The sequence below is a fragment of the Micromonospora sp. WMMA1996 genome (genome assembly GCF_002573675.1).
GTDB lineage: Bacteria > Actinomycetota > Actinomycetes > Mycobacteriales > Micromonosporaceae > Micromonospora > Micromonospora sediminicola.
The window spans coordinates 1,182,303-1,292,111 of the sequence record NZ_PDHU01000001.1 but is presented as its reverse complement, the minus strand read 5'-3'; the positions used below and the strand labels follow the sequence as shown (position 1 = coordinate 1,292,111).

The following is a 109,809-nucleotide window of genomic DNA, read 5'->3' as shown; positions in this document are numbered from 1 at the left end:
TGCTGCGGGCTGGCGGTGCTGGTCGGGCAGCGGGCCGCGCCGCTGCGGCTCGGCGCCGACGACCGGGTCACCGCCGACCTGCTCGGGCTGGTCGGTGACGCCTATCCCGCGTGGTGGATTCCGCTGAACGCGGCGCTGTCGGTGGCGCAGATCCTCGGCTACCTGGTGGTCGCCGCGCTGCTCACGCTCCCCTCGGCGAACGCCTTCCTGCACCGCCCGGTCGCGCCGCGGTCCGGCCCGGCGACCGGCTACGGCGCGACCGTGTCCGGCGCTCCGGTCTCCGGGCCGACACCGTGGGGCCCGCCGGCCGGCGTGACGTCGCCCTCCACCCCGCCCGGGCCGGTGCCGCCCTTGTCCGCCCCGCCGGTGGCACCGCCGTTCTCGTCGGCCCCGCCCGGGCCGGTGCCGCCCTCGTCGGCCCCCGTCGGGCCGACGCCACCCCCGTCCGCCCCGCCGGTGACGCCGCCGTCCGGGCCGACGCCGCCCCCGGAGGACCGCCCGTGACCGCTGACCCCCACCCCTCCCGGCGCTGGGCCCTCGTCACCGGCGCCAGTCTGGGCATCGGCGAGTCGTTCGCCCGCCGGCTCGCCGCGGACGGTTGGAACCTCGTGCTCGTGGCCCGCGACTTCGCCCGGCTCGACGCCCTGGCGACCGAGCTGGCCGGCCGGCACGGCGGCGAGGTGAAGACGATCCCGGCCGATCTGTCCACCGACGACGGTTGTGCGGTGGTCGAACGCCGGCTGACCGCCGTCCCGCCGGTGGAGCTGCTGGTGAACAACGCGGGGATCAGTCTGAACACGCCGTTCGTCCGGTCGACCGTCGCGGACGAGGCCCGGCTGGTCCGGCTCAACGTGCTGGCGGTGCTCCGGCTGACCCACGCCGCCCTCGGTCCGATGATCGAGCGGGGTGAGGGGGCAGTGATAAATGTCTCTTCGGTGGCGGGTTTCGGCGTGCCCATGCCGGGGTCGACGTACTCGGCCAGCAAGGCGTGGGTGACGAACTTCAGCGAGTCGATCGGCCAGTCGGTGGCCCCGCTCGGCGTGCGCGTGATGGCGCTCTGCCCCGGCTACACCCGCACCGGCTACCACGAACGCGCCGGCATCGACATGTCGCGCACGCCCGCGTGGATGTGGCTGCGGGCCGACGACGTGGTCGACGAAGGGCTGCGTGACCTGGGCAAAGGCAAGTTGGTCAGCGTGCCGGGCTGGAAGTACAAGCTGGCTGTGGCCGGGCTGCGGCACGCGCCGAAACGGCTGCTGCGCGGCGCCGTCCGGGACACCCGGGGGAAGGTCGACCAGGCCCGCGGCTGACGGTCGGCGGTCCCGGCGCCGGCCCGGCCGCGCCGCCGGCCCTGGATGGACGGTCGCGCAGAGTAGCCGGACATTGCCAATCATCGGTTGCCCGCCGGGTGATCGGGGCGGACCCCACGGACGGCGTCCAGACTTGCGAAGTACGCTCTATCGCCATGGGGGACCACGACGACCTGCGTAAATTCATCACTGACCTGGCCGTGGTCCACGGTCGGGTGGTGCTCTCATCGGGCCGTGAGGCGGACTGGTACGTCGATCTGCGTCGCGTCACGCTCCATCACCGGGCCGCCCCGCTGATCGGCCGGGTGATGTGCGACCTCACCGCCGACTGGTCGTACGACGCGGTCGGTGGACTGACCCTGGGGGCCGATCCGGTGGCGGGCGCGATGCTGCACGCCTCGGCCGGCACCGACCGCCCGTTGGACGCGTTCGTGGTCCGTAAGGCGGGTAAGGCGCACGGTCTCCAGCGCCGGATCGAGGGGCCGGACGTCGCGGGTCGCCGGGTCCTGGCGGTGGAGGACACCTCCACCACGGGTGGCAGCGTGTTGACGGCGGTCGAGGCGTTGCGTGAGGCCGGGGCCGACGTGGTGGGCGTGGCGGTTATTGTTGATCGAGGCGCCGGCGACGCGGTGCGAGCCGCCGGATTGCCGTATCGGGCGGCCTATACGTTGGCTGACCTCGGCCTTGTGGCGTAAAAGTTTGCCGATTCGGATCTGCTGATATGCAGGCGGATCGATGCTGCTGGTGGAAGGATGGAATACGTGGGAACTGCGTTGGCTGAAATGACCATGCCTCAGATCTCGCCGCTTGCCGGCGAGCCGATCGAACGCGCCGACGCCGAGCGGCTGGCGGGGGTCCTCAAGGCCCTTGCCGACCCCGCCCGGCTCCGGCTGCTCAGCCTGATCCAGTCGGCTCCCGAGGGGGAGGCGTGCGTGTGTGACCTCACCGCGCCGCTCGGCCTCTCGCAGCCGACGGTCAGCCACCACCTGCGCATCCTCACCGAGGCCGGCTTGCTGGAGCGGGAGAAGCGTGGGGTCTGGGCGTACTACCGGCTGGTGCCGACCGCGATCGCCACGATCGCGGATCTGCTCACCCCGCCGCGGAAGCGGGCCACCAAGAAGGCTCGCTGAACCACGGCCCGTCCGAGGACGGTCCGGCCGGCCGAGGCCCCGGCGCGATGGCACGCGCGCCGAACCCGGCAGGCCGTCCCGCCCGGTTGCGGGTGACCGGTGGCGTGCCAGGGGTGGCGTCACCAGTCGCACGGCGACGGCTGACGCCGTCCGTGGTTCGACAGGTCGTGCGCGCGAAGGCCGGCTCCCGCACGGGGGCCGGCCTTCGGTGTAGTCGCGGTCAGCGGCGGTGCTGCCCGCCGTGCCCGTGCGGGTGGTCGTCGCCGTCGACGGCGTCCCGGGCGGCCTCCACCGCGCCGGCCGCGGTCGCCGCCGCGATCACCGCCACCGCCTCGCCCCGCTTGCGCGCCTTCCGGTCGCGGAGGAACTCGAAGAAGATCGGCAGCACCGAGATCACGATGATCAGCGCGACCACCGGCAGGATGTACCGGTCGATCTTGTCGCCGATGGCGTCGTAGATCTGGCGGGCCAGCAGGTAGCCGATCAGCAGGATGCCGTCCACCCAGAGGATCGCGCCGACCACGTTCCACACGAAGAACTGCCGGGCCGGCATCCCGAGCACGCCGGCCACCGGGTTGAGGAACGTCCGCACGATCGGGATGAAGCGGGCCAGCACCACGGCCTTGGCCGGGCCGAACTTCTGGAAGTAGTACTCCGCCTTCTCCACGTACTCCCGCTTGAAGAGGCGGGAGTTGGGCTTGTCGAACATGCGCCGGCCGTAGCGCGCGCCGAGCCAGTGCCCGAGCTGGGCGCCGGCGATCGCGCAGAGCGGGCCGCCGATCATCAGCCCGGCCAGCGAGAGCCGGGTGCCGTCGCCGAAGATGGCGTCGGCCACCGGGGAGGCGGCCACCCCGGCCAGGAAGAGCAGCGAGTCGCCCGGGAAGAAGAACCCGACCAGCAGGCCGGTCTCGGCGAACAGGATCGCCCAGACGCCGATCATCCCGAAGGTGTGGATGAGGTCCTTCGGGTCGAGCGGGTTCAGCGCCACGTTCTCGGAGATCATCCGGGTCTTCTCAGCTGTGTCCACGGCCACACAGGTTACCCGGGCCCGGACCGGCGTCGCGCCGGACCGGGCCCACCGTCGTCTACAGGCGCGGGTCCACCGGTTCGGACTCGCAGGCGAGGATCGCGAAGACCAGCTCGTGGCGGCGCCAGAGCGGGGCGTCCTCGGCCAGCGCGTCCAGGGCGGCCAGGCCCAGACCGTGCTCGCGCAGCGCCAACCCGCGCTTACGGCCCAGCGAGCGCCGCCGCAACGCGGCGAGCTGACCCGCCCCGGTGTACCCGGGGCCGTAGATGATCCGCAGGTACTCCCGGCCGCGGCACTTGATCCCCGGCTGGAGCAGCGAGCCCTTCGGCGAACGGGCGGCCGGGCCCGCGTACGGCTTGACCACCATGCCCTCGCCGCCGGACCCGGTCAGCGCCAGCCACCAGTCCGTCGCGGCTGCCACCGCCGCCTCGTCGGCCAGCTCCACCACCCGCCGACGTGTCGGGGTGAAGAACTCCGGGTCGGCCGCACAGAGCCGGTCGGCCAGCGCCAGGTGCCACCCGTGGTCCCGGTCCGCGTAGCTCGTGCCCGCGCCGGCCAGCACGGCGAACGGCGCGAGCGTCACCCCGCGCAGCCCGTCGGTGCGACCCACGTACGCCCGGTACGCCGCCGAGTAGGCGGTCACCTCGGCCGCCCGCTCGGCGGTCCGGGCGTGCAGCTCCGCCACCGGCAGGCCGCGGCCCGCGGCGGCGTCCAGCGTGGCGAGCACCGCCGGCAGCGCCGCCCGGCCGGCCGCGCCGACCCCGGCGTACTGCTCGCGGATCAGCCCGCCCGCCTTCGCCGACCAGGGCAGCAGCTCCGCGTCGAGCAGCAGCCAGTCGGTGTCCAGCTCGGCCCAGAGGCCGGCGGTGGTGACCGCCGCGCGCACCCGGGCCAGCAGCTCGTCGTCGAGCGGCGGACCGAAGAACGGCCGACCGGTACGGGTGTGCACGGCGCCGCCGCCGAACCGGCCCGGCTCCCGTTCCACCAGCACCACGGCCCGGGAGCCCATGTGCTTCTCCTCGCAGACCACCCGGTCGACGCCGGCCGCGCGGTAGTCGGCGAACGCCTCCGCCGGGTGCTCCAGGAACCCCTCGACGGTGGACGTCGAGCAGGGCGCCATGGTCGGCGGCAACCAGACCAGCCGACCCGGGTCGACCGCGTACCGGCTCATCACCTCCAGCGCGGCGGCCGCGTTCTCCGCCGGCACGGTCAGCGACCCGTACGCGTGGGTGAGGTGCCGCCGCCCGGTCACGTCGGCCAGGTCGAGCACGGTGTCCGGGCGGGCCGGCGTGGGCGGCACCAGCGGGCGGGCCGGCGCGTACCACTCCTGCACCGCCGGGACCGCGACCAGCTCCTTCTCCGGGTAACGCAGCGCGGTCAGCTTGCCGCCGAACACGCAGCCGGTGTCCAGGCAGATGGTGTTGTTGATCCACTCCGGCTCGGGCGTCGGGGTGTGCCCGTACACGACCATGGCCGAGCCCCGGTAGTCGCGGGCCCACGGGTAGCGCACCGGCAGGCCGTACTCGTCGGTCTCGCCGGTGGTCTCGCCGTAGAGCGCGAACGACCGCACCCGGCCGGACGCCCGGCCGTGGTAGGCCTCCTTCAGGCCGGCGTGCGCCACCACGAGCCGCCCGCCGTCCAGCACGTAGTGGCTGACCAGACCGTCGATGAACGTCTCCGCCTCGGCGACGAACTCCGGCGTCTCGGCGGCGAGCTGCTCCATCGTCTCGGCCAGGCCGTGGGTGAGCCGGACGTCCCGGCCGCGCAGCTTGCGCAGCAGCTTCTGCTCGTGGTTGCCCGGCACGCAGATCGCGTGGCCGGCCGCCACCATGCCCATGACCAGGCGGAGCACACCGGGCGAGTCCGGGCCGCGGTCGACCAGGTCACCCACGAACACCGCGGTACGTCCCGACGGGTGCGCCGCGTCCACCGGGCGGCCCGCGTCGTCGTGCCGCAGCACGTAGCCGAGCCGGGACAGCAGCGTCTCCAGCTCGGCGCGGCAGCCGTGCACGTCCCCGACCACGTCGAACGGGCCGGTCAGCTCCCGCCGGTCGTTGAACAGCCGCTCGAAGCGGATCTCCGCGGCGTCGATCTCCTCCACCCCGCGCAGCACGTGCACCTTGCGGAAGCCCTCGCGGGCCAGCCGCCCGTACGACTGCCGCAGGTCGCGGCGCATCCGGGTGAGCACCTGCCGGCCGTGCGTCCGGTCGGCGCGGGCCTCGGTGCGCTCCCAGGCCACCGCCTCCGGCACGTCCAGCACGATCGCCACCGGCAGCACGTCGTGCTCCCGGGCCACCCGGATCAGCCCGGCCCGGGCGTGCGGCTGGAGGTTGGTCGCGTCGACGACGGTCAGGCGGCCCCGCCGCAGCCGGATCCCGGCCACGTGGTGCAGCGCGTCGAACGCGTCGCCGGACGCGGACTGGTCGTTCTCGTCGTCCGCCACCAGGCCACGGAAGGTGTCCGAGGAGAGCACCTGGCTGGCCGCGAAGTGCCGGCGGGCGAACGTGGACTTGCCGGAGCCGGAGACGCCGACCAGCGCCACCAGGGCGAGTTCGGGAATGTCCAGGACGGTCATCGGGTCGTCTCCTCCTTCCGGTCGTCACGGGTCAGCACTGCTATCTGGGTGGGCGCGCCCAGCTCCGGGTCGGCGTCGCCCACCCCGGCGATGGTGGCCGTGTAGCCGTGGGCCGCGGCCACCCGCCGCACCCAGGCGGCGAACTCCGCCCGGGTCCACTCGAACCGGTGGTCGGCGTGCCGGAACCGACCCGGCGCCAACCCCTCGTAGCGGACGTTGTACTCGACGTTCGGGGTGGTCACCACCACGGTGCCCGGTCGGGCGTGACCGAACACCGCGTCCTCCAGCGCCGGCAGTCGCGGCGGGTCGAGGTGCTCCACCACCTCCATCAGCACCGCCGCGTCGTAGCCGCGCAGCCGGTCGTCCCGGTAGGTCAGCGCGGACTGTCGCAGGTGGATCCGGTCCCGCTGCCGCTCGGGCAGCCGGTCCAGCCGCAACCGGCGGGCGGCCAGGCCGAGCGCCCGGTCGGAGACGTCGACGCCGACCACCTCGGTGAACCGCTGGTCGGCGACCAGCGCGGTGAGCAGCGCGCCACCACCGCAACCCAGGTCCACGACCCGACTCGCGCCGCTGTCCCGCAGCGCGGCGAGCACCGCCTCCCGCCGCTGTGCGGCCAGTGGGACCCGTCGCGGGTCCCCGGCGTCGTCGGCGGTCGGGTCGATGCTGTCGTCGGCGTCGGGCTCGTCGGCCAGGCGCAGCTCGGCCAGGCGGGCCAGTGCCGTACCGGCCAGAGCCCGCCGGTGCGCCAGGTAACGCCGGGTGATCAGGCTCCGCTCCGGGTGGTCCGCCAGCCAGCCGGAGCCGGCCCGCAGCAGCTTGTCCACCTCGTCCGGCGCGACCCAGTAGTGCTTGGCGTCGTCCAGCACGGGCAGCAGCACGTACAGGTGGTTGAGGGCGTCGGCGAGCCGCAGCGTGCCGGTCAGCGTCAGGTCGACGTACCGGCTGTCACCCCATTCCGGGTACGTCTCGTCGAGCGGGATCGGCGTGGCCGTCACGGTCCAGCCGAGCGGGGCGAACACCCGTACCGCCAGGTCCGCGCCGCCCCGGCAGCGCAGCACCGGCACCCGTACGGTCAACGGGATCGCGGTGGCGGCCAGCTCCGCGCGGTCCCGCGACTCGCTGCGCAGCGCCGAGCGGAAGACCTTCGCCAGCGCGGAGGAGAGCAGGCTGGACGCCGCGTACGGGCGGTCGTTGACGTACTGCCCGAGGGTGAAGCCCTCCGGCGCGGTCGCCTGCCGGCGGCCCCGACCGGCGCCCAGCTTCAGCGGGTCGACCTCGACCAGCAGCGCCGCCGTGCACCGCGCCTCGTCCGCCTCGGGGTAGAACACGTGCGCGGCGCCGGCGGGCAGGTCGAAGCTCTGCACGCGGTCCGGGTGCTTGACGAGGAGGTGGCCGAGGTCGGTCGCGGGACGGTGGGTCGTGGTGAGGGTCAGCAGCACGGGTTGATGGTCCCTTGATCTTCAGGCTGTGTCGTGGGGGTTTCCGGGGAGCCCGACCCGCTCCGGGCGGTCAGGCTTGATCCCTGCGCGGGTCGGGCTCCCCGGAAACCTGACGTGGTCGTTCTTCGCGCACCAGTGCTGCTTCTTGGTCTTCTGGTGTGGCTCGGATACGGCGGTGCCCCGCCGACCGGGGTGGTCGGCGGGGCACCCTGGTGCGCTTGGTCAGGCGACGAAGCGGGTCTTGCGGCGGCGGGCCACCACGTAGCCGCCGAAGCCGGCGGCGAGCAGCAGCGCGCCGATGCCGGCGATCAGGCCGGTGGAGGAACCGGTGATCGGCAGCGTGCCGCCGTCACCGCCGCCCTGGCCACCGTCGCCACCCGGGGCGGCGTTGACGACGACCTTGGCGGTGTCGTTGGCCGGCTTCAGGTCACGGGTGAAGCCGCCGTCGCACTGGCACGTGACATTGACCTTCACCGGCCCGGTCGCGTTGGCGATCACCTTGTCGATCCGGAGCGAGAAGTCCAGCATCGCCGAGTCGCCGGCCTTCAGCACGCTGCCGAAGTAGCAGAAGTAGTTGCGCTGGCCCGGCTCGCCCGGCTCGCCCCACTGGTCGCCGTTCCTGGTGATGCAGTTCTCCGGCACGGCGACCGCCGTCGTGCCCTGCGGCACGTCGAAGCTCAGGTAGGTGACGGAGCTGCCCGCCCGGTTGTAGTCGAGAGTCGCCGGGCCGTTGTTACGCAGCCCGAAGGTCGCCTTCACCGTGGCGCCGGCCTTGCCGGTCACCGAGGTGCCGAGCGCCTCAAGGTCGGTGCCGTTCTTGCCGGTCGCGTTGACCGTCAGGATCGTGCCGTTGTTCTCCGGCTGCCGGTCGGCCTGGAAGCCCTGAGAGGTCACCTTGGCGGCCGGGACGAGCGCCAGCTTGCCGTCGGTGCCGGGCTCGCCGATGGTCTCCTGGTAGAAGTCCACGTCCTTCTGGAAGTCCTCGAACTCGGCCGGGGTCATCCAGATGATCTCGCCGTACTTGGAGCTCGGGGCGTAGGTGTCCGCGCCGAGGACGTACGGCATCGACGCGCTGAACGTGCGTCCCGCCGGCAGCTCCTCGTCGAACGTGCAGGTGCGCAGCTCGTCACCCACGTAGGTGCAGTTGTTGAAGTGCCTGGCCGCGTTCAGGCCGTAGTCGTTGTAGAAGATGGCGACGGCGCCCTTGGCGGTGGTCTCGCCCGCGTTGCCGACCGTGACCGGAGCAGTGAAGGCCTTACCCGGCGCGGCCGACGTCTCGATCTCCTGGCCGGCGGCCAGGTCGACGCCCTCGCCGATCCGGATCTTCGCGTCGTGCGAAACCGGCTCGTAGCCGGCGGCGGTCATGGTCACCTTCAGCGTGCCGGCATCGCCGTCCTTCGCCTTGGCGGTGGCCTTGAGCTCCACCTCGAAGATGCCGTTCGAGCCCCACTCGTCGACGTCGATCTCGAACGGGTCGGTGCAGAGCAGCACGTACTCCGACGGGTTGCTGCAGTAGGGGTCGTCGTCGCCGACGGTCACCTTGCCGGCCAGATCGGAGAAGTCGTAGCGGATGGCGACGTCGTGCAGCACGGTCGGAGCGGAGCTGAAGAGCCTGCTCCGCTCGATCTTGCCGTCGCTGTTGGTGGCGATCGTGGTGTCGCTGAAGTAGAGGCCCAGCTTGATCTGGGATCCGCCGGCGACGGCGGGGGTGGCGGAGGCGGCGACGAACGCGCCTGCGACGCCCAACCCGGCGAGCCAGCGCCGGGTGGAGTTGCTGAGCATGAGGGGGGTCCTCCCGTGGGGGGTGATCAGGTGGAGCCCGTGGAGCTTAAAGATTCCTTAAGTCGGCCCGCTGTCCCGCGCGACGAACATTGACCGAACGGTTGATCACGGTTGCCGCAACGTTCCGGCTGCCCGTACCCGTCCACCAATCGGGACACCGGGAGGTGCAGTGACGTACGAGGAGTTCGCCGACGCGCGGCTGGGCGCCCTGCTGCGGTACGCGGTCATGCTGACCGGTGAGCCGCACCAGGCCCAGGACCTGGTGCAGGAGACCATGGTCCGGGTCCAGCTGAACTGGCGTCGGGTGGCGCGCAGCGACGTGCCGGAACGGTACGTGCGCCGGATGCTGACCAACCAGTTCGTCGACTGGCGGCGCGGCTCGTGGGCCCGTCGGGTGCTGCTGCGCGGCGAGCCGGACGAGTCGGTGCCGGCCCCGGCGGACCATGCGCAGTCCGCGGTGGACCGGGACCAGGTCTGGACCTGGCTGGCCGGGCTGCCGCGCCGGCAGCGCGCGGCGCTGGTGCTGCGCTACTACGAGGACCTGCCCGACGCGGAGATCGCCGAGGTGCTCGGCTGCGCGGTCGGCACCGTCCGGTCCAGCATCTCGCGCGCCCTGGCCACCCTCCGAGCCGAACACGTGGAGGTCTGCTCATGATCGAGGACGAGCTGCGGGCCGCGTTCGCCCGCCACGAGGAGCTGGCCCCGCCGACCGGCCCGGTCCGCGCCGCCATCGACCACGCGGTGGTGCGTCGTCGCCGTCGTCGCCGCCGGGTGCGCCTCGCCGGCACCGCGCTGGCGGTCACCGCGACGGCGCTGGTCGGGTTCACCGTGGCCGCGCCCCGGCCGCCGGCGCCCGCCCCGCCGGCCGCCGCGCCGACGTCCACCCCCACGGGGGCGATGAACGTGCTGCTGCTCGGCGTCGACCAGGCAGGCCCGGACCGGCGGGCCGACTCGATCCTGCTGGTGCACGTGCCGGCCGACCGGAGCCGGATCTACCTCGTCTCCATCCCGCGCGACCTGCTGGTGCCCATGCCGGACGGCGGCACCACCGGCAAGATCAACGCGACCTTCTCCCGGGCCGCCGCGTCGGGGGACCTGGCCGCCGGCTACCGGGCCACCCGCCAGGCGGTCACCCGGCTGACCGGGGTACGCGTCGACGCCGGCGCGGTACTGACCTACGCCGCGACCCGCGAGCTGACCGACGAGGTCGGCGGCGTGCCGGTCTGCCTGCCGGCACCGGTGCGCTCGGTGCACACCGACCGCCGGTTCCCGGCCGGCTGCCAGCGGCTCGACGGCACCCGGGCGGTGGACCTGCTCCGCCAGCGGTACGGCCTGCGCGAGGGCGGGCTGGACCGGGACCGCAACGCCACCCGGTACGCGGCCGGCCTGCTGCGGCAGGTGCGGGAGCGGGGGACGCTGACCGACCCGGCGCGGCTCGGCCGGTTGGTCGGTGAGATCGGCCCGGGGCTGACCGTCGACACCGGTGGGAGGTCCCTGCCGCTGCTGCTGTCGGTGGTCGCGCGGGCCGCCGCCGCCGAGCCGGTCGCGCTCGGCCTGCCGATCCGCTACGAGGACTGGACGGACCGCGGCTTCGAACAGCCGGACCCGACGCTCGCCCCCGGCTTCCTGGACGCGCTACGCACGGACCGGGTGGCCGGCTGGACCGCCGCCCACCCGGACCACGTCACGCCCCTGCGTCAGCGGTAGTCGTCCTCGTCGGCGGTGACCACCCGGGCCTGCTCCATCGCGTCCCAGTCGGCGACCTCCAGGCCCCGGTGCGGCTCGCCGTCGGTGTCGTCCGGGGTGGCCGAGGCGGCCTGCTCGACCGCGTCGGCCGGCTCCGCCTCGAGATCCCGCTCCTCCGGAGCGAGGTGGTCACTCGGGGCGAAGTCCTCGTCGGGCTGACCCATCGTCCCTCCCTGCGTCTCGTGCGGGCGTCTGCCACCACCACCGTACGGGCTGGTCCGGGCCTCCGCTCGGCGCCGGGCGGAACGGTGGAGTCGGCGATTGTCCCCTCCCCGGCGCGTGGCCCCTGCCAGGATGGTCCCGTGGGCTTCCTGATCCGACTGGCGATCACCGCGATCGCGTTGTGGGTCACCACGCTGATCGTGCCCGGGGTGGAGGTGACCGGTCGCAACGGTGGCACCACCGTGTTCACCCTGATCGTGGTGGCGCTCGTCTTCGGCGTGGTCAACGCCGTGCTCAAGCCGCTCATCAAGGTGTTCGGCTGCGTGTTCTACCTGCTCACGCTCGGTCTGTTCGCGCTCGTGGTGAACGCCCTGCTGTTCCTGCTCACCGACTGGATCGCCGGCCTGTTGAAGCTGCCCTTCCACGTGGACGGCTTCTGGGCCGCCTTCTGGGGGGCCATCGTGGTCGCCGTGGTGAGCTGGCTGATCAGCGTCGTCGTGCCGGACCGCCTGGAGGAGCGGTGAGCCGGCGCCGGGTCGGTTGTGCCCTGCCGGCGCTCCTACGGGATACTGCCCGCGGTGGACAGCGCGGTCCGGCGTACCCGTGGAAGTCAGCGGCCGGAACGGCCGCCTCCATGGAAGACAGCGGCCTGCACGGCCGAGAGCGGTAAGTAAGGAGCGTTCGACATGCCCATCGCTTCCCCCGAGGCTTACGCGGAGATGCTGGACCGGGCCAAGGCCGGCCGGTACGCGTACCCCGCGATCAACGTGACCTCCTCGCAGACGCTGAACGCGGCGCTCAAGGGCTTCGCCGACGCGGAGAGCGACGGCATCATCCAGGTCTCCACCGGCGGCGCGGAATACCTGTCCGGCCCGTCGATCAAGGACATGGTGACCGGCGCGAGCGCGTTCGCCGCGTACGCGCACGAGGTGGCCAAGAAGTACCCGGTGAACATCGCGCTGCACACCGACCACTGCCCGAAGGACAAGCTGGACAAGTTCGTCCGGCCGCTGATGGCGATCTCCCAGGAGCGCGTCAAGAACGGCCAGGAGCCGCTGTTCCAGTCGCACATGTGGGACGGCTCGGCCGTGCCGGTGGCGGAGAACCTGGAGATCGCCGAGCAGCTCCTCGCCGAGGCCGCCAAGGGCAAGATCGTCCTGGAGATCGAGGTCGGCGTCGTCGGTGGCGAGGAGGACGGCGTCGAGAACGCCATCAACGACAAGCTCTACACCACCGTCGAGGACGGCCTGGCCATGGTCGAGGCGCTGGGCCTGGGGGAGAAGGGCCGCTACATGGCGGCGCTGACCTTCGGCAACGTGCACGGCGTCTACAAGCCGGGCAACGTGAAGCTCCGCCCCGAGGTGCTCAAGCAGATCCAGGACGCGGTCGGTGCCAAGTACGGCAAGGAGAAGCCGCTCAGCCTGGTCTTCCACGGCGGTTCCGGCTCGCTGCTGTCGGAGATCCGGGAGGCGCTGGACTACGGCGTGGTGAAGATGAACATCGACACCGACACCCAGTACACGTTCTCCCGCCCGGTCGCGGACCACATGTTCCGCAACTACGACGGCGTGCTGAAGGTCGACGGCGAGGTCGGCAACAAGAAGATGTACGACCCGCGCGTCTGGGGCAAGGCCGCCGAGGCCGGCATGGCCGCCCGCGTGGTGGAGGCCTGCGAGCACCTGCGCTCCACCGGCACCACCATGAAGTGACACCCCTGATGTAAGGAAGGGCCCCTTGTTAACAGCTCGCTGTTAACAAGGGGCCCTTCCTCTACCGCAGGCGTTAATAAGGGGCCCTTCCTTGCACGGTCAGCGCACGAGGAGCGCGACGGCCTCGCGGACGTCGTCGGTGAGGTGGATCGTGTGCGACAGGTCGCCGAACGGGGAGGCGGCGAAGAGCGGCCGCAGCAGCGACTCGACCGGCAGCTCGGCGGTCCAGAACGCGCGGTCGAGGAAGACGTACGCCCCGCTCGCCCCGTCGGTGCCGTAGAACGTCTTCGTGGCCGCCTGGAACACCTCCTGCACCGTGCCGGCCCGGCCGGGCGCGAACACGATCCCGCCCCGGGCCAGGCGCAGGATGGTGTCCTCCCGGATGGCGTTGGAGAAGTACTTGGCGATCCGGCCCGCGAACAGGTTCGCCGGCTCGTGGCCGTACAGCCAGGTGGGGATGGCCAGCCCGCCGGACCGGGCCCACTCCGTGTCGGGCGCCGCCGGTCGGGGCGAGGGCAGCGACGGGCCGTCCGCGTACCGCTTGCGCACCGCCAGCGCCGCCGCCGTGTAGCGGTCGTGGTCGGTGAAGTCCGGCGCGACGGCGAGCAGGTCGATCGCGGCGGACAGCTCGTCGGCCGGCCAGGCGGCGAGGAACGCGCCCAGGTTCGCCGCCTCCATCACGCCCGGACCGCCGCCGGTCACCACCAGCCGGTCGGCCCGCGCCAGCTCCCAGCCCAGCACCGCCGCCATCCGGTACGCGACGCTGCCGCGCGGGACCGCGTGTCCGCCCATCACGCCCACCACCGACTGCGGGCCGTGCACGGCCAGCCAGGCGCGGGTGGCGTCGGCGAGCGCGTTGTCCACGCCGTGGTCGTGCAGCCGTTGGCCGAGCGCCTCCCGAACGTCGGGCAGCGCCCCGCCGTGCGCCCGGAAGTGCGTGTACACCCGGGTGTCGTACATCTGGGTGAACCCGCCCTCGGCGAAGCCGGCGGCCAGTTCGTCGGCCGTGTAGAGGTGGGACGGCTGGGTCGGGTAGGGCAGGCCGGAGAACGGCGGGACCACGTTGGCGCCGCGCCGGACCAGGTCGGCGCCGACCTCCCGGTCGGCGAACCGGCAGCCCACGAAGAGCGTGCCGGCGACGTCGACGGCGCGCAGGTCGGGGACCGGGTCCAGGTCGAGGCGGAGGCCCTGCACGGTCAGGCCGGCGAGGGTTCCCCCGGCCAGCCGCCGGTCGAACTCGGTACGGGTCTGGACCTCGTCGACGTGAGGCGCGTGCGGCTCGATGACGTCCGCGGGTGGTGGGGTCGGCACCCGATCATCCTGCCCCGGCCGGGCAACGTCGCAAACCCGGGCGGTACGGACAGGAGCCCGGCGGGCACGCCGCCGGGCTCCTGCGTAACCGGGTCCTGGGGAGGCTCCGGATCTGTAGTTGTAGTGCAAGAACCACGCCGGCGGCATGGGCCGCGGGTACGTGAGCTCCCGCCGCAGGCGTGACGAAACCCTCAGCCGTTCAGCCACCCGACCCGCCCGACCCCCTCGCGCGCCCCAGGGCGAAGCGGGTTGAATGGGGCGATGCAGAACCTGTTGCCTGAGCCCCCGGCCACCCTGCTCCCGGCCGACGAGGAGGCCGACGCCACGCTGGCGACGGCGGTCGAGCAGGGCACCGACGAGGCGTACGCCGAGGTCGCGGCGCGCTTCCCGACCTACAGCGCGGCCTGGGGGGCGCTCGCCGGTCGCGCGCTCGCCGCGGGCCAGGTCGTCCCGGCGTACGCGTACGCCCGCACCGGCTACCACCGGGGCCTCGATCAGCTGCGTCGCAGCGGCTGGAAGGGGCACGGCCCGGTGCCCTGGTCGCACGCCCCGAACCAGGGCTTCCTGCGCTGCCTCTACGTGCTCTCCCGGGCCGCCGGCGAGATCGGCGAGGCGGACGAGGCCGCCCGTTGCGCCCAGTTCCTCCGCGACTGCGACCCGGCCGCCGGGGACGCGCTGGCCAGCGCCTGACCACTACCGCGACGGCCGGTCCCGACCCGGGCACCGGCCGTCGCGCCCGTCCTACAGCCCTTCCGCCACCGACGCGGCGATCTTCAGCCAGGCGTCCCGCGTCGCGGAGGAGAGCTGGCCGTACCGCAGCGGCTCGCCGGTGTCGATGAGCCGCTCGTACGGCGCCAGCAGCACCGCCCGGGTACGCGCGGCGAAGTGCGCCTGAATGGCCGGCAGGTCGATCTCCTTGCGGGACGGCGGCATCGAGACCACCGTGACCGCCTGCCGGACCAACCGCTGCCGGCCGCTCTGCTCCAGGTGGTCGAGCATCCGGGCGGCGGTCTCGGCCGAGTCGTTCCGCGCCGACATGGTGACCACGAGCTGGTCGGTGGCGTCCATGGCGGCCTGCCAGTTCTGCGCCCGGACGTTGTTCCCGGTGTCCACGAAGATCAGCTTGTAGAAGCGGCTGACCACCTCGCGGATCTCGGCGAACGCGGCGGCGGTCAGCATCTCGCCGCCGGTCGCGGACTCGTCCGAGGCGAGCACGTCGAACATGCCCTCGCCCTGCGAGCGGACGTACTGCGACAGGTCGCCGACGCGACCGTGCGGACCCTGGAACTGGGCCAGGTCACGCAGCATGTCCCGGACCGTCCGGGCGTGGAAGTCCTGCTGCGCCCGCATGCCGAGGGTGCCCTGGGTCTCGTTGTTGTCCCAGGCCAGCACGTACCCGCCGCGCTTCTGGCCGAACGTCATGGCGAGCAGCAGGATGGCCACCGTCTTGCCGGCGCCGCCCTTGGGGTTGACCACGGTCACCTGGCGCAGTCCGCCGAAGTTGCGGCGGACCATCTCGATGTCCCGCTTCACCTCCTGCTCGTGGCGGCCGGGCGCGAGCCGGACCAGGCCCATCCGGTTCACCACCGCGCGTACCCCCATGGTGGCCACCGGGTCGACCGGTCGGGCCTGGCGGCGGCGGGCGAAGTCCTCGGCGGTCGGCGGCGCCGCCTGCTGCGGCGTCCAGCCCTGCTCCGGGTACGGCTGCTGCGGGGGCGCCCCTGCCGGTCCGGGAGCCGGCGGCGCGTGCGGCGGCTGTCCGGCCTGGTGCGGCGCCACGGCCGGCTGCGGCGCTCCGGCCTGGTGCGGCCCGGGGCTCTGGTGCGGCGTGGGGTTCTGGTGCGGCCAACCCGGCGGGTACCAGCCCGGCTGGCCGGGTTGTGGCGGGTACCCCGGCGGCGGGTAGGCCGCGCCGTTGCCGTAGGGCGGCTGCTGCATCGGTACGCCCGGCGACGGCGGGAACGGGCCGAGCCGGGGCGCGGCCTCCTCCGCGGACCCGCCCGGCCCGTCCGTCGACGGCGACGGAACCGGAGCCGAACCGGTGGCCGGCCAGGCGCTGACGGGTCCGGGGGGCACCGGCCCGGCGGTCGACGGTTCCGTGCCCGCGGGTCCGGGTCCGGGTGCGGGTGCGGGTCTGGGGCCCGGGGGTCCGGGGTTCGCGGGGTCAGGGTTCGCGGGGCCGGGATGCGCGGAGACCACGGCTGTCGGTCCGGGATCCGCGGTCGCCGGCCCGGGGTTCGGGGCTGCCGGTCCGCCGGCGGCGGTCGCGGTGTCGGTGGAGTTCGCCGGGCCGGCGATCTCGGACGCGGCGCGCTGGGGTGGCTGCGCCCACGGGGACTCGGCCCGCCCGTTCCCGGCCGCGTCGCTGTCGATCCCGGACACGGGCGCGCCGGGCAGCGCGTCAATTCCGGAGGTGGGCGCGTCGGGCAGCGCGTCGGTCCCGGGCGCGGCGGGCGGCGCGTCGGCCCCGGGCGCGGGCGCGGCGGAACCGGGCACGGTCGGCGGCTCGTGGGTGGCCGCCGCCGTCGGGGCGTCGACACGCGGCGCCGGCGGGGTGCCCGGGGCCGGCTGGTCGAGCGTGAACGGGAGGTCCAGGTCGACCGGCAGCGGGCGGGTCGCGTCGGGCGCCGGGGTGACCGGCGGCGGAACCGGCTCCGCCGGGCGGGTCACCTCGGGCGCCGGGACGGCCGGCGGCGGAACCGGCTCCGCGGGGCGGGTCGCGTCGGGTGCCGGGACGACCGGCGGCGGCGGGGGAGCCTCGCCGAACGGGAGCGGCCAGGGCATGTTCGGCTGGACCGGCGCTGCCCAGGGCGGCGCGGTGACCACGCCGTCGGTCTCCTCGGGCGGCCAGAGCGGTTCGACGTCCCGCTCCGGCACCTGCGGTCGGCCCGGCACATGTGCCCGGTCGTCGTTCTCGTGCGCCACGGTTCCTCCCCATTCCCCCCGCCGAGGATAGGCGGTCCGGTCAGCCCGGCCACCCGGGCGAGGATCGACCGGGGTCAGCCCGCCCAGACCGCCCAGGCTCCGGGCTCGGTCCACCAGGACCGCTTCCGGCTCAACTCGCCCTCGACACCGTCGTCGAGGAAGGGCACCTTCTCGTCGCGGGGCACGACCGCCACCGCCCGTCCCCGGGCCCGGCGTACCTCCAGCCGGACCTTCTTCCGGCCCAACGCGGACCGGGTCACCACAGGCACGGCCACGGCCACGGCCACCCGGCCGTCGGTCGGGTCGGGGTCGGCCAGCAGGTCCACCTCGCCGAGGCGCGCGTAGCCGCCGGCGTTCCCGATCGCGCAGGCCGTGATCGGCTCGCTGCCGTCGCTGAGCACCGTGCCGTCGACCTCGACGCGGGCCCGCCAGTGCAGCGGTCGGCCGGCGTCGTCGGCGGCGCCGAGCAGCGCGCCGTCCAGCGTCACCGAACCGCCGTCGTTGCGCAGCAGATCCAGCCGGCGCGCCGTGCCGTCGAGCACCGCCGCCGCCACGGCCGCCGGGTCGCGCGGCAGCCCGAGCTGCGCGGCCAGGTCCCGCGCCGCGCCGGACCGGGCCGGGTCCAGCGGGAGTACGCCCACCGGGGGCAGGTCGGGCAGCGTCCGGTTCCCGGCCAGGTCCGCCGGGCGGCGGCTGGGCGGCGGGGCGTACCGGCGCACCAGGCGGCGCAGCACGGCGCGCAACTGAGCGTCACTGGCCGTGGCCACCACCAGCCGGGTCTTGCCGTCCTGGTCGGGCCAGGTGAGGCCGTCGGCGCGGGCCGGGCCGTCCAGGCGGGCCAGCACCTCGTCGATCTCGGCGTCCGAGCGGGCGGTCACCGTGGTCACCCGGGCGCCGCGGGCGGTCAGCGCGTCCGCGCAGGCCAGCACCGGCACGCGGGGCGTCTCGCAGCGTTCCGGGTCGGTCGTGGCGACACCGTCGTCCGTGCCACCGCAGCAGGCCCCGCCGCTGCCACAGCCTCCGCCGGGAGCGTCCCGCTCCGAGCCGAGGGTGAGCAGCACCACGTCGTACACGAAGGAGCCTCCTGCTTCTCGACGAACCCCTGCCGGTCCCGTCGTCACTACTTGTTAGCCTGACACCCCGGGCTCGCTGACCGGTCGCCGCCTGGCACCCGAGCCTTCTGGAGGCGAGAAGATGCCAGCGATCGTGCTCCTCGGCGCCCAGTGGGGCGACGAGGGCAAGGGCAAGGTTACCGACCTGCTGGGTGAGCGGGTCGACTACGTCGTGCGCTACTCCGGCGGCAACAACGCCGGCCACACGGTGATCACGCCGGACGGCCAGAAGTACGCGCTGCACCTGATGCCGTCCGGCGCGCTCTCGCCGAGCGCGATGATCGTCATCGGCAACGGCGTGGTCGTCGACCCGAAGGTGCTGCTGGAGGAGATCGACGGGCTCGCCGAGCGCGGCGTGGACGTCTCCCGGCTGCGCATCTCCGGCGACGCGCACCTGATCATGCCGCACCACCGGGCACTGGACCGGGTGGTCGAGCGCTACCTGGGCAGCTCCCGCATCGGCACCACCGGCCGGGGCATCGGCCCGGCGTACGGCGACAAGGTCGCCCGGATGGGCATCCGGCTCCAGGACCTGCTCGACCCGGGCATCCTGCGCAAGAAGCTGGAGCTGGCGCTCCGGGAGAAGAACCAGCTGCTGTTCAAGGTCTACAACCGCAAGGCGATCGACGTCGAGGAGACCGTCGAGGAATACCTGCGCTACGCCGAGCGGCTGCGGCCGTACATCGCGGAGACCCGGGTGATGCTCTGGGACGCGCTGGACCGCGGCGAGACCGTGCTGCTGGAGGGTGCCCAGGCCACCATGCTCGACATGGACCACGGCACCTATCCGTTCGTCACCTCGTCGAACCCCACCGCCGGCGGGGCGTGCGTGGGCGCGGGCATCCCGCCGACCGCGATCACCAAGGTCATCGCGGTGAGCAAGGCGTACACCACCCGGGTGGGCTCCGGTCCGTTCCCGACCGAGCTGTTCGACGAGAACGGGCAGCACCTGCGCAAGATCGGCCACGAGTACGGCACCACCACCGGCCGGGAGCGCCGCTGTGGCTGGTTCGACGCCGTGGTGGCCCGCTACGCGTGCCGCCTGAACGGCGTCACCGACCTGGTGGTCACCAAGCTGGACGTGCTGACCGGCCTGGCCAAGGTGCCGATCTGCGTCGGGTACGAGATCAACGGCGAGCGCTTCGACGACATGCCGATGACGCAGACCGACTTCCACCACGCCACGCCGATCTACGAAGAGCTCGACGGCTGGTGGGAGGACATCACCAAGGCGAGGACCGAGCAGGAGCTCCCCGAGAACGCAAGGCGCTACATCGCCCGCATCGAGGAACTCACCGGCACCCGCGTGAGCGTGGTCGGAGTAGGCCCAGGCCGAGAAGAAAACGTCCTCCGCCACCCCCTCCTCCCCTAACCCACCCCCCCCGGGGCTATCGACGTCGATCATGAAGTTGGCGGCAGTTTCATAGATCCACATCGCCGTCAACTTCATGATCGACGAGCCTGTGCGCAAGGTTGTCCACAGGGTGGGGTGGGTTGTCCACAGGGATCCCGCGTGGGGAGGAGCGCGCGGGAGGGTTGGGGGGTGGAACGGGCTTGGGTCATCGGGCGGATTGCCAGGGCTCAGGGCGGCGTGGTCACCCGTGAGCAGGCGCTTCGGGCCGGGTACAGTCGCCACGAGATCGACAACCTGCTCACCGCCCGTCGGTGGCGGCGGCTCGCGCGTGCCACGTACGCGGTGGTCCCTTCGGCACCGGACCTCCTGGAACGACGTCGCCGGATCCGAGCGGCGGTGTTGTCGCTGGGTCCCGATGCGCATGTCGTCCTTGCCACGGCTGCCGAGTTGCAGGGGATCGCCGGCCTTCCGAGAACAGGCGCGATCCATCTCGCACTGCCCGGCCGTGCTGCCAAGCCTGCTCGTGTCGCGGATCCTGCCGTGGTCCCGCACCAGTTCGAACATCCTGCCGCGGCGTTGACGTCCATCGGTGGTATCCCGGTGACGGACCCGACGCACACCCTTGCGGAGCTGGTCCTCCGGGAGCATCGATACCGCGCCGTGGCCCTCCTGGACTCCGCGCTGAACAGCGGCACGGTAAACGCGGACGAGTTCCGTTCCATCCCCGCGCTGCTCGCGCGTCGGAGGGGCGCGGTGAACGCTCGTCGTTACCTGGCCGAGGCGAACGGCGCGGCGCAGTCGCCGCTCGAGACGCGTACCCGACTGCGCTGTGTCGACGGCGGCGTTCCGCCGGACGTCCTGCAGGTCGAGGTTCGCGACGCCGACGGGTATCTGCTCGGCATCGGCGACATGGGTTGGCGTGCCTCCCGGGTGATCGCCGAGGCGGACGGTAAGGACCCGCACACCGCGCCCGGTGCGCTCTTCCACGACCGGCGACGGCAGAACCGCCTCGCCAACGCCGGTTGGACCGTCCTCCGATTCACCTGGCCCGACACCCTCCGCCCCGACTACATCCCCCACGTGATCCGCCAGGCACTCACCACTCGGACGCAGTGTCGACCATGACGTTGACGGCGGTGTCGATCTCACATCCTGCCGTCAACTTCATGATCGACGGGGTGGGAGGTGGGGGTCAGTAGGATGCCGGTCGTGCGGGTTCTTCTTGTGGGTGGTGGTGGGCGGGAGCATGCGCTCGCGCTCGGGTTGGCTGCGGATCCGGCCGTCGAGGCGCTCGTCGCGGCTCCGGGTAATCCGGGGATCGCCGAGGTCGCGTCGCTGCGGGAGGTGACAGCCACCGACCCGGCGGCCGTGGCGGCGCTCGCCGTCGACGTGGCGGCCGACCTGGTGGTCGTCGGGCCGGAGGCGCCGCTGGTGGCCGGGGTGGCCGACGCGGTACGCGCCAAGGGCATCGCGGCGTTCGGCCCGAGCGCGGAGGCGGCCCAACTGGAGGGCTCGAAGACGTTCGCGAAGGACGTGATGACCGCCGCCGGCGTACCGACCGCGCGCGCGTACACCTGCGCCGACGCGGCGGCCGTCGCCCGGGCGCTGGACGAGTTCGGCGCGCCCTACGTGGTGAAGGACGACGGTCTCGCCGCCGGCAAGGGCGTGGTCGTCACCGACGACCGGGCTGCCGCCGAGCGGCACGCCGCCGAGTGCGGCCGGGTGGTGATCGAGGAGTACCTCGACGGTCCCGAGGTCTCGCTCTTCGTGGTCACCGACGGCGAGGCCGCCCTGCCGCTGCTCCCGGCGCAGGACTTCAAGCGCGTCGGCGACGGCGACACCGGGCCGAACACGGGCGGCATGGGCGCGTACACGCCGTTGCCGTGGGCCCCGCCGGGCCTGGTCGACGACGTGATGCGCGATGTGGTGCACCCGACGCTGGCCGAGTTGCGCCGCCGGGGCGCCCCGTTCGCCGGCCTGCTCTACGTGGGCCTGGCCATCACCGCGGCCGGCCCCCGCGTGATCGAGTTCAACGCGCGCTTCGGCGACCCGGAGACCCAGGTCGTGCTCGCCATGCTGGAGACCCCGCTGGCCGGGCTGCTGCACGCCGCCGCCACCGGCACGCTGGCCGGGCATCCGCCGCTGCGCTGGCGCGACGGTGCGGCGGTCACCGTCGTGGTCGCGGCCGAGGGCTACCCGGCGGGCCCGCGTACCGGCGACGTGATCACCGGCGCGGACCGCGCCGGGATCATCCACGCCGGCACCCGTCGGGACGCCGACGGCACGCTGCGCTCCGCGGGCGGCCGGGTCCTCTGCGGTACGGCCACCGGCGCGGACCTGGCCGCCGCGCGCGACGCCGCGTACGCGCTGGTACGCGGCGTCGAGCTGGCGGGCGCCCACCACCGGGGCGACATCGCGTCGGCGGCGGTGGACGGCCGGATCACGATCCCGGGCTGACCGTGGACTGCGGCGCGGCGGGCGGCAGCATGCCGAGCGCCGCGCCGATCACGGCCTGGGCGGTCCGGCTCAGCTCCTCGCTCTTCGCGTCCGTCGCGGTGATCGAGTACTCCACCCGGAACCGGCCGTCCCGGGTGGCGGCGACGCCGGCGAGGTAGCCGTAGCGGCTGCCGGTCTTGAGCCACAGGGTCTGCCCACCGACCGGCATGGCGGTCAGGCCCGCGCTGTACTCGCCGACGCGGTTGCCGGCCAGCACCGGTCGGGTGAACATCTCGGTCAGCCACGGCTCGGGCACCACCCGGCCGGCGAACAGCGCGGTCATGAAGGTGTCCAGGTCGGACACGCTGGAGATCAGGTTACCGGCGGCCGGGGTGAAGGTCTGGCTCCACACCGTCGCGTCGACCAGCTCGGTCCGGCCGTCGCGGACCACCGCCTGGTAGCCGTGGGCGTGCGGCCCACGGATGCGCGGGTCGTCGCCCGGCGCGTACGTGTCCCGCAGGCCGAGCGGCCGGGCGATGCGCCGCCGCACCTCCTCGGCGTACGAGTGGCCGGTGACCTTCTCGATCAGCATGCCGGCCACGATGTAGCCCATGTTGGTGTAGTGCTGGTCCGTGCCGGGCTCGAACTCGCGCGGGTTGCGCAGGCCGAGGCGGACGATCTGCTCCGGGGTCCACCGGTCGTAGCGGTGGGCGAGCTGCCACTCGATCCCGCCCGGCAGCGTCGGACTCGGTATCCCGTTGGTGTGGTTCAGGAGTTGGCGGACGGTCACCGGCGGGTAGTCGGCGGGCAGCAGGCCGGGCAGGTACCGCTGCACCGTGCCGTCCAGGTCGAGCCGCCCCTCGGCGACCAGTTGCAGCGTCACCGCGGCGGTGAACACCTTGGTGACGCTGCCGACGCGGAACCGGGCGTGCGGCGGCACGGGGGCGGCCCCGCGCAGGGCGCGTACGCCACTGGTGCCGGTCCAGCATCCGTCGGGAGTGGTGATCCGGACCTGGGCGCTCGTGGCGTCGCCGGTGGGTAATCCGGCGATCGCCTGCCGCATCGGGGTCGGGTCGAGGGTGCCGATGGCGCAGTCGGGCCGGTGGGCACCGGACGGCGTGGCGAGCGCGGCGCCCGGTACGACGGTGGCGAGCAGCGCTCCGGCCAGCGCGGCGGCGACCGCGCGGCGACGGGTGACATCCATGATCTTCATGTCGTCGATCCTGTCGTCCCCGGTCGGCGGGGGCATCCGGGTGACACCCGCACCCCACCCCGGTCGGTCCTCGGTGGAACCCCCGCGACCGGACCCCTAGGTGGTGTGGCTCCGGCCGACGATCCGGTCGAGCACGTTGGCGGTGGCCCGCTCGATCCGTGGGTCGCGGTGCCCGCGCCGGTCGAGCGCCATCGTCCAGCCGAGCGTGCCGGTGGCGAAGACGACCGCACCGCGCGGTGTCTCGTACACGTGGCTGCTCTGGAGCCGCCGGCCACCCTGCTGCGCCGGGTAGGGCGACGAGCTGAGCGTGGTCTCCCCGGGCTGGCCGGGCCGGGCGACGCCCGCGTTCAGCCCGTCGGCCTCGCCGACGACCAGCCCCGGGATGCGGTCCCCGTCGGCCACGCCGGCGCCGGCCCAGACCCAGTGGTCGGCCGAGCGAACCACGAGCGGCTGCGGGCTCAGCACGATGCCGTTGTACTGCACGCCGAGCAGCGCCTGCTCGGGTCGGTCGAGGTCGCGCCACGTCACCGTCGGCCAGCCCTCGTCGGCGCCCGGATCCGGCGGCGTCTTGGCGCACTCGACCACCCGTTCCGGGCGGCCGCTCCCGCCCGGGTGGACCCGCACGTGCCAGTAGACGCTGTTCGCGCCGAGGAAGGCGAGGCTGGTGCCGGCGGCCAGCCCGGCCTCGGCGGCCCGCCGCATCTCGGCCGACCAGTATTCGTCGTGCCCGCAGAAGACCAGCCCCCGGTGCCGGGACGGGTCGAGCCGACCGGAGTGCAGGTCGAAGCTGGTCGCGTAGCTGACGTCGTAGCGGTTGCGCTCCAGCCAGCGGATCGCGTCCTCGTCGCGGTCGGCGTGGATGGGCAGGCCCGCCCCGGAGTATGGGCGGTCGAAGGAGACCGCGCGTGCCCGCAGCGCCGGATCACGCCGCCCGTCCGGCCGGTAGCCGTTGTAGAGGCTCCGGCCGACGCGCCGGTCCCGGGGCCACTGGTTGTAGGCCTGCCAGGTAGTCACCGGCAGCACCACGCAGAGCGCGGCGGCCCGCCGGTCGTCCCGCACCACGAAGGGCGTGCTCGACCGCCAGCCGGACGCCGAGGTGAACACCGCCTGGTAGAGGCCGGAGGCCCAGCCCTTCGGCACCGGCAGGCGCCAGGACACCGGCCACCGGCAGTCGAGCGCGCCGGTCACCGGGTCGGCGACCGGCACCGGCTGGGGCACGCCCCTCAGCTCGGGGCTGGTCAGCATCGTGCGGGCGCCGGCTCCGGCGTACCAGCCGAGGCGGTGCACGCTGACCCGGAACCGGCCGGCCGGGTTGACCGCGACGTGGAAGTCGATCACGCCGCCGGGGGCGACGCTGGTCGTCGACGCGTACCCCTGGATCTGGCGTCGCCGGTCGTCGGCGGGCCGGCCGCCCTCCGGTGGCCACCAGGGCTCGCCCGGCGCGCGGTTCTCCCGCTCGACGGGCGGCACCTGACGGCGGGCGGGCGGCACCTGACGGCGGGCGGGCGGGGCGTCGTGCGGGCGGCCGAGCACCGGGTCGACGGGGGCGAGCACGCTGGCGGCAGCACCACCGAGGAGGAGGCCGAGCGCCGTGCGCCGCCGGAGTCGGACCATCGCGCTGCTCCCCGCTCACCCCGCTGAAACCGGGGAGAACGTAACACCGGGCGTCATCCGGTGTCCGTCCCGTGTGGTCAGCCGATCAGCCGAAGTACCGGCGCAGCTCCCGCCCGAGCACCTTGCCCGTCGCGTTGCGCGGCAGGTACTTGACGAAGACCACGTCGCGGGGCACGGAGAAGCGGGCCAGGTAGTGCCGGACGTACTCGCGGACCGCCTCCGGGTCGAGCGTCTCGCCGGGCCGCAGCGCCAGGAACGCGGCCAGTCGCTGGCCGTACTCCGGGTCGGGCACGCCGATCACCGCGACCTCGCGGACCTGCGGCAACCGGGCGATCAGGTCCTCCACCTCGGAGGGGAAGACGTTCTCCCCGCCCGAGACGATCATGTCGTCGGCGCGCCCGTCCACGAAGAGCAGGCCGTCCGGGTTCAGCCGCCCGAGATCGCCGGTGTCCAGCAGACCGTCGCGGCTCTCCCGGCCGGCGCCCGAGGTGTAGCCCTCGAAGAGCATCTCGTTGCCCACGAAGATCCGCCCGACCTGGCCGTCGCGGACCGGCTGGCCCGCCTCGTCCAGGATCTCCAGCCGGGTGCCGTGCGGCGGCCGGCCGGCCGTCGTGGGCGCGGCCCGCAGCTCCGCCGGGCCGGCGATGGACGCCCAGGAGACCTCGGTCGAGCCGTAGAGGTTGTAGAGCACGTCGCCGTAGCGGTCCATGAAGGCCGTGGCCAGGTTGCCGGGCAGGGCCGAGCCGCTGACCGCGACCACCTTGAGCGGCGGCCGGCGCTGCGGCGGCGCCACCTCCATGAGCCGTTGCAGCATCACCGGTACGGCGAAGAGCGCGTCGCAGGGCTGCGCGGCCAACGCGGCCACCGTGGCGGCCGGATCGAAGCGGCGGTGCAGCACGACCGTGGCCCGCAGCGCGAAGGAGACCTGGAGGGCGGCGTACCCCCAGGTGTGGAAGAGGGGCGCGGCGATCATCACCGTGTCCCGGGCGTGCAGCGGGATCCGGTCGATGATGGACACCAGCGGGCCGAAGCCGTGCGGGGTCGGCCGGCGGGCGCCCTTGGGCGTGCCGGTGGTGCCGGAGGTCAGCACGATGGTCCGGCCGTCCCGCTCCGGCGGCTGGAGCCGGTCCCCGGGCACCGCGCCCGCGATCAGCTCCTCCTGCCGCCGCTCGTCGACGCGGTGCAGCTCGGCCGGGAGACCGAGGACACGCTCGGCGAACTCGGCGTCGTGCACCAGGACCCGCAGGCCCTGCTCCTCCGTGACGGTGGCCAGCTGCGCGGCGGAGAGGCCGGTGTTGACCAGGACGGCGTCCGCGCCGAGCAGCATCGCCGCGACGATCGCCTCGATCAGCCCGTGGTGGTTGCGGCAGAGCAGGCCGACCCGGTCGCCGGTCCGCACGCCGAGGCCGGCCCGCAGGGACCGGGCCAGCCGCTCCGACCGGTCGAGCAGTTCCTGGTACGTCAGCGCGGCGCCGTGCTCGTCGACGACGGCGACGCGCCCGGGGTCGCGGGCGGCGGCCTGGCGCAGCTCGCCGGCGAGACTCCAGCCCCAGCGGCGCAGCGCGTTCAGTTGCGAGGCCACCCGGATCGGGCGGCCCGGGGTGAGCAGTCCGCGTCGGGTGAGCGTGGCGACGATGAACGGCAGGTCCAAGGCGCAACCTCCTTCGCGTTCGTGGTCTCCCGATCATGCATCCGGGCGGTTCGTCCGCCCAGCCGGCGTGATCATCAGCCCAACCTGCGGACACCCGCGGTCGTGGCCACGCCGGTCACGGACCGGCGGCCCGACCCGCGACGGGGTACGCCCGGCACGGCGTGCCGTCGCGGGTCGGGTCGGGGTCCGCCGGCGATCAGCGGATCTGCATCCCGGAGATGGCCCGGGAGATGACCAGTCGCTGGATCTCGGAGGTTCCCTCGAAGATGGTGTAGATCTTGGCGTCCCGGTACCAGCGCTCGACCGGGTGGTCGCGCAGGAAGCCGGCCCCGCCGAGGAGCTGGACCGCCCGGTCGGTCACCGAGACCGCCACCTCGCCGGCCTTGAGCTTGGACATCGAGCCCTCGCCGGCGGTGAACGGCCGGTTGTTGCGGCCCATCCAGGACGCCCGCCAGACCAGCAGCCGGGCGGCGTCGATCTCCATCTTCATGTCGGCGAGCGCGAACGCGACCGCCTGGTTCTCGATGATCGGCCGACCGAACTGGACCCGGTCCTTGGCGTAGTCGAGGGCGTACTCGTACGCGGCGCGGGCCACGCCGAGCGCCTGCGCGCCGACGGTCGGGCGGGACAGTTCGAACGTCCGCATCGCGGCCTGGCCGGAGGCGCGCTGCCCGGACCGGGCCCGGGCCAGCCGCTCGTCCAGGGCGTCCTTGCCGCCGAGCAGGCAGCGGCCCGGCACCCGGACGTCGTCGAGGAAGACGTCGGCGGTGTGCGAGGCGCGCAGCCCGAGCTTGCGCAGCTTGCGGGTGGCGTTGAGGCCGGGCGTGCCCGGGGGTACGACGAACGCGGCCTGCCCGCGCGAGCCCAGCTCCGGCTCGACCGAGGCGGTGACCACGTGCACGCCGGCGATGCCGCCGTTGGTGGCGTACGCCTTCTGCCCGTTGAGCACCCACTCGTCGGTGGCCTCGTCGTAGACGGCGCGGGTCCGCATCGACCCGACGTCGGAGCCGGCCTCCGGCTCGGTGGTGCAGAACGCGGCGACGGCCGGGGAGTCGACGTCCCCGAAGCACTGCGGGACCCACTCGACGAGCTGGTCGGGGGTGCCGGCGCCGTAGATCCCGGCGACCGCGAGGGCGGTGCCGAAGATGCTCAGGCCGATGCCGGCGTCGCCCCAGAAGAGTTCCTCGCTGGCGATCGGCAGGGAGAGGCCGGTGGGGTCGGCCCAGCAGGTGGCGAGGAACTCGAACCCGTACAGGCCGACCTTCGCCGCCTCCTGGATGACCGGCCAGGGAGTCTCCTCCCGGGCGTCCCACTCGGCCGCGGCCGGGCGCACGACCTCGGCGGCGAAGCCGTGCACCCAGTCGCGAAGGTCCCGCTGTTCCTCGTTCAGGTCGAGCGAGAACTCGGCCATGGTCAGGCCTTGGGGATGTCGAACAGGTTGGCGATGTTGGCGGCCAGGCCCAGGTCGCCCTTGGCCTTCAGCTTGCCGGTCATGAACATCATCACCGGGTTGGCGCCGCCGGAGACGATCTTCAGGAACTCGACCGGGCCCATGGTGAGGCTGAGCTTCGGGTCCCGGGTCGGGGTCTCCGAGACGGTGCAGGTGCCGTTCTCGATGACGATCTCGTAGGTGTCGGTGCCGCCGTCCGGACGACCGGTGATGTTCCAGTGGATGACCGCGTTGGTGGAGCCGGCGCGGTCGGCGCGGAACAGCGTGGGCATCCGGTTGAAGACCTCGCTGAGGATCTTGCCGCGCGCCTCACCGGACATGATCTCGGCGATCTTGTCGTCCGGGGTGGACTTGACCAGCTGCGCGAACTCCTTCGGGCCGACGTTCGCGAAGTTGGCCGGGTCGAAGTCAGTCATGGGGGAATGCACCTCTCGGGCGGGGCCGACTTTGGTTACTCTGGCGTAACCTTACGCACGAGTAGGTATGCTCGCAAGAGTGTCCAGCACGCCGACCTTCAAGCGCCTCCCCCGGGCCGTACGCGAGCAGCAGATGCTCGACGCGGCGGTCAAGGTCTTCTCCCGCCGGGGCTTCCACGCCGCCAGCATGGACGAGATCGCCGACGACGCCGGCATCTCCAAGCCGATGGTCTACGCCTACCTCGGCACCAAGGAGGAGCTCTTCGTCGCCTGCCTGCACCGTGAGGGCACCCGGATGATGGAGGCCATCGCCGGGGCCGCCGCCCCGGAACTGCCCGCCGACGAGCGGCTCTGGCGCGGGCTGCGCGCCTTCTTCGGGTTCGTCGGCGCGCACCGCGACGGCTGGGCCGTGCTCTACCGCCAGGCCCGCGGCTCCCAGCCGTTCGCCGCCGAGCTGGCCGCCATGCGCGGCCGGCTGGTCGAGGTGGTCGCCGGGATGCTCGACCACGCGCTGCGCGCCTCCGGCCGCGAGGTCGGCGCCACCGACCTGGAGGTGGTCGCGTACGCCCTGGTCGGCGCCACCGAGTCGCTCGCCGACTGGTTGGCCGACCACCCCGAGGCCGACGCCGAGAAGACCGCCACCCGGATGATGAACGTGGCCTGGCTCGGCGCCGACCAGTTGCTGCGCGGCGTCACCTGGCGCCCGGGGGAGGTGTAAGGAAGGGCCCCCTGTTAACGCCTGCGGTAGAGGAGGGGTCCCCTTTTAACACCCGCGCCGCGCGGACCCGCGCCGCCCGGCGGCCCCGGGCCCAGCGCACCACCTCCACCACCAGGGTCACGGTGAGGGCCAGCCCCAGCCCGAACAGCAGGCCGCGGATCGGGTCCCGCTCGAAGGCGAGCCCGCCCAGGTAGCCCACCGACGCCGAGTAGGTGCCCCAGGTGGCGGCGGCCAGCGCGTCGAAGGCGAGGAACCGCCGACGCGGGAACCGGGTCGCCCCCATGGTGAGGGTGACCGCGGTCCGGCCACCCGGCACGTACCGGGCCACGGTGAGGATGAGCCCACCCCGTACGGCGATGCCCCGCCGGGCCCGGTCCACCGCGGCCCGCCGCCGACCGACCCGGGGCACACGGTCCAGCAGCCGGGCGCCGCCGTGCCGGCCGATCGCGTACGAGACGTGGTCGCCGACCAGCGCGCCGAGCGCGGCCACGCCGATCACCAGCGGCAGGTCGGGCTGGCCGGTCGCGGCGAACACACCGGCGGTGATGACGGCGGTCTCGCTCGGTACGACGGGGAAGAACCCGTCCACCACGGCGATGGCGAACAGGGCCAGGTAGACCCAGGGCGACGAGATCGTGTCGTGGAGCAGTTCGAGAGCGGCATCCATGACGTCGATGCTGGTCGGGGCGGCGGCGGCCGGAATCTGTCGACGGTCTGCCCCGGGGGTCCACTTTCGTCGTGCCGTACCCCGAGGTGGTCTCGGGGTCGGCACCCAACCCTCCCCGAGCCCGGTCCCGTCGCGGGCCGACCGGGCCTAGGCTCGCGGGATGACCACCTGGCCGGGCGTCGTTCGGCGCGTCGAACCGTACCTGCCGGTGCTGCTGGCCGGGGCGGTGGCCGCCGCCACGTGGGCCTCGGCGACCGGTGGGCTCGGCGTCCGCTCGCCGCTGCCGACGGCGGTGATCCTCCTGCTCGCGCTGGCCACGGGTGCCTCGGTGCTCTCGTCACGCCGCTGGGCGCTCCCCGCCGCGGCCGCCGTGTGCTGGCTGGTCCTGGCCGCCTGGGCGGCCGTCGTGGTCGCGTCCTGGCGGGCCGGCACCGGCCTGCGCGGCCGGCAGCTCGCCGCGTACCTGCTCGGGACGTTCCCGGTCATGCTCGCCGGCGTGGCGGTCGGCAGCGCGGTGGGTGGCGAACGCCGCCTGGTCATGGCCACCCCCGGGAACGCGGTGGTCTTCTACGCCTGGTTGGTGATCGCCCCGGCGATCGTCGGGCTCTGGATCCGGGCCCGGCGGGACGCCCTGGCCGCCCTGCGGGACCGGGCCGAGCGGCTGGAGCGGGAGCAGGAGGCGCGAGCCGACCGGGTCCGCGCCGAGGAGCGGGCCAGGATCGCCCGTGAGATGCACGACGTGGTGGCGCACCGGGTCTCGCTCATGGTGGTGCACGCGGGCGCGCTGGAGGTGACCACCGCCGACCAGACCACCGTCGAGACGGCCGCGTTGATCCGGTCCACCGGCCGGGCCGCGCTGACCGATCTGCGGGAGGTGCTCGGCGTGCTGCGCCAGGAACCGCCGCTGCCGCTGCCCGGCCGGGACGCGGTCGGCGAACTGGTCCGCGAGTCGCGCGCGGCCGGCCTCCGGGTCAGCCTGACCGACGAGGTGGCGCCCGGCCCGGTGCCGGGCGCGGTGGCCCGGACCGTGCACCGGGTGGTCCAGGAGGGGCTGACCAACGTGCGGAAACACGCCCCGGACGCGGCGGTCGCCGTCCGCCTGCGGCACCTGCCCGAGGAGGGGGTCGAGGTGACCGTCCGCAACGACCCGTCCGCCCGTACCGGCCCGGCGCTGCCCGGTGCCGGGCTCGGACTGGTCGGCCTGCGGGAACGGGTCGAGCTGACCGGTGGACGGCTGACGGCCGGACCCACCCCCGACGGGGGATTCCTGCTGCACGCGCTGATGCCGGCCGGGGAGGCGACGTGATCCGGGTCGTGATCGCCGACGACGAGCAGCTCATCCGCGCCGGGCTCCGGCTGATCCTGGAGGCGGCGCCGGACATCGCCGTGGTCGGCGAGGCCGCCGACGGGACCGAGGCGCGGGCCGCCGCCGAGCGGCTGCGGCCCGACGTGGTGCTGCTGGACGTGCGCATGCCCGGCCTCGACGGGCTGGCCGCGGCCCCCGCGATCGTGGCCGCGGGCCCGAAGGTGGTCATGCTGACCACCTTCGACCTGGACGAGTACGTGCACGAGGCGCTCCGCGCCGGCGCGGTCGGCTTCCTGCTCAAGGACACGCCTCCCCGGGAACTCGCCGCCGCGGTACGGACCGTCGCCGCCGGGAACGCCATGCTCGCCCCGACGGTGACCCGGCGGCTGATCAGTTCGTTCGCCGAGCGCGGTCCGGCGCGGCGGGAGGCCGCCCGGCAGCGACTGGCCCGGCTGACCGACCGGGAGGCGGCGATCGTCCGCGAGGTGGCCCGGGGTGACGGCAACGCCGAGGTGGCCCGCCGGGTCGGCGCCAGCGAGGCGACCGTGAAGACGCACGTCAGCCGCGCGTTGGCCAAGCTCGGCGTGGCCAACCGGGTGCAGCTCGCCATCCTCGTGCACGACGCCGACCTGCTGGGGTGACGGCACCGGTCAGCGGTGGGCGGCCCGGGCGCGGGCCCGACGGCGGGCCCAGCGGACGGCCTCGAACAGCCCGGTGACCGCCAGCGACAGGCCGACGCCGGCGAGCAGGGCGGTGACCGGGTTGTGCTCGAACGCCAGCCCGCCGAAATAGCCGAGCAGCCCGCAGTAGATCCCCCACGTGACGCAGGCCAGCGCGTCGTACAGCAGGAACGAGCGCGCCGGGTAGCGGACCGCGCCCATGGTGAGCGTGACCGCGGTCCGGCCGCCGGGGACGTACCGGGCGGTGGTCAGGATCATCCCGCCCCGCCGGTCCACCGCCCGGCGGGCCCACTCGGAACTCGCCCGCCGCCGGCTGTCCGCCGGCAGCCGGGCCAGCCGGTGCGCGCCCCCACCGCGCCCGATGGCGTACGAGACGTGGTCGCCGATCAGCGCGCCGAGCGCGGCGGTCACGATCACCAGGGCCAGGTTCGGCTCGCCGCCGGCGGCGAACACCCCAGCGGTGATCACCACGGTCTCGCCCGGCACCGCCGGGAAGAACGCGTCGACGGCGGTGACCGCGATGATCACCAGGTACACCCACGGCGAGGTCACCGTGTGGTGCAGCAGGTCGAGCACGTCCCCCATGTCTCCCATGCTCGGCGCTGCGGTGTTAAGCGGGGGCCCTTCCTATACAAAAGGCGTTAACAAGGGCCCCTTCCTTCTCCTCGGCGGTGGGGCCGTGCGAGGTGAGCACCACGGGCGCGCCGAGCGCCTCCGAGACGGCCGCCGGCCAGTCGTCCGGCGCCTCGTCCAACACCGGCCGGGCCCGCATCAGCCGGGCCGTCAACGCCGCCTGCCGTCCCAGGTCACCGGCCGGCCCGGGGACGAGCCGGTCGACCCCCTCGTAGCGGCGGCAGATCCGCAGCTCGCGGCCGGCCAGGTCGAGGTGGGTCAGCGCCAGCCCGTCCACGCCGCCGGTCACGTCGAGGGCGTACCGGTGGGCGACCGCGTCGAAGTGCCCGAACCGGAACCGGCCCTGCCACGGGTTGGTCGGATTGCGCGGGTCGGTGAACGGCAGCGCCGGGTCCTCGGTGACCAGCGGCCCCGGGCCGTGCCGGGTGGTGGTCACCCGCAGCACCCCGAGCCGCTGCGCGGTGCCGGCCATCCCCGCCTCGGCGAGCAGCGTCTCCGCGTTGGCGAACGTCGTGGTGCTCCACGTGGTGTACGGGTGGAATCCGTGCCACTCGTCCAGCAGCACCCCCTGCGCGCCCTCGAACACGCAGGTGCCCTCGCGCAGCGCCCCGGCGAGCCAGCTCCGGTCGACGATCGCCACCCGGTCGGCGAACGCGGCGTACGCGGGCAGGCAGTCGTCCACCGGCGGCGCGTCCAGCCGCCCCAGCTCGGCGATGAGCCGGTCGCGCAGCGCGGCCAGCCGACGGCGCAGCACCGCCGGGTGGCGGCAGTCCGCCACCCGGGGCGCCTCGGCGGGGTGGGCGAGGCCGTACGCGACCGCCTCGCCCACCCCGAGCCCGCAGGAGCCGTGCCGGTCGGCTCCCCGGGCGATCTCCCGGGCCCGATTGGCGGCCCGGTGGTACGGGGTGGCCAGCAGCGCCTCCCCGTCCACGGTCAGTCGGTCGAGCGCGTCGGGCACCCCGACCGCCGCGAGGTGGTCGGCCTCGGCGGCCAGCGCCAGCGGGTCCACCACGACGTGCCGGGCCAGGTGGGTCCGTACGCCGGGGCGGAACGTGCCGGCCCCGAACTGGGCGAACGTGTGCGCCCGCCCGTCGCGCAGGACGACGTTGTGCGCCGCCTGCGCGCCCCCGTTGAACCGGACCACCGTGTGCACCGGCCGGGTGGCGCAGAGCAGGTCGACGACCGTGCCCTTGCCGGCGTCGCCGTAGCCGAGGTCGACCACCGTCACGTGGTTCACAGCCGGGTGACCCCGCTTCCACCGTCGGTCGGGGTGAACGGCAGCGTGGCCACCGCCCGTCGGCCGGAGCCGAGCCGGGCCAGCGCCCGGGAGACCGTGCGGGTGGCGGTCGAGCCGGCCCGGTCCAGGTCGCGCAGCCCGTCGTCCAGGTCGATGGCCTGCTCGCCGAGGCCGACGGTGAGCGCGATCGTCTCGCAGACCGCGTCCAGGTCGTCCAGCTCGACCGCGTTCTGCCCGAGCAGGCCGCGCCAGAAGTCGAGCACCTTGCGGTTGCCGGCGTAGTGGCTGCCGGCGGGTAGCAGGTAGTAGGTGTCCCAGCGGGCGGTCACCTCGTCCACGATCTGCCGGACCGGCACGTCCTCGCGCAGGTCGTCGCCGATCAGCCGGGCCACCTCGCCGGCCTTCACCCGGGGGTACGCCAACTCGTCGCCGATGATGAACAGGTAGCCGCGCCGGCCACGCTTCTCCCAGCTGTCGGTGGCCGTGTGCCGGGCCATGAAATAGAGCGCCAGCTCGTACGACTCCATCATCTGGCCGCCCCCGCCGCCCTCCAGCACGATCCGGCCGAGGTCGTCGTCCATCCGGTTGTCGGACTCGAACTGCCCGACCTGCAACGGCACCCGGTCGCACGTGGCGTCGCCGATCGCGCCGAACATGACCTGCGGGTCCTTCGCGTACCCCTGGCGCAGCAGCAGGCCGAGCAGCTGCGGCAGCTTGCTCTGCAACACCCGGGGCACGTGGCCCATCGAGCCGGTGACGTCGAACAGCACGGCGATCGGCGTCGACCGCGGGTGCTCGGCCGAGTCGCGGCTCTCCCGCGCCGCGTCGCGCGGGTCGAGCGCCGGGTGCACCGTGCGGGCGCCGCTGTCGCTGTACGAGAACGCACTCCTGCCGGTGCGGCGCCGGTAACGGTCGGCGGCGTCGTACACGTCGGTGGACCAGATTCCACTGCCCATGGCAGCCTCCCTAGGGGTTGAGGGTGAAGGGTCGGAAGGTGCGCGGCCCGTAGAGCCGGTGCAGCACCTCGTCCAGTTCGCGCAGCAGCCGCCAGGCGTCGTCGGGTCGGGCGGACGGCGTGGGCTGCCGGCAGCCGTCGGCGAAGGCGCGCAGCTCGTGCGGGGCGCGGTCGCCCATCAGCCAGGTCATGCAGCGGGTGGCCAGCGCGATGTCGGTGCCCGGACCGCACTGCCGCTTCGCGGCGACCTCCGGCGGATACCAGTCCTCCTGGCCGGGCACCAGCGCCGGCACGAGCCCGCCCGGCTCGGCCGAGAAACACCAGTCCACGAGCACCACGCCGTGCGCGTCCGGCTCGATCAGCACGTGCCGGGGCAGCACCGCGCCGTGCACCACGCCGGCCCGGTGGGCCAGGCCGAGCGCCACGAGCAGCCGCCGCCACATCCAGGCCGCGTCGCGCGGGTCGACCCCGTCCGGGTACGCCCGGCGCACGTCCTCCAGGCTGTGCAGCCCGGGCGGGGTGGCCAGCACGTTGACCAGCCGTTCCGCTCCGGTCGACGGGTCACGCACCGGGTAGGAGTCGACCAGCCGGGGCACGTAGGCCAGGTGGCGTGCGTCGCCGCGCTCGGCGATCCGCCGCAACGCCCGCGCCTCGCGCGCCATCAGGTCGTTGTCGCCGGGGTGCCGGGGCACCTTGATCAGGTGACAAGAAGGGGCCCCTCCTCTACCGGAGGCGTTAAGAAGGGGCCCTTCCTTGCGGTGCAGGGTGGCGATGTCGCCGGCGTACGCCTCGGGGTTGCGCCAGCGGGTCGTGACCGTGGTCAGGGCGGCGGTGGCGGCGGCGCGGACCCGGGGGTCGGCCGCGCCCAGCCGGTCGGGGTGCAGCGCGCCGACCAGCTCGCGGTAGCGACGGGCCGGCGCCTCGGCGCCGAACAGGTCGGTGTGACTGCGGGCGGCGGTGACCAGCCGGATCGCCTCCTCGGTGGTCATCGCACCGTCTCCTCCCGGGCGGGGCGCAGCAGCGCCGGGTGGAGCAGCCGGGCGTCGCCGGCGCGGTAGAGCTTGGCGCGGGGGCCGCCGCGCGCGCCGCCGCGTTCGGTGCTGGCGCCGGTGCTCTCCACGAAGCCGGGCACGGAGAGCACCTTGCGGTGGAAGTTGCCGGCGTGCAGCGGGTGGCCCCAGACCGTCTCGTAGACCGCGCGCAGCTCGGTGATCGTGAACTCGGGGGCGAGGAACCGGGTGGCCAGGGGCGTGTACTCCAGCTTGGACCGGGCCCGCTCCAGCCCGTCGTCGATGATCCGGCCGTGGTCGAAGGCGAGCTGTCGGCTGGTCAGCGCGGTGACCGGCAGCCAGCTCGCCTCGTCGGCGTCGGTGTCGGCCACCGGGTCGGGCAGGTCGGGGGCGAACGCCAGGTGGGCGATCGACACCACCCGCATGCGGGGGTCGCGGTCGGGGGCGCCGTAGCTGCCGAGCTGTTCCAGGTGCACCCGGCGCAGCCGGTCGCCGCCGAGCCCGGTCTCCTCGGCCAGCTCGCGCCGGGCGCCGGCGGTGAGGTCCTCGTCCGGGTGGACGAAGCCGCCGGGCAGCGCCCAGTGCCCCGCGTACGGCGGCGCGCCGCGCCGGATCAGCAGCAGGTGCAGCGCGCCCTCGCGGATGGTCAGCGCGACCACGTCGACGGTGACCGCGACCGCCGGGTAGTCCCGGGGGTCGTATCCGGCGAGGAAGTCCTGCTCGTTCACGGCGCTCACTCTCTCGGGTTGAGAACAACTCAATCTGAGAACAACGTAGCGCGCGAAAGAGGGGGCCGACAAGCCCCCTCTTTCCTCAGCGGACGGTGCCGACCAGGTGCGGCCGTCCGTCCCGTGCGCCGTGCAGCCCGAAGTCCCAGCCCGCGCCGCCGGCGGTCGCACCGAACGCCACAGTGGACGGCAGCGGCACCGGCAGCTTGAACGCCACATCCACGGTGTACGCGTCGGGCAGCCGACTCTCCAACGCCGCCAGGCAGCGGGCCTTGCTCCACATGCCGTGCGCGATCGGACGCGGGAAACCGAACAGTCGCGCGCCCAGCTTCGAGGTGTGGATCGGGTTGTGATCGCCGGAGACGCGCGCGTAGTCCGTGCCGACCCGGGGCGTCACCCGCCACTGCGCGGAGAAGGCCGGCGGCGCGGGCCGGTCGCCCCGGTCGCGCCGCGGGCCGCCGCCGGCCGCGCGCTCCTTCCCGAGGTACGTCGACACCCCCCGCCACACCTCCTCGCCGTCGACCGAGCCGACCAGCACCACGTCGAGCTGCCGGCCGCGTTCGTGCGGGCGCAGGTTCTCCGCGTACGTGCGGAAGTCGACGCTCTCGCCCACCCGGACCGGGCGGGCCACGGTGATCCGGTTGGCCACGTGCACCACGCCGGTGAGCGGGATCGGGAAGTCGGCGGCGGTCATCAGCCGCAGTGACAGCGGAAACCCGAGCACGTGCAGGTACGTCGCCGGCAGCCGGTCGGCCAGCCGGAAACCGCAGACCCGGTCGTAGTCGGCCAGGTGCGCCCGGTCCACCGTCACCCCGGCCACACTCAGCTCCAGAGCGGGCAGCTCCCGCCCCCGCCGACGACCCATGCCGGGCAGCGCCCCCAGCAGGGCCCGCCGATAGAGCGCCCCCGCCCCCGGCAGCCGCCCCAGCTCGACACGCGCCCGCTCCCCCTGCCCCCCACCCGGGCTCCCACCCGGGCTCCCACCCGGTCGATCATGAAGTTGGCGGCGTTGTGGATCTCCGGAAGTGCCGTCAACCTCATGATCGACGGGGCGGGGTGGGACGAGTGCGGAGAGGTCCTGGGTTGCCTCGGCCTGGGGAGTGCGCGCGGCCAGGGCCGACCGGGCGGAGGTGAGGTCCTGGGTGGGGCCCTCGATCAGGTCGTGCAGGGTGAGGTCGTCGGGCTCGTGGTCGCGGGACGCCATCACGCCCCCAGCAGGCTCTGGCCGCAGACCCGGACCACGTTGCCGCTGACCGCGCCGGTCGCCGGCCAGGAGAGCCAGCCGATCGTCTCGGCCACGTCCACCGGCAGGCCGCCCTGGGCCAGGCTGTTCATCCGCCGCCCCGCCTCGCGGATCATCAGCGGGATGCGCGCGGTCAACCGGGTCTCGATGAACCCGGGCGCGACCGCGTTCAGGCTGATCCCGCGCTCGCGCAGCACCGGGGAGAGCGAGTCGACCAGGCCGATCACGCCGGCCTTGCTGGTCGCGTAGTTGGTCTGCCCCCGGTTGCCGGCGATCCCGGCGATCGAGGAGACCGACACGATCCGGCCGCCGGCCGGGATCAGGTCGCGCTCCAGCAGCACGTCGTTGATCCGCTCCTGGCTGGACAGGTTCACGTCGATCACCGAGTCCCACCGGTCGGCGTCCATCCGGCCGAGCGTCTTGTCCCGGGTGATACCGGCGTTGTGCACCACCACGTCGACCCGGCCGTGCCGGGACGCCAGGTGCTCGGCCAGCCGGGCCGGCGCGTCCGGCGCGGTCAGGTCGAGCTGCACCGCGCTGCCGCCGATTCCGTTGGCCACCGCCGCCAGTTCGTCGCCGGCCGCCGGGATGTCCAGCGCCACCACCTGCGCGCCGTCCCGGGCGAGCACCGTCGCCAGCGCCGCGCCGATGCCCCGGGCCGCGCCGGTGACCAGCACGACCTGCCCGTCCAGCGGCCGATTCCAGTCGGCCGGCGCGGCGGCGGCGCCGGCGCCGACCCGGATCACCTGGCCCGAGACGTACGCGGAGCGGCCGGAGAGCAGGAAGCGCAGCGTGGACTCCAGGCTCACCAGGGTGCCGGCGTCGCCGTCGCGGGTGACGTACACGAGCTGGGCGGTGACACCCCGGCCGAACTCCTTGCCGATGCTGCGGGTCAGCCCCTCCAGGGCGCGCTGGGCGGTCGCCTCCCGGGGTGAGCCGCACTCGGCCGGCGGCGTGCCCAGCACGATCACCCGGCCGCTGGGCAGCACCGATCGGGCCTGCGGGTGGAAGAAGTCGTAGAGCTGGCGCAGCTCGGCGGAGTCGGTGATGCCGCTGGCGTCGTACACCAGGGCGGCGGAACGGCTGTCGGCGGTGGTGGCGGCCGGGTCGGTCAGCTCGACCCCGGCGGCGGCCAGGATCTTGCCGGCCGGCTCGGCGAGCCGGCCGCCGGTCGAGGAGCCGAGCAGGACCGGCCCGGGAACGAGCGGGTCGCCCGGCGTGTGCCGGCGCAGTCGGGGCGGGTCGGGCAGCCCGAGGCGCTTGACCAGCGCGCGACCGGCCCCCGTCTGGACGAAGCTCGCGTACCTGTCGGTCATAGGCGTAGCCTACTGGCGAGTAGGGTTCGGGCAACAGCTTCGAGGAGGCCGATCGTGCAGAGTGTCCGGCGGGTCGCGGTGATCGGCGGCAACCGCATCCCCTTCGCCCGGTCCAACTCGCGCTACGCGCACGCGTCGAACGCCGACATGCTGGGCGCGGCGCTCGACGGGCTGGTCGCCCGGTTCGGGCTGGCCGGCGAACGGCTCGGCGAGGTGGTGGCCGGCGCGGTGCTCAAGCACTCCCGGGACTTCAACCTCACCCGGGAGGTGGTGCTCGGCTCCCGCCTGGACCCGCACACCCCGGCGTACGACGTCCAGCAGGCCTGCGGCACCGGACTGGAGGCCGCCATCCTGGTCGCCAACAAGATCGCCCTCGGGCAGATCGACGCCGGCGTCGCCGGTGGCGTCGACACCACCTCCGACGCGCCGCTCGCGGTCAACGAGGACATGCGCCGCACGCTGATCCAGCTCAACTCGGCCCGGACCCTCGGCGAACGGCTCAGGATCGCGGCGAAGCTGCGCCCGCTCCAGCCGTTCCAGCCGGAGATCCCGCGCAACGCCGAGCCGCGTACCGGGCTGTCCATGGGTGAGCACGCCGCCCGCACGGCGCTGCGCTGGAACATCGACCGGGCCGCCCAGGACGAGTTGGCGCTCCGGTCGCACCAGCGGCTCGCGGCCGCGTACGACAAGGGGTTCTTCGACGACCTGATGACCCCCTACCTGGGGTTGACCCGCGACCAGAACCTCCGCGCGGACACCAGCGCGGAGAAGCTCGGCTCGCTCAAGCCGGTCTTCGGCGCCAAGGGCCCGGACGCCGAGCGGGCCACCATGACCGCCGGCAACTCGTCCCCGCTCACCGACGGCGCGTCGACCGTGCTGCTCGCCTCGGAGGAGTGGGCGCGGGAGCACAACCTGCCGGTACTGGCCTGGTTCTCCTGGTCCGAGACGGCCGCCGTCGACTTCGTGCACGGCGACGAGGGGCTGCTGATGGCCCCCGCCTACGCGGTGCCCCGGATGCTGTCCCGGGCCGGGCTGACGCTTCAGGACTTCGACTTCTACGAGATCCACGAGGCGTTCGCGTCGCAGGTGCTGGCCACCCTCGCGGCCTGGGAGTCGCCGGAGTTCTGCAAGGAGCGCCTCGGCCTGGACGCGCCGCTCGGCTCGATCGACCGGGACAAGCTCAACGTCAACGGCTCGTCGCTGGCGGCCGGGCACCCGTTCGCCGCCACCGGCGGCCGGATCGTCGCCACGCTGGCCAAGCTGCTCGACGCCAAGGGGAGCGGGCGCGGCCTGATCTCCATCTGCGCGGCCGGCGGGCAGGGCGTGACCGCCATCCTGGAGCGCTGAACGGGCGACGCCCGCCCGGCTCGGGCCGGGCGGGCGTCGTGCGTCGGGAACGTCTCAGCCGCCGACGGTGAACTTCTCCCAGAGGCCGATCGTGGTGCGGTTCGCGATGAGCGGGTTGGTGCCGACGTTGTCGGCGCTGACGTAGCGGCTGTTCACCGTGGCCCGGAGGCTGGTGGTGCCGTCCGCGTTGCGGGTCACGGTGAACTTCTCCCAGGCGCCCGCGCTGGTGCGGTTCGCGATGAGCGGGTTGAGGCCGACGTTGTCCGCGCAGACGAAGCGGCTGTTGGCGTGCGCGAAGACGCCGACCTGCCCCGACCCGAGGTCGGCCAGGTCGAACGTCTCCCACGGGCCGGCGGTGGTCCGGTTGGCGATCAGCGGCTTGGCGCCGGCGCTCTCCGCGCTGACGTACCTGCCGTTGACGGCGGCCTTCAGGGTGCGGTTCGCGTCGGCGACGTTGACCCGGTAGAACTTCTCCCGGCTGGTGATGGTGGACGCGAGCGTGGTCAGCACGGTGCTCGACGAGACACCGACGTAGCCGCCGCCGTCCGACCTGAGGCTTACCGTGCCGTCGGCGTTGCGGAGCAGATCGAATGTCGAGTTCGAGCTGACCGCCGGGTAGAGCGGCTCGATCCGGTCGCCCCCGTTGATCAGATACTTGCCGGTGGCGCGCGAGAAGAGCGCGACCCGCCCGTCCCCCGCGTCCATCAGGTCGAACTGGCCGCCCGCGCCCAGCGTCGCCTGGTCGGCCTGCACGTGCGAATAGACCGTGGCCGCGTCCGCGAAGCGCAGGTTGTACAGCGACAGCAGCCCGATCGACCCGACGCGCGGCAGCACGCTGACGAGCAGGTCCTGGGAGGCGCCGACCCGACCGTCGTTGCCCGAGACCTTCACCGAGACGGTCCAGGTCCCGGTCCTAGCGTAGGTGTGCGAGGCGACCGGCTTGTCCTGGGTCACCACCGTTCCGTCGCCGAAGTCGAACACGTACGTGGTCAGCGGGACGTAGCCCGGCGTCGACGCGGAGGCGTCCAGGGTGGCCGAGGAGGAGTCCGGGTCGTACCTGATGTCGAGCGTGGCGTACGGGCTGCCGAGAAGCTCGTTGGGGCCGCGGTCGGCGTAGGTGATCGGACCAGCGCCGGTGTTGGGCCTGGCCGGGTTGTCCGCCCGGCCCGCTCCGGTGCGATCCGTGGCCGGGTAGCCGGGCGCGGCGGAGTTCGCCGAGTCCTCCCGGTCGGCGACCGTGCTGCCCTCCTTGTCGTGAGCGGCCTGCCCGGACACCTGCCGGAAGCCGGCCAGACCCATCCCGGTCCCGTTCCAGGAGTAGTTCGACGAGCCCGGGATGAGACCGCCGTGCACGGTGTTGTTGTAATCCACTGTCACCCGCCGGCCGGAGTCGTCGTACAGTCCGATCTCGGCGGTCCTCTCGGCCGTGGTGTCGCAGTAGGGCTCATTCTGGGAGCCGCTGCTGAACACGACGTTGTTCTGCACGGATGCGCCGTCCGATGAACCGTCCACGCGGATGCTCTCGAAGCAGCGGTCCCGGACCTCGTTGTTGGTTATCGCGGTCCGGGCGGCCCCGTTGTTGTGGATCCCGATGCCCTTGCCGCCGGACACCTGGTTGTTGACGACCATCGTGTCGGCGGCGCCCGGTCCGAGCAGGATGGCGGCGCCCGTGAAACCACCCATGAGCGCTCCGGACACCTCGTTCCCCGGCCCGTCGACCCGGATCCCGACGCCGCGCTCGGGCCCGTTGTCGCCCGCGTTGCTGATCACGACCGCGGCTCGGACCGTGACATCCGTCGTCGAGGCGTCGAGCGCCACCCCGTTGACCGACGTGCCACCGTTGACCCTGACCCGGTCGAGAGTCGACCGGGTGACCCCCGCCAGTCGGACGACCGGTGTGGCGGACGGGCCGGTCATGGTGAACGATCCGCCCTGCACGGTGACGGCGGTGGAGTCTCGCAGGTCGACGCCGGGCACGTCGGCGAGCTTGGTCATCACCAGGTCACGGAGCACGACGTCGTGCTGACCGTCGACCAGCACGCCGGCCGTCGGCCCGCTGATCCGGCCGTTGCTGCTGGCGGTGTTCCGGATGGTGATCGGCTGGTCGGGCGTGCCGGAACGGGACACAGTGACGCGCTCCGCGTAGGTGCCCGCGCCGACGTCGACGGTCTGCCCGGCCTCGACCCGCGCCACCGCGGGACCGATGGAGCAGAACGGCTGGGTCGAGGTGCCGGGCCCGGTGTCGGAGCACGCGGTGGAGGTCTGGCGGACGTAGAGGGTGGTCGCGTCCGCGGCCCGGGCGGGTGCGGCGGGCGTCAGCAGGGAGCCGCCGGCGAGCGCCGCCACGGCGAGTCCGGCGAGGGTGGGTCTGCGCATCTGGAATCCCCGGAGAGAGTGAACGACCCGGATGGGGCCGGCACGATCATCGTCCGGCGGGCGCTGCGCCACCGTCCCGACCGGCGCACCGGACGAGAAGCGCATCAGCGTCACGACACCCCTAACAGGTAGCTAACCGGTCAAAATCTCACGTTTATGGTGAGAACCTCTCAGGATGGCGGTGACGGATCCACGCCATCACAGGAGGTTCACGGTGAAAACTCGCCGTTGGTTGTTGGCCGCGCTCTCCGGCGCGGCCCTGACGCTGGCCCCCGGGCCCGCGCTGTCCGCCCTCGGGCCCTCGGCGGCGCTGGCCCAGACCGCCACGGTGGTCGACGAACGGGCCGCCGGTGTCACGCCGGCCGGTCCGCAACCCGGGCCGGTCACCCCGAGCCTCTGCGCGCCCAGGGTGCCGCCGACCGCCCCGCAGACCACCCAGTTCTACGACAACAACCGGCTGCTCGGCCCGCTCAACCTGCCCACCGCGTCACCCGTCGGGCCGCTGCTCGCCGGCTACCAACGGCTCGGCGCGCAGACCGAGGCCGAATGGCTGAAGAACTGGACCAGCGGACCGACCACCCTGCTGTTCCCGCCGGAGGACGGCTTCGTCTTGGACCCGCACGGCGCGCCGATCAAGGCCCGGCAGGTCCTGCTGCCCGGCTACCGGGTGGACCGCTTCGGCAACCCGACCGGCGCCTTCCTGGCGCCGCTCGGCACCCCGTTCAGCTCGCGCTCACTGGCGCCGCAGAGTCTGAACACCCCGCCGACGCCACCGGCCACCACGCCGCTCGCCCCGCTGGCCAACTACCACACGTACTGCGTGGTCAAGCCGTTCCCGGTGGACTCCGGGCCGATCGCGCCCTGGTTCGCCCAGCCCGGCATGGGCACCCAGTTCGAGCTGAACCAGGCCTACTTCCCGCAGGCGTCGGACCCGGTGAACGTGCAGTGGCTGCTCGACCACGGGTTCCTCGTGGAGGAGTACCTGGACGGCCTCTGCACCGACCCGGCCGGGTGGGCGCAGTCGTCGCAGATCTGCTGAGCCGATCGGAGGTCGGGCGTGGACCGGTACGAGTTGCGCACCGCACTGCTGGCCGCGGGGGTGTCACCCGACGCCTTCCAGCTGGCGGACGCGCACGAGTACCAACCGGTCCCGCCCGACTTCTGGTTCCTCCGACCCGGTGACGGCGGTTGGGAGATCGGCCCCTACGAGCGCGGCCGGTACCGGCTGTGGCGGCGGTACGCCTCCGAGGCGGAGGCGGCCGACGCGCTGTTCCACATCCTGGCCGAGCACCCGGCGCCCTGAGCGCCCCTGCGGGTGGTCCCTTTTCCCCGGGTGGCAACCCTGTCGCCGGCCCGCGCCGTCCCCTGGACATGAGGCGAACGAGGGATTGCCCCCGGTGACCGGCCGCGACGACGAGTTCCGCGAGTACGTGGCCGTCCGGTTGGAGCCGCTGCGCCGCATGGCGTACCTGCTCTGCCGAGACTGGCACACGGCGGACGACCTGGTATCGATCACGTTGGGCAAGCTCTATCGCAACTGGCGGCGGGCTCAGGGCGCGGACAACCTGGACGCGTACGTCCGGGGCATGCTCACCAACGCCTGGCTCGACGAACGGCGCCGGCCGTGGCGGCGGGAGCGCAGCACCGACGAGCTTCCGGACCGGGCGGACCTGGCCACCGGGGAGCCGACGGTCGGTGAGCGGGAGATGCTGCTGGACCTACTGGGCCGGCTCGCGCCGAGGCGACGGGCGGTGGTGGTGCTCCGCTTCTACTGCGACCTGTCGGTCGAGGAGACCGCGCGGATCCTGGGCGTCACCACCGGCACCGTGAAGAGTCAGGCCGCCCGTGCGCTGGAGTCGCTGCGGCTGCTCGCCTCGGACGATCCGGCAATGGACAGTGGGAGGCAGAGATGACGTACCGGCAGATCTTCGACGAGGCGATCGGGGCGGCACCGCCGCCGGCGGTGGACATCGACGCCCTGGTGGCGCGGGAGGGCCGGCGCCGACGGCGACGCCTGAGCGTTTACGCCTCGGCGACAGCCGTGCTGGCACTGGCGCTCGGCGTCGGCGTGGTCGTGCAGCCGGGGGCGTCCGGTGGTCCGGCGCCCGCGCACTCGGCCGCGCTGTCCGCCACCGCCCGGACCGAGCCGGAGCGCCTGCGTGCGGCGATGCTCGCCGCGTTCCACCGGGAGGCACCGGATCTGCGGTGGGTGCAGGGCGCGTCGATCGCCGACCGCGAGACCTGGGACGGTCCGGTCACCGACACGCCGCCGTGGACGGTGAAGCCGTTCCAGTGGGAGTCCATGACCGGCTGGTCGGCGGTGGGTGTCGCCGCTCGGGGCGAGGTCCGGTCGTATCTGACCATCGGCGTGGGCAGGATGCGCCCCGGCCACACGAGCCCGGGCGACTGCACCCCCGGCCAGGTCACTTGCCGGTCCTTCACCGGCCCCGCGGGTGAGCTGGTGGTGGCCCACGACACGGAGGGCAGGCGCCTGGTGGGGTCGGTGACCCAACGGACGGTCCTGCGCAGCGTTACCGTCGAGCGGGCCGACGGCACCAACGTGTCGGTGCAGACGCACTCGTCCACCGACCGGCACCTGATGGCAGTCGAGGAGATGGCCGGGGTCGCACTGGACCCGGCGATCCGGCTGGGCTGACGCTGCCACCGGTCCGGCCCCCCGGTGGCCGGACCGGGACCGGCGTCGCCGAGGCACGCCCGGGTGACGTGAAAGACTGAGGTACGTGACGACGATCCCGAACGTGCTCGCCAACCGGTACGCCTCACCCGAGCTGGTCGCCCTCTGGTCGCCGGAGGAGAAGGTCCGGATGGAGCGCCGGCTCTGGCTGGCGGTGCTCAAGGCCCAGCGTGACCTCGGCGTGCCGGTGCCGGACGGGGTGGTCGAGGCGTACGAGCGGGTGGTCGACGACGTCGACCTGGCCTCGATCGCGGCGCGCGAGCGGGTCACCCGGCACGACGTGAAGGCCCGGATCGAGGAGTTCAGCGCGCTCGCCGGGCACGAGCACGTGCACAAGGGGATGACCTCCCGGGACCTCACCGAGAACGTCGAGCAGCTCCAGGTCCGGGCCTCGCTGGAGCTGATCCGGGACCGGGTGGTCGCCACCCTGGCCCGGCTCGGCTGGCACGCGGGCGAGTATTCCGCGCTGGTGATGACCGGCCGGTCGCACAACGTCGCCGCGCAGGCCACCACGCTCGGCAAGCGCTTCGCGTCGGCGGCGGAGGAGCTGCTGATCGCGTACGAGCGGCTGGAGGATCTGATCGGCCGCTACCCGCTGCGGGGGATCAAGGGGCCGGTGGGCACCGCCGCCGACCAGCTCGACCTGTTCGACGGCGACGCCGGCAAGGTCGCCGAGCTGGAGCAGCGGGTGGCCGGGCACCTCGGGTTCGCCCGGGTGCTGGACAGCGTCGGCCAGGTCTACCCGCGCTCGCTGGACTTCGACGTGCTCTCCGCGTTGGCCCAGGTGGCCGCAGCGCCGTCGTCGCTGGCCACCACGATCCGGCTGATGGTGGGCCAGGAGCTGGTCACCGAGGGCTTCAAGCCGGGCCAGGTCGGGTCCAGCGCGATGCCGCACAAGATGAACACCCGCTCGTCGGAGCGGGTCAACGGCTTCGCGGTGATCATCCGGGGTTACCTGTCCATGGTCGGCGAGTTGGCCGGTGACCAGTGGAACGAGGGGGACGTCTCCTGCTCGGTGGTGCGCCGGGTGGCGCTGCCGGACGCGTTCTTCGCCGCCGACGGCCTGTTCCAGACGTTCCTCACCGTGCTGGACGAGTTCGGCCCCTACCCGGCGGTGATCAACCGCGAGCTGGAGCGGTTCCTGCCGTTCCTCGCCACCACGAAGATCCTGGTCGCGGCCGTACGCCGGGGGGTGGGCCGGGAGGTCGCGCACGAGGTGATCAAGGAGCACGCGGTCGCCGTCGCGCTGGCCATGCGGGAGAAGGGCGCGGCCGAGAACGACCTGTTCGACCGCCTCGCCGCCGACGGCCGCCTGGGTCTGACCCGGGCCGAGATCGACTCCCTGGTCGCCGACCGCAACGCCTTCGTCGGCGCCGCCCCCGACCAGGTCACCCGCGTGACCGCGAGAATCACCAAGATCGTCGAAACCCACCCCCACGCCGCCACCTACTCCCCACCCCCCATCCTCTGACCTCGGCCCGCCCTTTCCCGTCGATCATGAAGTTGGCGGCACTCAGGGAGATCGTTCCTGCCGTCAACTTCATGATCGACGCGGCGGACGGGTGGGTCAGGTGCCGGTGGGGGTTTCGGCGGCGGAACTCAGGTTGGGGGCGCTCGCGGGTTCGGCGATGCCGCCGGGCGCGGAGGCGATCTCCGGGTCGTGGGCGGTCTCGGCCGCGATCATCGGCTGGTCCGGCGGCATGACGTCGGGCATCTTGGGCGCGACGATCACCGCCGTGCCGTAGGCGCAGATCTCCATCCACATCTCGCCGCAGTCGCGGCTGTCGAAGCGCATCCCGATCACCGCGTTCGCGCCGAGCCGCTGCGCCTCCTCGCCCAGCCGGGCCACCGAGTCGGTGCGCCAGCGGGTGAGGTTGTCCGGCGCCATCGGGTCGTAGGCGCCACCGCGCAGGTTCTTGACCCCCTCGCGGTACGGGTTGCGGGTCCTCGCCATCGAGGAGACCACTTCGCCGAGGATCTGGCGGATCTCGTAGCCGGGCAGTTGATCCGTCGTCACGACCAGCACGGTTCCGATGCTGTCAGGCACCGGCCGGGTGGTTCGCGACAGGTGTTCACCTGACCGGATGCTGCAAAACGGCGCGGCGCGGACGGTCGGGCGGCTCCCGACCCATCCGCGCCGCAACGGCGTCATCGGTCAGACACCGGCCACCGAGGTGATCCAGGACCGGTTGTACGCGACACTGCCGTAGTTCTGGATGCTGGAGCCGTCGGCCGTGGAGGCCACGCCGACCTGCCGGCCGTTGTAGAACTGCGGGCCGCCCGAGTCGCCCCGCCAGGCGTTGCCGTTGATCCGGGTGCTCCGGATCGCCTGCCCGCCGTACGCGTCGGTGACGCTGGTGCTGGTCACCCGTACGCTCGCGGTCTTGAGCTGGGGCGACGCGCCGCAGCCGCTGTAGCAGGTCATGCCCCAGCCGTAGATCGAGTTGGTCGAGCCGACCGGCGGGTTGCTGCTGGCCAGCGTCACGGCGGAGGTGCTGACCGCGCTGGACAGGCGCAGCAGGGCCAGGTCGTAGCGGGTGTAGGAGGCGCTCACGGTGCGGGTGACGCCGCCGGAGGCGTAGTAGACGCTGCCGACCCGGACCGACATGGTGCCGCTGACGCAGTGCCGGGCGGTGAGCACCCACTGGGACGCGATCACACTGCCGGAGCAGGTGAACGAGCCGTTGCTGAAGACGGCCGCGGCCCAGGGGGCGGACGAGACGGTGCCGCCGCCGATGATCGGCTGCGGCCCGGCCGGCGCGGCGGTGGCGCCGGACGCGGTGGCCAGGACGCCGGCCAGCGTGGTGGTCAGCACGGCGAGCAGGGGACGGAGGCGCATGTCGGGGCTCCTTCTGCGCGGACGCCCGGGGTTGCCGGGCCGGTCGGGGCCCGCCGGACGGGTGGCCCGGCGAGGTGCGTCGATCAGTAGCATCGACGTCTGACGATGCATGCTACGGGCGTGCCGTGCTCTGTCACAAGACATGAATCGAGATACGCCGATGGCTGGGCCCGTCTCGACGGCGTGTCGGACCGGCTGTCGGAAACCGGTCCCGTCGCCCCGTCATTGAGGGCAGAATGCCTGGTGAAAGGCGTTCTGGACGGCTGTTGACCTTGGGGTTGGCAACAAATCCGTATCGACGCCGCAACGAACGCGCAACGGTCTCCGGCCCGGGCGGTCGGTCCCGCCAATCACCGCCCGAACTGTCCCCGGCCGGTGCGGGCGGGGCGATATCTGCCAGGTAGGCTGGCTGCGCTCGCCCGTTTGTGGGCCGGCACCCAACTGCGTACACAGTCAGGAGTGCCCAGTGCCTCGCGTCGTCGTCGACGTCATGCTCAAGCCCGAGATCCTCGATCCGCAGGGCCAGGCCGTCGCAAACGCGCTGCCCCGGCTCGGCGTCAGTGACGTCGCCTCCGTCCGGATCGGCAGGCGGATCGAGATCGAGTTCACCGGCGAACCGGACCTGGACCGGGCCCGCGAGATCGCCGACAAACTGCTCGCCAACCCGGTCATCGAGGACTTCACGGTCCGCGTGGTCGACGCCGACGAGACCGCGGGCGCGCACTCGTGACCGCCCGGGTCGGTGTGGTGACGTTCCCCGGCTCGCTCGACGACGGGGACGCGGCCCGGGCCGTCCGGATCGCCGGCGCCGAGCCGGTCCGGCTCTGGCACGGCGACCCGGACCTGCACGGGGTGGACGCCGTCGTCCTGCCCGGCGGCTTCTCCTACGGCGACTACCTGCGCTGCGGCGCCATCGCCCGGTTCGCCCCGGTGATGGAGACGGTCGTCGAGGCCGCCCGTGGTGGCCTGCCGGTGCTCGGCATCTGCAACGGCTTCCAGATCCTCTGCGAGGCCCACCTGCTGCCCGGCGCGCTCACCCGCAACCAGCACCTGCACTTCCGCAACCGGGACCAGGTCCTCCGGATCGAGGCCACCGGCACCGCCTGGACCAACGCGTTCCAGCCGGGGCAGGAGGTGCTGATCCCGGTCAAGAACGGCGAGGGCTGCTACGTCGCCGACCCGGCGACGCTGGACCGGCTGGAGGCCGAGGGCCGCGTCGTGGCCCGGTACGTCGGCGGCAACCCCAACGGATCGCAGCGCGACATCGCCGCGATCACCAACGAGGCCGGCAACGTGGTCGGCATCATGCCGCACCCCGAGCACGCGGTGGAGGCGCTCACCGGCCCCTCGCTGGACGGCCTCGGCTTCTTCACCTCGGTGCTCAAGCACCTGGTGGGAGCGCCCGCGTGAGCGCGAGGAGCGCGAGCGCCGGCGAGCGCAGCAAGGAGACGTCATGACCACCCATCCGGACCCGACCCTGCGCGGGCCGCAGGGCGTCGTGCCCCAGGCCGGCCCGACCGACGACTGGGCGCCCGGCGTGGACACCGTCCCCCGGGCCACCGGCACGCCGGAGGAACTCCAGCCGTACGCCGAGCTGGGCCTCCGCGACGACGAGTACGACCGGATCCGGCACATCCTCGGCCGGCGCCCCACCCAGGCCGAACTGGCCATGTACTCGATCATGTGGAGCGAGCACTGCTCCTACAAGTCGAGCAAGGTGCACCTGCGCCAGTTCGGTGAGAAGGCGCCGCCGAGCGACCGGCTGCTGGCCGGCATCGGGGAGAACGCCGGCGTGGTCCGGGTCTCCGACGAGCTGGCCGTGACCTTCAAGGTCGAGTCGCACAACCACCCGAGCTTCGTCGAGCCCTACCAGGGCGCGGCGACCGGCGTCGGCGGCATCGTCCGCGACATCCTCGCCATGGGCGCCCGCCCGGTGGCCGTGATGGACCCGCTGCGCTTCGGCGCGGCCGACCACCCGGACACCGCCCGGGTGCTGCCCGGCGTGGTCGCCGGCGTCGGCGGCTACGGCAACTGCCTCGGCCTGCCCAACATCGGCGGCGAGGTGGTCTTCGACCCCTGCTACCAGGGCAACCCGCTGGTCAACGCGCTCTGCCTGGGCGTGCTGCCGGTCGACCGGCTGCAGAAGAAGGACGCCACCGGCCCCGGCAACGTCGTGGTGCTGATGGGCGCCAAGACCGGCCGCGACGGCATCGGCGGCGTGTCCGTGCTGGCCAGCGCCACCTTCGACGAGGGCAGCGAGCAGCGCCGCCCGTCCGTGCAGGTGGGCGACCCGTTCATGGAGAAGCTGCTCATCGAGGCGTGCCTGGAGCTGTACGACGCCGAGCTGGTCGTCGGCATCCAGGACCTCGGCGGCGCCGGCCTGACCTGCGCCCTCACCGAGACCGCCGCCTCCGCCGGCACCGGCATGCGGGTCTGGCTGGAGCGGGTCCCGCTGCGGGAGCCCTCGATGGAGCCGCACGAGATCCTGGCCAGCGAGTCCCAGGAGCGGATGCTGCTGGTCGTCACGCCGGAGAAGCTGGAGGCGGTGCTCAAGACCGCCGAGAAGTGGGGCGTGTGGGCCACCGCCATCGGCGAGGTCACCGCGCCGTCGCCGGACGGCCAGCCGGGCCGCCTGGTCATCACCTGGCGCGACCAGCTCGTGGTCGACGTGCCGCCGGGCTCGCTGGTCGACGACGGTCCGGTCTACGCCCGGCCGATGCGGGAGCCGGCCGACCTGATCCTGCTCCAGGCGGACCGGGCCGAGACGCTGCCCCGACCGAGCACCCCGGACGCGCTGCGGGAGACCGTGCTGCGCATGATCGCGTCGCCCAACCTGGCCGACAAGACCTGGGTGACCGAGCAGTACGACCGCTACGTGCTGGGCAACACCGTGCTCGCCCAGCCGGAGGACTCCGGCGTGATCCGGATCGACGAGCGCAGCGGCCTCGGCGTCGCCCTCTCGGTCGACGGCAACGGCCGGTACGCGCGCCTCGACCCGTACCAGGGGACGAAGCTGGCGCTCGCCGAGGCGTACCGGAACGTGGCGGTGACCGGCGCGAAGCCGATCGCGGTGACCAACTGCCTCAACTTCGGCTCGCCGGAGGACCCGGGCGTGATGTGGCAGTTCGCCGAGGCCGTGCGCGGCCTGGCGGACGGCTGCCTGGAGCTGGGCATCCCGGTCACCGGCGGCAACGTCAGCTTCTACAACCAGACCGGCGCGGCGGCCATCCACCCCACCCCGGTGGTCGGCGTGCTGGGCGTGCTGGACGACGTCGCCGAGCGGGTGCCGATGGGCTTCGTGCCGCGGCCGGCCGGGGACCACGACCAGCTCTTCCTGCTCGGCGAGACGCACGTCGAGCTGTCCGGCTCGGAGTGGGCCTGGGTGACCCACGAGCACCTCGGCGGCATCCCGCCGCAGGTCGACCTGGCCCGCGAGCGGCAGCTCGCCGAGCTGCTGGCCGAGGCGGCCCGGGTCGGGCACCTCAGCTCGGCGCACGACCTCTCCGACGGCGGCCTGGCCCAGAGCCTGGTCGAGTCGAGCCTGCGTCGGGGCGTCGGGGCCCGGATCGCGCTGCCGGAGCACTTCGCCGACGGCTCGATGCCGTTCGTGTTCCTGTTCAGCGAGTCCACCGGCCGGGTGCTGGTGTCGGTGCCGCGCGGTCACGAGAAGGCGTTCACCGCCCTCTGCGGCGAGCGCGGGGTGCCGTGGGAGTTCATCGGCGTGACCGACCCGACCGGCGGCGTCCTGGAGGTGCACGGCCAGTTCCGGATCGGCCTGGACGAGCTGCGCGAGGCGCACGCCGCCACGCTGCCGCGCCTCTTCGGTGACGCGGAGGCGCCCCGGGTGGAGGTGGCCGCGACCCGTACCGGCACCACCACCGTGCTGCCGGCGACCGCCGAGCAGCCGGTCGGGGTGGACCCGGCGCAGGTCGCCGCCGAGCCGATCGCCGAGCACGGCCCGGAGACGGCCGCCCCGTCGCCGGGCGCGGAAGCCCTGGCGGGAGCCGTCACCGCGCCGAGCGGGTCGACTCCGGCCGAGGACGGGACCGGGTCCGCTGCGGCGGACGACCCGTCGCGGCAGGTGACGGCGGCTGCCGGGTCCCCGACCGACGGCGGCTCGACCGTCGAGGGCGACCGCACGTCGACGGACGACCCGGAGGGCGTCGCCCCGGCGGCCGCGCCGGACGACACCGACACGGCCTCCGATGAGCCGGGCCAGCGATCCGCGCCGGACCAGCGCTGAGGCCCTGGCCCTGGCGGTCTTCGCCCAACCCGGTGCCGGTGCCCGGTTCGACTGGGGACTGACCGGGGCCGCGGAACTCGGCCGGGTCTGCGCCGCCCTGGTGGTGGTGGACGTGCTCTCGTTCACCACCACCGTGGAGGTGGCGGTGAGCCGCGGTATGCGGGTGCACCCGTTCCCCTGGGGCGAGCAGGCCGCCGAGTACGCCCGCCGGGTCGGCGCGGTCGCCGCGGTGGGCCGCCGGAGGACGACAGCGGAACATCCGTGGTCGCTCTCCCCGGCGGCGCTGCAGACCGCACCGGTCGTCGCCGACCTGGTGCTGCCGTCGCCCAACGGCTCGGCGATCAGCGCCGCGGCGAGCGCCACCGGCATCCCGGTGGTCGCGGCATGCCTGCGTAACGCGCGCGCCGTCGGGCGATGGCTGCGCGATCAGGGGTACGGCACGAACGACGCCCCGATCGGCGTGGTGGCCGCCGGGGAACGCTGGCCCGACGGGTCACTGCGCCCCTGTGTGGAGGACCAGCTCGGGGCCGCCTGCGTGCTGGACGCCCTGGCCGGCGTGCCCGGTGGGCTTTCGGTGGAGGCGGCGATGGCGCTGGCCGCGCTGGCCAGCACCCCGGACGTGCCGGCGGCGGTCCGGGGTTGCGTCTCCGGCCGGGAACTGGCCGAGGGCGGCTTCGCCGGGGACGTCGCGGTGGCCACCGAGGTCGGCGTCTCCGACGTCGTACCGGTGCTCCGCCAGAACTTCTTCGCCCCCGCCTGATCCCCACGCCCGCTCGCCCCGCCCCGCGTTCCCGTCGATCTTGGGGTTGTGGTGCCCAGGATGGCGGATCTGGCCCGGTTTGGTAGGTGCCACAACTCCAAGATCGGCGACTGGTCGGGCGTGGCAGCGGGACTGACGACAGTGGCCGCCCGCGGAGCGGGCGGCCACTGTCGGTCGTGCGGGGTGCGGGTCAGTCGTCCAGCCAGTCGAGGCGACGACCGCCCCGCTCCGACGCGCCGTCCGGGCGGGCGCGACCGGCCTGGGCCGGGTCGTTGTGGTAGCCGCCCTGGTTGTCGTAGCCGCCACCGCGCTGCTGCGGCGGCTCCTGGCCGTAGCCGCCCTGCTGGCCGTAGCCGTCGCCGTATCCGCCGCGCTGGTCGTAGCCGCCCTGCTGGTCGTAACCGCCCTGCTGGTGGCCGCCGTCGTAGCCGGAGCCGTAACCGCCGCCGGCCGGGCCGCTCTCGTAGCCGCCCTGCTGCCGGCCGTCATAGCCGCCGCCCGGGTTGTCGCCGTAGCCGCCGGCGGGGTTGTCGCCGTAGCCGCCGGCCGGCGCGTCACCGTAGCCGCCCGGGGTTCGGCCACCCTCGTAGCCGCCGGCGGGGGCCTTGTCGTAACCGCCGGCCGGGTTGTCGCCGTAGCCGCCCACCGAGGCGGTGCCGTGACCACCGGTCGGGGCGGCGCCGTGACCGCTCACCGGGGCGGCACCGTAGCCGCCCGCCGGTCGGCCGGCGTAACCCGGGTCGTCGCCGTAACCGCCCGCCGGGGCATCGCCGTAGCCGCCCGGAGCGCCGGTGTAGCCGCCGGTGGGTACGTCGCCGTATCCGCCCTGCTGACGGCCGTTGTCGTAGCTCCCGGCCGGACCGTTGTCGTAGCCGCCCGACGCGGCGCCGTAACCGCCACCGGCGCCGTAGCCGTCGCCCTGCTCCGGGCCGCGGCCGTACTGGCCCGGGCCGGCCTGGTCGTAACCCCGACCCTGCTCCGGCTGGTAGGTGCTGGTCGGGTACGGGTCGGCCGGCGGCGCGTACTGGGTGCTGTCACCGGTGTAACGGCCGGTGGGCTCGTCGAAACGCTCGTTGCCGTAGCCGCCGCCCTGGGCCGGCGGGTAGGCACCGGCGCCGGCGGCGTAGCCGGCACCGGAGGACGGGCCGTTGCCGTAGCCGCCGCCCGAGGAGGGCGCGTTGCCGTAGCCGTTGGCCCCGCCGTAGCCGCCCTGCCCGGGCGCCTCGTCGCCGTAGCCGTAGCCACCCTGCCCCGCCCCGACGCCGTAGGCGGGTCCGGGCGGTGCGCCGTACGGGTCCGGCGGGACGTCGTCCACGACCGGCCGCTGCAGCATGGTGGGAGCGTCGCTGATCGCCGCGCCGCCGACCGCCGTCGGAGCGGGCCCGGCGCCCATGCCGTTGACCACGCGGGTCTGGTCGTCGGCGCCCCGGTAGGCGCCCCGGGCCGCGGGAACCGCGCCGGCCATGGCGGCCCCACCCGGACCGCCGGGACCGGTCGGCCCACCCGGGCCGTCGCCGTCGCCGTCACCGTCGTCGTTCTTGCGCCGCATGTAGAGCAGCACGATGGTGCCCACGCCGACGGCCACGAACAGCCCGCCGAGCAGGATCAGCAGCCAGGAGCTGAAGCCGCCGGAGTCCTCGTTCGCGGTCGGCTGCTGGGCGGCGGGCGCCTCGGTGGCCGGGGTGTCGGTGACCTCGTCCCCGGTCGGCTCCTCGGACGGGAGGGCCGACTCGCTGGCCGACGGGGTGGCGCTCGGGCTCGCCGAGGCCTTGACCGCGATGCCGAGCCGGAGACCGGTCACGGACTGGCCGGCGGCCGCGTTGATCGACTTGGCGCTCGGCGCGGCGCCCTGGATGGACGCGCCGAGGTCGATCCGGCCCGGCAGGATCGGGTTCGAGGAGGAGCCGCTGAAGCTGAAGTTGCCGCTGCCGTTCGTGGTCGTCTGGCGCTGGTTGCCGGAACTGTCGCGCAGCATGACGAGCGCGCCGGAGATCGGCTCCCCGTCGGAGTTGACCACCTTGCCGGAGACCGTCTTCACGGTCTGCGGCTGCTGCGGCGGTGCGGCCTTGCCCTTGACCGCCAACTGGAAGTTGCCGGTCGCCGGGTCGGACTTGTCGGGCTGCACCTGCACGGTGACGGAGGTGTTGGCGTCCTGCGCGCTGTCGTTGGCGCGGATGGTGAGAAGCTGGATCTTCGGCCGGGGATTACCGGGGGCGAAATTGATCTGGCCGCATCCGGAGGCGCAACTGACGCCGGACGGCAAGCCGGTCACGCTGATCTGGGCGCTCTGGTCCTCACCCTCCGGCGTGACCTGAACGCTGACCGTCGTGTCGCTGCCGGCGTTGACCGTGACCGATCCGGGCGACACGCTGACGCTGGCCGCGAGGGCGGGTGTGGCGGGGACGGCGAGCAGGGCGCCGAAGACCAGCGCTACGACCACACCGGCCCGATGCTTCCAGGCACGTCGGTGTGTTGACACGTCCACCGCCTTCCGGGTCTGATCTCCCCGCTGGCCGCTCCGGCCGGGTTGATCACTCACGGTACGAAATACGCCGTCGGCAACTATGCCTTGTCTGACCGGATCATCTCTACCCAGGGCCGGCGTCGTGCGGCCTTCTGCCGGGTCGTATCGTCCCGTCGTGTCCTCTCCGCACGCTTATTCCGACGTGGTGTCAGCCGCCCTGACGGCGCTGGACGAGGGGCGTACGCCCGAACGGCCGGTGCTCCGGGAGGCGGTCCGGACGCTCTTGGCCGCCCTTGCGGAGCGCGCCCCCGGCCGATCGGTGGAGGTGCGTGTCCCACCCTACGGCGCGGTGCAGTGCGTGACCGGTCCGCGACACACCCGCGGCACCCCGCCGAACGTGGTGGAGATGGACCCGGCGACCTGGCTGGCGGTCGCCACCGGACGCCTCGGCTGGGCGGAGGCGGTCACCGAGGGTCGCGTACGGGTCTCCGGGATCCGGGCCGACCTCTCCGCGTACCTCCCGATTTAGGCGGGCCGACGCCGCCGAACGACGTCACGCTCGGCGGACGGTTCGTGACTGTCGGTGTCGACTCCTGTTCGCGTACACTGGTGCCCGACGACGGTCCCGGCCCACGGTGCGGAGCTGCCCCCCGACTCCGCCAGGCCAGTCCAGACCCCCACCATGAGGGAGCGGCAGGTGCCCCGAGGCGATGGCCGGCTGAGCCACGACCTTGACCCCCAGCGACCCGGCCCCCAGGACGCGTGCGGCGTCTTCGGCGTCTGGGCGCCCGGGGAAGAGGTCGCCAACCTCACCTACTTCGGGCTCTACGCCCTCCAGCACCGGGGCCAGGAGGCCGCGGGCATCGCGGTCAGCGACGGCTCCGGCGTGGTGGTCTACAAGGACCTCGGGCTGGTCGCCCAGGTGTTCGACGAGCCGACCCTGGCGAGCCTGCGCGGGCACGTCGCCATCGGGCACGCGCGCTACTCGACCACCGGCGGCTCGACCTGGGAGAACGCCCAGCCGACGATCCGGGCCACCACCGCCGGCACGACGATCGCGCTGGCCCACAACGGCAACCTGGTCAACACCGCCGAGCTGCGGCGCGAGGTGTCCGCCCGGGGCGTCGACTCCGACGGCTCGACCAACGACACCTCGCTGGTCACCATGCTGCTGGCCAGCCAGCCCGACCTCTCGGTCGAGGCGGCGGCGATGGAGGTGCTGCCGCAGCTGCGGGGCGCGTTCAGCTTCGTCTTCATGGACGAGTCGACGCTCTACGCGGCGCGCGACGCGCACGGCGTGCGCCCGCTGGTCCTCGGCCGGCTGGAGCGCGGCTGGGTGGTGGCGAGCGAGACCGCCGCGCTGGACATCGTCGGCGCGAGCGTGGTGCGCGAGGTGGAGCCGGGCGAGCTGATCGCGATCGACGAGAACGGGCTGCGCTCCAGCCGGTTCGCCGCGCCGGAGCCCAAGGGCTGCCTCTTCGAGTACGTGTACATCGCCCGGCCGGACGCCACCATCGCCGGCCGCAACGTGCACGCCGCCCGGGTGCAGATCGGCCGGCAGCTCGCCAAGGAGCACCCGGTCGAGGCCGACCTGGTGATCCCCGTGCCGGAGTCGGGCACCCCGGCGGCCATCGGCTACGCCGAGGAGTCCGGCATCACCTACGGCCAGGGTCTGATGAAGAACCCGTACGTGGGGCGCACCTTCATCCAGCCCTCGCAGACGCTGCGCGCGCTCGGTGTCCGGCTCAAGCTGAACCCGCTGCGGCAGAACGTGCGCGGCAAGCGGCTGGTGGTGGTGGACGACTCGATCGTCCGGGGCACCACGCAGCGGGCCATCGTCCGGCTGCTGCGCGAGGCGGGGGCGCTGGAGGTCCACGTCCGGATCTCGTCGCCGCCGGTGAGCTGGCCCTGTTTCTACGGCATCGACTTCGCCACCCGGGCCGAACTGCTGGCCAACGGGCTGGACAACGAGGGCATCCGGCGCTCGATCGGCGCCGACACGCTGGGCTACGTGTCCCTGCCCGGTCTCATCGCCGCGACCGAGCAGCCGAAGACGCGGCTCTGCCGGGCGTGCTTCGATGGGGAGTACCCGATCGAACTGCCGGCCGGGAATCTGATCGGCAAGCACGTGCTCGAGGGAGTGGGTCGCCGGGTCGCCGCCGAGGCGGTCGAGCCCACCGTCCCGCTCGTCGCCACACCGACCCACCACCCGTAGCACCACCGACGCGGGTCCGGCCGCTCCGGTCCCGCGGGAACCACAAAGGGGAGAACCGTGACGCACGTGTCCGAGCGCAGCGGCGCAGGATCCAGCCCGACGGGCGCCGGCGGCGACCGCCAGCCCTGGACGGCGGGATCCGGCCGGACGCAGCGCAAACGCTCGGTCTCGTACGCCGACGCCGGGGTGTCGATCGAGGCGGGCGACCGCGCGGTCGAGCTGCTCAAGTCCAAGGTCAGGGAGACCCGGCGCCCGGAGGTCATGGGTGACCTCGGTGGCTTCGCCGGCCTGTTCCGGCTGGACACCAAGAAATACAAGAACCCGATCCTCGCCTCCTCGACCGACGGCGTGGGCACCAAGCTGGTGATCGCCCAGCAGCTCGACATCCACGACACGGTCGGCATCGACCTGGTCGCGATGGTCGTCGACGACCTGGTCGCCTGCGGCGCGGAGCCGCTGTTCCTGCTCGACTACATCGCCACCGGCGAGGTCGTGCCGGACAAGGTCGCCGAGATCGGCGCGGGCATCGCCGACGGCTGCCGGTACGCCGGCTGCGCGCTGCTGGGCGGCGAGACCGCCGAGCACCCCGGCGTGCTGCGCCCGGACGAGTACGACATCTCGGCCACCGGCGTGGGCGTGGTGGAGGAGAGCGACATCCTCAGCCCGGAGCGGGTCGAGGTGGGCGACGTGGTGATCGCGATGCGCTCCTCCGGTCTGCACTCCAACGGCTACTCCCTGGTCCGGCACGTGCTGCTGGGCGCCGGCCGGATGCGGCTGGACGTGGTGATCGACGACTTCGGCCGCCAGCGCACGCTGGGCGAGGAGCTGCTCACCCCGACCAAGATTTACGCGCAGGACTGCCTGAAGCTGATCGCCGAGGCCGAGGTGCGGGCCCTGGCCCACGTCACCGGCGGCGGCATCCCGGGCAACCTGGTCCGGGTCCTGCCGGAGCACGTCGACGCGGTGGTCAACCGCTCCACCTGGAAGCCGCAGCCGATCTTCGACCTGATCCAGTCCAAGGGCCGGATCGAGGACCCGGAGATGGAGGCGACGTTCAACATGGGCGTCGGCATGTTCGCGATCGTCTCCGCCGAGGACGCCGACCGCGCGCTGGCCACGCTGACCGGCCGTGGCGTCGAGGCCTGGCAGGCCGGCGAGATCATCGAGGGCTCGGGCAACGTGCAGATGGTCGGCCAGCACACCCGGGGATGATCACGCTCCGCTGATCAGCCGGGCACCTGATCGGGGGTTCACCCGAGCGGCCACCGCCGCCTAGCCTGAAGGTTCGGTTTCCAGGCACGCGGGGGAGGGGTCGATGGCTGCGCGCACGCCCGAGGGGATGCGGGGCATCGCCGCCGTCCCCTCGTACGTGGTCATGCAGCCGACCACGCTCTGCAACCTAGACTGCGCCTACTGCTACCTGCCGCTGCGCGCGGCCGACCGGCGGATGCCGGTGGCGGTGGCCGAGGCGGTGGCGGCGTCGGTGAACCCCTGGTCGGCCGGGGGGCGCTTCTCCGTGGTCTGGCACGGCGGGGAGCCGCTCGCGGCCGGTCGGGAGCACCTGGCCGCGCTGCTGGCCCCGTTCGGGCCGGACGTCGAGCACCACGTGCAGACCAACGCCACCCTCGTCGACGACGCCTGGTGCGCGTTCTTCGCCGAGCACCGGGTGCGGGTGAGCGTGAGCGTGGACGGCCCGCGGGCGCGCAACGCCGAGCGGGTCACCCGGGGCGGGCGTCCGGCGTACGACCGGATCGTGGCCGGGGTGGCGGCGCTGCGCCGACACGGGCTGCCCTTCTCGGCGCTGGCGGTGGTCTCCCGGCCGGAGCCGGGGCTGGCGACCGAGCTGTACGACTACTTCCTCGACCTGGGCTGCGAGGTGCTGGGCGTCAACATCGAGGAGACCGAGGGCGTCAACACCCGGACGAACGCCCGGGACGCGGCCGACGTCACCGGCTTCTGGGCCGAGCTGGTCGCGGCCTGGCGTCGGGATCCCCGGATCCACCTGCGCGAGGTGGAGTGGTCACTGCGGTACGCGGGGGCGGTCCTGGCCGGCACGGCGGACGACCTGCTGCCCCGTCACCTCGACCCGATCCCGACCGTCGGACACGACGGCTCGGTGGTGGTGCTCTCCCCCGAGCTGGCCGGCTTCAGCGACCCCCGCTACGGCGACTTCGGCAGCGGGAACGTGCTGACCACCCCGCTGAGCGAGATCCTCGCCGGCGCCGGGCGGACGCCCTGGGTCGGTGAGTTCCTCACCGGGGTGGAGGCGTGCCGGTCGTCCTGCGCCTACTTCGGGTTCTGCGGTGGTGGTCACGCCGCCAACCGCTACTTCGAGCTGGGGCGGTTCGACGGCACGGAGACCGAGCACTGCCGCAACAGCAAGATCCGCCTATTGGAGGGAGTGTTGGAGCATGCCCGAGATCACCAGTGACAACGACCGGGACGTGGTCGCCGACCGGGTGCGGGACGCGGCCGCGGGGCTGACCGCGCTGCTCCACGAGGCCGAGGCGGCTCGGCTGCTGCGGTCGGAGGTGTCGGGGGGCGACGGCGCCAGCGCGGTCTGCGCGTGGAACCACTTCGAGAACATCCCGACGTTCTACAACTGGAACAACCGACCGCGCTGAGGGAACGGTTCCGAGATCAAGGACCTGCCGGTGCGGCCGGGGGTCGCCCCGGTGCGGCAGGTCCCTGATCGTCGGTCGAACGCCGGCTCGGCAGAGCACATGCGTGAGCACGCGGGGGTTGCCGCGTGCTCAGATGTGATGGGAGGTCAGCGGGTCGGTCGGGCCCAGGTGTCCGGGTCGTCGTCCGCGTGGTCCTCGTCATCGTCGTCGACATACTCTTTGTAGTCGTCGTCGAAGTTGTGCTCAGACTTACCACTACCCGCCAGCTCGCGCTGCAAGGCGGTTAGGTCGGTGTTCGGGGAGTGGTACTTCAACTCCCGGGCCACCTTCGTCTGCTTGGCCTTAGCACGGCCGCGCCCCATGGCTCGACCCCCTCGCACAGAATGCGGGGCAGCCCGAAGGCGGGCCCCGATGACGTCAGGCATCTCTCGTGGCTCTTACGGTACATGGGGATGCCACCGTTCGGCACCTCGGGTCACCGTCGACCGGCCCTGCGCGTCGCAGTGTTCCAGCCGTCACAAAGTGTACCGGGTAAGGGGCGTCGGCCGGTGCCGGCCGTGACAGCGCGCAAACCGGACGAAATATCCCGAGGATCAGCTTAACGCCGTACCCGGTCCGGCGTGTGCCCGGGGGCGGAGCCGGCCGGCCCGCCCCCGGGTGACGTTCAGCGCAGGTGGATGGTGCGCAGGCGGCCGACCTCGGCCATCCGCCGCTCGGCGAGCCGGTCCGCGGCGACCGCCGGCGGGACGCCCTCGTCGTCGGCGAGTCGCAGGATCTCCCGCGTGGTGTCGAAGATCCGGGTGGCGCGCAGCTTGGCCCGATCGAAGTTGAAGCCCTCGATCTCGTCCGCGACCTGGATCACGCCACCGGCGTTCACCACGTAGTCGGGGGTGTAGAGGATGCCCCGGTCGGCGAGGACCTTCTCGATGCCCGGGTGGGCGAGCTGGTTGTTCGCCGCGCCGGTGACCACCTTGGCCCGCAGCACCGGCACGGTCTCGTCGTCGAGCGCGCCGCCCAGCGCGCACGGGGCGTACACGTCGATGTCGGACGCGACCAGGGCGGCGGTGTCGTCGACCAGGGTGACCTGCGGGTGGGTGGTGCGCACCCACTCCCGGGCGCGCGGGTTGACGTCGGTCGCCACGACCTCGGCGCCGTCCTCCAACAGGTGCGCGGTGAGGTACTTGCCGACCTTGCCCAGACCGGCCACACCGACCCGCCGGCCGGCGAGCGTCGGGCTGCCCCAGACGTGCTCGGCGGCGGCCCGCATGCCCTGGAAGACGCCCCAGGCGGTGAGGATCGACGAGTCGCCCGCGCCGCCGTGCTCCACGCTGCGACCGGTGACGTAGCGGGTCTCCCGGGCGATGACGTCCATGTCGGCGACGTAGGTGCCGACGTCGCAGGCGGTGTAGTAGCGGCCGTTCAGCGACTCCACGAAGCGGCCGTAGGCGCGCAGCAGCGCCTCGCTCTTGATCTGGTCGGGGTCACCCCAGATGACCGCCTTGCCGCCACCGAGGTCGAGGTTGGCCAGGGCGTTCTTGTACGCCATGCCCCGCGAGAGGTCGAGCACGTCGGCGAGGGCCTCGGCCTCGCTGGCGTACGGGTAGAAGCGGGTGCCACCGAGCGCGGGGCCCAGCGCGGTGGAGTAGATCCCGATGATCGCCTTCAGGCCGGACTGCTTGTCCTGGCAGAACACGACCTGCTCGTGACCCGTGGATACCGGGTCGTCGGTGCTGGCGAATACGCCCATGGCTGACTCCTGTGTCGGTGTGCGCCCTTGTGGGGCGCGGAACCTTCGGTGGCACGCCGGCGGGATGCTGCCGGTGTCGTTGAGCCTAATATCGGCCGGAACCGTACTGTCGCGCACGTCACGCCGCCGGCGTGACGGCGGCGACGGGGGGTCCCGTCTCGTGGGAGGATCGCGCCGTGCCGTCGCTCTTCGCTTCATACCTGCGCGTGTACGAGCCGTTGACCGCCTTCGACCGGGACCGGCAGTCGTACTGGCGCCGGTACGTGAGCGAGGGCCGGGCGATCGCCCCGCTGGAGGGGCCGGTGCGGCAGCGGACGGCGGTGATCGAGGCGCTCGGCGCGGGCTGGACCCGGTTGCCCGACCTGCCGGACGAGGCGTACGTCCTGGAGACCGACGAGGCGCTGCTGGTCTGCCCGTGGAACCTGCGCATCCGGGTCGCCGAGGCGGCGCTGAGCGCGCGCGACGGCGTGCCGTCGGTGCTCGCCGACGCGTTCGTGCCGCCGGTGCTGGCCGGGCAGGCCAAGGCCGTGGTGGAGGACTGGCGCAGCGGGGCCCGGGTGCTGGAGCACGGGGTGCCCCGGGTGCACGAGCAGATCGCCACCTGGGGTGTGCCGCTGCGTTGGTTCGTGCTGTTCGAGGCCGGGGAGCGGCATCTGGTCACCGAGCCGGAGCGGCGTGCGCTGCGCTTCCGCACGGAGATCTCCAAGGCGCGGCGCCGTTCCTCCCGGGCGCTGTCGGTGCTGCGCAAGTCGGTCGGGGAGGCGCCGATCACCGAGGCGGTCGAGGAGGCCGCCCGCTGGTTGGAGGAGTTCCACCCGCGGTCGGTGGTCGAGCTGGACTACGGCGGCCTGGTGCAGCTGCTGCCGGACGAGACGTTGCTGGCCGACGACTCGACCGAGCTGGTCGCGGAGGGGTTGGCCGGGCTGGCCCGGGGCGAGGCCGAGGAGGCCTCGGCGGCCTACGACAAGCTGGTCGCGCGCTGGCGTGCGGTGCAGCTGCTGGAGCGCTGCAACTGACGCCCGGTTTGCCCCCTTTCGAGGGTCGTGATGCGAGAGTGTCTCGTAGTTGACGCATCACGAACCGTGATCATGAGTCCGAATAAGGTACTTTCTGCGGCATAAAAGTCGTAAAAATCGGGCATGCTTCATCCGTCCGTCTAGGGACCTTCAGCCGTTCGGCCCATGTCGGACATCGGGGACTAGCCGGACCATGGGAGACGCGTCGGCCGGCGGGACCCCGGCCGATGTCTATACATGTGGAGGAGTGACCCCGATGGCATCGCGAACGCACGAACCAGAGCCGCTACTCACACCGGCCGAGGTGGCGTCGATGTTCCGTGTCGACCCGAAGACGGTGACCCGGTGGGCCAAGGCTGGCAAGCTCAGCGCCATCCGGACCCTGGGCGGCCACCGCCGTTACCGCGAGTCGGAGGTTCGGGCCCTGCTGCAGGGGCAGATTCCCCAGCAGCGTCAGGGAGACTGACGACCCGAAGTTCCTCAGGAAATCCCGATCAGGGGCGGTCGGCCGACGGGCCACCGCCCTTAATCGTGTCCGGGGGCCGGTCCGTCCAGGACGATCCGCAGCCCCACCGTGCCGCCCTCCCCCCGGCGCAGCCGGCTGCCCAGCAGGCTCAGCCGGCCGATCAGCCGGTACTTGTGCTTGAGCAGGCCCCGGATCCGCCGGGTGCTCTCCTGGTCGCTGATCGTCGCGTGGGCCGGCACCGCCTCACCGTGGGGGCGTCCGCGCACGTCGCACGGCGCGACAGTGACCCGGCCGTCGCGCCGGATCCGCTTGACCTTGCCGGAGTCGGACACGGTCCACACCGCCAGCGCGTCGCCGTCGCGCACCGCCCACACCGGGGTCGACACCGCCCGACCGTCCTTGCGGAACGTGGTGAGCAGGACGTACTTCTCCGCCGCCAGGCGGTCCAGGTCGGTCACGCCGCCCAGGATACGGCTGCGACAGCGGCGCCGAGCCCGGATAGCGTGCTCTCTCATGACCGGGGAACCCGAGATCGGCGACGTGTTCGGCGAGATGATCCGCGACGCGTACGCGGTGGCGACCGGCATCGGTCCCCGACCGATGGCCGGCGGACGCCTGCCCCGCCCGGTCATCGAGATCATCGAGCGCGACGACGGGCTGGTCAACGGCGCGCCCGCCGGGCACTACCTCGACCCGCCGGACCGCTGGCAGCCGCACGACCACCGGGCGGTCGACCGGGTCCACGGGCACGTGCTCGACGTCGGCGTCGGCGCCGGCCGGATCGCGCTGCACCTGCAGGAGCGCGGCGTGCCGGTCACCGGCCTGGACACCTCGCTCGGCGCGCTGCGGGTCAGCCGGCACCGGGGCGTACGCGAGCTGGTGCACGGCACCGTCGACGAGCACGTCGCCGACGGACGGCGCTACGACACGTTCCTGCTGCTCGGCAACAATCTCGGTCTCTTCGAGGGGCGGGAGCGGGCCCCCGCGCTGCTGGCCGCGCTCGCCGCGCTGGCCCGGCCGGGGGCGACGGTGATCGCGCACGGCACCGACCCGTACGGGACCACCGACCCGGTGCACACCGGCTACCACGAGCGGAACCGGCGGCGGGGCCGGCTGGGCGGGCAGCTGCGGCTGCGGCTGCGCTACCGGCTGCTCGGCACCGAGTGGTTCGACTACCTGGTCTGCTCGCCCGAGGAGTTCGCGGATCTGGTCCACGGCTCACCGTGGCGACTGACCGACGTGGACGACACCGACCACCCCTACTACCTCGCCACGCTCGCCCTGCGGCGTTAGGAAGGGCCCCTTTCAAGCGCCTACGCGTTAAGAAGGGGCCCTTCCTTGCATCTCAGACCTGGACGGTGGGGGTCGTCTGCTCCGGCGGCAGGCCACCGTCGCCGTCGACCACCTCGTCCGGGGTGCCGTCCTCGTCGATGTCGACCATGGTGATGTCCACCTTGCCGTCGCCGTCGGTGTCGAACTGGAACAGGTCGGCCTTGCCGTCGCCGTCGGTGTCCACCACCCAGACGTCGGTCTTGCCGTCGTTGTTGGTGTCCGCGCGGAGCAGGTCCACCCGCTCGTCGCCGCGCGTCTCGACCGTCTCGGTGTTCTGCGCGCTCTCCGGTGCCTGGCTCATCTCGATCCTTCCTTCGGCGTTGACGGCCGTCTGTACCCCGTCCGCTCCGCCCCCACGCATGCCCGGCGGCCCGGCCCTGCATAGGGTCGCATCCAGGAGCGAGCGGCCGGGCCCGGCGCGGCGGAGACCCCGCCCGCCCCCGCCGCGGCGAGGGGACGTCGATGAGTGGTCGTTTTGTGGTCGTCGGAGCCGGCACCATGGGCCTCGGCATCGCGTACGTGGCGGCCGGCGCCGGGTACGCGGTCGAGCTGGTCGAGGTCGACCCGGCCCGGGGCGCCGACGCCGTCCGGCGGCTCGGTGAGCTGTGGGAGCGCGGGGTGCGGCGGGGCAAGCTGACCGAGGAGGCGGCGACCGCCAACCGGGCGCGGGTCACCCTGCGCGCCGGCCTGGCCGAGGTGGCCGAGGAGCCGGACGTGATCGTGGAGGCGGTGCCCGAGCGGCTCGACCTCAAGCGGGCCGTGCTCCGCGAGGCCGAGGGCCGCCGACCGGTGCTGCTGGGCAGCAACACCTCCAGCATCCCGATCGCCGAGCTGGCCGATGGGCTGGACCGCCCGGCGGACTTCCTCGGGCTGCACTTCTTCAACCCGGTCTGGGCGATGGCACTGCTGGAGGTGGTGATCGGCCCGGCCACCGCGCCGGAGACCACCGAGGCGGCCGTCGCGCTCGCCGGCCGCCTGGGCAAGGACCCCGTCGTGGTACGCGACATGCCCGGCTTCGCCACCTCCCGGCTCGGCGTCACGCTCGGCCTGGAGGCGATCCGGATGGTGGCCGACGGGGTGGCCGGCCCGGCCGACATCGACAAGGCCATGGTGCTCGGCTACCGGCACCCGATCGGGCCGCTGGAGCTGACCGACCTGGTCGGGCTGGACGTCCGGCTCGACATCGCGCGCACCCTCCAGGCCGCGTACGGGGACCGGTTCGCGCCGCCGCCGCTGCTCGTCGAGATGGTGGCCGCCGGGAAGCTGGGCAAGAAGTCCGGGCAGGGCTTCTACACCTGGGAAGACGGGGTGAAGCGATGAGTGGGCTGCGGATCGAGGAACTGCCGGACCGCCTCGTGGTCACGCTGGACCGGCCGGAGAAGCGCAACGCGATCGACGCCGACCTGGTGGGCGAACTGCACGGGGTCTGCGCCGAGTTGGAGGCACGGCCCCGGCTGATGCTGCTCACCGGCGGCGCCGCGGGCATCTTCGCCGGTGGCGCGGACATCGCCCAGCTGCGTGAACGCGGCCGGCTGGACGCGCTGGCCGCGATCAACCAGGGTGTCTTCGCCCGGATCCGGGCGCTGCCGATGCCCACCGTGGCGGCGGTCGACGGCCCGGCGCTGGGCGGCGGCGCCGAGCTGGCGTACGCGTGCGATCTGCGGGTGTGCACGGGCCGTGCGGTGTTCGGTCAGCCGGAGGTGCGGTTGGGCATCCTGGCCGGCGCGGGCGCGACCTACCGGTTGCCCGCCCTGATCGGCGAGGCCCGGGCGAAGGAGCTGCTCTTCACCGGCCGGCGGGTGGACGCCGACGAGGCGCTGCGGATCGGTCTGGTCAACCGGGTGGTGGCCGACCCGGCGGAGCTGCTGCCCACCGCGCACGGGCTGCTCGACGAGATGGCCAAGGGCTCCGCGCTGGCGTTGCGGTTGACCAAGCTGGCCGTGGACGCGCCGCCGGCCGCGCACCCGCAGCTCGACCTGCTCAGCCAGGCGGTGCTCTTCGAGGACGAGGAGAAGCGGCGGCGGATGACCGAGTTCCTGGAGCGCCGGAAGGCCCGTTGAGATGACGGGGGCCGCACCGGTCGTCCCGGTGCGGCCCCCGCCGTACGCGCGTCTCAGCGGGTGATCTGGACCCCGGCGTCGGCCAGCGCGGTGATCGCCGGCATGGACTCACCGAAGCCGATCAGCAGCACCGCCTCCGGACCGAAGCCCTTGATCTCCTGGGCGAGGCCACCGAAGTCGACAGGCGTGTTCGGGTCCTCCGGCGGCAGGTAGGTGAGCAGCTTGAGCCGGTCCGCGCCGACGCCGGCCTTCTCCAGCTCGGCCCGGACGTTCTCCTGGAGACCCTCGCCGTAGGAGTCCTTGCGGGCCAGGATCACGATCTTGCGAGGCCCGTCCCGCAGCATCACGTCGGCCAGGGCGCGGCCCTGGAGGCTGTCCGGCGGCGCGGTGCGGAAGTAGAGCCCCTTGTCGTCCACGGTGCTCAGGCCCGCGTCGGTGTTCGACGGGGAGAACAGGATCCGGCCGGCGGCCACCACGTCCGGCAGCACCGCGCGGGAGATTCCCGAGGCGCCGGCGCCGATGATGACCTGGACGCCCTGCCCGACGTGCGAGGCCACCGTCGCCTTCGCCACCGCCGGGTTGGTGCCGTCGTCGCCGTCGATCCACTTCACCGGCTCGCCGAGCACACCGCCGGCCGCGTTGACCTCGGCGAGGGCGAGCGCCGCGGCGGCCGCCATCGGCGGGTACGCCAGCGCCAGGTCACCGGTCTTCGGCAGCAGGCCGCCGAGCACCAGCGGGGCGTCCTTCGCCTTGCCGTCGCGCACCTTGCGACCGCGCGGCGGAGCCTTGCTGCTCGCGCCCGAGTCCTCACCCGCGCCGACGAACTCGGTCTTCGCGTCGTCGATCTTCTCGTTGTCGAAGTGCAACGTGCCGTAGCTCGCGGTGGCCGGCTCGCCGGTGTCGGTGAACCCGGCCCGGGTCAGCGACACGCCCCGGTACTCGATGTCCTGCCCGGCGCGGGCGAGCTGGAGGCAGGCCGCCACCTCGTCGCAGCGCTGACCGCCGGTGGTCACCCCGACGATCTGCTTGGCGATCTCGGCCGGCGCGGTGGTGCCGGCGAGCTGGGCGGCCAGCGCGCTGATCACCACGGCGTCGTACGACTCCGCCGAGTACAGATAGTCGGTCAGCTTCGGGTCTACGTTGCGTAGCCGCTCCTTGAAGCTCTCCGGCAGCGGCGTGAGAGGGGTGGTGCCCTTCATGCCGTTGAGGAGATCCGCCCGGTCCTTGAGGGACGCGGCGTAGGAGTTGAGCATGTTGCCGTCGGTGCCGTAGAGGCGTACCTGGGTGGTGGTCGCGTCCTTCGGCTCGTCGCTCCCGCAGGCGCTGGTGGCGAGCAGGAGCGCCGCGCAGGCCGTGGACAGGGCCGCGCGCGACGTGCGTGTTCTCAGCATGGTCGTCCTTCCTCGGGCGAAGGTCCGCTGCGCACATTAGCGTGCCGGCGCGGCGGGCGGGACTGTGGAGTGGGCTCCGTCGGCACCCCGACTGCGGGAATCACTGTGCGTGATCGTCGGGCCGATCCGGGGTCACCGCTTGACCCCCGGCGCTACTGTTCCGCAGGTGACCGACGAAGCACAGCAGACGCTGGACGACGCGACCGCCGTGCTCCGTTCGGCGCTGGTCGGGGACGGCGCCGGCGTGGTCGGCGCCTTCGACGCGGTCGTCGACCGCTCGGGGCTGTCCGGGGCGTACGGGGTGGCCTGGTGCCTGGCCGCCACCATGCTCGGCGACGACGCGCCCGCAGGTGCCGCCGCGCTCGACTTCCCCGGCATCGACCAGGCCGACTACGACACCCGCTGGGTGGCGCGCTTCGTCAGCGCGTGCGCCAACGACGACGCCGACACCGGCGAGGCGCTGTTCGGCGCGGCGGCGGCCGACGGGCTGCTGCCCGACTGCCTGCTCACCCTCGCCGGCTCGACCATCGCCACGTTGCGCAGTCGCGAGGACTGAACGCTCGCGCCCGACGGCGCTGTGATAGCTCTGGGGCATGTCCGAGGCGATGCTCAGCAAGGTGCGCAAGCTGCTCGCCCAGGCCGAGGACCCGGCCTGCACCCCCGCCGAGTCGGCCGCCTTCATGGCCAAGGCGACCGAGCTGATCGCCCGCTACGGCGTCGACCGCGCGCTGCTGGCCGCCGCCGACCCGACCCGTGACCCGGTGGGCGACCGGGTGGTCGAGGTGGTCGCCCCGTACGCCCGGGACAAGGCCGGCCTGCTCGCGGCGGTCGCCGACCCGCTGCGCTGCCGCTGCGTACGCCGCCGGCAGGGCTCCGGGTTCGCCATGCACCTGTTCGGCTTCGCCAGCGACCTGGAACGGGCCGAGCTGCTCTTCACCTCGTTGCTGGTGCAGGCCGCCCACGGGTTGGCCGGGGCGGTCGTGCCGGACGGCGAGCATCCGGCCGCGTACCGGCGCACCTGGCTGGCCGGTTTCGCCCAGGTCGTCGCCGAGCGGCTGCGCGCGGCGGAGGCCGGCGCGGTCGCCGAGGCCGGGGCGCCGTCGATGGCGCTGGTGCTCGCCGACCGCTCCGACCGCGTGCAGCGGCGGCTCGCCGAGGTGTACCCGCGGCTGCGTACCGCCCCGCGCCGCCGCCTCGCCGGAGGTGGCTACGGCTCGGGCGCGGACGCCGGCCGCCGGGCCGACCTGGGCGGTACGGGGTTGGGTGGCCCGGGCGTGGGCCGGGGCATCACCGGCTGACCGCCTCTCGGCTCCGGTCAGTCCTCCGCGCGGGCCGCCGTCGCCAGGTAGCGGCAGAGCAGCTCGTGCCAGCCCGCGGTGAGCGCCTGGCGGTAGCCCTCGGCCGCCGCGCCGTGCCGGTCGAAGTAGCGGTGCTCCACGTCCACCCGGGTCGACCCGGCGTCCTCGGGATGGAAGAGGACCTCCACCTCGCTGGCCCGCGCCGGATCCGGCACCGGCACCCGGTCCGGCCCGATCTGCCAGGTGAAGACCAGCCGCCGGGGCGGGTCCCAGGTCAGCACGCGGCCCCAGTCGTTCCGGAAGCCGTAGGGGCCGATCTCGTAGAGCATGCCGCCGGCCCGCGGCTCGATGCCGAGCCCGGCCAGCGCCTGCGGCCCGGACCAGGTGTATTCGCGGACCCACCAGTCGGACAGCGCGCCGGTGAAGACGGCGTACGCCCGCTCCACGGGCACGGGGACCAGGAGGCTGCTGCGGAGGGAGAAGCGGTCGGATTCCTGCCGGACCTCATCCGGATCGGCCATCTCCTGTCCCATAGGCCCGGACCATACCGGCTCATGTCTCGCTGTGCAGCTTTCGTCGCGCCCGCTTCCGGACAGCGGGAAACCCGTGTTTCCGACAGCCGGGACGGGCGGAATCGTCGATCGACGGGACCCGGTCGCGGCCGACGGATGCCGTACCGCAAAGCGGGTAACCGCCGCTGACCCGGACCGGACGGACCGGCCGACGGGGGAGCGGGGAGCATGAGCGAGAGTCGAGCCAGCGAACGCGTGCCGGAGCCTGCCGACGAGCGGCCGGAGCAGGGGGGCGGCGCCGGGCCGGAGCCGGACGTCCTGCTCGACGTGCCGGAGCTGTCGGTCGACGAGATCCGGCTGACGGTCGACGGGCTGGACGCGGACCTGTCGTTGCGGGCCCGGCTGGCCAACCTGCTCCAGCTCGACGCGGGCGTCCGGGTGCACCTGGAGGGCGTCGAGCTGGACATCACCGGCGTCCGGGCCGAGGCGCTGCTCAAGGTCCGGTTGGAGAAGCTGGTGCAGATCCTGGACCGGGCGCTGACCACCATCGACCGGAACCCACAGGTGATCGACGCGCTGGCCCGGTCGGTCGGGGCGACGGTCGAGGACGTGCACCGCGCGGCCGGTCAGCTCGGCGCGCCGGTCGTGGACCGGGCGGCGGCCGAGGTCACCGCATCGGCGGTCCGGCCGGCCGAGGAGACCGCGGCCGAGTTCGCCGCCGGCTCGGGGGTCGGCAGCGGCCCCGCCCGCGAGAGCGAAGGCCCGGAAGCCGGGCCCGAAGCCGGCTCGGGCTCCGCTCCTGACGCCGACTCGGGAGACGGGGGCTCCGGCCGCGACGCGGGGCCGGGCGGCGAGGGTGGTCGAAGCGGCGACGCCGGGTCGGGTGGTGCGGGTGGCACGAGCGACGACGCCGGCTCCGGCCCGGGTTCGGCCGCCGGCGCGGCGCAGCTGGCGGGTCAGGCCGGGCAGACGTTGCGGCAGGCGGGCCGGAGCGTGTGGGAGGCGATCCAGGGCGGCATGGCCCAGAACCGCCCCCCACGCCGGGACCGCTGACGTACCCGCGATCTCAGGCGGGGTCCGCGCCGGGGTCGAGGGCCGTGTGGCGGGTGAGCAGCGCCCGAAGGGCGTTGATCTCGGCGAGCAGGGCCCGCCGGCCCTCCCGGGTGATCCGGATCCAGGTTCTCGGACGACGACCGTGGTAACCCTTCTCCACCTGGATCAGGCCCGCGTCCTCCAGCACGGTGAGGTGCCTCGACAGGTTGCCCGCGGTGAGTTCGAGGGCCTCCCGGAGATAGACGACCTCCACCCGCTCACTCTCCGCGGCGATGGTCAGGATGCCGAGCCGGTGCCGTTGGTGGACGGTGTCGTCGAGGCCGTTCGTCGGGTACGCCGGCGCGCTGCGGGGGCCGTCCTCGGTGCTCACGCGTACCCATTGTGCTGCTGCTTGGCGGCGGCGAGCGCGACACCCCCGCCGATCAGCAGGACCGGCACGGGAAGCAGGGCCGCCAGCATGAAGCTGAACCGGTGGAGGTCGCCCGGTTGCAGGTCGGCGACCTGGAACCAGGCGTTCACCGCGACGAGCACGGCGGTGTAGAGACCGACCACGAGCCACAGGCGTCGGCTGCGTTCCAGGTGGGCGAGGACCGCCAGGCCGAGGGCGATCACGAGGTGCGGCAGCATGCCGCGGTTGGCGGCGCCGAGCAGCGGGCCGGTCAGCCACCGGGTGCCGTCCGACACCGGCGCCGCGGTGTTGAACAGCAGGAACTCCAGCACGACGGGGAGGACGAGGCCGACGAGCGTGCCGGCGATGCCGGCGACGACGTACGCCCGGGTCGGGGTCTGCACGCCGGAGCGCCGGCCGTGCCGCCGGTACCAGGCGAGGCTGAGCAGGTAGCCGCCGACGAGCGCGGCCAGCCAGTACCAGCCGAGCGCGGCCGACCGTTCCAGGAAGTCGCCGCCGAGGCCGGTGAGCGGCGGGTTGTCCTGGACGGCGCGCAGGGCGGCGGGTTCCGTCGACTCGACGTACAGCGGCGCGGCCGCGACGGTCAGCACGCCGAACAGCACCAGCGGGAACCAGTACGCCTGGCGGGCCGCCCGCGCTCTGCGGCGCAGGGTGGTCACCGAGTCGAGCAGTTCCTCCGGGCTCTCCTCGCGAGGTGACGGTGCGGACGACATGGTTCCTCCCGGGGCATCGAGCTACTGTGACCCAAATAGGTTTGCATTACAAACCTTGAGGCGCAAGAGGATTGACAGGTCTTCCTACGCTCGACGTCATGAGAGCGCTGGTCGGCTTGCTGGTGGTCATGGCGGTGCTGATGATCGGGGCGGTCGTCCTGGTGGCCCGGCGGGACCGGGCGCGGCTGTCCGGGCCGGAGGACTCGACCGCCGCGCGCGACGCCCGATCCGAGCAGGAACGGCACGCGGCCGAGCGGCACGGCGTGCAGGGCGAGGTGTGGCGTCGCGGCCAGACGCCGCAGTGAGTCGCGTCAGTCGCGTCGGAGGTCGGCGACCAGCGCCGCGACCTTCGCCCTGATCTCGTCGCGCACCTGCCGCACCACGTCGAGAGGTTGCCCGGCGGGGTCGGTGAGCTTCCAGTCCTCGTACCGTTTCCCCGGGAAGACCGGGCAGGCGTCCCCGCAGCCCATGGTCACGATGACGTCGCTGGCCTGCGCCGCGTCCCAGGTGAGCCGGGCGGGGGTCTGGCCGGTGATGTCGATGCCGACCTCGCGCATGGCCTCGACCGCCACCGGGTTGATCCGGTCGGCGGGCTCGCTGCCGGCGGAGCGCACCTCCACGGCGTCGCCGGCGAGGTGGCGGAGCCAGCCGGCGGCCATCTGGGAGCGGCCGGCGTTGTGGACGCAGACGAACAGCACGCTGGGCGTGGTCATCGGGCTTCGTCCTCCCTGGTGAGGTGGGGCAGGACCACGGCGTCGGCCGTGTCGGCGGCGTGCGGGTACCAGACGGCGAGGGCGGCGACGGCGACCACGCCGCCGACGAGTTGGGCGGCGACGAAACCGGGCACCGAGGCCGGGGCGATGCCGGCGAACGTGTCGGTGAGGGCTCGTCCGACGGTGACCGCGGGATTGGCGAACGAGGTGGACGAGGTGAACCAGTAGGCCGCGCCGATCCAGGCGCCCACGGCCGCCGGCGCGGCGGCGGTCCGGCCGGAGCGGGCGAGCGCGAAGACCAGGACGACCAGGCCGGCGGTGGCGACCACCTCGGCGAGCCAGAGGTGCCCTTCGGCGCGTCCGGTGCGGGACCAGGTCACGGCCGGCAGGCCGAACATGAGGTGGGCCAGGACCGTTCCGGCAGCCGCGCCGCCGGTCTGGGCGGCCGCGTAGGCGGCGAGGTCCCGCCCGGTGAGGCCGGTGCCGGCGCGGCGGCCGAGCCACCAGTCGACCGCCGACACGACCGGGTTGAAGTGGGCGCCGGACACCGGCCCGAACATGAGGATCAACGCACCCAGGGCGAGCGCGGTGGCGACGGCGTTCTCCAGGAGTTGCAGGCCGACGTCGTCGGGTGAGAGACGGGTGGCCGCGACCCCGGAGCCGACGACGGCGGCGACCAGCAGCGCGGTGCCGGCGAACTCCGCGGACGCCCGCCGGGCCAGGGCGAGGCTCACGCGCCGCCGTCCCCGGTGGAGATCTCCAGCAGCGCGCCGAGTTGCCGGAACGCGTCGGGTCGTACCCGGTACCAGACCCAGGTGCCGCGCCGCTCCGAGTCGACCAGGCCGGCCTCCCGCAGCACCTTGAGGTGGTGCGAGATGGTCGGCCCGGACAGGTCGAACGCCGGGGTCAGGTCGCACACGCACATCTCCGGCACCGAGGCGATCATCGACATCAACCGCAGCCGGACCGGGTCGCCGAGCGCCTTGAACATCGGCGCCACCACCGCCGCCTGGTCCGCCTCCATCGGGCGCACGGCGATGGGCGGGCAGCAGGCGACCGCGTTCAGGTCGACGACCGGCAGCGACTGTTTCGACATTCCTCTAGGTTGACAGATTTCAAAACAGTAGGCAAGGTGGGTGCTGCTTCGAAAAACATCTAGACAAGGAGGCGTCATGTCCCGTGTCCAGCTCGCCCTGCGCGTGGCCGACCTCGAAGGCTCCGTGGCCTTCTACAGCAAGCTGTTCGGCGTCGAGCCGGCCAAGCGCCGCCCCGGCTACGCCAACTTCGCCGTCGAGAACCCCCCGCTGAAGCTCGTCCTGCTCGAAGGGGAGGCCGGCCGGCCCACCGTGATGGACCACCTCGGGGTCGAGGTGGCCAGCACCGACGAGGTCGCCGCCGCCACCGGCCGCCTCACCGACGCCGGGCTGGTCACGCTGGAGGAGAACGACACCGAGTGCTGCTACGCGCTCCAGGACAAGGTCTGGGTGCGCGGCCCGGGCGACGAGCCGTGGGAGGTCTACACCGTCAAGGCCGACTCCCCGCAGCTGGCCAAGGCGGCCGAGAGCACCTGCTGCGCCTGAGCGGCGGGGTCGCCGGGCATAGAGCAAGATCCCCACCGGCGTTTCCGCTGGTGGGGATCTCTGTAGCCCGGCGAAAGGCTATGTGGCCAGGGGCGGGGTCGAACCGCCGACCTTCCGATTTTCAGTCGGACGCTCGTACCAACTGAGCTACCTGGCCGTGGTGCTCGGCACATGCTACCGCATGGGCCGATACGCAGAACGCCGCGCATGAGGTGCGCGGCGTCAGCGCTTGCGGTCCTGACGGGACTTGAACCCGCGACCTCCGCCTTGACAGGGCGGCGAGCACTCCAACTGCTCCACAGGACCTGGCTGGTGTTGCATCCGGCGTGAGCCGGACCGTGCCCCCAACGGGATTCGAACCCGTGCTACCGCCTTGAAAGGGCGGCGTCCTGGGCCGCTAGACGATGAGGGCGGCCCCGCCATCATTGCACACTCGCAACTTCAAGCGGACTTGCTCCCATCCGGCCCCGCCGGAGGCATGAGAAGCATATGCCATGCCTCCTCGGACGACCAAACCGGTATGGCCGCCGGCACACCTGCGGACAAGAGCGCAGGTCAGGCGTGGTTTCACCGGAGCCGGACGATCCCGTACCGCCGCTTGAGGTCCGGAATCAGGTGCCGGCAGGCCGCCATCGTCTGGGTCCGGTCGCCGCCCGCGTCGTGCATCAGCACGACCGAGCCGTGGTGGGTCGCCGACTCCACCCGCTTGATGATCGTCTTCGCCGGCGGGTGGTCCCAGTCCTGCGGGTCGACGCTCCAGTGCAGCGGACGCAGCCCGAGCTGCCGGACGACGGTGAGCTCCTCGGCGGTCCAGCGGCCGCCGGGCTGTCGGAACCAGGTGATCGGCGCGCCGGGGGCGGCGGCGTGGATGGCCCGGTTGGTCCGCTCCAGGTCGGCCCGGATCTCCGCCACCGGACGCCGGCCGAGGTCGACGTCGTGGTGCCAGCTGTGGTTGCAGAGCTGGTGACCCTCGCGGACGATCTGTGCGACCAGCTGCGGGTAGCGCCTGGCCTGCCGGCCCACCACGCAGAACGTCGCGGTGACGCGGGCCGCCCGGAGCTGGGCCAGGATCTGCGGCGTGTAGCGGGGGTCTGGACCGTCGTCGAAGGTCAACGCCACCCCGGGGCTCCCACTGGCCCGGTGCAGGCCCGGCGGCAGCTTCTTCGGCACCGGCCGCAGCTTCGGCTTCGGCGGTGGGGTGGTGCGGGTCGGCCGCGGCTTCGGGCTCGGGGTCGGGCTCGGCTCCGCCGTGGCCGAGGCCGACGGCTGGGCGGTGACCTTCTCCGGGGTGTTGCCCGGATCGCCGCAGCCGGTGACGAGGAGCACCAGGCCGAGGGCGAACGCCAACAGGGTGCGGGGACGCATCTGTCGCTCCCGGAGGGGGTCGGGGTCAGACGGACTTTCCGACCGTAGTGGACGCCGCCCCGGAGCGGAAAGGCCCTCAGCCCGCCGCCGACTGGTCCAGCGAGTCCCGTACCGCCACGGCCAGCGAGAGCGCCTCGGCCAGATCCACCGGTCGGACCACCCCGGCCGGCAGCGAGTCGGCCCGCCACCCCGGCCCGGCGGCGAGCACCAGCAGGGGCCGGCGCGGGACCGCCAGCAGCGCGGAGAGCTGGTGCGGGCCGGCCGTGGCCCGGGTGTGCGACCAGAGCACCACGGCCGCCGGCCCGGTCCGGTTGACCGCCTCGACCAGGGCGGCCACCGGCACCCGGGCGCCGAGCATGCGGTAACTCACACCGGCCTCCGCCAGCGCGGCGGCCAGCGCCTCCAGTGGCAGCGAGTGCTGCTCCTCGTCCGCGCAGGAGAGCAGGATCCGGGGCGGTCCGACGGTCGGGTGCGCCCGGGCCACCGAGGCGAGCGCCTCGGAGACGCACCGGGACATCAGGTGCTCCACCTCGATCAGCCCGGCCGTGGCCGCGTGCCGCTCCCCGATTCCGGCGAGCACCGGGCGCAGCAGGCCCTCCCAGGTCGCCACCACCCCGTCGGTGGCGAGCGAGTCGCCGATGGTGCGGCCGATGGTGACCGAGTCCAGGCGCATGGCGGCCCGGGCCAGGCCGCGGGCGACCGGCCCGGCCCGGCCGACCGGGATGGTGGTGCCGCCGCCGTCGCGGACCGTGGAGGTACGGGCCTTCAGGCCGAGCCGGTCCGGTGGGAGCACGGCCGGTGCCTGGCGGGCCCAGCGGGCCGCCTCGGCCGGCGCGACGCCCTCCCCGGTGAGTCGCCGCATGATCTCCAGGCGGGCGAGGTCGGCGGGTGTGTAGCGCCGGTGGTGGCCGGGCACGTGTTCGCTCGGGCCGAGGCCGTAGCGCTGGTGCCAGGTGCGCAGGGTGGTGACCGCCACGCCCAGCCGGCGCGCGACCGCCCCCGCGCTCAGTGCCTCATCGGCCACCCGACCGCTCCGGTGCCTCGTCGGCCGGCGCGCCGGACCGGGCCACGCCGACCGGGTGCAGGAGCCGGTTCACCACGCCGCCCAACCAGGGGGCGTACGCCCGCGGGTCGGTGTCGAGGTCGGCCAGCACCGCCACCGGGTCCACCCAGCGCAGGTCGGCCACCTCGTCCGGGTCGGGCCGGGTCGGCAGGTCGGCGGGCACCTCGGCGCGCAGCACGTGGTCGTACTCGAACTCGACCCGGCCGGTGGCCGGATCCTCGGCGTAGTAGAGGTAGACGCCCACCTCGGTGAGGTCCACCGCGCCGAGGCCGAGTTCCTCGGCGAGCCGGCGGTTGGCGGCGTCGGTCAACGACTGGCCGGGCAACGGGTGCCCGCAGCAGGAGTTGGCCCAGCGGAGCGGGAACCGGGTCTTGACCGCGGCCCGCTGCTGGAGCAGCACCCGGCCGTCCGGGTCGACCAGCAGCACCGAGAAGGCCCGGTGCAGCCGGCCGGGCGGCTGGTGGGCGGCGGCCACGGTGGTCTCGCCGAGCACCCGGCCGTCGTCGTCCACCAGCTCGACCAGGTGCTCCTCCCGGCCCATCAGGAGTCCCCGGTGATGCGCGCGGCGGCCAGCTTGCCGCTGATCAGCACCATCGGCACGCCCACCCCGGGCTGGGTGCCGGAGCCGACGAAGACCACGTTGCCCAACGTCTTGTGCAGGTTCGACGGGCGGAACGGGCCGGTCTGGAAGAGGCTGTGCGCGGCGGCGAACGGGGTGCCGGCGGCCATGCCCTGCGCCGCCCAGTCGGCCGGGGTGACCGCGCGCAGCACCTCGATGCCGTCGCCGAAACCGACGTAGCCGCGCTCCTCCAGCGTCGCCACGAGCTGACCGGCGTAGCGGTCGGTGAGGTCACCGGACCAGTCGAACGGCGCCCGGTCGAGGTTGGGCACCGGGGCCAGCACGTAGTAGGTGTGCTTGCCGGCCGGCGCCACCGACGGGTCGGTGCGGCTCGGGTTCGTCACCAGCAGCGACGGGTCGGTCATCAGCTCGCCTCGCCGGATCACCTCGTCGAACGTGCCCTTCCAGGCGCGTCCGAAGTGGATGTTGTGGTGGGCGATCTTGCCATAGCCCTGCTTCGAACCGACGTGCAGCACCACGCACGACGGCGAGTAGGTGAGCCTGCGCTGCCGGCTCTCGGGCAGCAGCTCCTGGTAGGCGACCGGCAGGTCGGGGTTGAGCACCACCACGTCGGCGGGCACGAACTCGCCGTCGGAGGTGACCACCCCGGTGGCGCGGCCGTGTGCCGTCTCCACCCGGCTCACCGTGGTGCCGTACCGGATCTGCACGCCGTGCTTCTCCGCCGCGCCGGCCATGCCCCGGGAGACCGCGTGGATGCCGCCGCGCGGGAAGCTCACCCCGGCCACCGAGTCGAGGTACGCGATGACCGTGTAGATGGCCAGCGCGTCGTGCGGCGACAGCCCGGCGTACATCGCCTGGAAGGAGAAGATCCGCTGGGTACGCGGGTCGCGGAAGAACTGGTTGATCTTCGTCTGGAGTCGCCGGAACGCGCCGTTGGCGAACAGCTTCAGCAGGTTCCCGGTGAGCAGGTCGGTCGGCGCGTCGAGGTTGCGCTCGATGAAGTCGGCGCGTTCCCACTTCCACAGGTTGCGGGCGTAGTCGACGAAGCGCAGGTAGCCGTCCGCCTCCCGGGGGCCGCAGACCTTGGCGATCTCGGCGGCCATCCGGGTGGTGTCGGTGATGACGTCCAGCGTCGACCCGTCCGGGTAGTAGGCGCGGTAGGCCGGGTCGAGCGGGGTCAGGTCGAGCCAGTCGGTCAGCTCCTCGCCCACCGCGCCCAGCGCCTCGGCGATCAGGTCGGGCATGGTGAGGACGGTCGGGCCGGTGTCGAACTCGTACCCGTCGACGCTGAGCCGGCCGGCGCGCCCGCCCGGCACCGGCTCGCGTTCCAGCACGGTCACCTGCCGGCCCCTGCCGGCCAGGTGCAGCGCGCACGCCAGCCCACCCAGCCCGGCCCCGACCACGACCACCCGGTCGGTCCGTCCGTTCACGGTGCGCATTCCGGCTCCCTTGCTCGTGCTCACGAAGGTGCTCATCAGGACCGCCGCGCGGTGGCGGCGGTGGCGAGGCCGGTCAGCGCGGTGCGCGCCGTCTCGTCGATCGGTGCGGTGTCGAGCGCGGCCAACGCCTCGGCGACCCGCTCGGAGATCATCCGTTCCACCCGGGTGGCGGCCCCGGTGTCCCGGACCAGGTCGGCCAGCCGGGCCACCTCGCGGTCGCCGGTGACCGTGCCGGCCCGGTCCAGGGCCCGGCGCTGGGTCGGGTCGGCGAGCTGCCGGGCCAGCATCAGCAGCGCGGTCGGCTTGCCGGTACGCAGGTCGTCCCCGGCCGGCTTGCCGGTGGTCTCCGGGTCGCCGTAGACGCCGAGCAGGTCGTCGCGGAGCTGGAACGCCTCGCCGACGGCCAGCCCGTAGCGGGTGTACGCGGCGATCAGCGGACCGTCCGCGTCGGCGCCGGCCAGGCAGGCGCCGAAGAGCAGCGGACGCTGGACGGTGTAGCTGGCGGTCTTGTAGCGGGCCACCCGCAGCGCCCGGTCGACCGACCAGTTGGCCGCGTCGTGCTCGCCCAGTATGTCGAGGAACTGCCCGGCGACCGTCTCCACCCGCATCTGGTCGTAGCAGCGACGCACGTCGAGCAGCCGGTCCGCCGGCACGGCGGCGTGCGCCATCAACCGGTCGGCCCAGACCATGCAGAGGTCACCGATGAGCACGGCGACCGCCTCGCCGTAGCGGTCGGGGTCGCCGGCGTGCCCGGCGGCCCGGTGTCGCGCGGCGGCGGCCCGGTGCGCGGTGGGCAGGCCGCGCCGGGTGTCGGAGGCGTCCATCACGTCGTCGTGCACCAGCGCGAACGTGTGCAGCAGTTCCAGCGCGGACAGGGCGGGCAGCACGTCCTGCACCGCCGCCTCGCCGCCGATCACCCCGCGCCAGCCCCAGTACGCGAACGTCGGGCGGACCCGCTTGCCGCCGGCCAGCACGGCGTCGCGTGCCGTCGCGGCGAAACCACCCATCGCTGCGTCGATCTCGGTGAGTGAGTCGACCTCGGTGGCCAGGAATGCCGCCAGGGTGTCGTCAACTCCCTTGACCAGGTCTTTCGTGAACGCGGCCAGTACGCCGCGGACCGGATCGTCCGTCGCTTCCGGCTGTGCCGGCGCGACGCGGAGCGCATTACCCGCAACTGCGTCGTTGGCCATGTGGGGGAGCGTACCCTAGGGTTACGAGTTGCGTCGATTGCTGCGTCGAAAACCGAGGAGGGCCGGTGGACACCGATCTCACCGCTGCCTATGACCGTTGCCGCGAGCTGCACCGGCGTCACGGCCGTACCTACTATCTCGCCACCCGGCTGCTCCCCGCTTGGAAACGACGGCATGTGCACGCGTTGTACGGATTCACCCGCTACGCGGACGAGATCGTCGACCGCACCGAGGACCTGCCGCCGGCCGAGCGGGCCGCCCGGCTGCGCGAGTGGTCGGACCGGTTCGTCGCCGGCCTGCACGGTGCGTCGGTCGACGACCCACTGCTGCCGGCGGTGCTGCACACCATCGCCGTGTTCGACCTGGACCGCGACGACTTCGCGTCGTTTCTGCGCAGCATGGCGATGGACCTGACGGTCATGTCGTACCCGACCTACGACGACCTGCTCGACTACATGGAGGGCTCGGCCGCCGTCATCGGCACCATGATGCTGCCGATCCTGGGCAGCTCCGACCCGGCCGCCGCCCGCGAGCCCGCCCGCCAGCTCGGCTTCGCGTTCCAGCTCACCAACTTCATCCGGGACGTCGCCGAGGACCTCGACCGGGGTCGGACCTACCTGCCCGACGAGGACCTGGCCAAGTTCGACGTCACCCGCGACGACCTGCTCGCCGCCAAGGCCGCCGGACGCACCACGCCCCGGATCCGCGAACTGATCGAGTACGAGGTGACCCGGGCCCAGGCGCACTACCTCGCCGCCGCGCCGGGCATCCCGCTGCTCAACCCCGCGTCGCAGGCGTGCATGCGCACGGCGTACGCGCTCTACGGCGGGATCCTCGACGAGGTGGCCGGGCAGGGCTTCGACGTCTTCGTCCGGCGGGCCCTGGTGCCGCAGCGCCGGCGGATGTCGGTGGCCGCCCGGGCGCTGCTCACCCCGACCGGCACGCCGGTGCGGGTGCCCGGCCCGGCGCTCCAGCCGGCCCTGGCCGGATGACCGAGCGCACGGCGGTCGTGCTGTTCACCCGCGACCTGCGGGTGCACGACCACCCGGCGCTGGCCGCGGCCGTCTCGGCGTTCGACCGGGTGGTGCCGCTCTACGTGCTCGACCCGGCGCTGCAGAAGCTCTCCCCGAACCGGACCCGGTTCCTCCACCAGAGCCTCGCCGACCTGCGCGAGGCGCTCCGCAGGCGCGGCGGCGACCTGGTGGTCCGGCGCGGCGACCCGGTGGCCGAGACCGTGAAGCTGGCCCGCAAGGTGGGTGCCGAGGGGATCGGGCTCTCCGCCGACGTCAGCCGCCACGCCCACCGCCGGGAACGCCGCCTGCGCGCCGAGTGCGACCGACACCGGATGTTCCTGCGCCTCTTCCCCGGCCTGACAATCGTCGAGCCGGGCGCGCTGCGGCCCGCCGGGGGCGACCACTACCGGGTGTTCAGCCCCTACTTCCGGGCCTGGCAGGGTGTGCGGCTCCGGGAGGAGCTGGCCGCGCCGAAGCGGATCCGGCTGCCCGAGGGCGTCGACCCGGGCCGGCTGCCCGACCCGCCGAAGGGCGACAGCCCGGACGCCGCCGAGGGCGGGGAGAGCGTCGCCCGGCGCCGCCTCACGACGTGGCTGCCCACCCTCGACCGGTACGACGACATCCACGACGACATGGCCGGTGACGACACCTCCCGGCTCAGCCCGTACCTCCGGTGGGGTTGCGTCTCGCCGCTGGCGGTGGCGAACCGGGCCGGCGACCGCGACGGCCCGTTCGTCCGGCAGCTCTGCTGGCGCGACTTCTACCACCAGGTGGTCGCCGGCTTCCCCGACCTGTCCACCACCGCCTACCGGCGGGGCGCCCGGGAGGACTGGCGCGACGACCCGCACGCGCTGGAGGCCTGGACCGAGGGGCGGACCGGCATGCCGATCGTCGACGCCGGCGTGCGGCAGCTGCGCGCCGAGGGCTGGATGCACAACCGGGCCCGGCTCATCACCGCCGGCTACCTGACCAAGCACCTCGGGCTGGACTGGCGGCCCGGGCTGGAGGTCTTCTTCCGCTGGCTGCTCGACGGCGACCGGGTCAACAACTCGGGCAACTGGCAGTGGGTGGCCGGCACCGGCAACGACACCCGGCCGTACCGCGGCTTCAACCCGGTGCGGCAGGCCGAGCGCTACGACCCGGACGGCGCGTACGTGCGGCGCTGGGTCCCCGAGCTGGAGTCGGTGCCGGGCAAGGCCGTGCACCAGCCGTGGCGGCTGCCCGACGAGACGCGTCGGGCGCTCGACTATCCGCCGCCGCTGGAGGTGCCCGGCGCCGACCCGGTCTGGTTGCGCTGACCGGGGCGTAGCGGGCGGGCGGCACCGCCGGTGACGACAGGTCAGAGGCAGGGGTGCAACGCCTCGACCAGCTCGTCCACCCGGTCGTGGTCGGCCAGCCGCGCCGTCACGTAGGCGAAGGTGTAACCCCGATCCGGGTCCGCCCAGGCGCTGCTGCCGCCGATCCCACCCATGCCCCAGCTGCCGTCCGGCTCCCACTGCATGCCCAGCGTCCAGTGCGCCGTCCGGTCCAGCACCAGGTCCGGGCCGGCGTACTGCACCCGGGTCGCCTCGGCGACCAGGTCGGGGCCGAACAGGCGTACCCCGTCGAGGGTGCCGCCGGCCAGCAGCCCGGCGTAGAGCCGGGCCAGCGCGGACGCGGTGGCGTGCAGGTTCACCGCCGGGATCTCGGCGGCCCGCCAGCGGTCGCCGTTCACCACGGCGACGTCCCGCCCGCCCGGCGGGTTGTCCAGCGCCCGGGCGCGCAGCGAGCCCGGCTCGCCACGCACCAGGTCCGGCCAGCCGGGGTCGCCGTAGGACAGGTCGGCGCAGCGCCGCCGGTCCGCCGGTCCCAGGCCGAAAGCCAGGTCCAGCCGCCACGGACCGGCGATCTCCTCGGCCAGGAAACGGCCCACCGACCGCCCGTCGACCCGGCGGACCACCTCGCCCACCAGGTGCCCGTACGTCCAGGCGTGCTCGCCCGCGACGGCGCCCGGCGTCCACTCGGGTTCGGCGGCGGCCAGGTCGGCGCAGAGCAGGTCCCAGTCGGTGATCGCGGCGGCGGGCCGGGGCAGCGGGAAGGCGGGCAGCCCGGCGGTGTGGGCGAGCACCTGCCGTACGGTCGCCGGGGCGCGGAACCCCGGCCAGTACGCGGCCACCGGCGCGTCCAGATCCACCCGCCCCCGGTCGACCAGCAGCAGCAGGCAGAGCGCCACCACCGGCTTGCCCACCGAGTAGACGTCGACGAGCGTGTCCGGCCGCCACGGCCGGTCCGCGCCGGCGGCCGGCACCACCACGCCCGGCGGGACCGCCGCCGAGGTGCCGCCCACCAGTTCGATCACCGGTACGCCGTCGTGCCACACGGTCAGCGCGGCGCCGGTCTCCCGGCCGGCGGCGAAGAGGTCGTGGAAGCAGTCCCGGACCGGGGCGAAGCGCGTGTGCATCCGGCGACTGTAGGACGTCGGGTTCGTCACCGGCACGGGAAATCCGGCCGGGTCCGGTGGCCGGCGACCCGACGGTGCGGAATGCTGGCGGAATGGCGGAGCCGGAACTGGTGGACGTGGTCGTGGTCGGGCTCGGGGTCGGCGGCGAGGAGGTGGCCGGGCGGCTCGCCGAGGCCGGCCTCACCGTGGTCGGCGTCGAACGGGACCTGGTCGGCGGCGAGTGCCCCTACTGGGGGTGCGTGCCGAGCAAGATGATGATCCGGGCGGCCAACGCGCTGGCCGAGGCGCACCGGGTGAACGAGCTGGCCGGATCCGCCCAGGTGCGACCCGACTGGGCGCCGGTGGCGAAGCGGATCCGCGAGGAGGCCACCGACACCTGGGACGACACGGCGGCGGTGGACCGGTTCACCGGCAAGGGCGGCCGGTTCCTCCGGGGCAGCGGCCGGCTCGACGGCCCGAACCGGGTCCGCGTCGGCGACCAGGTGTTCCAGGCGCGGTACGGCGTGGTCCTCGGCACCGGCACCCGCCCCTCGGTCCCGCCGATCGACGGGCTCGCCGACACCCCCTACTGGACCAACCACCAGGCCATCGAGGTGGAGGAGCTGCCCGCGTCGCTGCTGGTGCTCGGTGGCGGCGCGATCGGGCTGGAACTGGCCCAGGTGTTCGCCCGGTTCGGCGTCCGGGTCACGGTCGTCGAGGCGGCCGACCGGGTGCTCGCCGTCGAGGAGCCGGAGGCGTCCGCGCTCGCCGCCGAGGCGCTGCGCGCCGACGGGGTGGAGATCCACACCGGGGTCAAGGCGGGCCGGGTCAGCCACGACGGCAGCGCGTTCACCGTGCACGCCGACGACGCCACGTTCACCGGCGAGAAGCTGCTCGTGGTGACCGGCCGCAAGGCCCACCTGGAGGAGCTGGGGCTGGACACGGTCGGCGTCGACGCCGGGCAGCGCTACCTGCCGGTCGACGACCGGATGCACGTCACCGAGGGAATCTGGGCGGTCGGCGACCTCACCGGCGAGGGCGCGTTCACCCACATCGCCATGTACCAGGCCGGCATCGTGGTGGCGGACGTGCTCGACCACATGCGGCGCGCCAAGGGCGGCCCGGACGCCAGCGGCACCGCCAGCGTGGTCGGCGGCGCGGCCGGGGTGGTCAGCGCGGTCGGCGGCGCGATGAGCGCGGGCGGCTCGACGGTCGCGCCGGGCAGCGTCCCGGTCGCCGACTACCGGGCGCTGCCCCGGGTCACCTTCACCGACCCGGAGGTGGGCGCGGTCGGCCTCACCGAGCAGCAGGCCCGCGAGCGCGGCGTGAACGTTCAGGTCGGGTACACCGACCTGACCTCGTCGGCCCGCGGCTGGATCCACAAGACCGGCAACGCCGGCTTCATCAAACTGGTCGCCGACGCCGACCAGGGCGTGCTGGTGGGCGCCACCTCGGCCGGCCCGACCGGCGGCGAGGTGCTCTCCGCGCTGGTGGTGGCCGTGCACGCGGCGGTGCCGATCAGCCAGCTCCGGCACATGATCTACGCGTACCCGACGTTCCACCGGGCCGTCGAGGACGCGCTGCGCAACCTGAAGTGACGCCTCAGCCGGCCGGCGCGCCGTGCCGGCCGGCCCCGGCGGCGAACCGGCCCGCGCCGTGGACCCCGTCCACCGCCAGCGACTCCATGCCGTAGGCCAGCTCGGTGGCGAGCGCCTCCGGCTCGGGCCGGCCGGCGCCGGCGAGCAACGCCGCCCGGTCGTTGCGCAGGCAGGTCTGCGGATGCCGGGCGATCCCGGCCGCCAGCCGCTCGGCCTCCGCCCGGGCCGCACCGGGCGCGACCAGACGGTTCACCAACCCCATCGCGTACGCCTCGTCAGCGGGCACCGGGCGGCCGGTGAGGATCAGGTCCATCGCGCGGCTCTCCCCGATCAGCCGGGGCAGCCGCACCGTGCCACCGTCGATCAGCGGTACGCCCCACCGTCGGCAGAACACGCCCAGCGTCGCGTCCGACTCGGCGACCCGCAGGTCGCACCAGAGCGCCAGTTCCAGGCCGCCGGCCACCGCGTACCCGGAGATCGCGGCGATCACCGGCTTGGACAGCCGCATCCGGGTCGGGCCCATCGGCCCATCGCCCTCGGGCTCGACCCGGTTGCCGCGCGGGGTGCCGATCGCCTTGAGGTCGGCGCCGGAGCAGAACGTGCCGCCCGCGCCCCAGAGCACGGCCACCGACGCGTCCGGATCGGCGTCGAAGGCGCGGAACGCGTCGGCCAGGGCCCGGGCGGTCGGTCCGTCCACGGCGTTACGGGCCTCCGGCCGGTCCAGGATCACCGTGGTCACGCCGTCGGCGTGCTCGACGCGTACACCCATGGGGTCAGCATGCCCCCGACGTCGCCCGGGGGCCAGCGCACACAAGCCGCGTTCGGAGATCCGGTCGGGGCATCTCACCCAACCTTCACGAACGGTAGTTGCGCTTGTCGAGCAACTCGTCGAAGTCACCGGCCCGCCCGCGTTCAGCCAGTTCGGCCAGAGCTCGGGCGCGGCGCGGGCGAGCGGTGCCATCCCGCAGGTCCAGGCGGACCAGGGGAAGGCGGGCGAGCCAGCGGGGGATGCGACGGCGTGCCATGCCTCCGACGGTACGCCCCGGCCCACCTGCGAGGGATTTCCCGGCCGTCCGGTTTGGTCGCTCTCCGGCCGGGAAGTCGGAACAGGTGCGCGAACTGATGACGAAGCTCGAACAGGCCTCCGGACTCGACCGGGTGGGTGACCGCCTGCAACGCGCCGTCCAGGGGACGCTGCGCTCGCAACGGGTCCGGGACGCGCTGCACGGCGTCTGGCTGGGGCACCCGCTGCACCCGGCGATGGTGCAGGTTCCGGTCGGCGCGTGGATCTCCGCCGCCGTGGTGGACCTGCTGCCCGGCCAGCGCCGGGCCGCCACCGCCCTGGTCGGGCTCGGCACGGTCAGCGCGCTGCCCGCCGCCGTGGCCGGGTGGAACGACTGGGCGAGTCTGTCCCGCGACCAGCGCCGGGTCGGGCTGGTGCACGCGGGGGCGAACATCCTCGGCCTGACCCTCTACGCCGGCTCGCTCGCGGCCCGGCTGAACGGGCGGCACGGCCTCGGCCGGGCGCTGGCCTACCTGGGCCTGTCCGCGGCGAGCGGCGGGGCGTACCTGGGCGGGCACCTGGCCTACAAGCAGGGCGCCCAGGTCAGCCAGAGCGTCTCGGAGATGCACCTGATCAGCGACGGCTGGCACGCCGTGGGCGACCTGGGCAGCCTGCCGCAGCGGGAGCTGGTAACCCGGGAGATCGACGACGTCTCGGTGATCCTCTACCGGCACGGCGACGACGTCACCGTGATGCTCGAGCGCTGCCCGCACCAGAGCGGCCCGCTCGGGGAGGGCGAGGTGCGGCAGATCGACGGCCACGCCTGCGTGGTCTGCCCGTGGCACGGCAGCGCGTTCCGGCTCAACGGCGGCGAGGTGGTGCACGGCCCGGCCGCCAACGACCAGGTCGTGCTGCCCACCCGCGTGGTCTCCGGCCGGGTCGAGGCCCGGCTGCCCTGACCCGGGTCAGTCTCGGCGGTGCCGACCGCTGCCCAGCGCACGGGCCGGGACCGGCCGCCGGCGCAGGCCGAGGACCGCGCCGATCTGCGCGCCCACGATGCTCGCCACCGCCAGCACCGCCGAGATGGCCAGCGGGCGGTTGATGCCCTCCTCGGCCGTCGCCCGGGACGCGCCCGCCGACATGGCCGGCGGCTGCCCGTCCGGGGCCGCCACGGTCGGCGTCGTGTCCCGGGCCGTGGTGTGCGGCGCGGGCTTCGGCTTCGGCTTCGACGCCGTCGACGACGCGCCACCCCCACCCGGCTTCGCGGGCGCCGGCTGGGCCGACGTCACCACCAGGCGTCCGGCGGCGTGCCGCTGGGCGCCAGAGTCCACCGCGCCCTCGGGCAACCGGATGAGCTGGCCGGGGCGGATCCGGTCCGGGTCGGCGAGCCGGTTCAGCCGGGCCAGCTCCCGATAGCGGTCGAAGTCGTCCAGATAGCGGTCGGCCACCTCGCCCAGGTAGTCGCCCTTCGCCACCCGGTACACCGCCGGGTCGGTGGTCACCGAGGCGGTCCGCGCCGGTGCCGCGGTCTGCGTCACGGTGGCGGCCGGGGCGGCGGCCACGGCCTGCGGTGCGGACAGCGCGGCGGCGCTCGCCGCGGCCGGGCTCGCGGCCAGGATCAGCGCCACCGAACCGACCAGCGCGGCGGCGGCCCGCTGCTGGCGGTGCATGCCGGGCAGCTTCGGCGCGGGCCGGCGCAGCGCCGACGCGGACAGCTCCACCAGGACGGAGAACGCGAACGTGGCCCAGCCGAACCAACCCACCACGGCCAGCGCCCGCAGGAAGAGCTGCCCGTCGTCGCGGCTGGTCAACGCGGTACCCACCTCGGCCAGGGTGGGCAGATGGTCGGGGAGCGGGTTGCCGGCGAAGGCCAGCAGCGCGACCGGCCCGCCGGCCAGCACCCCGACGAGCACGACGAGGGCGCCGAGGCCGGTGAGGACCTGGCCGGTGCGGTGGACGGCGGAGCGTCGGGGTGCACCCATGGTGGCCTTCCTTCCTACGGTGGTGGCGCGGTGAGCGCCCGAGCGGTGGCCTCACCGGTGACGGTGGCGGTCTGCGGCGCGCCGAAGAGACCGAGCAGGTCCCGGCGGTAGGTGATCCGCACGCGTACCCGGATCTGGGTCTCGGCGCCGACCACGGGGAAGTCGACCTCGTGACCGCCCACCCCGCCGGCGGCGGCGAGGTAGTCGGCGACGGCCCCGCGGGCGGCGACCTGGTCGATCCGGGTCGGGCCGCCCTCGATGGCGCCCGCGCGGTCGATCATCTGGCCGCCGCTGCGGGCCGCCTCGGCGGCCAGGTTGTCCGCCCGTTGCAGGGTGCGCAGCTGCCCGGCGCCGTCGTAGGCGAGACCGATGACGGCGAGCACGCCGGTCATCGCCACGGCCAGGAAGAGACTCACCCGGCCGCTCTCCGCCCCGCGTCGCCCGGTCATCCGCGACTCCGGTAGGTGTCCAGCGGCGAGGTGAAGCTCGCCGCCACGGTCTTGCCGCCCGGCACCCCGGGCAGCCCGGGCGCGCTCAGGTCGTCGAAGGACACGGTGCAGGTCACCGTCACCGTGACGGTCGCCGGCACACCGGGCGCGCTGCGGTACGCGGCGGCGAAGCTGGTCGGCTTCCCGGCCACCGAACCGGCCAGTTCGAGCCGGGGCGGCGCGGTGCAGCGCAGACCGGACCAGTCGAGCTGGGTGCGGGCCGCGTTCTCGGCGGCCTCCTCGCCGTCGTCGGCGGTGCGGGCCAGCGAGGCGGCCCGGGCGGCGTCGTGCGCGGCGGACTCCACCGCCTCGTCGGCGACGGCCGTCCGCCCGGCGACCCCGGCGAGCACCATCAGCCCGATGAAGGCGGGGGCGAGCACCGCCACCTCGATCGAGACGGATCCCCGGTCCCGTGGCACCGGCCTCACCCCACGGTCCAGCGTTCGGCGGGGCCGTGCGCGGTCTGTGTGACCTCGAACGAGACCCCCGGGATGACCGACAGGGAGCGGCCCCGCACCGTGCAGGTGACGCCGTCGCCGATCTCCGCGCAGGTCGGCCCGGTCCTCTCCCAGCCGACCAGCCAGTCCCCGGAGCGGCGGAGGAAGTTCGTGGCCCGGTCCCGGCCGGCGTCCGGGGCGGCGTCGAACGTGCGCTGGGCATTGACCCCGGTCTGCGCCGCGTTGAGCGCGGTGGACCGGGCGACGAACCAGACGGCGACCTGGATCGAGCCGAAGAGCAGCACCAGGATCACCGGCATCATCACCGCCAGCTCGACCGGGTTGGCGCCCCGCTCACGCCCGCCCGCGTCGAGGCGGGCGCGCAGGGCGGCGGCGATCCGCCCCGGACCGCGCGGGCCGGCGGGCCGGCCGGCGGGTGCCGGCCGGCTCCGGACCGTACGGGCGGGGCGGGACATCATGGTGCCTTCGGCGCCGTGTTGTTCGGGATGGCGTTCATCCAGTTGTTCGCCTTGGCCAGGGCGAGCCCGGTGACCGCCATGGCCACCGCGACCAGCCCGAAGATGATCACGGCGGTCGGCACCGGGCTGTCGCCGCGCTCGGAGTCCCGGCGCAGCTCGGCGAGGCGGGTGCTCACCGTCGCGTAGAGATAGGCGTAGAGGTGCATGGTGTTCTCCTTCTCGGGGTGGGATCACAGACGGGCGATGAACGGGTAGACGGCGAAGCCGAGCAGGACGAAGACCAGCAGCGAGCCGGGGATGTCCAACTTGCTGGTCACCCCCTCGGCCCGGGTCAGGTTGTCGGTGCGGATCTGGTCGCGCAGCGAGTCGGCGCGGGACCGCAACGTCTCGTGCACCTGGGCGCCCTCGCTGCCGGAGGAGCGCATGATCGCGCCCACGTCGCCCAGCTCCGGGATGCCGATCCGGTCGGCCAGCTCCTGCAACTCGTCCCAGGGCGAGTGCATCTGGAGCTGGGCGAGCCGCAGCGCCTCCCGGATCCGGTCGAACACCCAGCCGTCGCAGACCGCCGCCGCGCGTTCCAGCGACTGCACCGGGCCGTGCGCGGCGGAGAGCTGCAACGCCACCAGGTCGAGGTAGGTGCAGACCGCCTGGCGGAACTCGTCCCGGGCCGCGTCGGCCCGGGCCAGCACCGAGCGGTGCGCGAGCAGGCCGGCGACCAGCGCCAGGCCCAGGCTGGCCAGCACCGGTACGGCCACCGGGAGCGCCACCCCGCCCAGGAAGAGCACGGCCGAGGCGACCGCCGGGGTGGCGAAGCCGACCAGCGCGGAGAGCAGCACGGACAGGGCGTACTGCTCGGGGGTCCGGTCGAGCAGCGCGAGCTGGCGGTGCGGCGGGCGCAGCCAGCGGGCGAAGCCGCCCAACCAGTCCGGCCCGGCGCCGGCCGCCGGGGCCTGGCCGGGCGGCTGGTGCAGCCGACGCAGGGCCGGGCCGAGCGCCGGGGTGGCCGGCAACGCCTCGCGGACGACCAGGAACAGCCCGAGCCCGACCGCACACCCGCCGAGCACGGCGATCGCCATCTGCCAGTTGAGGACCACTACGCGATCGCCTCCTCCAGGTCGGGCGCCGGCAGGAAGCGCGCCGGACGCGGCGGCTGGCTCATCGAACGCACCCAGACCAGCAGCCCGATGAAGGCCGCACCGAGCACCGCCATCACGAGCTGCCCGGTGAGGGTCCCGTAGGGGCGGATGTAGTCGCTGTTCACCAGCCCGTACGCGAGCGTCGCCAGGGTCATGCCGGTGAGGAAGCGGACCGCGAACCGGGGCTGGGTCCGCTTCGCCTCGACCTCGCGTCGGGTGGCCACCTCGGCCGACGCGGCGCCGGCGATCGACCCGAGCACGTCGCCGAGGCGCTCGCCCCGGTCGGTGAGGTGCAGGATGAGCGCGGCCACCACCTGGTCGCCGACCGGGTCGGCGATCTCGTCGGCGAAGGCGAGCAGCGCGGAGCGCGCCAGCCAGCCGGCCTGGAGGCGGGCGGCGAGCGTGCGTACCTCCTCCTGGATCTCCTCCGGCGCGGTCGCGATCGTGCCGATGATGGCCTGCTGGAGCCCCTGCCCGGTCGCGGAGATGTCCTTGAGCCGCCGGGTCCACTCGCCGACCGCCTCCACCCGGGCGATGGCCCGCTGCTCGGCCCGGCCGACCGCGAACAGCCACGGCACGCCGGGCACCGCGAGCGCCACCAGCAGGCCGACCACCGGCAGGCCGGTGAGCAGGAACGCCGCCGCTCCGGCCACCACGGCGGCGCCGAGCAGGAGCTGGTGCCGCTGCCGGTCGGCGCGGCTCGCCCCGGAGCCGTTCCAGAGCCGGCTCAGGCCCGGCCCGGCGCCGCCCGGCGTCGACCTCGGTGGCCGGCGGGTGCCGACCAGCGCGACCACGGTCAGCACCAGCCCGGCCACGCAGGCCGCGCCGGAGACCAGCGCGATCAGCTCGATCCGGGTCACGCCGGGCCCCCGTTCGGTCGCCGCCCGAGGCGGGTGTGCCGGGGCCGCCGCCAGGCGCCCATCCCGGCCTCGACGAACCGGGTGAGCAGCCGGGCGTCGTAGCCCACCCGCAGCAACTGGTCGCGGATCCGTTCGGGCAGGTGGCGGGGGACCGCCCGGCCGTCCGGTCCCGGGCCGAAGACCGTGGTGGTGGTGATCCGGTTGCCCTCGCCCACGCCGATGACCTCCTCGACGTGCGAGACGAACCGGTGCTTGCGCCCACCGATCGCGGTCTCGTCGTCGACCGTGACGTAGACGATCAGGTCGAGCGCGTTGCCGGCCATCCGGCGGGCCTGGTCGACGGTCATCTCCCGGCCGTGGGAGAGCGCCAGCTCGATGATCCGTTCGCTCACCCCCGCCGGGGTACGCGCGTGGATGGTGCACATCGACCCGCGACTGGTCGTCATCGCCTGGAGCATCGGCACGATCTCCCGGGACCGCACCTCGCCGACGATGATCCGCAGCACGCCCATCCGCAGCGAGACCGGGATCAGGTCGGCGATGCTGACCTCACCGGCGGGTCGCCCGTCGGCCCCGCGCTCCCCGTGCCCCTCGCGGGACTCGAAGCTCATCACCGCCCGGTGCTTGTGCCCGCGCCGCGCCGGCAGCAGCTCCCGGCTCTCCTCCAGCAGCACGTACGGCTCGTCGGCCGGGATCTCGTCCATGAGCGCCCGGATGACAGTGGTCTTCCCGGCCCCGGCCAGCCCGGCGACCATGATGTTCAGCCCGGCCCGCATGGACGCGCGGAGGAAGTCGCGCAGCAGCGGGTCGATCATCTCGTCCAGGTCGGCTCGGCCGCCCGCGATGTCCTCCAGGCTCACCGCGAGCGTGTTGTGCTTGCGGATCACCGCGTACGGGCGGTGGCTGACCAGGAACACGGCGGCCAGCCGGCTGCCGTCGGGCAGTTGCAGGTCGAGGGTGGGCTTGGAGGTGGAGAGCGACCGTTCGGTCGCCCCGGCCCGCCGGGCCGCCGCCTGGAGGATCTCCACCAGCTCGTCGTCGGTCTCGGCGATCGGCTCGGCCCAGTCGACGCCGCCGCCGTGCCGGGTGATGCGCACCTGGTCGCAGCCGAGGATGTGCACCTCCTCGATGGTGTCGTCGACCAGCAGCGTCTGGAGCCGGCCCAGGCCGACCAGCTCGGCGGTCACCTGGTCGAGCAGCAGCCGTTCCTCGTCGGCGGGCATCGGCGTGCCGCCCCGGCGGACCGAGTCCGCGTACGCGGAGACGACCGCGACGGCCAGCCGGGCCCGCTCGACCTCCTCGGCGTCGGCGTCGAACTCCCGCCCCCGCTGCCAGTGGGTGAGTCGTTCGCTCAGCTCCCGGCGCAGTTCGCGGACCACCGCGAAGTCGACCCGGGGGCGCGGCGGCACCGGCGGCGCGGCCGGCGCGGGCGCGGTGACCTGGTGCCGACCGTTCGGCGGGGCCAGCGGCGGGACCGTGGAGACGACGCCGGGCTGCTGCCCGCGCGGGTCGTGGGAGACCGGCTCAAACCGCACCGGGCACCCCCGGTGCGGTCGGTTCGGCCACCGGGCGCGCGGCGGTGGTGCCGGGCCAGGCGAGCCGGGCCCGGCGCCGGTCCAGCAGCGCCCGGATCGGCACCTCCAACGCGCCGGCCGCGCGCATCAGCGGCCGGTTGCCGCGCACGGTGCCGCCGTGGCCGAGCACCTCGGCGGTACGGGGGTCGTGCGGCAGTCGGGCGATCACCGGCAGCCGCAGCGCCTTGCTGATCTCGCTGGTGCCGTGCCCGTCCCCGACCACCAGCAGGCGCAGGGTGCCCGGGGGGACCCGGTGTTCGCCGAGGTCGCGTTCGATCGCCCGGACCGTGGCCCGGGTGGCGGAGAGGTCGGGCAGGTGCGCGCGGGTCACGAGCAGCACCACCGCGGCGGCCCGGAGCAGCGGCCACGGTGGACCGCCGACCGCCAGCCGGCCGCAGTCGACCAGCACGTCGTAGGGCGGCACGCCCCGCTCCAGGCCGGTGAAGTAGTCGGCGAACCGCTGCCAGAGCGGGATCACGCTGCCGGCCTGGGCCGGGTCGACCACGCCGGGCAGCAGCAGCCGCTCCCGGCGCGGCGCGTCCAGGTCGACCAGCTGCGACCAGAACGCGCTCTCCAGGCTGCCGTCGCGCAGTTCGCCGACGGCCAGCTCGCCGATGCCGCGCGGACCGTCCAGCGCCCCGCCCAGGTAGCCGGCGAGGATCGAGCCCCCGGCGGGGTCGCACTCGGCCAGCACCAGCCGGCGGTGCCAGCTCAGCGCCGCGGCCAGCGCGGTGGTGGTGACGCCCGGCGAGCCCTTCGCCGAGACCAGGGCGATGATCGCCATCAGGCGGCCTCGGTGAGCACGAGCGCGATCCGGTCGTCCGCGGCCAGCGCCACCACGGCCGGCACGTCCCGGACGGCCAGCGCCAGGTAGACGACCGTGTCGTCGTTCTGCGGCGTCGCGGTGTCGATCACGGTGCCCTCGAAGCGGGTGCCGCCGCCGCGCGCCGCCGTGCTGCCGTTGGCGCTGCTGTCCGGCGTGCTGACCAGCAGCACCTTGTCGCCGGGGTGCAGCTTGCGGGCCGGCACCTGGTCGGGCTCCAGCCCGAGCGCGATCTGCTGCTGGCCGGGGCCGAGCAGTGGGGCGTCGGTGAGCTGGGCCGGGGTGAGCAGCGTGCCCGGGGTGAGCCGGACGGCGGCCCGCAGGCCCAGCACGTCCTTGACCCGGTCGGCCGGCACCGGCCGCAGCTCGCGCCCGCCGGAGACGCGGACCGGCACCAGGTCGTCGGCGGTGACCTGCTGGCCGACCTCGACCGGCCGGGCCACCGCCAGGTAGCTGCCGGTGGACCGCACCGAGGTGACCGCGAACGCCGCGCCCAGCCCGCCGACCGCGATCAGCAGGATCGCCAGGCCCAGCAGGCCGGGCCGGATCCGCCGCTGCCGGACCACCTTGGGGGGCGCCACCGGCGCCTCCACCGGGGTCCCGTTCCGGGACGCCACCACACTCATCGGGTCACCACCTGAAGTTCGTTGATCTGCACCGGGACCACACCGCTGACCCGGCTCTGGGGGATCACGCCGCTCTCCCCGCCGCCGGACCACTCCACGGTCCAGAAGGTGGTGGCGCTGACCTGGTAGGTGGCCGCCGTCGGGTATCCGTGGGGGAGGCCGCAGTCGGGCGAGGCCGCGCCGGCGTCCGGGCCGTCGGCGTCGTAGGGGGTGCCCGGCCCGTAGCACGTGACGTCGATGTCGTCGGACATGTGCCAGACGATCCGGTCCACCTTCGCGGTGATCTCGACGGTCAGCCCCCGGTCGGAGGCGGAGGCGGACAACGGCCCGAAGTACGACGCGCCGGGGCTGGCCCACATCCAGACCGGCAGGCCGACCAGGCCGGGTCCCTTGCTGCGCCGGGGTGCGACCGCGACCCGGGGCGGCAGCAGCGAGATCGAGGCCAGCGCGCGGCGGGCCAGTTCCTCCGGGTCGGGCGGCGTGCCGAAGCCGGGCGGCGGGGCGGCGAGCAGGACGTTGCCCTGCTGGCCGGTGGCGCCCCCGACGCAACTGGCGGTGTACCACTGCTGGCCGGCCGGCGCCGGCAGCTGCGGCTCGGTCAGCTTGTAGTAGCACCCGTCGCTGTTGTTGAACCAGCCGAGCAGGTCGTCGTAGCACTTGACGACCTGGCCGTTCCACTGGCACTTCGCGGTGCCACCGCCGTTGCCCCCGCCACCGTCGTTCCCGCCGCCGCCCGGTCCGCCGCCGCCGCCCGGGACACCCGGGTCGTCGTCCCACACGTCGCAGTCGGTCTGGTCGGGCGGGCAGGAGCCGCCCGGGTCGGCGGCACGCGCGGGCGCGCCGGTCAACGTCACCAGCGCTGCCAGGCCGGCGGCCAGCAGCAGCCGTCGGGACGCCCCGGCCCGGGTCCGGCGGGCCGGGGCACCCCCACCTCCCCAGGTCAACACGGCTGGTCCTGGTGCGCGGCGCCGGTGTTGACCAGCCACCGGCCGTCGGGGTAGCGGGCCGCGGTCGCGGTGGCCAGGTAGCGACCGCCGCGGGTGCCGGGCACGGTCTTGCGGTCCTTGACGGTGACGAGCCGGTAGTCGCGCGCGTCGAGGCAGTCCTGGATCTCGACGGTGGGCGGGTCGGCGGCCAGGTCGACCGAGACGACGGTGGGGTCGGAAACCAGTTTTCCGGTACGCATCGCGCCGTGCTCCTTCGCGTCACGAATTGCCAGCCGTACCCGGGTCAGCAGTGGATCGGCCAGAAAACGGGGCAGTGCGGGATGCCCGGGATCGCTGCGCGCGCTCGCCGTCCGGGACGCGTCGAGATAGCCGGAATAGGCGGCGAGCGCGGCCTTTGCGGCGGCGTTCTCCTCGGCGTCGGAATGGGCGACGGGTGCGGCGGCGCGCCCGGTCAGCGGACCGGTCGTCGCCTCCGGCCCGCTGCCGCAGCCGGCCGCGCCGACCGTCAGCGCGAGGCTGAGCAGGCAGATTTCCCATCGACGGGATTGCCGTGTGCGCAACGCCAAGCCCTCCTCGGTGCCGGCCCGGTGCGGTCGATCCGACCCGCTCCGGGCATGCGGAAGCGCGCCCGGATCTGTCCGGCCGGGCCTCGACCGCCACCGCGTGCATTTACCTGTGCTGATCTTCAAGAATGGGGAACTGATGTCTTCGGTCGGCCTCCGACGCCTATTGATCGGGGGGTTGCGTCGTACCCAAGGGGCGAGCATAGGCTGACGTCAGCCGATGCAACAGAGGCAATTCACGTGAACACGGTGAGTGAAGACGGGTGGTGACGACCGGTGGATGGCCGGACGGTGACCGGCGGGCGACCGCCGGCCTTCCCGGGGGCGGGAGTGCGCGCACCCGCACCCGTCGCCGTGTCCCCGGAGGTCAGACCGGCGGCCGCCGGTATGGGTGGGCTCCGACCCGGGAGTCCGATCCGTCCTGCCGCTCCGGCCGGCCCGGGACGCGCCGCCGTCGCAGGCCGCCCCGGTGGTGCGGGAGGCGTGGCGGAGGCTGTTCGTCCCGCCGTCCGCCCGCCGGTGTCCGGCCGAACTTCACTCTGCGTGCTCCAGAATGGAACGGTCGGCGACCGGACGGGAGCACGGACATGACCACCGAACGGGTGCACCGCGCCGCCCCGGCGGCCGTTCCGTCCCGCCCGGTCGTCCGGCTGCTCGCCGTCCTCACGGTCGTGCCGCCGGTCCGCCTGGCGGTGGCCCGCTACGCCGTACCGCCGGACGCCCCCGACCGCGCGGGCTGCGACGCCTGCGGCACCCCGATCGGTCTGGACCGGCCCCTGCCGGCGCTCGGCCCCACCGCCCGCTGCCCGGGGTGCCGATCCCGGGTCGGCGCGCCACCCGCGCTGGTGGAGGTGGCGCTGCTGGCCGCCGTGGCGGCGCTGGTCCTGGCCGGCGGGCCGCCCGCGACCCGCCTGGCCCTGGCCTGGTGGCTCGGCTGGGCGGTGCCGATGGCGCTCGTGGACGCCGCCGCCCACCGCCTGCCGGACCGGCTGACCTGGCCCGCCGCGGCCGGCACCTGGGTGCTTCTCGGGGTGGCCGCGCTGGCCGGGCCCGGTCCGTCGCCGTGGCTGCGGGCCACCGCGGCCGGGCTGACCCTCGGCGCCGGCTTCGCGGCGACCACCCTGCTGCTCGGCCGGCGCGGCTTCGGCCTCGGCGACGCCAAGCTGGCGCTGGGCGCCGGCGCGCTGCTCGGCTGGTACGGCTGGCCGGTGCTGGTGGCCGGCCTGGTCCTCGCGGTGACCCTCTCCGGCGTGGCCGGGGTGGTGCTGCTCGTCCTCCGCCGGGTCCGCTGGTCGGCCCACCTGCCGTTCGGGCCGTTCCTCGTCCTGGCCACCGCGGTCACGCTGGTGCTGACCACCTGAGCCGTGTGCTCGGACACCCTCGGGTGGCCGCGCGGCCCGCCGCGGGTACCGGGATCCCAGCCACCTCTCAGCCGGGTCTGGTTCGGTGGCGGTCCACGCACCGAACCCGGGAGGACACGTGTCGCACGGCGGTTGGCGGATCCGGCGCACCAGCGCGGACCTGGACCGGCTCGGCGAGACCGAGTCGGTGTTCGCGCTGGCCAACGGCTGGGTGGGCTGGCGCGGCACGCTCGACGAGGGCCAGCCGTACGGCATGCCCGGCAGCTATCTCAACGGGTTCCACGAGCAGCACGAGCTGAGCTACCCCGAGGGCGGGTACGCCTTCCCCGAACGCAGCGACACCGTGATCAGTGCCCCCAACGCCGCGCTGGTCCGGCTCTGGGTCGACGGGGAGCCGCTGGACCTGCGCACCGGCACGATCCGGCGGCACCACCGGGAGCTGGACCTGCGGGCCGGGGTGGTGCGCCGGGAGACCGAGTGGGTCTCACCGGGCGGCCGCGGCGTCCGGGTCGTCAGCACCCGGCTGGTCTCGCTGCCCCGCCGACCGGTCGCCGCCGTCGACTGGACGGTCGAGCCGCTGGACGGCCCGGTCCCGGTGCGGATCTGCTCCGACCTGCTCGCCAACGAGCGGGTGCCGGAACGTGCCGACGACCCCCGGGCGGCCTCGGTGATCCACGACCCGCTCACCGCCGAGACCGGCCGGCACGACGGCACCGACGGCGTGCTGGTGCACCGGACCGAACACAGCGGCCAGCGGGTCGCGGTGGCGGTCGCGCACCGGGTCGCGGCCCCCGACGACACGGCCACCGACGCCGAGCTGACCGGTGACCGGTTCCGGCTGGCGCTCACCGGTCCGCTGCGCCCGGGTGAGCGGATCCGGGTCACCAAGTTCGCCGCGTACGAGTGCGCGGACGTGGACGGCACCCCGGCCGACGAACTGGCCGACCTGGTCGTCGCGGAGGCGGATGCGGCCCGGGCCGACGGGTTCGACGCCCTGCTCGACGCGCAACGGGCCGCCCTCGACGCGGCCTGGGCCACCGCCGACGTCGAGCTGGCCGGCGACCCGGAACTGGAGCAGGCGGTCCGCTTCGCGGTGTTCCACCTGATCCAGTCCGGCCGGGCCGACGGCGACCGCACCATCCCGGCGAAGGGCCTGACCGGCAACGGCTACGACGGGCACGTGCTCTGGGACACCGAGGGGTACGTGCTGCCGGTGCTGACGTACCTGGCGCCCGAGCTGACCCGCTCGGCGCTGCGGTGGCGGCACGCCCACCTGCCCGAGGCCCGGGAGCGCGCGGCCGAGTTGCGGCTGACCGGGGCGACCTTCCCGTGGCGGACGCTCGGCGGCCGTGAGTGCTCCGGGTACTGGCCGGCCGGCAGCGCCGGCCTGCACGTCAACGCGGACGTCGCGGACGCGGTGCTGCGCTACGTCGCGGCCACCGGGGACACCGCGTTCCTCGCCGAGTGCGGCGCCGAGGTGCTCGTCGAGACCGCCCGGCTGTGGCACGGCTACGGCCACTGGGACGACGCCGGCGCCTTCCACCTGACCGGCGTCACCGGACCGGACGAGTACTCGGCCCTGGTCGACGACAACATCTTCACCAACCTGATGGCCCGGCGGAACCTGCGCGGCGCCGCCGACGCCGTCCAGCGGTGCCCGGAGGTGGCCGACCGGCTCGGCGTCGACCCGGCCGAGGTGGCCGGCTGGCGGGCCGCCGCCGACGCGGTCCACGTCCCGTACGACGGCAAGCGCGGCGTGCACCAGCAGTCGGCCGGCTTCACCGAGCAGCCGGAGTGGGACTTCGCCGGCACCGGCGAGGACGACTACCCGCTGCTGCTGCACTTCCCCTACCTGGAGCTGTACCGCAGGCAGGTGGTCAAGCAGGCCGACCTGGTCCTGGCCATGCTGCGCTGCCCCGGCGACTTCACCGCCGAGGAGAAGGCCCGCAACCTGGCCTACTACGAGGCCCGCACGGTCCGCGACTCGTCGCTGTCCGCGTCCGCGCAGGCGATCCTCGCCGCCGAGGTCGGCCACCTCGACCTGGCGTACGACCTGCTCGCCGAGACGGCGTTCCAGGACCTGGCCGACCTGGGCGACAAGACCGCCGACGGGCTGCACCTGGCGTCCCTGGCCGGGGCGTGGCTGGTGGTGGCGCAGGGCTTCGGCGGGCTGCGCGACGACCGGGGCGTGCTCTCCTTCGACCCGCGGCTGCCCCGCCGGATCACCCGGCTGGTGTTCCACCTGCGCTGGCACGGGCACCGGCTGCGGGTCACGCTCACCCCGGACACGGCCGGCTACGCGCTGCCCGACGCCGGCCCGGGCGACGCGGTCGAGTTGTGGCACCACGGCGAGCGGCTGCGCGTCACCGGCGGCACGCCGGTCACCCGCCCGATGCCGCCGGTGCCGGACCCCGGCCCCGAGCCGTCCTCCCCGCCCGGCCGTCGCCCCGCCCGGCGCGCTCAGGAGGCGGCGGGCGGCGACTGAGCGGGCACGCCGGACATCCGCTCGACGATCTCCTCCAGCGCCTCGAACGCGTACGCCCAGTTGTGGCACTTGAAGCTGCGCAGGCCGGTGATCGGGGTGCGGCAGTCGGCACAGTGGACACCGGGGATCGCCTCCGGCACCTCGGTGTTGACGTACTTCCGCTCGCCGAGCACCACCCGGGCGATCATCGCCCGGTCGTGCACCTCGTGCAGCGCCGAGGAGACGATGTCGTACCAGGTCACCCGCCGCCCGCACTTCGGGCAGTCCGGCTCGTCGCCGCTGACCCACAGCGGCGCGCCGACGCTGCGCGCCGGGATGTTCAGCAGCTTCTCCAGCCGCCGTACGTCCGCCTCCGGCGTGGTCCACCGGTGCCGCCCCGGCAGCGAGGCGGGCGAGTCGTAGACGGCGCGGAACACCACCGGGTCGACCTCCACGGTCTTCCGTCCACCGGTCATCGGTACCTCCTCGAATCGGCTGGTCCCACCGTCGTACCAGGTCAGCCGCGTGGGCAAGCGGATCACGGACACGTCGGGTCAGCGGTGTGTCGCCCAGAGTGCTAGACATCAGGGCGTGACGGAGGCCGAGACGCGACCCAACGTCGCCCGGATGTACGACTACTACCTGGGTGGCTGCCACAACTTCGCCGCCGACCGGGCCGCCGCGGAGGAGGTCCTGAAGATCTTCCCGGACACCGGCGTGGCGGCCCAGACCAACCGCGCGTTCCTGCGCCGGGCCGTGCGCTGGGCGGCCGAGCAGGGGATACGCCAGTTCCTCGACGTCGGGGCCGGCCTGCCCACCCAGGGCAACGTGCACGAGGTGGTCCGCGCGGTCGCCCCCGAGGCCCGGGTGGTCTACGTCGACCACGACGAGGTCGCCGTGGCGTACGCCCGGCGGCTGCTGCCCACCGACGGCCGCACCGTGGTGCTGCGGGGCGACCTGCGGCGGCCGGACGAGATGCTGGCCGACCCGCTGCTGCGCGCCACCGTCGACCTGACCGAGCCGGTGGCGCTGCTGCTGGTGGCGGTGCTGCACTTCGTGCCGGACGCGGACGACCCGTGGGCGGCCGTGGCGCGACTGCGGGACGCCACCGCCCCGGGCAGCATGCTCGCGGTCTCCCACCTGACCCTGGACGGCGCGCCGCCGCTGCCCGCCCAGGCCGGCACGGCGGTCTACCGGCGCAGCAGCGCGCCGCTGGTCCCCCGCACCCACGCCGAGGTGGCCCGCTTCCTCGACGGCTACGACGTGGTCGAGCCCGGCCTGGTCCGGTTGGCCGACTGGCGGCCGGACGGCGAGCCCCGGGCCGCCGTGTCGCACGGCTACGGCGGCGTCGGCGTCCGCCGCTGAGCCGTCCGGCCGGACGCGCTGGATAACCGCACCACGCCCGGCCGCCCGCCGGCCGCGCGCGGCCGGCGCACCCGGCCACCGAGCGAACCGGTCAACCGGTCGCGCCCCGGCGCACCGCCTCCGCGGCCAGTCGGGTCCGCCGCCGGTCGTCGTTGCTGACCAGGTCGAACTTGTCATAGAGCCGGGTCAGGTGCTTCTTGACCGCGCTCTCGCTCACGCCCAGCGCGCCGGCCAGCACCCGCACCGACGGCGGCTCGGGGAACGCCAGGCCACCGTCCGAATACGGGCGGCAGAGCACGTCGAGCAGCTCCCGCTCCCGGCGGGTCAGGGCCGGTGGCGCGGGCGGTGGCTCGACCGCGAGCGTGTTCGTGCCGTGCTTCGCCGGCGCGCGGAACACCAGCCGCGCCGGCCCGATCCCCACCCGGTCCCCGTCGTGCAGGGTGCGCGCGTCGCGCAGCGGGGCGCCGTTGACCGTGGTGCCGTTGGTGCTGCCCAGGTCACGGATGATCCAGCCGGAGGGGAAACGCTCGACCAACGCGTGCAGCCGGGACACCTGGCGGTCGTCGATGGGCAGCTCGTTGTCCGGCGCGCGACCGATGGTCAGCGCGTCCGGGCTGAGCGGGACCAGCCGGACCGGACCGGTCCCGTGCACCTCGAACCAGCCGCCGGTCATCGGTCGCACCACGGCGCGGTGGCCGCCGACGTCGCCTCGCCGGAGCGGGTCACCGTCACGGTGGCAGTGGCGGTGACGCAGCGCCCGGTCGACGGCGACGGCTCCGTCCACAGCTCGTACGCCTGGCCGGCGGCGCGCTGCCGGGTGCCCGGGCCGTCCCCGCGCACCGCCACGTCCACGGTCCAGGTGCCGCCGCCGGTGGAGATGTTGTCCCGGTACTGCTTCCACACCCACACGTACGCCATCGCGGTCCGGCAACTCGGCGACCAGTACTGCTTGACCGAGATGGCCCGCAGGCCCCCGGCGTAGCCGTAGGCCGACGCGCCGACCTGGTGGGCGTCGGCGTAGCAGCGGCCCGGCGGGGCGTCGTCCTGGACAGCCCGGCGCGGCGCGGCCGTGCCGGAGACGGGGGTGCCGAACCGTCGATCGGCCACGGTCACCTCCAGCACCGCCCGCAGCGGCCCCGCCTCCCGGGGCACCGCGACCAGCCCGACCGCACACCCCTCGCCGGGGGCGAGTCGGCTCGTCCCGCACCCGTCCGAGGTGATCCGCAGCGCGCCCCGGGACGGGCCGGTCACCGCCACCGGGCCGAGCGTCACCGGGTGGTCGCTGCGGTTGCGGACCTGCACCATCCGCTCGTCCGACTGCGCGTGCATGGTCAGCTCTCCGAGCGCCAGCCGGTCCGGCAGGGCCACCGGCGCGGGCGTCGGCGGCGCCTGCGCGTACCCGGTGGCCAGCACGGCCGCCACCGCGACCGCCAGCCCGGCCGACCGGCGCAGCGCGCGCCCGCGTACCCCGGTGGGACTGGTCACGGTGGCGGAGAGCGCGAGGGCCGCGCGGCGGCGGGCCGACAGCGACCGGGGCCGGTCGGCCGGCGCGGCCGGCGGCGGCGCCGGGTCGGCGGACACGTCACCCAGGACGAACGAGGTCACCGGCAGGCCGGCCGCCGCCTGCGCCGCACGCAGGTCGGCGGCGAACTCCGCCACCGATCCCGGTCGCCGCGCGGGCTTCTTGGCCAGCGCGCGGTCCAGCGCCGCGCACACCTCGTCGGGTACGCCGAGCGGGCGCGTGTCCGGGGGCGGGTCGACGGCGATCCGGCGCAGCAGGGACGGGGTGGGCTCGCCGTCGGCCGGGGCGAACGGCGGCGCGCCACGGATCCAGTGCAGCACGGTCGAGGCCAGCGCGTAGACGTCGGAGGCGACCGAAGCCGGCTCGCCGCGCAGCACCTCCGGGGCCGTGTGCAGCACGCTGGCGGTGACCGTGGCGCGGGAGCCGGCGCGCTCGGCGTCCGGGCGGGCCTGGCCGAAGTCGGCGAGCTTCGGCTCGCCGTAGCCGGAGACCAGGATGTTCTCCGGTTTCACGTCGCGGTGCAGCACGCCGGCCCGGTGCGCGGTCTCCAGCGCGCCGGCCACCGCGATCCCGCCGGCGACGGCCGTCCGCCAGTCACCGGCCGTCCCGGCGCGCAACCGGTCGCCGAGCGAGCCGCCCTCCTCGTACGCCATCAGCAGGTACGGGTTCCCGGCGGCGGTGCGGCCGGCCTGGTGCAGGGTGACGATGTGCGGGTGGCCGGAGAGCCGGCCGAGGGTGCGCAGCTCCCGTTCGAAGCGGGCGCGGGACGGTCCGGCCCAGTCGGCGGCGAGCACCTTCACCGCGACCCAGCGGGAGTAGTCGGCCTGCCAGGCCCGGTAGACCACACCGAAGCCGCCCCGGCCGACCTCGATCGCGTCGGCGCAGCCGGCGATCCCCAGGTCGACCTCCGGGCCGGGCGTCACCGGCTGCTCGCTGTGGACCATCGCCGTCGAATGCTACCGATGGGCCCGGACGCGGCCCGCGGCGCTCGGCGTGCGACGTCGGGAGGTGCCCCGGGGCCGGCCGGTCACGCCGGCCGGCCCCGCCCCCCTTCGGCGGATCAGTAGTCGTTGTAGAACCGGTAGGCGCGGCACTCGCTCTCGTGGCCGTCCTTGTAGCGGCAGAAGAGGAAGCCGATGTAGCGGTTCTCCGGCAGGTTGTACGCGCCGCCCTCGCTGGCCCGGTGGGTGGCGCAGTTGCCCTCGCCGCCCCGGGTGAAGCTGTACCGGGTCGCCCCGTACGCGTCGTCCAGGCTGACGTACATCTTCACCGCGTAGCCGTCGGCGTCCGTGTCGCAGATCTTCAGGATGTCGCCGTGCTCGGTGAAGTACGCCTCGCCGCTGTAGTCGAAGATGCCGCCGCCGAACGCGTCGCCGGTGTTCATCACGTGGTACGAGTCCGACGCCATGGCCGGGCTCTGCAGGCCGACGACCAGCGCGGCCGCCGCCGCGCCGATGGTCAGCGCGGTGCGCTTGAGTCGCATGTGGTTCCCCTTCAGCAGACGGTGCTGGTGGACCCGCCGGTCGAGTTCAGGTAGCCGGTGACGTGGGTGCAGTGCGCGGCGGTGTTCGCCGCCCGGCCCCACAGCTCCGCCCGGGTGGTGTTGTTCAGCTCGCCCACGCCGTAGTCGGTGCCGCTGTCCGACTCGTCGACGACGTGCACGTACAGGTCCCAGTTCGAGTGGCTGGCCCGGTACTGCTCCCAGACGTAGATGTAGGCGTAGTTGTAGCCGCAGCCGTAGTACTGCTTCACCGACGCCGCCTGCATGCCGCCGACGGTGAGCACCCGGGTGGTGCCGATCTGGCGGACGCTGGAGCAGCTCGACGGCGTACTGGCCAGCGCCGGTGACGCGTCGACCAGGGCGACGGCGCCGGCGGCGAGGGCCACGGAGGCGGTGGCGAGGGTACGGCGGAGCATCGACATGACACCCTGCTTTCTGGTCGAGATCAGTTCCTCGACCGAGACAACCAGGGCGGGCGCGCGGCCGACAGGTGACGAAGCGGGGAGGGTTTCCTCCCTTGCGGTGTCCCGGTCAGCCGAGGCCGCGGTGTGCGGCCCAGAGCGCGGCGGCCCGGTCGGCCGCCGCCGCGACCAGCGCGGCCAGCTCCGGCCGGTCGGGCACCCGGAACGACACGTACGCGCCGCGCCCGCCCGCCGTGGGCCGGCCGTACGCCTTCGCCGCGAGGCTTCCGTCCGCCAGCAGCCGGACGTTGAGCGTGGTCAGCGTGAACTCCTCGCCGCGCCGGGTGTCGGTCCAACGCAACGCCTCCGGGACGGTCACGTTGATGGCCAGGGCGCTCACGTCGGGCGGGACGTCGCTGCTCATCCGGGCATCGTCGCACGGCCCGCCGCTCACCGGCGCAGCGTGTTCTCCCGGGTCATGTGCGACAGCTTCTCCGGGTTGCGCACCGCGTAGAGCCCGCTGATCCGGCCGTCGTCGAGGCGGACCGCCACGACCGTGTCCAGCTCGCCGTGGAGCCGGACGACGAGCGCCGGATAGCCGTTGACCTGCGCGGGTTCCATCGAGGCCACGGGTGCGACCCGGCCCCAGCCGCCGGCCAGCAGCCGGGCCACCTTGTCCACGCCGGTGACCGGGCGCGGGACGGCCTGCTTGATCCCGCCGCCGTCGCCGACCAGCACCACGTCCTCGGCGAGCACGGCGAGCAGCGACCGGAGGTCACCCGTCTCGACCGCCCGCCGGAACGCCTCCAGCGCGTCGCGGGTCTCGGCCGCGGACACGGACTGGCGGGGCCGGCGCGCCGCGACGTGGGCCCGGGCCCGGTGGGCGATCTGCCGGACCGTGGCCGGGCTCCGGTCGACCGTCGAGGCGATCTCGTCGTACCCGACGTCGAAGACCTCCCGCAGCACGAACACGGCCCGCTCGGTGGGGGTGAGCGTCTCCAGCACGAGCAGCATCGCCATCGACACGCTGTCGGCCAGGGCCACGTCGTCGGCCACGTCGGGCGTGGTGAGCAGCGGCTCGGGCAGCCACGACCCGACGTACGACTCCTTGCGGCGGCCCAGCGCGCGCAACCGGGACAGCGCCTGGCGGGTGGTGATCCGCACCAGGTAGGCGCGCCGGTCCCGTACCTCGTCGAGGTCGACGCCGGCCCACCGCAGCCAGGTCTCCTGCACCACGTCCTCGGCGTCGGCGGCCGAGCCGAGCATCTCGTACGCGACGGTGAAGAGCAGGTTCCGGTGGGCGAGGAAGTCCTCGGTGGCCGGGTCCGCCATGGCTGGCTCCTTCGCTGCTCGGCTGCGTTCCCCACCAGACGCCGGCCGAAGGCGCGGTGTGACGTCCCGTCGCTGTGTCGGTGGTCACCGGGCCAGGCTGTCACGCCGGCGCGGCGGCCGGCATCTCGTGGTCGTCCGACACCACCCCAGCAGAGAGGTCGGAACGATGGAGACCCGAATCAACCTGTTCGAGAACGCGACCGCGGCAAAGTTCATGAAGCGGTTCGCCAACGCGGGCCTGGTGCTCCAGCAGTCGCCGCTGCCGCACGCCGTCCAGGAGTTGGTGTCGCTGCGGGCCAGCCAGATCAACGGCTGTGGCTGGTGCATCGACATGCACGTCAAGGAGGCGGCGGCCGCCGGGGAGAGCGCGGTCCGGCTGCACCTGGTCGCCGCCTGGCGCGAGTCGACCGTCTTCACCGAGGCGGAGCGCGCGGCGCTGGCGTTCGCCGAGGAGGGCACCCGGCTCGCCGACGCCCACCAGGGGGTGTCCGACGAGACCTGGGCCCGGGTGCGCGAGCACTACGACGACGACCAGATCGCGGCGCTGGTCTGCCTGGTCGGCCTGATCAACGCGGCGAACCGGTTCGCGGTGATCGTGCACCAGCGGGGCGGGGCGTACGAGGCGGGGATGTTCGCCGCCGCACTGGCCTGAACGGCGGGATCGGCCGGCCCGGGAGGTCCCGGGCCGGCCTGCCGCGCGCTCACCGCAGGTCGCCGAAGAAGGCGCGGACGTCCGCGACGAACAGGTCCGGCACCTCCAGGGCGGCGAAGTGGCCTCCACGGTCGAACTCGCTCCAGTGCCGGATCCGGTACGTCAGTTCGGCGAGCGGGCGGACGGACCGGGTGATGTCGTGCGGGAGGACGGCGACGCCCACCGGCGGCGGGCAGGGCGCGGGCGGTCCGCCGAGCGCGCTCTCCCGGACCAGTCGGGCCGAGGACGCCGCGGTGCCGGTGAGCCAGTAGAGCGACACGTCGGTGAGGATGCGGTCCGCGCTGATGGTGGAACGCGGGTCGGCCCACTCGGTGAACTTCTCGGCGATCCAGGCGAGTTGGCCGGCGGGTGAGTCGTTCAGCGCGTACGACACGGTCTGCGGGCGGCTGGCGTAGAGGATCTGGTGCGGGTGCCGATGCGTCATGAGGTGCCGGATCCGCGCCAGCCGGCCCCGGTCCTGTTCGGACAGGTCGCCCTCGCCCGTCCAGCCCGGCGGTGGGGGTGTGGGCAGGTAGGTGAGGTGCACGCCGACGACGTTGTCCGGGGCGATCCCGCCCAGGCGGGTGGAGATCACCGAGCCCCAGTCGCCGCCCTGCGCGCCGTACCGCCGGTAGCCGAGCCGGCGCATCAGCTCGGCCCAGGCGCGGGCGACGCGGGTGACGTCCCAGCCGCGTTCCCGGGTGGGGCCGGAGAAGCCGAAGCCCGGGATCGACGGGACGACCACGTGGAACTGCTCCGACAGCGGCCCGATCACGTCGAGGAACTCCACCACCGAGCCGGGCCAGCCGTGGGTGAGGATCAGCGGCAGCGCGTCCGGGTCGGCGGAGCGGACGTGCAGGAAGTGCACGTTCTGCCCGTCGATCTCGGTGGTGAACTGCGGGTACCGGTTCAGTTCGGCCTCGTGTGCTCGCCAGTCGTACCCGGTGCGCCAGTGCTCGGCCAGCTCGCGTACCCGGGCCAGCGGGATGCCGTAGTCGGTGCCGGCGTCCGGCAGTTCGTCGGGCCAGCGGGTCCGGGCCAGGCGGTCGGCGAGGTCGTCGAGATCGCGCTGGGGGATGTCGACTCGGAACGGCTTGATCATGATCTGCCCTTCGTTGGTCGTCCTAACGTTGGTGCGACCAACAGTATGGGTCCGCTTCGTTGGTCGCACCAACGTTTCTGGTTAGGCTGCTCACATGGACACTCCGGATCAGGACGTCGTACCGGCCCGCCTGGCCGGCCTGCCGAGTTGGCTGATCAGCCAGACCGCCGTCCGCGCCGGACGGATGGTGAGCGACGGGCTCGCCGCGGTGGACGCGCGCGGTTACCACTTCCGCCTGCTCGCCACGCTGGACGAGTTCGGGGCGGCCAGTCAGGCGGCGCTCGGCCGCCGCAGCGGCATCCACGTCAGCGACGTGGTCGCGGCGCTCAACGAACTCGCCGACCGCGACTACGTGACCCGCGAGCCGGATCCGGCCGACCGGCGCCGCAACGTCGTCACCATCACCCCGGCCGGGCGGCGGCAGCTGCGGCGGTTGGAGAAACAGCTCGCGGTGGTGCAGGACGAACTGCTGGCACCGCTCTCGCCGGAGGAGCGCGCGCAGTTGTCCCGGCTGCTCACCCGGGTGTTGCGCCACCACTCGGCCTGATCCCTGCCGTTATCACTATCAAGAGTGATAACGTTCGGCCATGGCGATGTCGAGGGAGCGGTGGGCCGAACTGGCCCTGCATCCGGTGCGGATCCGGATCCTGCGGGCGGTCGCCGGCACCCGGCTGACCACGCGCGCCCTGGTCGAATTGCTGCCCGACGTGCCGCAGGCCACGCTCTACCGGCACCTGGCGACGCTGGTCAAGGCCGGGCTGCTCGACGTGGTCGAGGGGCGCAGGGTGCGCGGAGCCGTCGAACGGGTCTACGCGCTGCCCGCGCACGGCGCCACGCTCGACGCCGACGCCCTGGCCGCCGCCACGCCCGAGGACCACGAGCGCTACTTCACCGCGTTCGTGTCGAGCCTGCTCTCGGAGTTCTCCCGCTACCTGGCCCGGGACCGGGTGGACCTCGCCGCGGACGGCGCCGGCTACCAGCAGATCGTGCTCCACCTGACCGACGCCGAGCTGGGTGAGTTCGCGGCCGGGTTCAACGCGCTGGTCGGCCCGCTGCTCGGCAACCGGCCCGGCGACGGGCGGAAACCGCGCCTGCTGGCGACCGTCCTCATGCCCGCCGACCTGCCGCCGACCGGCACCGAAGACGCACCGGAGTCGGCGAACGACTCCGACCCGACGAAGGGGGACAGCTGATGGCCACCGTCATGCTCACCGGCGAGGTGATCGACGTCCGGTTCACCGGATGGGAGCGGGTCTGGACCGGGCGGGAGCGGTTCGTGCTGCCCGTCGGCGCGGTCCGGCACGCCGCCCCGGTGGGTGAACCGGTCCGGCTGGCCCGCGGCGCCCGGCGCGGCTTCGTGGTGTCCGGCCTTGCCAAGATCGGTGTCTGGGGCCTGTTCGGCGGTCCCCGACAGCTCGTGGCGGCCCGCCGCGGCGAACCCGGGTTGCACCTCGTGCTCGACCGCGCGGCGGCCGGCGGCGAGTTCGACGAGGTCGTGCTCTCCACTCCGGACGCACCGGCGCTCGCCGCCGCGATCGCGCGTGGGACGGCGGCGCGACCGTGACCGGCGAACGGCTGGCGATCGAGGTGTCGCGCCTGACGAAGCGCTACGGCGACGCGACCGTCGTGCGGGACCTGACGTTCACCGTGGCACCCGGCGTGGTGACCGGATTCCTCGGTCCGAACGGCGCCGGCAAGACCACCACCATGCGGATGATGACCGGGCTGGTGTCGCCCAGCAGCGGCACCGCCACGATCGGCGGGCTGCCGTACGCGC

At 73.8% G+C, this 109,809-nt stretch carries 115 protein-coding genes, 3 tRNA genes and 1 pseudogene (2 of these 119 running past the window's edge); 52 read left to right on the top strand and 67 right to left on the bottom strand.

The genetic code is table 11. From position 1 onward, the window contains the following. From COO58_RS06355 to COO58_RS06340, 4 genes and pseudogenes are all read left to right on the top strand, one after another. Positions 1-240 (top strand): annotated as a pseudogene (locus COO58_RS06355) (hypothetical protein) (its annotated part extends 345 nt beyond the left edge of the window); the annotation flags it as partial. Between the two features lie 260 nt (positions 241-500). Further along, on the top strand, positions 501-1,310 hold the full coding sequence (locus COO58_RS06350; protein WP_098744158.1) for an SDR family oxidoreductase: 810 nt from the start codon (positions 501-503) through the stop codon (positions 1,308-1,310). Positions 1,311-1,465: 155 nt separating this feature from the next. Continuing rightward, the gene (pyrE, locus tag COO58_RS06345; protein WP_091576739.1) at positions 1,466-2,005 is read left to right on the top strand and encodes an orotate phosphoribosyltransferase; all 540 of its coding nucleotides are present in this window, start codon (positions 1,466-1,468) and stop codon (positions 2,003-2,005) included. A 57-nt stretch (positions 2,006-2,062) separates the two neighbouring features. Beyond that, positions 2,063-2,440 carry a helix-turn-helix transcriptional regulator gene (locus tag COO58_RS06340; protein ID WP_007073957.1) on the top strand — a complete coding sequence of 126 codons (378 nt, stop codon included), beginning with the start codon at positions 2,063-2,065 and terminating at the stop codon, positions 2,438-2,440. Positions 2,441-2,660: 220 nt separating this feature from the next. Here the strand turns inward: COO58_RS06340 and COO58_RS06335 are convergent, their stop codons facing one another. The 4 genes from COO58_RS06335 to COO58_RS06320 form a co-directional block, all read right to left on the bottom strand. After that, positions 2,661-3,443 (bottom strand): DedA family protein, encoded by a 783-nt coding sequence (locus COO58_RS06335; protein WP_091565846.1) that lies wholly within the window; start codon positions 3,441-3,443, stop codon positions 2,661-2,663. An 82-nt stretch (positions 3,444-3,525) separates the two neighbouring features. Continuing rightward, positions 3,526-6,042, bottom strand: coding sequence for a polynucleotide kinase-phosphatase (locus COO58_RS06330; protein WP_098744157.1), 2,517 nt, complete (start codon positions 6,040-6,042; stop codon positions 3,526-3,528). Continuing rightward, a complete protein-coding gene (locus tag COO58_RS06325; protein ID WP_098744155.1) occupies positions 6,039-7,481 on the bottom strand; it encodes a 3' terminal RNA ribose 2'-O-methyltransferase Hen1 in 1,443 nt (480 codons plus the stop codon). Before COO58_RS06325 ends, COO58_RS06330 begins: the two co-directional genes overlap by 4 nt. A gap of 222 nt (positions 7,482-7,703) precedes the next feature. Next, positions 7,704-9,263: an LPXTG cell wall anchor domain-containing protein gene (locus tag COO58_RS06320; protein WP_091565832.1), complete on the bottom strand. Its 1,560-nt coding sequence runs from the start codon at positions 9,261-9,263 to the stop codon at positions 7,704-7,706. Positions 9,264-9,432: 169 nt separating this feature from the next. On the opposite strand from COO58_RS06320, the gene COO58_RS06315 reads away from it, so the two are divergent. Both COO58_RS06315 and COO58_RS06310 read left to right on the top strand, forming a co-directional pair. Next, the gene (locus COO58_RS06315) at positions 9,433-9,918 is read left to right on the top strand and encodes a SigE family RNA polymerase sigma factor (protein ID WP_091565828.1); all 486 of its coding nucleotides are present in this window, start codon (positions 9,433-9,435) and stop codon (positions 9,916-9,918) included. After that, positions 9,915-10,970, top strand: a complete 1,056-nt coding sequence (locus tag COO58_RS06310) for an LCP family protein (protein ID WP_098744154.1) — start codon at positions 9,915-9,917, stop codon at positions 10,968-10,970. Before COO58_RS06315 ends, COO58_RS06310 begins: the two co-directional genes overlap by 4 nt. On the opposite strand, the gene COO58_RS06305 is transcribed toward COO58_RS06310, so the two are convergent. Continuing rightward, positions 10,961-11,173, bottom strand: coding sequence for a hypothetical protein (locus tag COO58_RS06305; RefSeq protein ID WP_091565819.1), 213 nt, complete (start codon positions 11,171-11,173; stop codon positions 10,961-10,963). The two genes, COO58_RS06310 and COO58_RS06305, sit on opposite strands and share 10 nt — an antisense overlap. Before the next feature lie 138 nt (positions 11,174-11,311). Between COO58_RS06305 and COO58_RS06300 the strand changes: the two genes are divergently transcribed. Next, the gene (locus COO58_RS06300; protein WP_091565815.1) at positions 11,312-11,695 is read left to right on the top strand and encodes a phage holin family protein; all 384 of its coding nucleotides are present in this window, start codon (positions 11,312-11,314) and stop codon (positions 11,693-11,695) included. 162 nt (positions 11,696-11,857) lie between these two features. After that, positions 11,858-12,880 (top strand): class II fructose-bisphosphate aldolase, encoded by a 1,023-nt coding sequence (fbaA, locus tag COO58_RS06295; RefSeq protein WP_091565811.1) that lies wholly within the window; start codon positions 11,858-11,860, stop codon positions 12,878-12,880. 99 nt (positions 12,881-12,979) lie between these two features. Here fbaA and COO58_RS06290 read toward each other — a convergent pair whose 3' ends face one another. Next, positions 12,980-14,191, bottom strand: a complete 1,212-nt coding sequence (locus COO58_RS06290) for an LOG family protein (protein ID WP_091565808.1) — start codon at positions 14,189-14,191, stop codon at positions 12,980-12,982. A 261-nt stretch (positions 14,192-14,452) separates the two neighbouring features. On the opposite strand from COO58_RS06290, the gene COO58_RS06285 reads away from it, so the two are divergent. Further along, a complete protein-coding gene (locus tag COO58_RS06285; protein ID WP_091565804.1) occupies positions 14,453-14,881 on the top strand; it encodes a DUF3151 domain-containing protein in 429 nt (142 codons plus the stop codon). 51 nt (positions 14,882-14,932) lie between these two features. On the opposite strand, the gene COO58_RS06280 is transcribed toward COO58_RS06285, so the two are convergent. Continuing rightward, positions 14,933-17,116: a chromosome partitioning protein gene (locus tag COO58_RS06280; RefSeq protein WP_098744152.1), complete on the bottom strand. Its 2,184-nt coding sequence runs from the start codon at positions 17,114-17,116 to the stop codon at positions 14,933-14,935. Positions 17,117-17,190: 74 nt separating this feature from the next. Next, positions 17,191-18,189: a hypothetical protein gene (locus tag COO58_RS06275; RefSeq protein WP_091565796.1), complete on the bottom strand. Its 999-nt coding sequence runs from the start codon at positions 18,187-18,189 to the stop codon at positions 17,191-17,193. 121 nt (positions 18,190-18,310) lie between these two features. Between COO58_RS06275 and COO58_RS06270 the strand changes: the two genes are divergently transcribed. The 3 genes from COO58_RS06270 to purD all read left to right on the top strand — a co-directional run bounded on the left by COO58_RS06270 (position 18,311) and on the right by purD (position 22,039). Further along, positions 18,311-19,600 (top strand): adenylosuccinate synthase, encoded by a 1,290-nt coding sequence (locus COO58_RS06270; RefSeq protein WP_091565793.1) that lies wholly within the window; start codon positions 18,311-18,313, stop codon positions 19,598-19,600. Between the two features lie 171 nt (positions 19,601-19,771). Next, the gene (locus COO58_RS06265; protein ID WP_098746137.1) at positions 19,772-20,707 is read left to right on the top strand and encodes a hypothetical protein; all 936 of its coding nucleotides are present in this window, start codon (positions 19,772-19,774) and stop codon (positions 20,705-20,707) included. Between the two features lie 84 nt (positions 20,708-20,791). Continuing rightward, entirely contained in the window at positions 20,792-22,039 is a 1,248-nt protein-coding gene (purD, locus tag COO58_RS06260) for a phosphoribosylamine--glycine ligase (protein ID WP_091576735.1), read from the top strand. Here purD and COO58_RS06255 read toward each other — a convergent pair. The 5 genes from COO58_RS06255 to COO58_RS06235 form a co-directional block, all read right to left on the bottom strand. Further along, positions 22,023-23,231: a serine hydrolase gene (locus COO58_RS06255; protein WP_218012337.1), complete on the bottom strand. Its 1,209-nt coding sequence runs from the start codon at positions 23,229-23,231 to the stop codon at positions 22,023-22,025. The two genes, purD and COO58_RS06255, sit on opposite strands and share 17 nt — an antisense overlap. A gap of 96 nt (positions 23,232-23,327) precedes the next feature. Then, positions 23,328-24,845, bottom strand: coding sequence for a N,N-dimethylformamidase beta subunit family domain-containing protein (locus COO58_RS06250; protein ID WP_098744151.1), 1,518 nt, complete (start codon positions 24,843-24,845; stop codon positions 23,328-23,330). 85 nt (positions 24,846-24,930) lie between these two features. Continuing rightward, positions 24,931-26,496: an AMP-binding protein gene (locus COO58_RS06245; protein ID WP_091565788.1), complete on the bottom strand. Its 1,566-nt coding sequence runs from the start codon at positions 26,494-26,496 to the stop codon at positions 24,931-24,933. Positions 26,497-26,692: 196 nt separating this feature from the next. After that, positions 26,693-27,907: an acyl-CoA dehydrogenase family protein gene (locus tag COO58_RS06240; RefSeq protein WP_091565785.1), complete on the bottom strand. Its 1,215-nt coding sequence runs from the start codon at positions 27,905-27,907 to the stop codon at positions 26,693-26,695. A gap of 2 nt (positions 27,908-27,909) precedes the next feature. After that, entirely contained in the window at positions 27,910-28,362 is a 453-nt protein-coding gene (locus tag COO58_RS06235; RefSeq protein WP_091565780.1) for an SCP2 sterol-binding domain-containing protein, read from the bottom strand. Between the two features lie 79 nt (positions 28,363-28,441). Between COO58_RS06235 and COO58_RS06230 the strand changes: the two genes are divergently transcribed. Continuing rightward, positions 28,442-29,080: a TetR/AcrR family transcriptional regulator gene (locus COO58_RS06230; protein ID WP_176558752.1), complete on the top strand. Its 639-nt coding sequence runs from the start codon at positions 28,442-28,444 to the stop codon at positions 29,078-29,080. Here the strand turns inward: COO58_RS06230 and COO58_RS06225 are convergent. Continuing rightward, positions 29,055-29,747 (bottom strand): DedA family protein, encoded by a 693-nt coding sequence (locus COO58_RS06225; protein ID WP_098744149.1) that lies wholly within the window; start codon positions 29,745-29,747, stop codon positions 29,055-29,057. The genes COO58_RS06230 and COO58_RS06225 overlap by 26 nt on opposite strands. A gap of 160 nt (positions 29,748-29,907) precedes the next feature. On the opposite strand from COO58_RS06225, the gene COO58_RS06220 reads away from it, so the two are divergent. Then, positions 29,908-31,053, top strand: a complete 1,146-nt coding sequence (locus COO58_RS06220) for a sensor histidine kinase (RefSeq protein ID WP_091565771.1) — start codon at positions 29,908-29,910, stop codon at positions 31,051-31,053. After that, entirely contained in the window at positions 31,050-31,694 is a 645-nt protein-coding gene (locus COO58_RS06215; RefSeq protein ID WP_091565767.1) for a response regulator transcription factor, read from the top strand. The genes COO58_RS06220 and COO58_RS06215 overlap by 4 nt, the downstream gene beginning before the upstream one ends. 9 nt (positions 31,695-31,703) lie before the next feature. Here the strand turns inward: COO58_RS06215 and COO58_RS06210 are convergent, their stop codons facing one another. The 7 genes from COO58_RS06210 to COO58_RS06180 all read right to left on the bottom strand — a co-directional run bounded on the left by COO58_RS06210 (position 31,704) and on the right by COO58_RS06180 (position 38,855). Next, on the bottom strand, positions 31,704-32,318 hold the full coding sequence (locus COO58_RS06210) for a DedA family protein (protein ID WP_098744148.1): 615 nt from the start codon (positions 32,316-32,318) through the stop codon (positions 31,704-31,706). 25 nt (positions 32,319-32,343) lie between these two features. Beyond that, the gene (locus tag COO58_RS06205) at positions 32,344-33,603 is read right to left on the bottom strand and encodes an adenylosuccinate synthetase (protein ID WP_098744146.1); all 1,260 of its coding nucleotides are present in this window, start codon (positions 33,601-33,603) and stop codon (positions 32,344-32,346) included. Next, positions 33,600-34,559: a hypothetical protein gene (locus tag COO58_RS06200; RefSeq protein WP_098744145.1), complete on the bottom strand. Its 960-nt coding sequence runs from the start codon at positions 34,557-34,559 to the stop codon at positions 33,600-33,602. The genes COO58_RS06205 and COO58_RS06200 overlap by 4 nt, the downstream gene beginning before the upstream one ends. A gap of 10 nt (positions 34,560-34,569) precedes the next feature. After that, positions 34,570-35,547, bottom strand: a complete 978-nt coding sequence (locus COO58_RS06195) for a protein kinase family protein (RefSeq protein WP_098744143.1) — start codon at positions 35,545-35,547, stop codon at positions 34,570-34,572. Continuing rightward, on the bottom strand, positions 35,544-36,296 hold the full coding sequence (locus COO58_RS06190; RefSeq protein ID WP_091576731.1) for an NUDIX domain-containing protein: 753 nt from the start codon (positions 36,294-36,296) through the stop codon (positions 35,544-35,546). The genes COO58_RS06195 and COO58_RS06190 overlap by 4 nt, the downstream gene beginning before the upstream one ends. An 85-nt stretch (positions 36,297-36,381) precedes the next feature. Continuing rightward, entirely contained in the window at positions 36,382-37,500 is a 1,119-nt protein-coding gene (locus COO58_RS06185) for a MaoC/PaaZ C-terminal domain-containing protein (protein WP_255292685.1), read from the bottom strand. Then, positions 37,500-38,855, bottom strand: coding sequence for a 3-oxoacyl-ACP reductase (locus tag COO58_RS06180; protein ID WP_098744142.1), 1,356 nt, complete (start codon positions 38,853-38,855; stop codon positions 37,500-37,502). Before COO58_RS06180 ends, COO58_RS06185 begins: the two co-directional genes overlap by 1 nt. A 54-nt stretch (positions 38,856-38,909) precedes the next feature. Here COO58_RS06180 and COO58_RS06175 point away from each other — a divergent pair, with 54 nt between their 5' ends. Further along, positions 38,910-40,202 (top strand): acetyl-CoA C-acetyltransferase, encoded by a 1,293-nt coding sequence (locus COO58_RS06175; RefSeq protein ID WP_098744141.1) that lies wholly within the window; start codon positions 38,910-38,912, stop codon positions 40,200-40,202. Positions 40,203-40,256: 54 nt separating this feature from the next. Here the strand turns inward: COO58_RS06175 and COO58_RS06170 are convergent, their stop codons facing one another. Next, positions 40,257-42,578 carry a PKD domain-containing protein gene (locus COO58_RS06170; protein WP_176558751.1) on the bottom strand — a complete coding sequence of 774 codons (2,322 nt, stop codon included), beginning with the start codon at positions 42,576-42,578 and terminating at the stop codon, positions 40,257-40,259. A 214-nt stretch (positions 42,579-42,792) separates the two neighbouring features. Between COO58_RS06170 and COO58_RS06165 the strand changes: the two genes are divergently transcribed. The 5 genes from COO58_RS06165 (at position 42,793) to purB (ending at position 46,744) form a co-directional block, all read left to right on the top strand. Next, positions 42,793-43,617 carry a TNT domain-containing protein gene (locus COO58_RS06165; protein WP_141561864.1) on the top strand — a complete coding sequence of 275 codons (825 nt, stop codon included), beginning with the start codon at positions 42,793-42,795 and terminating at the stop codon, positions 43,615-43,617. 18 nt (positions 43,618-43,635) lie between these two features. Then, positions 43,636-43,881 carry a hypothetical protein gene (locus COO58_RS06160; protein ID WP_091565735.1) on the top strand — a complete coding sequence of 82 codons (246 nt, stop codon included), beginning with the start codon at positions 43,636-43,638 and terminating at the stop codon, positions 43,879-43,881. Between the two features lie 94 nt (positions 43,882-43,975). Next, a complete protein-coding gene (locus COO58_RS06155; protein ID WP_098744136.1) occupies positions 43,976-44,491 on the top strand; it encodes a SigE family RNA polymerase sigma factor in 516 nt (171 codons plus the stop codon). Further along, entirely contained in the window at positions 44,488-45,234 is a 747-nt protein-coding gene (locus COO58_RS06150; RefSeq protein ID WP_098744134.1) for a hypothetical protein, read from the top strand. Before COO58_RS06155 ends, COO58_RS06150 begins: the two co-directional genes overlap by 4 nt. Positions 45,235-45,319: 85 nt before the next feature. Then, the gene (gene purB, locus COO58_RS06145) at positions 45,320-46,744 is read left to right on the top strand and encodes an adenylosuccinate lyase (protein ID WP_098744133.1); all 1,425 of its coding nucleotides are present in this window, start codon (positions 45,320-45,322) and stop codon (positions 46,742-46,744) included. Positions 46,745-46,840: 96 nt separating this feature from the next. Here the strand turns inward: purB and COO58_RS06140 are convergent, their stop codons facing one another. Together COO58_RS06140 and COO58_RS06135 are read right to left on the bottom strand one after the other, a co-directional pair. After that, positions 46,841-47,425 (bottom strand): YbjQ family protein, encoded by a 585-nt coding sequence (locus tag COO58_RS06140; protein WP_176558750.1) that lies wholly within the window; start codon positions 47,423-47,425, stop codon positions 46,841-46,843. 3 nt (positions 47,426-47,428) lie between these two features. Next, entirely contained in the window at positions 47,429-48,112 is a 684-nt protein-coding gene (locus tag COO58_RS06135) for a DUF1986 domain-containing protein (RefSeq protein ID WP_091565730.1), read from the bottom strand. A 466-nt stretch (positions 48,113-48,578) separates the two neighbouring features. On the opposite strand from COO58_RS06135, the gene purS reads away from it, so the two are divergent. The 4 genes from purS to COO58_RS06115 are packed head-to-tail and all read left to right on the top strand — an operon-like array spanning position 48,579 to position 53,115. Further along, on the top strand, positions 48,579-48,842 hold the full coding sequence (gene purS / locus COO58_RS06130; RefSeq protein ID WP_091565725.1) for a phosphoribosylformylglycinamidine synthase subunit PurS: 264 nt from the start codon (positions 48,579-48,581) through the stop codon (positions 48,840-48,842). Continuing rightward, positions 48,839-49,522 (top strand): phosphoribosylformylglycinamidine synthase subunit PurQ, encoded by a 684-nt coding sequence (gene purQ, locus COO58_RS06125; RefSeq protein WP_091565722.1) that lies wholly within the window; start codon positions 48,839-48,841, stop codon positions 49,520-49,522. The genes purS and purQ overlap by 4 nt, the downstream gene beginning before the upstream one ends. 43 nt (positions 49,523-49,565) lie before the next feature. Beyond that, a complete protein-coding gene (purL, locus tag COO58_RS06120; RefSeq protein ID WP_255292531.1) occupies positions 49,566-52,355 on the top strand; it encodes a phosphoribosylformylglycinamidine synthase subunit PurL in 2,790 nt (929 codons plus the stop codon). After that, positions 52,318-53,115: a 2-phosphosulfolactate phosphatase gene (locus COO58_RS06115; protein WP_176558749.1), complete on the top strand. Its 798-nt coding sequence runs from the start codon at positions 52,318-52,320 to the stop codon at positions 53,113-53,115. Before purL ends, COO58_RS06115 begins: the two co-directional genes overlap by 38 nt. A gap of 190 nt (positions 53,116-53,305) precedes the next feature. Here COO58_RS06115 and COO58_RS06110 read toward each other — a convergent pair whose 3' ends face one another. Continuing rightward, complete coding sequence (locus COO58_RS06110; RefSeq protein WP_255292530.1) at positions 53,306-55,555, bottom strand: carboxypeptidase-like regulatory domain-containing protein; 2,250 nt, start codon at positions 55,553-55,555, stop codon at positions 53,306-53,308. A gap of 229 nt (positions 55,556-55,784) precedes the next feature. Between COO58_RS06110 and COO58_RS06105 the strand changes: the two genes are divergently transcribed. The 5 genes from COO58_RS06105 to amcA all read left to right on the top strand — a co-directional run bounded on the left by COO58_RS06105 (position 55,785) and on the right by amcA (position 60,418). Beyond that, the gene (locus COO58_RS06105; protein WP_091576717.1) at positions 55,785-56,108 is read left to right on the top strand and encodes a sterol carrier family protein; all 324 of its coding nucleotides are present in this window, start codon (positions 55,785-55,787) and stop codon (positions 56,106-56,108) included. 168 nt (positions 56,109-56,276) lie between these two features. Then, a complete protein-coding gene (gene purF, locus COO58_RS06100) occupies positions 56,277-57,794 on the top strand; it encodes an amidophosphoribosyltransferase (protein ID WP_098744131.1) in 1,518 nt (505 codons plus the stop codon). Positions 57,795-57,851: 57 nt separating this feature from the next. Continuing rightward, a complete protein-coding gene (gene purM, locus COO58_RS06095; RefSeq protein WP_091565718.1) occupies positions 57,852-59,006 on the top strand; it encodes a phosphoribosylformylglycinamidine cyclo-ligase in 1,155 nt (384 codons plus the stop codon). Between the two features lie 127 nt (positions 59,007-59,133). Further along, positions 59,134-60,225 carry a cyclophane-forming radical SAM peptide maturase AmcB gene (gene amcB, locus COO58_RS06090; RefSeq protein WP_176558855.1) on the top strand — a complete coding sequence of 364 codons (1,092 nt, stop codon included), beginning with the start codon at positions 59,134-59,136 and terminating at the stop codon, positions 60,223-60,225. Further along, positions 60,206-60,418, top strand: coding sequence for a multiple cyclophane-containing RiPP AmcA (amcA, locus tag COO58_RS06085; RefSeq protein WP_091565709.1), 213 nt, complete (start codon positions 60,206-60,208; stop codon positions 60,416-60,418). Before amcB ends, amcA begins: the two co-directional genes overlap by 20 nt. A gap of 146 nt (positions 60,419-60,564) precedes the next feature. Here the strand turns inward: amcA and COO58_RS06080 are convergent, their stop codons facing one another. Together COO58_RS06080 and COO58_RS06075 are read right to left on the bottom strand one after the other, a co-directional pair. Further along, positions 60,565-60,780 (bottom strand): DUF3073 domain-containing protein, encoded by a 216-nt coding sequence (locus COO58_RS06080; RefSeq protein ID WP_013283429.1) that lies wholly within the window; start codon positions 60,778-60,780, stop codon positions 60,565-60,567. Between the two features lie 302 nt (positions 60,781-61,082). Continuing rightward, positions 61,083-62,165, bottom strand: coding sequence for a Glu/Leu/Phe/Val dehydrogenase (locus COO58_RS06075; protein WP_098744130.1), 1,083 nt, complete (start codon positions 62,163-62,165; stop codon positions 61,083-61,085). Positions 62,166-62,341: 176 nt separating this feature from the next. Here COO58_RS06075 and COO58_RS06070 point away from each other — a divergent pair, with 176 nt between their 5' ends. Together COO58_RS06070 and COO58_RS06065 are read left to right on the top strand one after the other, a co-directional pair. Further along, positions 62,342-63,181, top strand: a complete 840-nt coding sequence (locus COO58_RS06070) for a hypothetical protein (protein WP_091565702.1) — start codon at positions 62,342-62,344, stop codon at positions 63,179-63,181. 256 nt (positions 63,182-63,437) lie between these two features. After that, complete coding sequence (locus COO58_RS06065) at positions 63,438-63,647, top strand: BldC family transcriptional regulator (protein ID WP_007073996.1); 210 nt, start codon at positions 63,438-63,440, stop codon at positions 63,645-63,647. A 59-nt stretch (positions 63,648-63,706) separates the two neighbouring features. Here the strand turns inward: COO58_RS06065 and COO58_RS06060 are convergent, their stop codons facing one another. Beyond that, a complete protein-coding gene (locus COO58_RS06060) occupies positions 63,707-64,105 on the bottom strand; it encodes a PPOX class F420-dependent oxidoreductase (RefSeq protein ID WP_091565699.1) in 399 nt (132 codons plus the stop codon). A 55-nt stretch (positions 64,106-64,160) separates the two neighbouring features. On the opposite strand from COO58_RS06060, the gene COO58_RS06055 reads away from it, so the two are divergent. Beyond that, positions 64,161-64,940, top strand: coding sequence for a bifunctional 2-polyprenyl-6-hydroxyphenol methylase/3-demethylubiquinol 3-O-methyltransferase UbiG (locus COO58_RS06055; RefSeq protein WP_098744128.1), 780 nt, complete (start codon positions 64,161-64,163; stop codon positions 64,938-64,940). A 52-nt stretch (positions 64,941-64,992) separates the two neighbouring features. Here COO58_RS06055 and COO58_RS06050 read toward each other — a convergent pair whose 3' ends face one another. Then, positions 64,993-65,280: a hypothetical protein gene (locus COO58_RS06050; protein ID WP_091565690.1), complete on the bottom strand. Its 288-nt coding sequence runs from the start codon at positions 65,278-65,280 to the stop codon at positions 64,993-64,995. A 161-nt stretch (positions 65,281-65,441) separates the two neighbouring features. Here COO58_RS06050 and COO58_RS06045 point away from each other — a divergent pair, with 161 nt between their 5' ends. Both COO58_RS06045 and COO58_RS06040 read left to right on the top strand, forming a co-directional pair. Then, positions 65,442-66,299, top strand: a complete 858-nt coding sequence (locus tag COO58_RS06045) for a 3-hydroxyacyl-CoA dehydrogenase family protein (protein ID WP_098744126.1) — start codon at positions 65,442-65,444, stop codon at positions 66,297-66,299. Then, positions 66,296-67,039, top strand: coding sequence for an enoyl-CoA hydratase/isomerase family protein (locus COO58_RS06040; RefSeq protein WP_098744125.1), 744 nt, complete (start codon positions 66,296-66,298; stop codon positions 67,037-67,039). Before COO58_RS06045 ends, COO58_RS06040 begins: the two co-directional genes overlap by 4 nt. A gap of 53 nt (positions 67,040-67,092) precedes the next feature. Here COO58_RS06040 and COO58_RS06035 read toward each other — a convergent pair whose 3' ends face one another. Further along, a complete protein-coding gene (locus tag COO58_RS06035; protein ID WP_098744123.1) occupies positions 67,093-68,430 on the bottom strand; it encodes an ABC transporter substrate-binding protein in 1,338 nt (445 codons plus the stop codon). A 166-nt stretch (positions 68,431-68,596) separates the two neighbouring features. On the opposite strand from COO58_RS06035, the gene COO58_RS06030 reads away from it, so the two are divergent. Continuing rightward, positions 68,597-68,986 (top strand): hypothetical protein, encoded by a 390-nt coding sequence (locus COO58_RS06030; protein WP_091565673.1) that lies wholly within the window; start codon positions 68,597-68,599, stop codon positions 68,984-68,986. 37 nt (positions 68,987-69,023) lie between these two features. After that, positions 69,024-69,728, top strand: coding sequence for a DUF2786 domain-containing protein (locus tag COO58_RS06025; protein ID WP_098744122.1), 705 nt, complete (start codon positions 69,024-69,026; stop codon positions 69,726-69,728). A gap of 17 nt (positions 69,729-69,745) precedes the next feature. Here the strand turns inward: COO58_RS06025 and COO58_RS06020 are convergent, their stop codons facing one another. Next, a complete protein-coding gene (locus COO58_RS06020; protein ID WP_172967872.1) occupies positions 69,746-70,261 on the bottom strand; it encodes an SRPBCC family protein in 516 nt (171 codons plus the stop codon). 207 nt (positions 70,262-70,468) lie between these two features. On the opposite strand from COO58_RS06020, the gene COO58_RS06015 reads away from it, so the two are divergent. Then, complete coding sequence (locus COO58_RS06015; RefSeq protein ID WP_098744120.1) at positions 70,469-71,293, top strand: hypothetical protein; 825 nt, start codon at positions 70,469-70,471, stop codon at positions 71,291-71,293. A 13-nt stretch (positions 71,294-71,306) separates the two neighbouring features. On the opposite strand, the gene COO58_RS06010 is transcribed toward COO58_RS06015, so the two are convergent. Further along, on the bottom strand, positions 71,307-71,663 hold the full coding sequence (locus COO58_RS06010; RefSeq protein WP_091565662.1) for a transcriptional regulator: 357 nt from the start codon (positions 71,661-71,663) through the stop codon (positions 71,307-71,309). Continuing rightward, positions 71,660-72,415 carry a hypothetical protein gene (locus COO58_RS06005; RefSeq protein ID WP_091565659.1) on the bottom strand — a complete coding sequence of 252 codons (756 nt, stop codon included), beginning with the start codon at positions 72,413-72,415 and terminating at the stop codon, positions 71,660-71,662. The genes COO58_RS06010 and COO58_RS06005 overlap by 4 nt, the downstream gene beginning before the upstream one ends. 98 nt (positions 72,416-72,513) lie before the next feature. Here COO58_RS06005 and COO58_RS06000 point away from each other — a divergent pair, with 98 nt between their 5' ends. Further along, a complete protein-coding gene (locus COO58_RS06000; RefSeq protein ID WP_091565655.1) occupies positions 72,514-72,720 on the top strand; it encodes a hypothetical protein in 207 nt (68 codons plus the stop codon). 6 nt (positions 72,721-72,726) lie between these two features. Here the strand turns inward: COO58_RS06000 and COO58_RS05995 are convergent, their stop codons facing one another. The 3 genes from COO58_RS05995 to COO58_RS05985 are packed head-to-tail and all read right to left on the bottom strand — an operon-like array spanning position 72,727 to position 74,224. Beyond that, complete coding sequence (locus COO58_RS05995) at positions 72,727-73,128, bottom strand: arsenate reductase ArsC (RefSeq protein WP_098744119.1); 402 nt, start codon at positions 73,126-73,128, stop codon at positions 72,727-72,729. Then, complete coding sequence (locus COO58_RS05990) at positions 73,125-73,862, bottom strand: aquaporin (protein ID WP_098744117.1); 738 nt, start codon at positions 73,860-73,862, stop codon at positions 73,125-73,127. The genes COO58_RS05995 and COO58_RS05990 overlap by 4 nt, the downstream gene beginning before the upstream one ends. Next, positions 73,859-74,224: a helix-turn-helix transcriptional regulator gene (locus COO58_RS05985; protein ID WP_091565644.1), complete on the bottom strand. Its 366-nt coding sequence runs from the start codon at positions 74,222-74,224 to the stop codon at positions 73,859-73,861. Before COO58_RS05985 ends, COO58_RS05990 begins: the two co-directional genes overlap by 4 nt. Before the next feature lie 76 nt (positions 74,225-74,300). On the opposite strand from COO58_RS05985, the gene COO58_RS05980 reads away from it, so the two are divergent. Continuing rightward, the gene (locus tag COO58_RS05980) at positions 74,301-74,708 is read left to right on the top strand and encodes an ArsI/CadI family heavy metal resistance metalloenzyme (RefSeq protein ID WP_091565640.1); all 408 of its coding nucleotides are present in this window, start codon (positions 74,301-74,303) and stop codon (positions 74,706-74,708) included. Between the two features lie 83 nt (positions 74,709-74,791). Here the strand turns inward: COO58_RS05980 and COO58_RS05975 are convergent. From COO58_RS05975 to COO58_RS05940, 8 genes are all read right to left on the bottom strand, one after another. Next, positions 74,792-74,865, bottom strand: a tRNA-Phe gene (locus COO58_RS05975). Between the two features lie 75 nt (positions 74,866-74,940). Next, positions 74,941-75,014 (bottom strand) — tRNA-Asp (locus COO58_RS05970). Between the two features lie 33 nt (positions 75,015-75,047). Then, positions 75,048-75,120: transfer RNA gene (locus COO58_RS05965), tRNA-Glu, on the bottom strand. Between the two features lie 155 nt (positions 75,121-75,275). Next, positions 75,276-76,073, bottom strand: coding sequence for a polysaccharide deacetylase family protein (locus tag COO58_RS05960; protein WP_091565635.1), 798 nt, complete (start codon positions 76,071-76,073; stop codon positions 75,276-75,278). A gap of 76 nt (positions 76,074-76,149) precedes the next feature. Continuing rightward, positions 76,150-77,097, bottom strand: coding sequence for a MerR family transcriptional regulator (locus COO58_RS05955; protein ID WP_091565632.1), 948 nt, complete (start codon positions 77,095-77,097; stop codon positions 76,150-76,152). After that, positions 77,087-77,680, bottom strand: a complete 594-nt coding sequence (idi, locus tag COO58_RS05950; RefSeq protein WP_091576711.1) for an isopentenyl-diphosphate Delta-isomerase — start codon at positions 77,678-77,680, stop codon at positions 77,087-77,089. The genes COO58_RS05955 and idi overlap by 11 nt, the downstream gene beginning before the upstream one ends. Then, positions 77,677-79,155: a phytoene desaturase family protein gene (gene crtI, locus COO58_RS05945; protein WP_098744115.1), complete on the bottom strand. Its 1,479-nt coding sequence runs from the start codon at positions 79,153-79,155 to the stop codon at positions 77,677-77,679. Before crtI ends, idi begins: the two co-directional genes overlap by 4 nt. Positions 79,156-79,190: 35 nt before the next feature. Continuing rightward, the gene (locus COO58_RS05940) at positions 79,191-80,345 is read right to left on the bottom strand and encodes a polyprenyl synthetase family protein (protein WP_091565625.1); all 1,155 of its coding nucleotides are present in this window, start codon (positions 80,343-80,345) and stop codon (positions 79,191-79,193) included. Positions 80,346-80,410: 65 nt separating this feature from the next. On the opposite strand from COO58_RS05940, the gene COO58_RS05935 reads away from it, so the two are divergent. Further along, positions 80,411-81,337 (top strand): phytoene/squalene synthase family protein, encoded by a 927-nt coding sequence (locus COO58_RS05935; RefSeq protein WP_091565620.1) that lies wholly within the window; start codon positions 80,411-80,413, stop codon positions 81,335-81,337. Further along, positions 81,334-82,656 (top strand): deoxyribodipyrimidine photo-lyase, encoded by a 1,323-nt coding sequence (locus COO58_RS05930; RefSeq protein ID WP_091565616.1) that lies wholly within the window; start codon positions 81,334-81,336, stop codon positions 82,654-82,656. Before COO58_RS05935 ends, COO58_RS05930 begins: the two co-directional genes overlap by 4 nt. Before the next feature lie 41 nt (positions 82,657-82,697). Here the strand turns inward: COO58_RS05930 and COO58_RS05925 are convergent, their stop codons facing one another. Continuing rightward, positions 82,698-83,798 (bottom strand): serine hydrolase, encoded by a 1,101-nt coding sequence (locus tag COO58_RS05925; RefSeq protein WP_091576708.1) that lies wholly within the window; start codon positions 83,796-83,798, stop codon positions 82,698-82,700. Positions 83,799-83,890: 92 nt separating this feature from the next. Here COO58_RS05925 and COO58_RS05920 point away from each other — a divergent pair, with 92 nt between their 5' ends. After that, entirely contained in the window at positions 83,891-85,375 is a 1,485-nt protein-coding gene (locus COO58_RS05920) for an NAD(P)/FAD-dependent oxidoreductase (RefSeq protein WP_091565613.1), read from the top strand. Positions 85,376-85,379: 4 nt separating this feature from the next. Here COO58_RS05920 and COO58_RS05915 read toward each other — a convergent pair whose 3' ends face one another. Together COO58_RS05915 and COO58_RS30115 are read right to left on the bottom strand one after the other, a co-directional pair. Then, on the bottom strand, positions 85,380-86,144 hold the full coding sequence (locus COO58_RS05915) for a crotonase/enoyl-CoA hydratase family protein (protein WP_091565609.1): 765 nt from the start codon (positions 86,142-86,144) through the stop codon (positions 85,380-85,382). A gap of 85 nt (positions 86,145-86,229) precedes the next feature. Continuing rightward, on the bottom strand, positions 86,230-86,400 hold the full coding sequence (locus tag COO58_RS30115; RefSeq protein ID WP_176558748.1) for a hypothetical protein: 171 nt from the start codon (positions 86,398-86,400) through the stop codon (positions 86,230-86,232). An 85-nt stretch (positions 86,401-86,485) separates the two neighbouring features. On the opposite strand from COO58_RS30115, the gene COO58_RS05910 reads away from it, so the two are divergent. Next, positions 86,486-87,337, top strand: a complete 852-nt coding sequence (locus COO58_RS05910; protein ID WP_091565606.1) for a Rieske 2Fe-2S domain-containing protein — start codon at positions 86,486-86,488, stop codon at positions 87,335-87,337. 6 nt (positions 87,338-87,343) lie between these two features. On the opposite strand, the gene COO58_RS05905 is transcribed toward COO58_RS05910, so the two are convergent. The 12 genes from COO58_RS05905 to COO58_RS05850 are packed head-to-tail and all read right to left on the bottom strand — an operon-like array spanning position 87,344 to position 96,290. Next, positions 87,344-88,360 carry a LysM peptidoglycan-binding domain-containing protein gene (locus COO58_RS05905; protein WP_091565601.1) on the bottom strand — a complete coding sequence of 339 codons (1,017 nt, stop codon included), beginning with the start codon at positions 88,358-88,360 and terminating at the stop codon, positions 87,344-87,346. A gap of 14 nt (positions 88,361-88,374) precedes the next feature. After that, on the bottom strand, positions 88,375-88,809 hold the full coding sequence (locus COO58_RS05900) for a hypothetical protein (protein ID WP_091565594.1): 435 nt from the start codon (positions 88,807-88,809) through the stop codon (positions 88,375-88,377). Then, complete coding sequence (locus COO58_RS05895) at positions 88,806-89,276, bottom strand: TadE/TadG family type IV pilus assembly protein (protein ID WP_369700171.1); 471 nt, start codon at positions 89,274-89,276, stop codon at positions 88,806-88,808. Before COO58_RS05895 ends, COO58_RS05900 begins: the two co-directional genes overlap by 4 nt. Beyond that, complete coding sequence (locus COO58_RS05890; RefSeq protein WP_091576705.1) at positions 89,273-89,761, bottom strand: TadE family protein; 489 nt, start codon at positions 89,759-89,761, stop codon at positions 89,273-89,275. The genes COO58_RS05895 and COO58_RS05890 overlap by 4 nt, the downstream gene beginning before the upstream one ends. Then, positions 89,761-89,970, bottom strand: coding sequence for a hypothetical protein (locus tag COO58_RS05885; protein ID WP_091565586.1), 210 nt, complete (start codon positions 89,968-89,970; stop codon positions 89,761-89,763). Before COO58_RS05885 ends, COO58_RS05890 begins: the two co-directional genes overlap by 1 nt. 24 nt (positions 89,971-89,994) lie before the next feature. Further along, positions 89,995-90,840 carry a type II secretion system F family protein gene (locus COO58_RS05880; RefSeq protein ID WP_091576702.1) on the bottom strand — a complete coding sequence of 282 codons (846 nt, stop codon included), beginning with the start codon at positions 90,838-90,840 and terminating at the stop codon, positions 89,995-89,997. Between the two features lie 17 nt (positions 90,841-90,857). After that, positions 90,858-91,814, bottom strand: a complete 957-nt coding sequence (locus COO58_RS05875; RefSeq protein WP_369700193.1) for a type II secretion system F family protein — start codon at positions 91,812-91,814, stop codon at positions 90,858-90,860. Next, on the bottom strand, positions 91,757-93,295 hold the full coding sequence (locus COO58_RS05870) for a CpaF family protein (protein WP_091565579.1): 1,539 nt from the start codon (positions 93,293-93,295) through the stop codon (positions 91,757-91,759). The genes COO58_RS05875 and COO58_RS05870 overlap by 58 nt, the downstream gene beginning before the upstream one ends. Continuing rightward, a complete protein-coding gene (locus tag COO58_RS05865) occupies positions 93,285-94,118 on the bottom strand; it encodes a ParA family protein (RefSeq protein WP_091565576.1) in 834 nt (277 codons plus the stop codon). Before COO58_RS05865 ends, COO58_RS05870 begins: the two co-directional genes overlap by 11 nt. Then, a complete protein-coding gene (locus COO58_RS05860; protein WP_091565571.1) occupies positions 94,118-94,783 on the bottom strand; it encodes an SAF domain-containing protein in 666 nt (221 codons plus the stop codon). The genes COO58_RS05865 and COO58_RS05860 overlap by 1 nt, the downstream gene beginning before the upstream one ends. Next, complete coding sequence (locus COO58_RS05855; protein ID WP_091565568.1) at positions 94,780-95,730, bottom strand: hypothetical protein; 951 nt, start codon at positions 95,728-95,730, stop codon at positions 94,780-94,782. The genes COO58_RS05860 and COO58_RS05855 overlap by 4 nt, the downstream gene beginning before the upstream one ends. After that, the gene (locus tag COO58_RS05850; RefSeq protein WP_091576700.1) at positions 95,724-96,290 is read right to left on the bottom strand and encodes a hypothetical protein; all 567 of its coding nucleotides are present in this window, start codon (positions 96,288-96,290) and stop codon (positions 95,724-95,726) included. Before COO58_RS05850 ends, COO58_RS05855 begins: the two co-directional genes overlap by 7 nt. A gap of 590 nt (positions 96,291-96,880) precedes the next feature. Between COO58_RS05850 and COO58_RS05845 the strand changes: the two genes are divergently transcribed. Together COO58_RS05845 and COO58_RS05840 are read left to right on the top strand one after the other, a co-directional pair. Then, positions 96,881-97,654, top strand: coding sequence for an A24 family peptidase (locus COO58_RS05845; RefSeq protein WP_098744112.1), 774 nt, complete (start codon positions 96,881-96,883; stop codon positions 97,652-97,654). Between the two features lie 118 nt (positions 97,655-97,772). Further along, on the top strand, positions 97,773-100,139 hold the full coding sequence (locus tag COO58_RS05840; protein ID WP_091565562.1) for a glycoside hydrolase family 65 protein: 2,367 nt from the start codon (positions 97,773-97,775) through the stop codon (positions 100,137-100,139). Here the strand turns inward: COO58_RS05840 and COO58_RS05835 are convergent. Then, the gene (locus COO58_RS05835; protein WP_098746131.1) at positions 100,115-100,594 is read right to left on the bottom strand and encodes a hypothetical protein; all 480 of its coding nucleotides are present in this window, start codon (positions 100,592-100,594) and stop codon (positions 100,115-100,117) included. The genes COO58_RS05840 and COO58_RS05835 overlap by 25 nt on opposite strands. Before the next feature lie 115 nt (positions 100,595-100,709). Here COO58_RS05835 and COO58_RS05830 point away from each other — a divergent pair, with 115 nt between their 5' ends. Further along, positions 100,710-101,483, top strand: a complete 774-nt coding sequence (locus COO58_RS05830) for an SAM-dependent methyltransferase (RefSeq protein ID WP_098744111.1) — start codon at positions 100,710-100,712, stop codon at positions 101,481-101,483. 91 nt (positions 101,484-101,574) lie between these two features. Here the strand turns inward: COO58_RS05830 and COO58_RS05825 are convergent, their stop codons facing one another. From COO58_RS05825 to COO58_RS05800, 6 genes are all read right to left on the bottom strand, one after another. Continuing rightward, positions 101,575-102,156 (bottom strand): FHA domain-containing protein, encoded by a 582-nt coding sequence (locus COO58_RS05825; protein WP_098746129.1) that lies wholly within the window; start codon positions 102,154-102,156, stop codon positions 101,575-101,577. After that, positions 102,153-103,949, bottom strand: coding sequence for a serine/threonine-protein kinase (locus COO58_RS05820; protein ID WP_098744109.1), 1,797 nt, complete (start codon positions 103,947-103,949; stop codon positions 102,153-102,155). The genes COO58_RS05825 and COO58_RS05820 overlap by 4 nt, the downstream gene beginning before the upstream one ends. Positions 103,950-104,065: 116 nt before the next feature. Next, positions 104,066-104,488: a hypothetical protein gene (locus COO58_RS05815; protein ID WP_091565544.1), complete on the bottom strand. Its 423-nt coding sequence runs from the start codon at positions 104,486-104,488 to the stop codon at positions 104,066-104,068. Between the two features lie 11 nt (positions 104,489-104,499). Continuing rightward, a complete protein-coding gene (locus tag COO58_RS05810; protein ID WP_091565540.1) occupies positions 104,500-104,928 on the bottom strand; it encodes a hypothetical protein in 429 nt (142 codons plus the stop codon). A gap of 109 nt (positions 104,929-105,037) precedes the next feature. After that, positions 105,038-105,331 (bottom strand): hypothetical protein, encoded by a 294-nt coding sequence (locus COO58_RS05805; RefSeq protein WP_091565536.1) that lies wholly within the window; start codon positions 105,329-105,331, stop codon positions 105,038-105,040. A gap of 26 nt (positions 105,332-105,357) precedes the next feature. Next, entirely contained in the window at positions 105,358-106,239 is an 882-nt protein-coding gene (locus COO58_RS05800) for an RNA polymerase sigma-70 factor (RefSeq protein ID WP_098744108.1), read from the bottom strand. A gap of 166 nt (positions 106,240-106,405) precedes the next feature. Between COO58_RS05800 and COO58_RS05795 the strand changes: the two genes are divergently transcribed. Then, on the top strand, positions 106,406-106,891 hold the full coding sequence (locus COO58_RS05795) for a carboxymuconolactone decarboxylase family protein (protein ID WP_098744106.1): 486 nt from the start codon (positions 106,406-106,408) through the stop codon (positions 106,889-106,891). A gap of 49 nt (positions 106,892-106,940) precedes the next feature. Here COO58_RS05795 and COO58_RS05790 read toward each other — a convergent pair whose 3' ends face one another. Next, positions 106,941-108,032, bottom strand: coding sequence for an epoxide hydrolase family protein (locus COO58_RS05790; protein ID WP_098744105.1), 1,092 nt, complete (start codon positions 108,030-108,032; stop codon positions 106,941-106,943). 94 nt (positions 108,033-108,126) lie between these two features. On the opposite strand from COO58_RS05790, the gene COO58_RS05785 reads away from it, so the two are divergent. The 4 genes in view from COO58_RS05785 to COO58_RS05770 are tightly spaced (at most 40 nt apart) and all read left to right on the top strand, a layout consistent with a single transcriptional unit that may run on beyond the window. Continuing rightward, the gene (locus tag COO58_RS05785; RefSeq protein ID WP_091565517.1) at positions 108,127-108,579 is read left to right on the top strand and encodes a MarR family winged helix-turn-helix transcriptional regulator; all 453 of its coding nucleotides are present in this window, start codon (positions 108,127-108,129) and stop codon (positions 108,577-108,579) included. A 40-nt stretch (positions 108,580-108,619) separates the two neighbouring features. Continuing rightward, the gene (locus tag COO58_RS05780) at positions 108,620-109,225 is read left to right on the top strand and encodes a helix-turn-helix domain-containing protein (RefSeq protein ID WP_176558747.1); all 606 of its coding nucleotides are present in this window, start codon (positions 108,620-108,622) and stop codon (positions 109,223-109,225) included. Beyond that, positions 109,225-109,596, top strand: a complete 372-nt coding sequence (locus tag COO58_RS05775) for a hypothetical protein (RefSeq protein WP_091565513.1) — start codon at positions 109,225-109,227, stop codon at positions 109,594-109,596. Before COO58_RS05780 ends, COO58_RS05775 begins: the two co-directional genes overlap by 1 nt. Then, positions 109,593-109,809: the 5' end (the start) of an ABC transporter ATP-binding protein gene (locus tag COO58_RS05770; protein ID WP_098744103.1), read on the top strand. Its footprint extends 683 nt past the window's final position; the window shows 217 of its 900 coding nt (coding positions 1-217); the start codon lies at positions 109,593-109,595; its stop codon lies off the right edge, out of view. The genes COO58_RS05775 and COO58_RS05770 overlap by 4 nt, the downstream gene beginning before the upstream one ends.

Bases quoted from the DNA above. Each gene is read 5' to 3' on its own strand.
- pyrE (WP_091576739.1), top strand. From the start codon at position 1,466: ATGGGGGACCACGACGACCTGCGTAAATTCATCACTGACCTGGCCGTG.
- COO58_RS06340 (WP_007073957.1), top strand. From the start codon at position 2,063: ATGGAATACGTGGGAACTGCGTTGGCTGAAATGACCATGCCTCAGATC.
- COO58_RS06335 (WP_091565846.1), bottom strand. From the start codon at position 3,443: ATGATCTCCGAGAACGTGGCGCTGAACCCGCTCGACCCGAAGGACCTC.
- COO58_RS06330 (WP_098744157.1), bottom strand. From the start codon at position 6,042: ATGACCGTCCTGGACATTCCCGAACTCGCCCTGGTGGCGCTGGTCGGC.
- COO58_RS06320 (WP_091565832.1), bottom strand. From the start codon at position 9,263: ATGCTCAGCAACTCCACCCGGCGCTGGCTCGCCGGGTTGGGCGTCGCA.
- COO58_RS06310 (WP_098744154.1), top strand. From the start codon at position 9,915: ATGATCGAGGACGAGCTGCGGGCCGCGTTCGCCCGCCACGAGGAGCTG.
- COO58_RS06305 (WP_091565819.1), bottom strand. From the start codon at position 11,173: ATGGGTCAGCCCGACGAGGACTTCGCCCCGAGTGACCACCTCGCTCCG.
- fbaA (WP_091565811.1), top strand. From the start codon at position 11,858: ATGCCCATCGCTTCCCCCGAGGCTTACGCGGAGATGCTGGACCGGGCC.
- COO58_RS06285 (WP_091565804.1), top strand. From the start codon at position 14,453: ATGCAGAACCTGTTGCCTGAGCCCCCGGCCACCCTGCTCCCGGCCGAC.
- COO58_RS06270 (WP_091565793.1), top strand. From the start codon at position 18,311: ATGCCAGCGATCGTGCTCCTCGGCGCCCAGTGGGGCGACGAGGGCAAG.
- COO58_RS06255 (WP_218012337.1), bottom strand. From the start codon at position 23,231: ATGAAGATCATGGATGTCACCCGTCGCCGCGCGGTCGCCGCCGCGCTG.
- COO58_RS06250 (WP_098744151.1), bottom strand. From the start codon at position 24,845: ATGGTCCGACTCCGGCGGCGCACGGCGCTCGGCCTCCTCCTCGGTGGT.
- COO58_RS06240 (WP_091565785.1), bottom strand. From the start codon at position 27,907: ATGGCCGAGTTCTCGCTCGACCTGAACGAGGAACAGCGGGACCTTCGC.
- COO58_RS06235 (WP_091565780.1), bottom strand. From the start codon at position 28,362: ATGACTGACTTCGACCCGGCCAACTTCGCGAACGTCGGCCCGAAGGAG.
- COO58_RS06225 (WP_098744149.1), bottom strand. From the start codon at position 29,747: ATGGATGCCGCTCTCGAACTGCTCCACGACACGATCTCGTCGCCCTGG.
- COO58_RS06220 (WP_091565771.1), top strand. From the start codon at position 29,908: ATGACCACCTGGCCGGGCGTCGTTCGGCGCGTCGAACCGTACCTGCCG.
- COO58_RS06210 (WP_098744148.1), bottom strand. From the start codon at position 32,318: ATGGGGGACGTGCTCGACCTGCTGCACCACACGGTGACCTCGCCGTGG.
- COO58_RS06200 (WP_098744145.1), bottom strand. From the start codon at position 34,559: ATGGGCAGTGGAATCTGGTCCACCGACGTGTACGACGCCGCCGACCGT.
- COO58_RS06195 (WP_098744143.1), bottom strand. From the start codon at position 35,547: ATGACCACCGAGGAGGCGATCCGGCTGGTCACCGCCGCCCGCAGTCAC.
- COO58_RS06185 (WP_255292685.1), bottom strand. From the start codon at position 37,500: ATGGCGTCCCGCGACCACGAGCCCGACGACCTCACCCTGCACGACCTG.
- COO58_RS06180 (WP_098744142.1), bottom strand. From the start codon at position 38,855: ATGACCGACAGGTACGCGAGCTTCGTCCAGACGGGGGCCGGTCGCGCG.
- COO58_RS06170 (WP_176558751.1), bottom strand. From the start codon at position 42,578: ATGCGCAGACCCACCCTCGCCGGACTCGCCGTGGCGGCGCTCGCCGGC.
- COO58_RS06150 (WP_098744134.1), top strand. From the start codon at position 44,488: ATGACGTACCGGCAGATCTTCGACGAGGCGATCGGGGCGGCACCGCCG.
- COO58_RS06140 (WP_176558750.1), bottom strand. From the start codon at position 47,425: ATGACGCCGTTGCGGCGCGGATGGGTCGGGAGCCGCCCGACCGTCCGC.
- COO58_RS06135 (WP_091565730.1), bottom strand. From the start codon at position 48,112: ATGCGCCTCCGTCCCCTGCTCGCCGTGCTGACCACCACGCTGGCCGGC.
- purL (WP_255292531.1), top strand. From the start codon at position 49,566: ATGACCACCCATCCGGACCCGACCCTGCGCGGGCCGCAGGGCGTCGTG.
- COO58_RS06115 (WP_176558749.1), top strand. From the start codon at position 52,318: ATGAGCCGGGCCAGCGATCCGCGCCGGACCAGCGCTGAGGCCCTGGCC.
- amcB (WP_176558855.1), top strand. From the start codon at position 59,134: ATGCGGGGCATCGCCGCCGTCCCCTCGTACGTGGTCATGCAGCCGACC.
- amcA (WP_091565709.1), top strand. From the start codon at position 60,206: ATGCCCGAGATCACCAGTGACAACGACCGGGACGTGGTCGCCGACCGG.
- COO58_RS06080 (WP_013283429.1), bottom strand. From the start codon at position 60,780: ATGGGGCGCGGCCGTGCTAAGGCCAAGCAGACGAAGGTGGCCCGGGAG.
- COO58_RS06075 (WP_098744130.1), bottom strand. From the start codon at position 62,165: ATGGGCGTATTCGCCAGCACCGACGACCCGGTATCCACGGGTCACGAG.
- COO58_RS06065 (WP_007073996.1), top strand. From the start codon at position 63,438: ATGGCATCGCGAACGCACGAACCAGAGCCGCTACTCACACCGGCCGAG.
- COO58_RS06055 (WP_098744128.1), top strand. From the start codon at position 64,161: ATGACCGGGGAACCCGAGATCGGCGACGTGTTCGGCGAGATGATCCGC.
- COO58_RS06050 (WP_091565690.1), bottom strand. From the start codon at position 65,280: ATGAGCCAGGCACCGGAGAGCGCGCAGAACACCGAGACGGTCGAGACG.
- COO58_RS06045 (WP_098744126.1), top strand. From the start codon at position 65,442: ATGAGTGGTCGTTTTGTGGTCGTCGGAGCCGGCACCATGGGCCTCGGC.
- COO58_RS06040 (WP_098744125.1), top strand. From the start codon at position 66,296: ATGAGTGGGCTGCGGATCGAGGAACTGCCGGACCGCCTCGTGGTCACG.
- COO58_RS06035 (WP_098744123.1), bottom strand. From the start codon at position 68,430: ATGCTGAGAACACGCACGTCGCGCGCGGCCCTGTCCACGGCCTGCGCG.
- COO58_RS06025 (WP_098744122.1), top strand. From the start codon at position 69,024: ATGTCCGAGGCGATGCTCAGCAAGGTGCGCAAGCTGCTCGCCCAGGCC.
- COO58_RS06020 (WP_172967872.1), bottom strand. From the start codon at position 70,261: ATGGGACAGGAGATGGCCGATCCGGATGAGGTCCGGCAGGAATCCGAC.
- COO58_RS06015 (WP_098744120.1), top strand. From the start codon at position 70,469: ATGAGCGAGAGTCGAGCCAGCGAACGCGTGCCGGAGCCTGCCGACGAG.
- COO58_RS06005 (WP_091565659.1), bottom strand. From the start codon at position 72,415: ATGTCGTCCGCACCGTCACCTCGCGAGGAGAGCCCGGAGGAACTGCTC.
- COO58_RS06000 (WP_091565655.1), top strand. From the start codon at position 72,514: ATGAGAGCGCTGGTCGGCTTGCTGGTGGTCATGGCGGTGCTGATGATC.
- COO58_RS05995 (WP_098744119.1), bottom strand. From the start codon at position 73,128: ATGACCACGCCCAGCGTGCTGTTCGTCTGCGTCCACAACGCCGGCCGC.
- COO58_RS05985 (WP_091565644.1), bottom strand. From the start codon at position 74,224: ATGTCGAAACAGTCGCTGCCGGTCGTCGACCTGAACGCGGTCGCCTGC.
- COO58_RS05980 (WP_091565640.1), top strand. From the start codon at position 74,301: ATGTCCCGTGTCCAGCTCGCCCTGCGCGTGGCCGACCTCGAAGGCTCC.
- COO58_RS05960 (WP_091565635.1), bottom strand. From the start codon at position 76,073: ATGCGTCCCCGCACCCTGTTGGCGTTCGCCCTCGGCCTGGTGCTCCTC.
- crtI (WP_098744115.1), bottom strand. From the start codon at position 79,155: ATGCGCACCGTGAACGGACGGACCGACCGGGTGGTCGTGGTCGGGGCC.
- COO58_RS05940 (WP_091565625.1), bottom strand. From the start codon at position 80,345: ATGGCCAACGACGCAGTTGCGGGTAATGCGCTCCGCGTCGCGCCGGCA.
- COO58_RS05930 (WP_091565616.1), top strand. From the start codon at position 81,334: ATGACCGAGCGCACGGCGGTCGTGCTGTTCACCCGCGACCTGCGGGTG.
- COO58_RS05925 (WP_091576708.1), bottom strand. From the start codon at position 83,798: ATGCACACGCGCTTCGCCCCGGTCCGGGACTGCTTCCACGACCTCTTC.
- COO58_RS05920 (WP_091565613.1), top strand. From the start codon at position 83,891: ATGGCGGAGCCGGAACTGGTGGACGTGGTCGTGGTCGGGCTCGGGGTC.
- COO58_RS05915 (WP_091565609.1), bottom strand. From the start codon at position 86,144: ATGGGTGTACGCGTCGAGCACGCCGACGGCGTGACCACGGTGATCCTG.
- COO58_RS30115 (WP_176558748.1), bottom strand. From the start codon at position 86,400: ATGGCACGCCGTCGCATCCCCCGCTGGCTCGCCCGCCTTCCCCTGGTC.
- COO58_RS05905 (WP_091565601.1), bottom strand. From the start codon at position 88,360: ATGGGTGCACCCCGACGCTCCGCCGTCCACCGCACCGGCCAGGTCCTC.
- COO58_RS05900 (WP_091565594.1), bottom strand. From the start codon at position 88,809: ATGACCGGGCGACGCGGGGCGGAGAGCGGCCGGGTGAGTCTCTTCCTG.
- COO58_RS05890 (WP_091576705.1), bottom strand. From the start codon at position 89,761: ATGTCCCGCCCCGCCCGTACGGTCCGGAGCCGGCCGGCACCCGCCGGC.
- COO58_RS05885 (WP_091565586.1), bottom strand. From the start codon at position 89,970: ATGCACCTCTACGCCTATCTCTACGCGACGGTGAGCACCCGCCTCGCC.
- COO58_RS05880 (WP_091576702.1), bottom strand. From the start codon at position 90,840: ATGGCGATCGCCGTGCTCGGCGGGTGTGCGGTCGGGCTCGGGCTGTTC.
- COO58_RS05865 (WP_091565576.1), bottom strand. From the start codon at position 94,118: ATGGCGATCATCGCCCTGGTCTCGGCGAAGGGCTCGCCGGGCGTCACC.
- COO58_RS05860 (WP_091565571.1), bottom strand. From the start codon at position 94,783: ATGAGTGTGGTGGCGTCCCGGAACGGGACCCCGGTGGAGGCGCCGGTG.
- COO58_RS05845 (WP_098744112.1), top strand. From the start codon at position 96,881: ATGACCACCGAACGGGTGCACCGCGCCGCCCCGGCGGCCGTTCCGTCC.
- COO58_RS05835 (WP_098746131.1), bottom strand. From the start codon at position 100,594: ATGACCGGTGGACGGAAGACCGTGGAGGTCGACCCGGTGGTGTTCCGC.
- COO58_RS05825 (WP_098746129.1), bottom strand. From the start codon at position 102,156: ATGACCGGCGGCTGGTTCGAGGTGCACGGGACCGGTCCGGTCCGGCTG.
- COO58_RS05820 (WP_098744109.1), bottom strand. From the start codon at position 103,949: ATGGTCCACAGCGAGCAGCCGGTGACGCCCGGCCCGGAGGTCGACCTG.
- COO58_RS05815 (WP_091565544.1), bottom strand. From the start codon at position 104,488: ATGCGACTCAAGCGCACCGCGCTGACCATCGGCGCGGCGGCGGCCGCG.
- COO58_RS05810 (WP_091565540.1), bottom strand. From the start codon at position 104,928: ATGTCGATGCTCCGCCGTACCCTCGCCACCGCCTCCGTGGCCCTCGCC.
- COO58_RS05805 (WP_091565536.1), bottom strand. From the start codon at position 105,331: ATGAGCAGCGACGTCCCGCCCGACGTGAGCGCCCTGGCCATCAACGTG.
- COO58_RS05800 (WP_098744108.1), bottom strand. From the start codon at position 106,239: ATGGCGGACCCGGCCACCGAGGACTTCCTCGCCCACCGGAACCTGCTC.
- COO58_RS05795 (WP_098744106.1), top strand. From the start codon at position 106,406: ATGGAGACCCGAATCAACCTGTTCGAGAACGCGACCGCGGCAAAGTTC.
- COO58_RS05790 (WP_098744105.1), bottom strand. From the start codon at position 108,032: ATGATCAAGCCGTTCCGAGTCGACATCCCCCAGCGCGATCTCGACGAC.
- COO58_RS05785 (WP_091565517.1), top strand. From the start codon at position 108,127: ATGGACACTCCGGATCAGGACGTCGTACCGGCCCGCCTGGCCGGCCTG.
- COO58_RS05780 (WP_176558747.1), top strand. From the start codon at position 108,620: ATGGCGATGTCGAGGGAGCGGTGGGCCGAACTGGCCCTGCATCCGGTG.
- COO58_RS05775 (WP_091565513.1), top strand. From the start codon at position 109,225: ATGGCCACCGTCATGCTCACCGGCGAGGTGATCGACGTCCGGTTCACC.